This is a genomic window from Nocardia implantans, from assembly GCF_035544775.1.
Lineage (GTDB): Bacteria > Actinomycetota > Actinomycetes > Mycobacteriales > Mycobacteriaceae > Nocardia > Nocardia implantans.
On sequence record NZ_JAYKYQ010000001.1, the window covers coordinates 801,788 to 916,369 of the forward strand.

At 68.4% G+C, this 114,582-nt stretch carries 106 protein-coding genes, 1 tRNA gene and 1 other RNA gene (2 of these 108 only partly in view); 55 read left to right on the forward strand and 53 right to left on the reverse strand.

What is annotated here, in order from left to right; all coding sequences use genetic code 11:
- The 3 genes from U3653_RS03560 to U3653_RS03570 form a co-directional block, all read right to left on the reverse strand.
- Positions 1-42 carry the 5' end (the start) of a helix-turn-helix domain-containing protein gene (locus tag U3653_RS03560; RefSeq protein WP_323124463.1) on the reverse strand. The gene continues 723 nt to the left of window position 1, outside the view, so 42 of the gene's 765 nt are visible here — the first part of the coding sequence; its start codon is at positions 40-42; its stop codon lies off the left edge, out of view.
- Positions 43-86: 44 nt separating this feature from the next.
- Complete coding sequence (locus U3653_RS03565) at positions 87-557, reverse strand: SAM-dependent methyltransferase (protein ID WP_195079754.1); 471 nt, start codon at positions 555-557, stop codon at positions 87-89.
- A gap of 211 nt (positions 558-768) precedes the next feature.
- Positions 769-1,950, reverse strand: a complete 1,182-nt coding sequence (locus tag U3653_RS03570) for a helix-turn-helix domain-containing protein (RefSeq protein WP_195079755.1) — start codon at positions 1,948-1,950, stop codon at positions 769-771.
- A 331-nt stretch (positions 1,951-2,281) separates the two neighbouring features.
- Between U3653_RS03570 and U3653_RS03575 the strand changes: the two genes are divergently transcribed.
- The 6 genes from U3653_RS03575 (at position 2,282) to U3653_RS03600 (ending at position 5,542) form a co-directional block, all read left to right on the forward strand.
- A complete protein-coding gene (locus tag U3653_RS03575; protein ID WP_323124464.1) occupies positions 2,282-2,719 on the forward strand; it encodes a DNA-directed RNA polymerase subunit beta in 438 nt (145 codons plus the stop codon).
- The gene (locus U3653_RS03580; RefSeq protein ID WP_195079757.1) at positions 2,706-2,975 is read left to right on the forward strand and encodes a hypothetical protein; all 270 of its coding nucleotides are present in this window, start codon (positions 2,706-2,708) and stop codon (positions 2,973-2,975) included. The genes U3653_RS03575 and U3653_RS03580 overlap by 14 nt, the downstream gene beginning before the upstream one ends.
- Complete coding sequence (locus U3653_RS03585) at positions 2,975-3,184, forward strand: hypothetical protein (protein ID WP_195079758.1); 210 nt, start codon at positions 2,975-2,977, stop codon at positions 3,182-3,184. The genes U3653_RS03580 and U3653_RS03585 overlap by 1 nt, the downstream gene beginning before the upstream one ends.
- Before the next feature lie 72 nt (positions 3,185-3,256).
- Positions 3,257-3,823, forward strand: a complete 567-nt coding sequence (locus tag U3653_RS03590) for a hypothetical protein (protein ID WP_195079759.1) — start codon at positions 3,257-3,259, stop codon at positions 3,821-3,823.
- Between the two features lie 50 nt (positions 3,824-3,873).
- Entirely contained in the window at positions 3,874-4,683 is an 810-nt protein-coding gene (locus U3653_RS03595; RefSeq protein ID WP_195079760.1) for a hypothetical protein, read from the forward strand.
- 403 nt (positions 4,684-5,086) lie between these two features.
- Complete coding sequence (locus U3653_RS03600) at positions 5,087-5,542, forward strand: deaminase (protein ID WP_323124465.1); 456 nt, start codon at positions 5,087-5,089, stop codon at positions 5,540-5,542.
- Here U3653_RS03600 and U3653_RS03605 read toward each other — a convergent pair whose 3' ends face one another.
- The 5 genes from U3653_RS03605 to U3653_RS03625 all read right to left on the reverse strand — a co-directional run bounded on the left by U3653_RS03605 (position 5,543) and on the right by U3653_RS03625 (position 9,241).
- Complete coding sequence (locus tag U3653_RS03605) at positions 5,543-6,379, reverse strand: antibiotic biosynthesis monooxygenase (RefSeq protein WP_323124466.1); 837 nt, start codon at positions 6,377-6,379, stop codon at positions 5,543-5,545. It lies immediately after the preceding gene.
- Between the two features lie 115 nt (positions 6,380-6,494).
- Positions 6,495-7,898 (reverse strand): amidohydrolase family protein, encoded by a 1,404-nt coding sequence (locus tag U3653_RS03610; protein WP_195079762.1) that lies wholly within the window; start codon positions 7,896-7,898, stop codon positions 6,495-6,497.
- Between the two features lie 55 nt (positions 7,899-7,953).
- Positions 7,954-8,571, reverse strand: coding sequence for a carboxymuconolactone decarboxylase family protein (locus U3653_RS03615; protein ID WP_195079763.1), 618 nt, complete (start codon positions 8,569-8,571; stop codon positions 7,954-7,956).
- A 1-nt stretch (position 8,572) separates the two neighbouring features.
- Entirely contained in the window at positions 8,573-8,884 is a 312-nt protein-coding gene (locus tag U3653_RS03620) for a carboxymuconolactone decarboxylase family protein (protein ID WP_323124467.1), read from the reverse strand.
- A gap of 63 nt (positions 8,885-8,947) precedes the next feature.
- Positions 8,948-9,241 (reverse strand): DUF6191 domain-containing protein, encoded by a 294-nt coding sequence (locus U3653_RS03625; RefSeq protein WP_195079765.1) that lies wholly within the window; start codon positions 9,239-9,241, stop codon positions 8,948-8,950.
- A 169-nt stretch (positions 9,242-9,410) separates the two neighbouring features.
- Between U3653_RS03625 and U3653_RS03630 the strand changes: the two genes are divergently transcribed.
- Together U3653_RS03630 and U3653_RS03635 are read left to right on the forward strand one after the other, a co-directional pair.
- Entirely contained in the window at positions 9,411-9,611 is a 201-nt protein-coding gene (locus U3653_RS03630; RefSeq protein WP_039794406.1) for a hypothetical protein, read from the forward strand.
- Between the two features lie 185 nt (positions 9,612-9,796).
- Positions 9,797-10,072 carry a hypothetical protein gene (locus U3653_RS03635; RefSeq protein ID WP_323124468.1) on the forward strand — a complete coding sequence of 92 codons (276 nt, stop codon included), beginning with the start codon at positions 9,797-9,799 and terminating at the stop codon, positions 10,070-10,072.
- Positions 10,073-10,129: 57 nt separating this feature from the next.
- Here U3653_RS03635 and U3653_RS03640 read toward each other — a convergent pair whose 3' ends face one another.
- The gene (locus U3653_RS03640) at positions 10,130-12,424 is read right to left on the reverse strand and encodes an MMPL family transporter (protein ID WP_195079766.1); all 2,295 of its coding nucleotides are present in this window, start codon (positions 12,422-12,424) and stop codon (positions 10,130-10,132) included.
- A gap of 203 nt (positions 12,425-12,627) precedes the next feature.
- Here U3653_RS03640 and U3653_RS03645 point away from each other — a divergent pair, with 203 nt between their 5' ends.
- The 4 genes from U3653_RS03645 to U3653_RS03660 all read left to right on the forward strand — a co-directional run bounded on the left by U3653_RS03645 (position 12,628) and on the right by U3653_RS03660 (position 17,483).
- Positions 12,628-13,221: a TetR/AcrR family transcriptional regulator gene (locus U3653_RS03645; RefSeq protein WP_195079767.1), complete on the forward strand. Its 594-nt coding sequence runs from the start codon at positions 12,628-12,630 to the stop codon at positions 13,219-13,221.
- 36 nt (positions 13,222-13,257) lie between these two features.
- A complete protein-coding gene (locus U3653_RS03650; protein WP_195079768.1) occupies positions 13,258-13,761 on the forward strand; it encodes an RrF2 family transcriptional regulator in 504 nt (167 codons plus the stop codon).
- Between the two features lie 87 nt (positions 13,762-13,848).
- Positions 13,849-15,582 (forward strand): ABC transporter ATP-binding protein, encoded by a 1,734-nt coding sequence (locus tag U3653_RS03655; protein ID WP_195079769.1) that lies wholly within the window; start codon positions 13,849-13,851, stop codon positions 15,580-15,582.
- Positions 15,579-17,483, forward strand: coding sequence for an ABC transporter ATP-binding protein (locus tag U3653_RS03660; protein WP_195079770.1), 1,905 nt, complete (start codon positions 15,579-15,581; stop codon positions 17,481-17,483). The genes U3653_RS03655 and U3653_RS03660 overlap by 4 nt, the downstream gene beginning before the upstream one ends.
- A gap of 232 nt (positions 17,484-17,715) precedes the next feature.
- Here the strand turns inward: U3653_RS03660 and U3653_RS03665 are convergent, their stop codons facing one another.
- Entirely contained in the window at positions 17,716-18,216 is a 501-nt protein-coding gene (locus U3653_RS03665) for an SgcJ/EcaC family oxidoreductase (protein ID WP_195079771.1), read from the reverse strand.
- A gap of 60 nt (positions 18,217-18,276) precedes the next feature.
- Here U3653_RS03665 and U3653_RS03670 point away from each other — a divergent pair, with 60 nt between their 5' ends.
- Both U3653_RS03670 and tgt read left to right on the forward strand, forming a co-directional pair.
- The gene (locus U3653_RS03670) at positions 18,277-18,744 is read left to right on the forward strand and encodes a MarR family winged helix-turn-helix transcriptional regulator (RefSeq protein ID WP_195079772.1); all 468 of its coding nucleotides are present in this window, start codon (positions 18,277-18,279) and stop codon (positions 18,742-18,744) included.
- Between the two features lie 60 nt (positions 18,745-18,804).
- On the forward strand, positions 18,805-20,064 hold the full coding sequence (gene tgt / locus U3653_RS03675) for a tRNA guanosine(34) transglycosylase Tgt (RefSeq protein ID WP_195079773.1): 1,260 nt from the start codon (positions 18,805-18,807) through the stop codon (positions 20,062-20,064).
- A gap of 54 nt (positions 20,065-20,118) precedes the next feature.
- Here the strand turns inward: tgt and U3653_RS03680 are convergent, their stop codons facing one another.
- Complete coding sequence (locus tag U3653_RS03680) at positions 20,119-20,898, reverse strand: queuosine precursor transporter (RefSeq protein WP_195079774.1); 780 nt, start codon at positions 20,896-20,898, stop codon at positions 20,119-20,121.
- A 29-nt stretch (positions 20,899-20,927) separates the two neighbouring features.
- Here U3653_RS03680 and U3653_RS03685 point away from each other — a divergent pair, with 29 nt between their 5' ends.
- Positions 20,928-21,449, forward strand: coding sequence for a DUF4190 domain-containing protein (locus U3653_RS03685; protein ID WP_195079775.1), 522 nt, complete (start codon positions 20,928-20,930; stop codon positions 21,447-21,449).
- A gap of 78 nt (positions 21,450-21,527) precedes the next feature.
- On the opposite strand, the gene U3653_RS03690 is transcribed toward U3653_RS03685, so the two are convergent.
- From U3653_RS03690 to U3653_RS03700, 3 genes are read right to left on the reverse strand one after another with little or no spacing between them, the layout of a single operon-like run.
- Positions 21,528-22,223: an RDD family protein gene (locus U3653_RS03690; RefSeq protein ID WP_195079776.1), complete on the reverse strand. Its 696-nt coding sequence runs from the start codon at positions 22,221-22,223 to the stop codon at positions 21,528-21,530.
- A 46-nt stretch (positions 22,224-22,269) separates the two neighbouring features.
- On the reverse strand, positions 22,270-23,187 hold the full coding sequence (gluQRS, locus tag U3653_RS03695; protein ID WP_195079777.1) for a tRNA glutamyl-Q(34) synthetase GluQRS: 918 nt from the start codon (positions 23,185-23,187) through the stop codon (positions 22,270-22,272).
- A 57-nt stretch (positions 23,188-23,244) separates the two neighbouring features.
- Positions 23,245-23,727, reverse strand: a complete 483-nt coding sequence (locus tag U3653_RS03700) for a DUF309 domain-containing protein (protein WP_195079778.1) — start codon at positions 23,725-23,727, stop codon at positions 23,245-23,247.
- Between the two features lie 447 nt (positions 23,728-24,174).
- On the opposite strand from U3653_RS03700, the gene U3653_RS03705 reads away from it, so the two are divergent.
- Positions 24,175-24,360 (forward strand): DUF397 domain-containing protein, encoded by a 186-nt coding sequence (locus U3653_RS03705; protein ID WP_435406541.1) that lies wholly within the window; start codon positions 24,175-24,177, stop codon positions 24,358-24,360.
- 108 nt (positions 24,361-24,468) lie between these two features.
- Here the strand turns inward: U3653_RS03705 and qcrB are convergent, their stop codons facing one another.
- On the reverse strand, positions 24,469-26,112 hold the full coding sequence (qcrB, locus tag U3653_RS03710) for a cytochrome bc1 complex cytochrome b subunit (RefSeq protein WP_195079780.1): 1,644 nt from the start codon (positions 26,110-26,112) through the stop codon (positions 24,469-24,471).
- 174 nt (positions 26,113-26,286) lie between these two features.
- On the opposite strand from qcrB, the gene U3653_RS03715 reads away from it, so the two are divergent.
- Positions 26,287-27,762, forward strand: coding sequence for a WS/DGAT domain-containing protein (locus tag U3653_RS03715; protein WP_323124481.1), 1,476 nt, complete (start codon positions 26,287-26,289; stop codon positions 27,760-27,762).
- Positions 27,763-27,774: 12 nt separating this feature from the next.
- On the opposite strand, the gene U3653_RS03720 is transcribed toward U3653_RS03715, so the two are convergent.
- Complete coding sequence (locus tag U3653_RS03720) at positions 27,775-28,413, reverse strand: hypothetical protein (RefSeq protein ID WP_195079782.1); 639 nt, start codon at positions 28,411-28,413, stop codon at positions 27,775-27,777.
- Positions 28,414-28,512: 99 nt separating this feature from the next.
- On the reverse strand, positions 28,513-28,965 hold the full coding sequence (locus U3653_RS03725) for a type 2 periplasmic-binding domain-containing protein (RefSeq protein ID WP_323124469.1): 453 nt from the start codon (positions 28,963-28,965) through the stop codon (positions 28,513-28,515).
- A gap of 190 nt (positions 28,966-29,155) precedes the next feature.
- On the opposite strand from U3653_RS03725, the gene U3653_RS03730 reads away from it, so the two are divergent.
- Positions 29,156-29,362, forward strand: a complete 207-nt coding sequence (locus tag U3653_RS03730) for a hypothetical protein (protein WP_195079783.1) — start codon at positions 29,156-29,158, stop codon at positions 29,360-29,362.
- Positions 29,363-29,666: 304 nt separating this feature from the next.
- Here the strand turns inward: U3653_RS03730 and U3653_RS03735 are convergent.
- A tRNA-Ser gene (locus U3653_RS03735) sits at positions 29,667-29,754 on the reverse strand.
- 128 nt (positions 29,755-29,882) lie between these two features.
- Between U3653_RS03735 and ffs the strand changes: the two genes are divergently transcribed.
- An RNA gene (ffs, locus tag U3653_RS03740) (signal recognition particle sRNA small type) lies at positions 29,883-29,977 on the forward strand.
- A gap of 215 nt (positions 29,978-30,192) precedes the next feature.
- Positions 30,193-31,482 (forward strand): aspartate aminotransferase type Ic, encoded by a 1,290-nt coding sequence (locus tag U3653_RS03745; protein WP_195079784.1) that lies wholly within the window; start codon positions 30,193-30,195, stop codon positions 31,480-31,482.
- A gap of 87 nt (positions 31,483-31,569) precedes the next feature.
- Here U3653_RS03745 and U3653_RS03750 read toward each other — a convergent pair whose 3' ends face one another.
- The gene (locus U3653_RS03750; protein ID WP_195079785.1) at positions 31,570-32,010 is read right to left on the reverse strand and encodes an SRPBCC family protein; all 441 of its coding nucleotides are present in this window, start codon (positions 32,008-32,010) and stop codon (positions 31,570-31,572) included.
- Positions 32,011-32,018: 8 nt separating this feature from the next.
- Entirely contained in the window at positions 32,019-32,825 is an 807-nt protein-coding gene (locus tag U3653_RS03755) for a methyltransferase domain-containing protein (protein ID WP_195079903.1), read from the reverse strand.
- A 217-nt stretch (positions 32,826-33,042) separates the two neighbouring features.
- Between U3653_RS03755 and U3653_RS03760 the strand changes: the two genes are divergently transcribed.
- From U3653_RS03760 to U3653_RS03770, 3 genes are all read left to right on the forward strand, one after another.
- Positions 33,043-33,618 (forward strand): HhH-GPD-type base excision DNA repair protein, encoded by a 576-nt coding sequence (locus U3653_RS03760; protein WP_195079786.1) that lies wholly within the window; start codon positions 33,043-33,045, stop codon positions 33,616-33,618.
- A gap of 125 nt (positions 33,619-33,743) precedes the next feature.
- Complete coding sequence (locus U3653_RS03765) at positions 33,744-34,454, forward strand: DUF8020 domain-containing protein (RefSeq protein WP_195079787.1); 711 nt, start codon at positions 33,744-33,746, stop codon at positions 34,452-34,454.
- Positions 34,455-34,795: 341 nt separating this feature from the next.
- Positions 34,796-36,070: an ROK family transcriptional regulator gene (locus U3653_RS03770; RefSeq protein WP_195079788.1), complete on the forward strand. Its 1,275-nt coding sequence runs from the start codon at positions 34,796-34,798 to the stop codon at positions 36,068-36,070.
- Positions 36,071-36,133: 63 nt separating this feature from the next.
- Here U3653_RS03770 and U3653_RS03775 read toward each other — a convergent pair whose 3' ends face one another.
- Complete coding sequence (locus U3653_RS03775; protein ID WP_195079789.1) at positions 36,134-37,765, reverse strand: DUF2207 family protein; 1,632 nt, start codon at positions 37,763-37,765, stop codon at positions 36,134-36,136.
- A 286-nt stretch (positions 37,766-38,051) separates the two neighbouring features.
- Between U3653_RS03775 and U3653_RS03780 the strand changes: the two genes are divergently transcribed.
- Positions 38,052-38,972, forward strand: a complete 921-nt coding sequence (locus tag U3653_RS03780; protein ID WP_195079790.1) for a neutral zinc metallopeptidase — start codon at positions 38,052-38,054, stop codon at positions 38,970-38,972.
- 345 nt (positions 38,973-39,317) lie between these two features.
- Here U3653_RS03780 and U3653_RS03785 read toward each other — a convergent pair whose 3' ends face one another.
- From U3653_RS03785 to U3653_RS03800, 4 genes are all read right to left on the reverse strand, one after another.
- On the reverse strand, positions 39,318-40,634 hold the full coding sequence (locus tag U3653_RS03785) for an ammonium transporter (RefSeq protein ID WP_195079791.1): 1,317 nt from the start codon (positions 40,632-40,634) through the stop codon (positions 39,318-39,320).
- Positions 40,635-40,705: 71 nt separating this feature from the next.
- Positions 40,706-41,395, reverse strand: a complete 690-nt coding sequence (locus U3653_RS03790; RefSeq protein WP_195079792.1) for a TetR/AcrR family transcriptional regulator — start codon at positions 41,393-41,395, stop codon at positions 40,706-40,708.
- On the reverse strand, positions 41,392-43,638 hold the full coding sequence (locus U3653_RS03795; protein WP_195079793.1) for an MMPL family transporter: 2,247 nt from the start codon (positions 43,636-43,638) through the stop codon (positions 41,392-41,394). Before U3653_RS03795 ends, U3653_RS03790 begins: the two co-directional genes overlap by 4 nt.
- A 79-nt stretch (positions 43,639-43,717) precedes the next feature.
- Positions 43,718-44,581, reverse strand: a complete 864-nt coding sequence (locus tag U3653_RS03800) for a hypothetical protein (RefSeq protein WP_324722332.1) — start codon at positions 44,579-44,581, stop codon at positions 43,718-43,720.
- A 408-nt stretch (positions 44,582-44,989) separates the two neighbouring features.
- Between U3653_RS03800 and U3653_RS03805 the strand changes: the two genes are divergently transcribed.
- From U3653_RS03805 to U3653_RS03820, 4 genes are all read left to right on the forward strand, one after another.
- Positions 44,990-47,908: a DNA polymerase III subunit gamma and tau gene (locus U3653_RS03805; protein ID WP_323124470.1), complete on the forward strand. Its 2,919-nt coding sequence runs from the start codon at positions 44,990-44,992 to the stop codon at positions 47,906-47,908.
- Positions 47,909-48,235: 327 nt separating this feature from the next.
- The gene (locus U3653_RS03810) at positions 48,236-49,450 is read left to right on the forward strand and encodes an acetyl-CoA C-acetyltransferase (protein ID WP_195079794.1); all 1,215 of its coding nucleotides are present in this window, start codon (positions 48,236-48,238) and stop codon (positions 49,448-49,450) included.
- Between the two features lie 114 nt (positions 49,451-49,564).
- Entirely contained in the window at positions 49,565-51,715 is a 2,151-nt protein-coding gene (locus U3653_RS03815) for a 3-hydroxyacyl-CoA dehydrogenase NAD-binding domain-containing protein (protein ID WP_323124471.1), read from the forward strand.
- 114 nt (positions 51,716-51,829) lie between these two features.
- The gene (locus tag U3653_RS03820; RefSeq protein ID WP_195079795.1) at positions 51,830-52,927 is read left to right on the forward strand and encodes an esterase-like activity of phytase family protein; all 1,098 of its coding nucleotides are present in this window, start codon (positions 51,830-51,832) and stop codon (positions 52,925-52,927) included.
- Here the strand turns inward: U3653_RS03820 and U3653_RS03825 are convergent.
- Complete coding sequence (locus tag U3653_RS03825; protein ID WP_323124472.1) at positions 52,924-53,406, reverse strand: MarR family winged helix-turn-helix transcriptional regulator; 483 nt, start codon at positions 53,404-53,406, stop codon at positions 52,924-52,926. The two genes, U3653_RS03820 and U3653_RS03825, sit on opposite strands and share 4 nt — an antisense overlap.
- Positions 53,407-53,805: 399 nt before the next feature.
- On the opposite strand from U3653_RS03825, the gene U3653_RS03830 reads away from it, so the two are divergent.
- Positions 53,806-57,387 (forward strand): protein kinase domain-containing protein, encoded by a 3,582-nt coding sequence (locus U3653_RS03830; protein ID WP_195079796.1) that lies wholly within the window; start codon positions 53,806-53,808, stop codon positions 57,385-57,387.
- A gap of 10 nt (positions 57,388-57,397) precedes the next feature.
- Here the strand turns inward: U3653_RS03830 and U3653_RS03835 are convergent, their stop codons facing one another.
- Entirely contained in the window at positions 57,398-58,714 is a 1,317-nt protein-coding gene (locus U3653_RS03835; RefSeq protein ID WP_195079797.1) for a class I SAM-dependent methyltransferase, read from the reverse strand.
- A complete protein-coding gene (locus U3653_RS03840; RefSeq protein WP_195079906.1) occupies positions 58,711-60,153 on the reverse strand; it encodes an FAD-binding oxidoreductase in 1,443 nt (480 codons plus the stop codon). The genes U3653_RS03835 and U3653_RS03840 overlap by 4 nt, the downstream gene beginning before the upstream one ends.
- 206 nt (positions 60,154-60,359) lie before the next feature.
- Here U3653_RS03840 and U3653_RS03845 point away from each other — a divergent pair, with 206 nt between their 5' ends.
- The gene (locus U3653_RS03845; RefSeq protein WP_195079798.1) at positions 60,360-60,794 is read left to right on the forward strand and encodes an SRPBCC family protein; all 435 of its coding nucleotides are present in this window, start codon (positions 60,360-60,362) and stop codon (positions 60,792-60,794) included.
- A 55-nt stretch (positions 60,795-60,849) separates the two neighbouring features.
- On the opposite strand, the gene U3653_RS03850 is transcribed toward U3653_RS03845, so the two are convergent.
- Genes U3653_RS03850 through U3653_RS03860 form a run of 3 tightly spaced genes read right to left on the reverse strand, consistent with a single transcriptional unit; the run spans position 60,850 to position 62,698 of the window.
- Positions 60,850-61,197 carry a VOC family protein gene (locus U3653_RS03850; protein WP_195079799.1) on the reverse strand — a complete coding sequence of 116 codons (348 nt, stop codon included), beginning with the start codon at positions 61,195-61,197 and terminating at the stop codon, positions 60,850-60,852.
- Between the two features lie 13 nt (positions 61,198-61,210).
- Entirely contained in the window at positions 61,211-62,023 is an 813-nt protein-coding gene (locus U3653_RS03855) for a MerR family transcriptional regulator (RefSeq protein WP_195079800.1), read from the reverse strand.
- Between the two features lie 51 nt (positions 62,024-62,074).
- Positions 62,075-62,698, reverse strand: a complete 624-nt coding sequence (locus U3653_RS03860; RefSeq protein WP_195079801.1) for a hypothetical protein — start codon at positions 62,696-62,698, stop codon at positions 62,075-62,077.
- Positions 62,699-62,890: 192 nt separating this feature from the next.
- Between U3653_RS03860 and U3653_RS03865 the strand changes: the two genes are divergently transcribed.
- The 3 genes from U3653_RS03865 to U3653_RS03875 all read left to right on the forward strand — a co-directional run bounded on the left by U3653_RS03865 (position 62,891) and on the right by U3653_RS03875 (position 64,526).
- Positions 62,891-63,223: a YbaB/EbfC family nucleoid-associated protein gene (locus tag U3653_RS03865; protein ID WP_195079802.1), complete on the forward strand. Its 333-nt coding sequence runs from the start codon at positions 62,891-62,893 to the stop codon at positions 63,221-63,223.
- Positions 63,224-63,236: 13 nt separating this feature from the next.
- Positions 63,237-63,845: a recombination mediator RecR gene (recR, locus tag U3653_RS03870; RefSeq protein WP_195079803.1), complete on the forward strand. Its 609-nt coding sequence runs from the start codon at positions 63,237-63,239 to the stop codon at positions 63,843-63,845.
- 63 nt (positions 63,846-63,908) lie between these two features.
- Positions 63,909-64,526: a LysE family translocator gene (locus U3653_RS03875; RefSeq protein WP_195079804.1), complete on the forward strand. Its 618-nt coding sequence runs from the start codon at positions 63,909-63,911 to the stop codon at positions 64,524-64,526.
- 6 nt (positions 64,527-64,532) lie between these two features.
- Here the strand turns inward: U3653_RS03875 and U3653_RS03880 are convergent, their stop codons facing one another.
- Together U3653_RS03880 and U3653_RS03885 are read right to left on the reverse strand one after the other, a co-directional pair.
- Positions 64,533-65,177 (reverse strand): hypothetical protein, encoded by a 645-nt coding sequence (locus U3653_RS03880; RefSeq protein WP_195079805.1) that lies wholly within the window; start codon positions 65,175-65,177, stop codon positions 64,533-64,535.
- 21 nt (positions 65,178-65,198) lie between these two features.
- The gene (locus tag U3653_RS03885; protein WP_195079806.1) at positions 65,199-65,405 is read right to left on the reverse strand and encodes a hypothetical protein; all 207 of its coding nucleotides are present in this window, start codon (positions 65,403-65,405) and stop codon (positions 65,199-65,201) included.
- A 277-nt stretch (positions 65,406-65,682) separates the two neighbouring features.
- Here U3653_RS03885 and U3653_RS03890 point away from each other — a divergent pair, with 277 nt between their 5' ends.
- On the forward strand, positions 65,683-68,694 hold the full coding sequence (locus U3653_RS03890; protein ID WP_323124473.1) for a circularly permuted type 2 ATP-grasp protein: 3,012 nt from the start codon (positions 65,683-65,685) through the stop codon (positions 68,692-68,694).
- A complete protein-coding gene (locus tag U3653_RS03895) occupies positions 68,691-69,587 on the forward strand; it encodes a transglutaminase family protein (RefSeq protein WP_195079807.1) in 897 nt (298 codons plus the stop codon). The genes U3653_RS03890 and U3653_RS03895 overlap by 4 nt, the downstream gene beginning before the upstream one ends.
- A 313-nt stretch (positions 69,588-69,900) precedes the next feature.
- On the opposite strand, the gene U3653_RS03900 is transcribed toward U3653_RS03895, so the two are convergent.
- From U3653_RS03900 to U3653_RS03920, 5 genes are all read right to left on the reverse strand, one after another.
- Positions 69,901-70,611 (reverse strand): type 1 glutamine amidotransferase, encoded by a 711-nt coding sequence (locus U3653_RS03900; RefSeq protein ID WP_039794476.1) that lies wholly within the window; start codon positions 70,609-70,611, stop codon positions 69,901-69,903.
- On the reverse strand, positions 70,608-71,846 hold the full coding sequence (locus U3653_RS03905) for a MurT ligase domain-containing protein (RefSeq protein ID WP_195079808.1): 1,239 nt from the start codon (positions 71,844-71,846) through the stop codon (positions 70,608-70,610). The genes U3653_RS03900 and U3653_RS03905 overlap by 4 nt, the downstream gene beginning before the upstream one ends.
- 65 nt (positions 71,847-71,911) lie before the next feature.
- A complete protein-coding gene (locus U3653_RS03910; protein ID WP_195079809.1) occupies positions 71,912-72,550 on the reverse strand; it encodes a pyridoxamine 5'-phosphate oxidase family protein in 639 nt (212 codons plus the stop codon).
- Between the two features lie 76 nt (positions 72,551-72,626).
- Positions 72,627-74,402, reverse strand: a complete 1,776-nt coding sequence (locus U3653_RS03915; RefSeq protein ID WP_195079810.1) for a hydroxysqualene dehydroxylase — start codon at positions 74,400-74,402, stop codon at positions 72,627-72,629.
- Between the two features lie 144 nt (positions 74,403-74,546).
- On the reverse strand, positions 74,547-75,488 hold the full coding sequence (locus U3653_RS03920) for an EamA family transporter (RefSeq protein WP_195079811.1): 942 nt from the start codon (positions 75,486-75,488) through the stop codon (positions 74,547-74,549).
- A gap of 110 nt (positions 75,489-75,598) precedes the next feature.
- Between U3653_RS03920 and U3653_RS03925 the strand changes: the two genes are divergently transcribed.
- Entirely contained in the window at positions 75,599-76,528 is a 930-nt protein-coding gene (locus tag U3653_RS03925; protein ID WP_195079908.1) for a LysR family transcriptional regulator, read from the forward strand.
- A gap of 25 nt (positions 76,529-76,553) precedes the next feature.
- On the opposite strand, the gene U3653_RS03930 is transcribed toward U3653_RS03925, so the two are convergent.
- Positions 76,554-78,179 carry a MinD/ParA family ATP-binding protein gene (locus U3653_RS03930; RefSeq protein WP_195079812.1) on the reverse strand — a complete coding sequence of 542 codons (1,626 nt, stop codon included), beginning with the start codon at positions 78,177-78,179 and terminating at the stop codon, positions 76,554-76,556.
- 264 nt (positions 78,180-78,443) lie between these two features.
- The gene (leuA, locus tag U3653_RS03935; RefSeq protein ID WP_195079813.1) at positions 78,444-80,237 is read right to left on the reverse strand and encodes a 2-isopropylmalate synthase; all 1,794 of its coding nucleotides are present in this window, start codon (positions 80,235-80,237) and stop codon (positions 78,444-78,446) included.
- Positions 80,238-80,507: 270 nt separating this feature from the next.
- Here leuA and U3653_RS03940 point away from each other — a divergent pair, with 270 nt between their 5' ends.
- The 4 genes from U3653_RS03940 to U3653_RS03955 all read left to right on the forward strand — a co-directional run bounded on the left by U3653_RS03940 (position 80,508) and on the right by U3653_RS03955 (position 85,677).
- Positions 80,508-81,275 carry a sulfite exporter TauE/SafE family protein gene (locus tag U3653_RS03940; RefSeq protein WP_195079814.1) on the forward strand — a complete coding sequence of 256 codons (768 nt, stop codon included), beginning with the start codon at positions 80,508-80,510 and terminating at the stop codon, positions 81,273-81,275.
- 93 nt (positions 81,276-81,368) lie between these two features.
- The gene (locus tag U3653_RS03945; protein ID WP_357419948.1) at positions 81,369-82,988 is read left to right on the forward strand and encodes an alpha/beta hydrolase; all 1,620 of its coding nucleotides are present in this window, start codon (positions 81,369-81,371) and stop codon (positions 82,986-82,988) included.
- Between the two features lie 76 nt (positions 82,989-83,064).
- A complete protein-coding gene (locus U3653_RS03950) occupies positions 83,065-84,684 on the forward strand; it encodes a GMC oxidoreductase (RefSeq protein WP_195079816.1) in 1,620 nt (539 codons plus the stop codon).
- Between the two features lie 123 nt (positions 84,685-84,807).
- A complete protein-coding gene (locus U3653_RS03955; protein ID WP_323124474.1) occupies positions 84,808-85,677 on the forward strand; it encodes an ion transporter in 870 nt (289 codons plus the stop codon).
- On the opposite strand, the gene U3653_RS03960 is transcribed toward U3653_RS03955, so the two are convergent.
- Together U3653_RS03960 and U3653_RS03965 are read right to left on the reverse strand one after the other, a co-directional pair.
- Positions 85,655-86,866 carry a low temperature requirement protein A gene (locus U3653_RS03960; protein ID WP_195079817.1) on the reverse strand — a complete coding sequence of 404 codons (1,212 nt, stop codon included), beginning with the start codon at positions 86,864-86,866 and terminating at the stop codon, positions 85,655-85,657. The genes U3653_RS03955 and U3653_RS03960 overlap by 23 nt on opposite strands.
- 85 nt (positions 86,867-86,951) lie before the next feature.
- Positions 86,952-87,410, reverse strand: a complete 459-nt coding sequence (locus U3653_RS03965; protein WP_195079818.1) for an SRPBCC family protein — start codon at positions 87,408-87,410, stop codon at positions 86,952-86,954.
- 20 nt (positions 87,411-87,430) lie between these two features.
- On the opposite strand from U3653_RS03965, the gene U3653_RS03970 reads away from it, so the two are divergent.
- Positions 87,431-88,012 (forward strand): hypothetical protein, encoded by a 582-nt coding sequence (locus U3653_RS03970; RefSeq protein WP_324722333.1) that lies wholly within the window; start codon positions 87,431-87,433, stop codon positions 88,010-88,012.
- An 81-nt stretch (positions 88,013-88,093) separates the two neighbouring features.
- On the opposite strand, the gene U3653_RS03975 is transcribed toward U3653_RS03970, so the two are convergent.
- Both U3653_RS03975 and U3653_RS03980 read right to left on the reverse strand, forming a co-directional pair.
- The gene (locus tag U3653_RS03975; RefSeq protein WP_195079819.1) at positions 88,094-88,285 is read right to left on the reverse strand and encodes a DUF1918 domain-containing protein; all 192 of its coding nucleotides are present in this window, start codon (positions 88,283-88,285) and stop codon (positions 88,094-88,096) included.
- 110 nt (positions 88,286-88,395) lie between these two features.
- A complete protein-coding gene (locus U3653_RS03980; RefSeq protein WP_195079820.1) occupies positions 88,396-88,809 on the reverse strand; it encodes a secondary thiamine-phosphate synthase enzyme YjbQ in 414 nt (137 codons plus the stop codon).
- 163 nt (positions 88,810-88,972) lie between these two features.
- Between U3653_RS03980 and U3653_RS03985 the strand changes: the two genes are divergently transcribed.
- Positions 88,973-90,238 (forward strand): aspartate kinase, encoded by a 1,266-nt coding sequence (locus tag U3653_RS03985; RefSeq protein WP_067799711.1) that lies wholly within the window; start codon positions 88,973-88,975, stop codon positions 90,236-90,238.
- A 3-nt stretch (positions 90,239-90,241) separates the two neighbouring features.
- Positions 90,242-91,276 carry an aspartate-semialdehyde dehydrogenase gene (locus U3653_RS03990; protein WP_195079821.1) on the forward strand — a complete coding sequence of 345 codons (1,035 nt, stop codon included), beginning with the start codon at positions 90,242-90,244 and terminating at the stop codon, positions 91,274-91,276.
- Between the two features lie 189 nt (positions 91,277-91,465).
- Here U3653_RS03990 and U3653_RS03995 read toward each other — a convergent pair whose 3' ends face one another.
- Positions 91,466-92,005 carry a TetR/AcrR family transcriptional regulator gene (locus tag U3653_RS03995; protein ID WP_195079911.1) on the reverse strand — a complete coding sequence of 180 codons (540 nt, stop codon included), beginning with the start codon at positions 92,003-92,005 and terminating at the stop codon, positions 91,466-91,468.
- Between the two features lie 108 nt (positions 92,006-92,113).
- Between U3653_RS03995 and U3653_RS04000 the strand changes: the two genes are divergently transcribed.
- From U3653_RS04000 to U3653_RS04015, 4 genes are all read left to right on the forward strand, one after another.
- Entirely contained in the window at positions 92,114-92,536 is a 423-nt protein-coding gene (locus U3653_RS04000; RefSeq protein WP_195079822.1) for a nuclear transport factor 2 family protein, read from the forward strand.
- A gap of 98 nt (positions 92,537-92,634) precedes the next feature.
- Complete coding sequence (locus U3653_RS04005; protein WP_067799699.1) at positions 92,635-92,883, forward strand: type II toxin-antitoxin system Phd/YefM family antitoxin; 249 nt, start codon at positions 92,635-92,637, stop codon at positions 92,881-92,883.
- Positions 92,880-93,137, forward strand: coding sequence for a Txe/YoeB family addiction module toxin (locus U3653_RS04010; RefSeq protein WP_195079823.1), 258 nt, complete (start codon positions 92,880-92,882; stop codon positions 93,135-93,137). Before U3653_RS04005 ends, U3653_RS04010 begins: the two co-directional genes overlap by 4 nt.
- Before the next feature lie 61 nt (positions 93,138-93,198).
- A complete protein-coding gene (locus U3653_RS04015; RefSeq protein ID WP_195079824.1) occupies positions 93,199-94,116 on the forward strand; it encodes an aminotransferase class IV in 918 nt (305 codons plus the stop codon).
- A 7-nt stretch (positions 94,117-94,123) separates the two neighbouring features.
- Here U3653_RS04015 and U3653_RS04020 read toward each other — a convergent pair whose 3' ends face one another.
- Complete coding sequence (locus U3653_RS04020; RefSeq protein WP_195079825.1) at positions 94,124-95,473, reverse strand: serine hydrolase domain-containing protein; 1,350 nt, start codon at positions 95,471-95,473, stop codon at positions 94,124-94,126.
- Between the two features lie 361 nt (positions 95,474-95,834).
- Between U3653_RS04020 and U3653_RS04025 the strand changes: the two genes are divergently transcribed.
- A complete protein-coding gene (locus U3653_RS04025; protein ID WP_195079826.1) occupies positions 95,835-97,301 on the forward strand; it encodes an alpha-L-fucosidase in 1,467 nt (488 codons plus the stop codon).
- Positions 97,302-97,343: 42 nt separating this feature from the next.
- The gene (locus U3653_RS04030) at positions 97,344-97,940 is read left to right on the forward strand and encodes a TetR/AcrR family transcriptional regulator (RefSeq protein WP_195079827.1); all 597 of its coding nucleotides are present in this window, start codon (positions 97,344-97,346) and stop codon (positions 97,938-97,940) included.
- 234 nt (positions 97,941-98,174) lie between these two features.
- Here U3653_RS04030 and U3653_RS04035 read toward each other — a convergent pair whose 3' ends face one another.
- Positions 98,175-99,413, reverse strand: coding sequence for an APC family permease (locus tag U3653_RS04035; RefSeq protein ID WP_195079828.1), 1,239 nt, complete (start codon positions 99,411-99,413; stop codon positions 98,175-98,177).
- Between the two features lie 488 nt (positions 99,414-99,901).
- Between U3653_RS04035 and U3653_RS04040 the strand changes: the two genes are divergently transcribed.
- The 5 genes from U3653_RS04040 (at position 99,902) to U3653_RS04060 (ending at position 105,342) form a co-directional block, all read left to right on the forward strand.
- Positions 99,902-100,327 (forward strand): Fur family transcriptional regulator, encoded by a 426-nt coding sequence (locus U3653_RS04040; RefSeq protein WP_067799685.1) that lies wholly within the window; start codon positions 99,902-99,904, stop codon positions 100,325-100,327.
- Between the two features lie 61 nt (positions 100,328-100,388).
- On the forward strand, positions 100,389-101,858 hold the full coding sequence (locus U3653_RS04045; RefSeq protein WP_195079829.1) for a catalase: 1,470 nt from the start codon (positions 100,389-100,391) through the stop codon (positions 101,856-101,858).
- Positions 101,859-101,959: 101 nt separating this feature from the next.
- On the forward strand, positions 101,960-102,874 hold the full coding sequence (bla, locus tag U3653_RS04050) for a class A beta-lactamase (RefSeq protein ID WP_195079830.1): 915 nt from the start codon (positions 101,960-101,962) through the stop codon (positions 102,872-102,874).
- A gap of 634 nt (positions 102,875-103,508) precedes the next feature.
- Entirely contained in the window at positions 103,509-104,732 is a 1,224-nt protein-coding gene (locus U3653_RS04055) for a cytochrome P450 (RefSeq protein WP_195079831.1), read from the forward strand.
- Between the two features lie 19 nt (positions 104,733-104,751).
- Positions 104,752-105,342, forward strand: a complete 591-nt coding sequence (locus U3653_RS04060; RefSeq protein WP_195079832.1) for a TetR/AcrR family transcriptional regulator — start codon at positions 104,752-104,754, stop codon at positions 105,340-105,342.
- A gap of 52 nt (positions 105,343-105,394) precedes the next feature.
- On the opposite strand, the gene U3653_RS04065 is transcribed toward U3653_RS04060, so the two are convergent.
- The 4 genes from U3653_RS04065 to U3653_RS04080 form a co-directional block, all read right to left on the reverse strand.
- A complete protein-coding gene (locus tag U3653_RS04065; protein WP_195079833.1) occupies positions 105,395-106,624 on the reverse strand; it encodes an FAD-dependent monooxygenase in 1,230 nt (409 codons plus the stop codon).
- Positions 106,625-106,785: 161 nt separating this feature from the next.
- Entirely contained in the window at positions 106,786-108,507 is a 1,722-nt protein-coding gene (atzF, locus tag U3653_RS04070; RefSeq protein ID WP_195079834.1) for an allophanate hydrolase, read from the reverse strand.
- Positions 108,508-112,119, reverse strand: a complete 3,612-nt coding sequence (gene uca / locus U3653_RS04075; RefSeq protein ID WP_195079835.1) for an urea carboxylase — start codon at positions 112,117-112,119, stop codon at positions 108,508-108,510.
- 12 nt (positions 112,120-112,131) lie between these two features.
- Entirely contained in the window at positions 112,132-112,839 is a 708-nt protein-coding gene (locus tag U3653_RS04080; RefSeq protein WP_195079836.1) for a GntR family transcriptional regulator, read from the reverse strand.
- A gap of 178 nt (positions 112,840-113,017) precedes the next feature.
- Here U3653_RS04080 and U3653_RS04085 point away from each other — a divergent pair, with 178 nt between their 5' ends.
- Entirely contained in the window at positions 113,018-113,476 is a 459-nt protein-coding gene (locus U3653_RS04085; protein ID WP_195079837.1) for a hypothetical protein, read from the forward strand.
- A gap of 54 nt (positions 113,477-113,530) precedes the next feature.
- On the opposite strand, the gene U3653_RS04090 is transcribed toward U3653_RS04085, so the two are convergent.
- Together U3653_RS04090 and U3653_RS04095 are read right to left on the reverse strand one after the other, a co-directional pair.
- Positions 113,531-114,253: an SDR family NAD(P)-dependent oxidoreductase gene (locus U3653_RS04090; protein ID WP_195079838.1), complete on the reverse strand. Its 723-nt coding sequence runs from the start codon at positions 114,251-114,253 to the stop codon at positions 113,531-113,533.
- 69 nt (positions 114,254-114,322) lie between these two features.
- A protein-coding gene (locus U3653_RS04095; RefSeq protein ID WP_195079839.1) for a hypothetical protein crosses the window boundary here: on the reverse strand, positions 114,323-114,582 show its 3' portion. It continues 310 nt past the right edge of the window; the window shows 260 of its 570 coding nt (coding positions 311-570); its start codon lies beyond the right edge, outside the window; its stop codon occupies positions 114,323-114,325.

Consider the following 114,582-nt stretch of genomic DNA (forward strand, 5'->3'; position numbering starts at 1 on the left):
GTACTCCAGCCCTGAAATGCCCTCGAGCCGTTCGAGTGCCACGCCCGGCATCGTAGCGCCGTGCCCGGCCAGTCAGCGGCCTGTCACTAGAAATAGTCTTTGAGCATCTCAGTGGACCACGCAGCTTGCCGGACGTCTCCGCGCGGGCCGAACTCCGCGAACCACGGTTTGATGTCCAGCACGGGTGTGCCGTCGACGGCGTCGAGCTCGGCGACGTGCAGGTCGCGGCCGTCTACTCGGAGCAGTCGGCATCGCGAGACGCCGAGCCAGTTGACGCGCCGCATGTTCCTGTGCCCGAAGATGCCGACCTTCGGCCATTCGGGATTGTCGCGGGCGCTACGCGCACCGAAATGCAGATCCGCCGGATCGGTGAGGTGGAACCGGAACACGATCTCCAGGTGGCTGAACTCCTCCAAACCCTGCACCGACTCTTCGGTGAATCGGGGGTCGTCGACGCGGATGATCGCCTCGGTGCCACCCCAGTGATCATCGGTCGGTTCGCGCCGGCCACCTACGACGTGCGCAACCGGCACTACTTCGAACACTTCGTCAGCCATACGACCTTCCCTTGCTGGTGGGAGCCGCTGACAACTACGTCTACCTGCCCCACACTCGCGGCGGGGAGGCCAGTCACCGGCGGGGCAGGGGAGTCGTCCCGCCCGACGCCGCATCGTGCCGACAACACGCAAGCCCGCCATCCTCGCCCCACTGAAGCAGCAAGGGCTTTCCGCCTTTCGTAACGGCGTTTGCGCTCGGCAGCGACGAGGGCTAGTTCGAGTGTACGTAGCTCACCAAGGTTTCCCGCATGTCGCCCGCGACGGAGGAATCCGGGAAGTTCTCCGCCAGTAGCTTTTCCAGCTGGTTGAGACGCTTGCGCACCCATGAGAAATGGGCGCTGATCGGGTTCTCCAGCACCGGCGATACTGCGGCGATACTGCCGTCCAAGTCTCCGAGACGTGCGCTCGCGGACGCCAAGTAGATCTGAGACAACATCTCGTCACCGGGCGATCGCTGCACTTGCCACGCGTCGATCGCTTCCTCGGACGCTTTCACGGACTTGCGGAGCGTCTTCTCATCGTCTGCCCACATGAGCGAGAACCCCCGGTAGTAGATCTGTTTCGCTGGCGTGAAGGTGAACAGACCGGGTATCTCGTCGGGTCCCGCTGCGTCGCGTGCACGTTCGGCTTGGTCGAGCAGTTCGAGCGCACGCGCCGAGTCGCCAAGGTTCGCGACCGATGCGGCCAAACCACACAAGAGTCGGGGTTCGGCGGTCCCGGTCGAGTGCGTGACGTACCTCAGTCCGTCCGTTGCCGCGTCTCGTGCGCGCTCGAAATCCTTCACGAACCGGAACGCCAACGCTTGTGTGCCGCGCGCCCAGGCTCTCAACTGGTCGTGGCCCGCCCGGTCACCCAGTTGAAACGATGCCTGTGCGTGAACGCGTGCCGTGTCCGCCTGTCCGAGGTCGAGCGTCAGGTACGACAACACTCCACACACCCGGCCAAGCGCTACATACAATTCCCTTATCTCGTCCGGCCGGTAGGCACCCAACTTGATACGCCGCATCAACTCCGCGCGGATGTCCATCGCTCGACTCAGGGTGCGGTCGTATGACTCGAACCTGGCGTTGCGCGCCACGTCGATGATGCCGGATTGCATATCGTCCAGCGGCAGCGCGTCCGGTTGGGCTAAAAGCGCTTCGGACTCTCGCCGCGCCTGGTCGAGCATTCGCAACGTGTCATTGCGTCGTGCGTGCTCGGCTTGGTCCGCATCCCACGCCGAGATCAATGCGCCTCCTGCGTTGAGCGCACGGTCTACGCGTTCGGCCCATCCGCGATCCTTCGGCCAGCGGCGGCCCGCTTCGATGTTCGCGAGCTGGGAATAATCGCAAAACGTTGCCCCTGCAAGTTCGCGCAGGGTGAGTCCGCGTGTGGTCCGCAACTGCCTCAGCATGCGGCCGGTCCTGTCCGATTCCATCCCGCACAATTGTTGCTCGGCTGACGGCATCTCACACCCACCCGTGTGTTTTCAAATGTGGACCTGTCGCTTTGAAAACAGCTTAGTCCTGCACAGATGCACTCGCCCGTGCTGATGTTGATGTGCGCCCGGCAGGGAGTGCGGAACCGCAAGCGGCACAAGGCATCCGCTTCCGTCCTCGGGTACCGGTCAGGGGGTTGTCGAGGACCGGGCGCACCTCGATGCCCCTCCGATACGAGTAGAGGTCTGCGTGGGCCACATAGCGTTTGGGGATACGCCGATGTCCCGATGTGCCTATTACCGGAATGTGTGCGACATACCCGCGAGAGTCGATCCTCCGCATGTCGGCCGGATCGTGGCCCGTTGCGGCTCGGTGTGGGCGATCACCATGCCCGCCGTGCTGGGGCACGACGTGAAGGTGTGGATGCAGAACCAGGGTTACAAGCCGGGACCGATCCTGTCGCATCCACGGTCGCAGCGTTGGACGTTCATCATCCGGCCGGATGTGCCGGACGATGTGCGGTTGTTCGCTGAGATGTTCCGGTTCAACGTCTCGATCGTGCGCGACGGCGGAACGATCGGGTTGCCGAGTCCAGCCGATCGCGGAACCGCGTTTCGGGCGTGGATTGTGCGTCCGGACAGCCATGTTCGCCCTTCGGGGTGGCTGATAGTGCGGGCGATACGGGACATCGCGGAAGCGAAGCGGGCGCAGCGTCGACGGGTACTGGCTTATGCCGGACAGTGACGAACCCGAGCGTCCTGCCCTGCGACTGCTCCAAGGCGGCAAGTCGGGCAGGTTCGATGTCGAGGCAGCGTTGGCGCGGTTGCATGCCCGGTTGACTTCACACAGCAACCCGACCTTGCCGTTGATGAGCCGCGACGCCGCGGACAAGGCGCTGGACGCGCACGGGGGTTGCGATCCGTTGGGTTGTTCGACGCGGGTCACGGCGGTGATCGTGACCCGCGACGGCTACCGATGGTTCCGGGAACGGGGCATGTGATGACATCCCCGCTACCGCACGAACCGGATGTGCACTTGTCGGTGTTCCTGCACGGCGCGCGGTTCGACTTCGCCGCCTGCTTCACCGCCGCTGTGCTGTTCGTACGAGAGCACCGGAAACGGCATTACGTCGACGCCGTGCACGTGCTGGCCGATAGTGCTGAAGGGTGGCCCAGATTGCCGTGTGAACGGCTGTATATCGAGCGATGATGGAGTTTCCTTGCCCGGTGCCCCTGCACGCGCGACACTGACCTGTTCGGACATGACGAGAAGGAGCTAGGCGTGGGGAACGACGAGCAGCTGACCATCGATCTCGGCGTACCCGTCGAGCGAACCGAATGGGGGAAATGGGTCGACCCTGACCGGCGGGCGGCGCAGGTACGGAAATTTCTGGAGCGGGCCGGATTCTCCGCTTTGCCGCCAGAACCATGGGACTTCGAATCTCGCGAGGCAATTCAGATCAGTGACATGATCGTGGAGATATTCCCGAATATGGAGAGTGTGACACTTCCCGAAAATGCGGATGTCACCGACCAATTGGTGTGCTTCATCGGAGAGTGTTTTATTCGCTATCTCGATGCACGATGGATCGACCTGACCGATATGCCCCCTGGGTACAACGACTTCGCGGGCATACTCATATACGACGACATCAGGCCCGGTATGGCTTTCCGGTTCCCGGACTGGAAGACCTGCACTGCGGAACTGCTCGTAAAATTCGTTGTCGAGCAGGAATTCATCGCTCTGATGGAGCTGGTTTCCGTGGCCTTCTGGAGGCTGCGCAAAGATGACGGCCCACTGTTTTCCGAGTTGAGCGCGAATCTTTCTGATCATCCTCCTTTCCTGTGACTGAAGAATGATGGCGATTTTGTAGACTTCCGATCCGGGGGGCGGGCATCATGCCTGGTGACGGTTACGACAGTGATCGTAGGGGATTCGACAGCAATGAGCGTGGACGTATATTCGAGAATGGTTGCGATCGATTTTTCCGGGACCGTGCGAACGGATACGCCGTCCACTCGCGGACATATGAAGCGGGGAAAGACAGGATTCAATTCGACAAGATCAAGTTGGATCGGGATCGAACCTTCACCATCGAGGAAAAATCAGGGGTCATCAGGAGTGATAAAGACCTCAAGCAGTTGAGGGCGGTGCGTGAACTTCTCCGGGAGGATGAGAAACATCAGCATATCCTGCGGTCCGTCGCGGGTGAGTCGATATCGAAAGAAGCGCAGGAACTCATTGCCGGACTGATCCAAGACTTCCCGGACCAGTTCACGCACCAAATCATAGCGCGAGCCGATGCCCGCGAGATCTGGGCGCGAGCTCTCGAGGTGGAACGCGGTAAAGGGCAGCAGCTCGAATTGCCGGGTGTTCGTGAAAAGGCTCGGCAGGGAAAGGTTCAGGAGCTACAGAAGTGGAAAGATAGAATCGCCGAGCTCGCGCGGGCGCGTGGGCGAGCCGAAAAGTTCCGGAACATGCTGAGGTTTCGCGACGGAGCGACACGTGGCCGTGCGGAAGCCCCGCAGAAAATCGAACGTGATCGGCAGGCCAGAGAAGAAGCCGAGCGAGCCAGGCGAGCACGGGTAACCGATGAGCGTGCACGGATGGAACGGGCGGCTGCCGAACGGGTGGCGCAGGAATTCCCGGCGCCCAGCCAGTACCAGGAACGCGAAGCCGTTGACACGGCGCAGCAGGCGGCGAGATAAGGGGCTGAGGCTGCCGATGCCGACCGTTCGGCAGCCGAGGCCCGCGCGGCAGCCGAGAAGGAACGAGAGGCTGCTTTCAAGGCGCGTGAGGCGGCGGAGAAGGAACGCGCGGAAGAACGGGCGCGGTTGCGGGCGCGGGGGATTCCGCCGGAGGTGGTGCAGCTTCTTCAGATCGGTCAAGCGGAACCGCCGTCGGCGGCGGTGCGGGAACCTCCGGGCACGGCGCCGCGGGTGCAGCGTGGTTATTGGCACAGTCAGGACCGGAGTCGGGCAATCGAGCGAGGCCGGTGAATCGTCTTGCCGACTTCGACACGGCGGTCTCCGCGCGGCCGGATGGCGTGGCGCTAGTCTCAGGCCCGAGAGGTGAGTGGATCAGCAGGACGAGTCGAAGGAGGTCGATCCGGTGGGTGAGCCCGACCATCACTACTGGATGAACCGCGCTATCGAGCTCGCGCGTCTGTGCCCGGTGGCCGAGGGTGCGTTCTCGGTGGGTGCGGTCATCGTCGCCGACGGGGCGGAGATCGCGACCGGTTATTCACGAGAGTCCGATCCCAAGGAGCACGCCGAGGAGGCCGCGCTTCGCAAGCTCGATCCGGCCGATCCCCGGCTGGCGCGCGCGACGATCTACAGCACGCTGGAACCCTGTTCGGAGCGGGGGACGAAGGACCGGCTGCCGTGCACCGACCGGATACTGCGGTCAGGTATTCCGGTCGTGGTGATCGCGTGGCGCGAGCCGTCGACGTTCGTGGCGAACTGCGTCGGCGTGGAGAAACTTCAGCGGGCGGGTGTCGAGGTGGTCGAACTCGCCGACCTGGCCGAGGCGGCGATGTCGATGAACCGCCACCTCGACCTGTCCTGATCAGTCGTAGTCCCAGTACTGCAGCCAGCGCACGGACGCGAACAGCAGCAGCGTCAGCGCGTAGAGCACGACGATCACCGCCGCCCCGGCGACGCTGATCCGCGGACTCGCGCCGTCGACCGGGTCCAGCCACCTGCGGAACCAGCGAGCGACGGCGGGCGAGAGAAAATAGCTCATCAAACCCACGCTCACGATCTGGCTGAGCCACAGCGCCAGCCACGGCTGCGCGCCGAGCCGGTCGAGCACCGGGCCGAGGAATCGGGACAGCACCATCACCGTCGGATACAGCACCAGCAACACCAGCATGGCGGTCTTCCAGGCGGGGGTCATCCTGGTTTCGCCGTCGACCGTGCGCACGGTGGAGCCGAACGGTGTGGTGTGCGCGTCCACGGTGAAGTCCTCGGTCAGCTTCGCGCGCAATTCCGGTAAGGCGGCGGCGCGTTCGTCCGAGCCCAGCCAGTCGGTCAGCTGCCGTTGGGTGCGGAATCTGAGCACCGAGAACCAGCGCCCGCCGTCCACGGGGAAAAGCGCGGCTCCTTCGAACCCGGGGAATCGCGAACTCGCCGCCACGAGCTGCGCTTCGGTCGCCTGGAATTCGTCCTCCTTGTCGTGCGCGACGCTGTGCCGGAATACGCAGACGCCTGGCGGGGCGGCCTCGCCTGCCACGAAGATCAGATCCGAACTCTTGCAATGGAAGCCGCGAGATTCGCCCTCGGACACGAGGGCCGCCCGTTCGGCCGAGTCCAGGAATTCGTGGAGCGATGACTCGGATCGGAACGTGACGCTGAATCCCGCTTCGAGCATCCGGCTTCCGGTCACCGCGACCGAGGAATGCATGAATCCTTGCATTCGGCAGGCGATTCGGCGCAGTCCATCGAGCCAATCCCGGAATGCCGCTTCGTGTGCCGGTCGATGAAAGACCGTTACGACGGTAGCCGCGGCATTCATCGGGCTATGTGACGTCGAGGCGACGGCCCCGCACATAGACCTCGGTGATCGCGGGTTCGCGAATACCCATCAGCAGCGCGAACAGGGTCTGATCCCGAGCCAGTACCGGGTCGTCGGAACGAATGCCGTATGCCAGCGAGCTTTCCAGCGCCGGGACCCGCGCCGGATCGATCACGATGAAATCGGCTTCCTTACCGACGTCGAAGTTGCCGAAACGATTCTCCATATCCAAGGCGCGCGCACCGGCCAGCGTACCGGTGAACAGCATTTCGGCCGGATGCATCGACACACCTTGCTCGCCCGGTTCGGAGATGTGCACCTTGAACGCGGCCGACAGCACCTGCGGAATCAGCCACTCGTCGCCTCCGCCGTAATCGGTGCCCGCGGCCACCGTGACACCCGAGGCGAGCGTCCGCTTCCACGGCATCGTGCCGGAGCCGAGGAACTGCTGGGAGACCGGACAGTGCGCCACCGACGTGCCGGTTTCGGCCATCCGCCGCAGCTCGACGTCCTGGCAGTGCACGCAGTGCGCGAGGATGCTGCGCCTGCCGAGCAGGCTCTTGCCGCCAACGGCCGATCCCGGCAGGAACTTTCCGTCGTAGGTGTCGAGGTAGGTCGCGACGTCGTACGCCTGCTTGGTGGTGTCGACTTCGCCGGTCCCGGGACGGTTGTTCTCGTTGAGGTGACTGTGGAAATAGACGCCGCGTTCGCGCACCGAATCGTAGAGATCACCCAGGTTCTTCAGCGTCTGGCGAGTGACCGCCAACGAGAATCGCGGCACGATCGCCACGTGCAGTAGCGCCGTGTCCACGTCACCGGTGTCGGCGGCGTGCCACTTGGCGATCTCTTCGCTGGTCAATCGGATGGCATCGGCCTCGGTGGTCATCAGTGCGGCCGCCGCGTCCGCTCCGGTCGTTTGGATGCCACGCCCCGCGACCATGCGTAGACCTCGCCGCCGGGTCTCGCTGAACAATGCGTCCTGCGCGTGCGGGAACGCCGAGCCGAAGACCATCGCCGCCGTGGTGCCCGCGGCGATGCGTCGCGCACAGAATTCGGTGGCCGCCGAGCGCGCGAATTCCGGGTCGCCGTAGCGGGATTCCGCGGGATAGATGCACAATTCGAGCCATTCCAGCAGCTGGCCGCCGCCGTAGGCATCGCCCGCGAAGGTCTGCGGGAAGTGAATATGTGTGTCGACGAACCCGGGAAGCAAGAACCCTGGACGGTGATCGAACACTTTTTCGGAATGGTGTTCGGCCGGGATATCGGAGCGCGGTCCGCAGAATGCGACCCGGCCGCTCTCGTCGATCACCAGAGCCCCGTCCGGCACGTCGGTCAAAGCGTCGGCCGCATCGCCGGAAGCGGGACTTCCGGCGATGTGGAAAATGTGCCCCAAGTGGACTTGGCTCACCGTTCGAGCAAAACACACATCGATCCGGCGCGCGAGCGGATCAGGTGAAATGCGCTCAGACGCCGCGCGAGAACAATGTCACCGGAGGCGGCATACGGTAACCGGCGAGTTTGATGAATCGGGCGCTCACGCCGCGCTGCCGATCCTCCAGTGGACCCGCTCCGACCGTGTTCATCATCCGGTTGATCACGTTGAAGCAGGTGCCCACCCAGACGGCCTCGTCGAACGCCTCCCGGGAGACGCCCGCCAGCCGGACCACCGCGGCGTCCTCTGCGGTCAACCCGTCGGGGTCACGAGCCATCTTGGCCAGGAAATCGAGCATGACCCGCGCTTCCGGGCGCAGCGGGGAGTCCGTGCCGCCGGCCAGTGCCCGGGTCACCACATCGGCATCGATGTAGGCGCCCGCGATCGCCTCGTGGGAGGTGGCGCAGAACGGGCACTCGTTGGCCTGCGAGGTGTGCGTCGCGAAGATCTCCCGCTCGGCGACGGTCCAGTACGACGGTCCGCGCATGATGTCCTGAATCAGCTCCGACAACGGCGAACCGAAGAACCGGTGCCGGTAGAACAGCACTTTGAGCACGGCGGGAACCTCGACGCCGCTGAACCGCCGCATGGTCCACAACACGAGTTTGGTCGGCCGGTCGTGACCGGATCGCACTGCCTCGAGCCACATCTCAGTTCCCCTCCCAAGCCAGGCGCGCGGCGCGCAGGCGCCGGTCGGCGGCGCCGTAGGCGACGACCGCGGTCGCCTCGAAGATCTCGTCGTCACTGTGCCCGGCCGCTTTCAGCGCCGCGATCTGCTGCTCGGTGACCCGGTAGGACCGTTCGGCCACCAGGTCGGCGAAGGCGGCGAGTTCCGCCGGCACGTACTGGCCGGACTCGGTCGTCCCGGCGGCCCCGGCTTTCAGCGCCCGGCGGACCCGGCTCGGCAACCGCCCCGGCGCGGACTCGAGGTGTTCGCCGAACCGCTGCCACTTCTCACTCATCGAGCCACGCATGGGCCTCATTCTGTCCGACGCCGACCGCCCGCGCTGAGAATCGGCGCAGCGCTACGGGTTGTCGTCCTTCGCCCTGCGCAGCACGACCTTCCGGTCGTCCAGATCGACCGCGGCCAGCGGCGGCGCGCCCTGGCCCTGCTCGTCCCGCAACATCGACACCGATTCACGGTGGTCCAGCTCCATGCGCTTGGTCGCGTAGAACAGCGCCGTGAACTCGTCGGTGAACGTGCCGGAGATCGGGGTGCGGCGGCGCCTGCGGCGTTTGTTCACGGTCATCTCGTAGACGGCCACCAGCACGAGCAGGATCACCCAGCCGGGGATCGACCACTGGAACAGCGCTGCCATGCCACGAAGCTACCAGCAGGCGCTTCCGCCGAACCGGGTGAAAATTGCCCGCTTCGCGACGGGTAACCGAGGCGATCGCGGGTATACGCCCGATACGGAAAGTGCGGGAAGGACGCGATGCCACATGCGCCGTCGGACGATCCGCGCGGGAGCGATGCGCGAGAGAAACATGAGAATCGGAAGTGTAATCGTCTTGATCTGGTTGCTGATCGGCGTGGTAGCCGCAGCACAACGCCATTATTTCGACAGTGGGCCGGTCAACTGCGCCGGTTTCGGCACCATCGCCGTCACGGTGATCGCCGGACCGCTCAACTACATGGGCGTCAATCCGAAGGTCGCGGATTGCAATGTCCCGCAACCGAGCCCGTAATTCGATCGAGTGACCGCGGACGGCCGGGTGGGTATGCCACCCGGCCGTCCGCTTTTCGTCCGCGCGAGACTTGAACTAGATATTTGCCAACTCGCGAAGAGTCGCCTGTACCTCGGATTTGTTGGGTAACTGTCGGTGTGTCCGGGTATCCCCGCTCGACGGGGAGCACGGAAGGGACCGATGAGATGCGTGATTACGGACGCCGGGGGCGTGATTACGAACGTCGTGCGCGTGCCGGGCGCGGCTCAGGCACAGGCTCCCGGGTATTCGGGTTCCTGCTGCTGGCTTGGCTGGCGGTCGGTTTGCTCGCGGCCGGTCAACGGCATTATTTCGACAGCGGCCCCCCGATCAACTGCGCCGGTTGGGGCACGATCGGTCTCACCGCCCTCGCGGGTCCGCTGAACTACGCCGGGGTGAATCCCAAGGTCGGTGGCTGCGAGCTGCCCCAACCGAGCGGGTGAAACGCACCGGGCCCCGTATCCGCAGTACGGATACGGGGCCCGGTGATGCTCTCCGGATCAGCTCACGCCGACCGGCACCTTCGCCGTCTCGGCGGTACGTTGCTGCAACTCACGCAGCTTCGTGCCCTCGACGTCGATGTCGGGCAGGATGCGGTCGAGCCACTTCGGCATCCACCACGACCACTTGCCCATCAGCACCAGCAGCGACGGAATCAGCACCATGCGGACGATGAACGCGTCCAGCAGCACGCCCGCCGCCAGGGCGAAGCCGAACGACTTCGCCGTCACGTCGGTCTCCAGCAGGAACGAACCGAACACCGAGATCATGATGATCGCCGCCGAGGTCACCACACGCGCGCCGTGGTGGTAACCGGCGACCACCGCGTCCTTGGCCGACTTGCCGTGCACGAACTCCTCGCGCATCCGGGTCACCAGGAAGACCTGGTAGTCCATCGCGAGGCCGAACACCAGGCCGATCAGCATGATCGGCATGAAGCTGACCAGCGGATGCGGGTCCTCGATCAGGCCGAGCTTGCCCTCCTGGAAGATCAGCACGGTCGCGCCGAAGGTCGCGGCCATCGACAGCAGGAACCCGAGCGCCGCGGTGAGCGGCACCAGGATCGACCGGAACACCAGGATCAGCAGCACGAACGCCGCGCCCGCCACGATCGCCAGGTAGGGCACGATCTTGCTGAGCAGCACGTGGTCCACGTCGGCGTAGATCGCGGTGGTGCCGGTGATGCCGTACTCGATGCCGTACTCGGCCTTCAGCTGGCCTTCGGCCTCCCTGGCGTCACGCACGAGGTCCTTGGTGGCCTGGTTGTTGGGCCCGGACTTCGGCACGCCGTTCAGCATCGCGCCCTGCTGGTCCTGGCTGAACTGCGGCTCGGTCACGTAGTCCATGTCGGGGTAGGACGCGAGCTTGTCGCGCAGCGCCTTCACCGCGGCATCCCGGTTCTCGGCGGGGACGGCGCTCAGGTCGGCGACCACGTTCAGCACGCCGTTGCTGCCTTCGCCGAAGCCTTCGGTCCGCAGCTCGTAGGCCTTCCTGATGGTGGAGGTCTTCGGCATGCTGTCCTCGCCCGGCAGGCCCAGGTTCAGGCCGGCGGCGGGGGCGGCGAGCGCGCCGAGCACCACGACGCTCAGGATCAGCGCGACCCACGGCGCGCGGCCGATCAGGCGGCCGAAACGCATGCCGTTGGTGACCGAGTTCTCGTCCTCGGGATCGTGCTGGGCGACCACCGGCAGCTTCGGCTTGAACAGGAACCGGCCGAAGGCGCCGAGCAGCGCAGGCATCAGCGTGATCGCGGTGAGCACGGCGAAACCGGCGGCGATCGCGCCGCCCAGACCCATGAACGTCATGAACTGGACACCGACGATGCTCAGACCAGCGAGCGCGATGATGACGGTCAGGCCGGCGAACACCACGGCGGAACCGGCCGTGCCGAGCGCGGTGCCCGCGGCCTCCTCCGGCGAATCCTGCACCGCCAGTTCGTGCTTGTACCTGGACACGATGAACAGCGCGTAGTCGATGGACAGCGCGATGCCGATCATCGAGGCGAGGAAGGTGGTGAAGCTGGGGATCTCGATCACCGAGGTGCCGAGCATGATCAAAGAGGTGGCCGCGCCGAGACCGATGATCGCGGTGACGATCGGCACGAACGCCGCGACGATGGCGCCGAACGCCACGACCATCACGACCAGCGCGACCGCCATGCCGATCATCTCGGACTTGCCGCTCGGCGCTTCCTGCTTCTGCGCGATCGAGCCGCTCATCTCCACCGTCAGCCCGGCGTTGCGGGCGTCGGCGGCGATGTCGTAGGCCGCTTCCCGGTTGGCGTCGGTGACGTCGGTGACCTTCGCGATCGTGAACGGGACATTGATCACGGCCACGGTCGCGGGCGCGGTCTTGCTGAGCACGTTCAGCGGGGCGCCACTGCACTGCGCGGGATCGGGGTTGCTCAGGCAGCCCATCTTCTCGGCCGCTTCGACCGGGTTGGCGATGGGCTTGCTGTGGTCGACGATGTCGAGCTGGCCGAGCTTGGCGATGAACGCGTCCAGCGCCGCACGGTTCGCCGGATCGGTCAGCGTCTGTCCCTCCGGCGCGGCCGCGACGTAGGTGCCGGTGACCGCGTCCAGCTCGAACGCGGCGGAGGCGCCGGGGAAGTGCTTGTCGAGGATTTCGTTGGCACGCTCCGAGGGCAGGTTGGGCATGCTGAAGTCGTCGCTCATCGGCTTGCTGAGCTGCGCGCCCAGGCCACCGAGGAGCACGAACAAGACGAGCCAGACGGGAAGCACTATCCATTTCCGGCGGAAGGCGAACTTCCCCCATCTGTACAGAAAAACGGACACGAGTGGTTACTCCTAGCGATGACTGGGATCGTGCTGGTTCTGCGTGTAGACAGCACTCGCGGAGGTGCCCTGCCTGCCTCCGCCTCCACTGACGCTTTCTGCCTACCGTGCGGTAGGTAGACTACCCAGCGGATAAGCGGAGGTACAACCTCTATTCTGCGGGCGAGATTCGCTCGATGCGAAGGTGATGAGAGGATCATCGGATGGCTGTGCGTGACACACCCGGCGCTGTCGCCGCAGGTGGAGGCACCAAAAGCGCGATTCGGGACGCCGCGGTGAAACTTTTCGGAGCCAAAGGATTCGAGCAGACGAGCCTGCGTGAGGTCGCGGATGCGGTAGGAATCACAAAGGCGTCGCTCTACTATCACTATGCGTCGAAACTCGATCTGCTCCTGGCGATCATTGATCCGATCGTCGATCACATGCGCTCGGTGGTGAACGATCTCGACCAGGTCCCGCACGACAGCGAGAGCATCCGCCGGGTGCTGCGAACATATCTGCGCGGTCTGATCGATCACCGTGACGCCGGGGCGCTGGTCGTGCGCGACACCGTCGCGATCGTGAACGCCATGGCCGACCGCTACCCCGATCTGGTGGAGACCACCCGGGAACTGCGCTTGTGGCTGGCCGGGCCGGACGCCACCGAGGAAGCGCATCTGCGCGCCTGCGCCGCGCTGGAGGTGATCGGTGTCGCGCTGGTGTCCAAGGAACTCGTGCCTGGTGCGGACGACTCGCTGGTGGAATCGTCACTGCTGGACGCCGCGACCTGCGTGCTCGCTGGCGGCGGCGCCGCGTAGATTCGAGCCATCCCCTCGACGCCAGGAGTCGCCGCTGTGCACATCACCGCGAAGATCGATTACGCGGTGCGGACGCTGCTCGAAATCGCCAGTGCGCCGCGGCTGAACCGGTCCGTGGTCGGGCTCGGCGCAGCCGCCGTGCAGGCCGCGCCGATGGTCAAGGCCGAAGCGATCGCCACCGCCCAGCGGATCCCGCCCAAGGTGCTCGAGTCGGTGCTCGGCGAACTGCGCCGCGCCGAACTCGTGATCAGCAGGCGCGGGCCGGACGGCGGCTATTGGCTGGCCAGGCCGGCCGCCGAGATCTCCGTCGCCGACGTGATCCGCGCGATCGAGGGCCCGCTGGCGTCGGTGCGCGGCGCGCGCCCGGAGGACGTTCACTACGCCGGTGCGGCCGAGCCGTTGCAGCGGGTGTGGATCGCGCTGCGGGTCAATATTCGCGCGGTGCTGGAGAACGTCACCATCGCCGACATCGCGAGCGACCGGCTGCCCGGATTCGTCGGGGCGCTCACCGAAGATCCGGGCGCCTGGGCGCGCCGCTAGCCCCGCACACCACCACGGGAGAGCATCCATGCAGGTCAGAAAACATCAGGGCGCATCGCGCCGACAGCCGGTAGCCTGCGACTCATCATGCTGATCCAACTGCTCCGCTCGCATCTGCAGCCTTATCGCGCCCAGTTGGCGGGGGTCGTTGCGCTTCAGCTGATTTCCGTGATCGCGATGCTGTATCTGCCGAGCCTGAACGCGGACCTCATCGACAACGGCGTCACCAAAGGCGACCTCGGCTACATCTGGACCACGGGCCTGTGGATGCTCGCGGTCACGGGTGTGCAGATCGTCGCGTCGGCCACTTCGGTCTATCTCGGCGCGCAGGCGGCGATGGGCGCGGGCCGCGACCTGCGCGGCGCGCTGCTGCACCGCGTCGGCACGTTCTCCGCGCGCGAAGTGGGCATGTTCGGCGCGCCCTCGCTCATCACTCGCAATACCAACGACATTCAGCAGGTGCAGCTGCTCATCGTGATGTCGGCGACCATCCTGGTGATGGCGCCCATCATGTGCGTCGGCGGCATCATCATGGCGCTGCGCGAGGATCTCGGCCTGTCCTGGCTGCTGCTGATCGCGGTGCCCGCGCTCGGCCTGTCCATGGCCGTGCTGATCTCCAGAATGGTGCCCGGCTTCCGGGACATGCAGGCCAGGATCGACGAGGTGAATCGCGTTCTGCGCGAACAGATCACCGGTATCCGGGTGGTGCGCGCCTTCGTGCGGGAACGCCAGGAGACCTGGCGGTTCGGCCTGGCCAACACCGAACTCACCGACACCGCGCTGCGAGTCGGCCGGTTGATGGCGCTGATGTTCCCCACGGTCATGCTGATCAGCAATGTCACCGCCGTGGCAGTGATCTGGTTCGGCGGGCACGCGATCGACGCGGGGCACATGCAGATCGGTTCGCTCACCGCGATGCTGTCCTACATCATGCAGATCCTGATGGCCGTGATGATGGCCTCGTTCCTGGCGATGATGGCCCCGCGCGCCGCGGTCTCCGCCGACCGGATCGGCGAGGTGCTCGACACCGAGTCCTCGGTGCACCCGCCGCGCCTGCCGCAGCCGTTCACCGACGACCCGGCCGTCGTCGACTTCCAGTTCGCCGAGTTCGCCTTCCCCGGCGCGGAGAAGCCGGTGCTGAAGGCCATCCGATTCCAGGTACGTCCCGGCGCCACCACCGCGATCGTCGGCTCCACCGGCGCGGGAAAGACCACGCTGATCAACCTCGTACCCCGGCTGATGGACGTCACCGACGGCGCGGTCTATGTCGGCGGCACCGATGTGCGCCATATCGACCTGGAGATATTGCGCTCACAGATCGGCCTCGTCCCGCAGAAGGCGTACCTGTTCTCCGGCACGATCGCGAGCAACCTGCGCTACGGCAACCCGCAGGCCACCGACGAGGAGCTGTGGCGCGCGCTGGAGATCGCGCAGGCCGCCGATTTCGTCCGCGAGATGCCCGAAGGGCTGCAAACCCCGGTGGCCCAGGGCGGCACCACCGTGTCCGGCGGTCAGCGTCAACGGTTGGCCATCGCCCGCGCGCTGGTGAAGAAGCCGAGGGTGTATCTGTTCGACGACTCGTTCTCCGCGCTGGACGTGGCGACCGACGCCAGGCTGCGGGAGGCGCTGAAGCCGGAGACCGCCGACGCCTCGGTCATCATCGTCGCGCAGCGCATCGCCACCATCCGGGACGCGGACCAGATCGTGGTGCTCGAGGACGGCGCGATAGCCGGCATCGGCACCCACGATCAGCTCCTGCGGGATTGTTCGGAGTACCGGGAGATCGTCGAGTCGCAACTTAGTGCCGAGGAGGCGCGATGAGACCCGGAATGCCGACCCCCGGCGCACCCGGCACCAAGGCGAAGTCGTTCGGGCCCTCGCTGAAACGACTGTTGCGCAGGCTCGCGCCGGAGCGGGTGCAGGTCGCGCTGATCGTCGCGCTCGTCATCGTCTCCGTGGTGCTGAACACCATCGGCCCCTACATCCTCGGCAAGGCGACCAACCTGGTCTTCGACGGCGTGGTGGGCAAACAACTGCCGTCCGGCGTGTCCAAGGACCAGGCGATCGAGGCCCTGCGGGCCAACGGCGACGACACCTTCGCCGACATGCTCGGCGCGATGAACGTGGTCCCGGGCGTCGGGGTGGACTTCGGCGCGGTCGGGCGGGTCCTCGCCCTGGTGCTGGCGCTGTACATCGGCGCGGCCGTCTTCGGCTGGTTGCAGGGCTACCTGCTCAACATCGTGATCAACCGCACGGTGAAGCGGCTGCGCAGCGATGTCGAGGACAAGATCCATCGGCTTCCGCTGCGGTACTTCGACTCCGCGCCGCGCGGTGACGTGCTCAGCCGCGTGACCAACGATGTCGACAACGTCTCCCAGAGCCTGCAACAGACCATGAGCCAGCTGCTGGTCTCGGTGTTCTCGGTGCTCGGCATCCTGGTCATGATGTTCTGGATCTCCTGGCAGCTCGCGGTGATCGCCCTGCTCACCGTGCCCGCCGCCATCGTGGTCACCGCGCAGATCGCGAAGCGGTCCAAGCCGCACTTCGTCGACCAGTGGAAGTACACCGGCCTGGTCAACGCCCAGGTCGAGGAGGCATACACCGGGCACGAGGTGGTCACCGCGTTCGGCCGCAACCGCGAGGTCGGCAAGGAGTTCGACCAGCGCAACGAGCAGCTCTACCAGGCCAGCTTCAAAGCGCAGTTCATCTCGGGCCTGATCATGCCCGCCATCATGTTCCTGGGGAACGTCAACTTCGTGCTGGTCGCGCTGGTCGGCGGCCTGAAGGTGGCCACGGGCAGTCTCTCGCTCGGCGAGGTGCAGGCGTTCATCCAGTACTCGCGCCAGTTCAGCCAGCCGCTGACCCAGCTCGGCGCGATGGCGAACCTGCTGCAGTCCGGCGTCGCCTCCGCCGAGCGGATCTTCGAGATCCTGGACGCCGAGGAACAGAGCCCCGACCCGGTGATGGCCGACGCGCGCCCGGTCGACCGCGGCCGCGTGGAGTTCGAGGCAGTCTCGTTCCGCTACGAACCCGACAAGCCGGTGATCGAGCGCCTGTCGCTGGTGGCTGAGCCGGGCCACGTGGTCGCGATCGTCGGCCCCACCGGCGCGGGCAAGACCACGCTGGTGAATCTGCTCATGCGGTTCTACGAACTGGACGCGGGCACCATCACCATCGACGGCGTCGACATCACCGAGATCACCCGCGACCACCTGCGCTCGCGCATCGGCATGGTGCTGCAGGACACCTGGCTGTTCAAGGGCACCATCCGGGAGAACATCGCCTACGGCAACCCGAACGCGAGCGAAGAGGAGATCCTCGCCGCGGCCCGCGCCGCCTACGTCGACCGCTTCGTGCACGCGCTGCCCGACGGCTACGACACGGTCATCGATGAGGAGGGCGCCGGCGTCAGCGCGGGCGAGAAGCAGCTGATCACCATCGCGCGCGCGTTCCTCGCCAAGCCGTCCATCCTCATCCTGGACGAGGCGACCAGCTCGGTGGACACCCGCACCGAACTGCTCGTGCAGCACGCCACCGCCGCCCTGCGCCGCGACCGGACCAGTTTCGTCATCGCCCACCGCCTGTCCACCATCCGCGACGCCGACCTGATCGTCGTCATGGAAGCGGGCCGCATCGTGGAACACGGCTCGCACGAACGCCTGCTCGATGAGCGCGGGGCCTATTACCGGTTGTACAACGCCCAGTTCGCTGGAGCTGTGTGATTTGGCCGCGCCTGCGGCGCGGCGTGGTCGAAGCTCGCGACCAGGTGCGCGGTGTAGTGGCTCGTTGTCGGCTCGGACCGAACGTGAGCCCGGCGGATGCTCGCTCTGGCTGCTCTTCGTTCGCAGGTGTGGGTGGGCCGGCGCTGGGCTCGTCAGGGGAGTCGCGCGCACGGCATCGTTGTCTCGGTGCGCTCGCACGGGCGCCGAAACAGCTCGCTCAGTCGGCCCGCACTCACGACCGTTTCCGGCCGAGGCCGAGGCGGTGGGACAGGCGGCTCATGAGCTGGGACATCTTCGACGGGAACGAGTTCGGTCCGGGGATGCGTACCGGGCGGACGCGGCCGTTGTGTAGTGCGGTGATCTTCCAGCCCTGGTCGGTGCGCACGGTCACCAGCGTTTGGCGGGACAGCCGGCGCTGGGGGAGGCGCGAGCGCCACGGCATCAGAACCGATGCCGTGCCGTGCACGATCGCCACGTCGGGGGTGACGAAGCGGATCGACTCCAGATCGCCGACCAGTGCCGACCCGGCCAGGACTCCACGGAAGAGCTTTTCGTGGTTGGCCTGATGCTCGCCGCGGCCGGTGGCTCGGGTGCCGTCGTAGGAGACGTAGTCGGAGTCCTCGGTGAACAGGGCGGCGTACGCGGCGGCGTCGTTATCGGTCCAGGTGCGCATCAGCTCGTCGAACAGGCTGCGCAGCGCGCGGTCGTCGGTGCGGTCGAGGGTCGCGTCCATGGGGGTGCCTTCCGGTGTTAAGATTCGACTATCGAAATGTAAGATAACAGAAAGATTCGAATGTCGAAAGAAGAGTTGATCGGCGCGATCGCGCAAGAGCTGCGGACGCTGCAGCAGAGTTTCGACGCCTTCGACGAGGCCGCGGCCGTTCGTCTGGGGTTGAACCGCACCGACCTGCGCTGCCTGGACATCGTGCTCGGCCGTGGCCCGTTGACGGCGGGGGAGCTCAGCGCCGCGCTGCGACTGAGTCCCGCCGCCACCACCACCGTCGTCGACCGGTTGACCCGGGCTGGATTCGTCTCGCGCGCACAAGATCCCGGTAATCGGCGGCGGATCCTGATCGAAGCCACCGCGCGGGCCGCCGAGGTGGCGCGAGAGATCTTCGAACCCGTGGGGAAGGCGGGCGCCGAGGCTCTGACACGGTTCGACACCGACGAACTGCGCATCGCACTCGACTTCCTGCGCACCGCGCTGCGGGTGCACCAGGAGCAAACCGAGCGTGTCTCGCGGTCGGGCGAATCATGCTGATGCCTGTGACGAGCAGTGGCCTGGTTCGGGCGGCGACCACCGAACTGCGAGGATAGCGGGGTGTCCGGTCCCGAATCCTTCTCCTTCACCCTCGGTACCCGCTTGGACGGACGGCACGGCCGGTCCGGTGTGATCGCCACGCCGCACGGGCCGATCGCCACGCCCGCCTTCATCCCGGTGGGGACCAAGGCGACGGTCAAAGCGGTGCTGCCGGAAACCATGCGGGAACTCGGCGCCCAAGCGCTGCTCGCGAACGCCTATCACCTGTACTTACAACCGGGCGCCGACATCGTGGACGAGGCGGGCGGGCTCGGCGCGTTCATGAACTGGCCGGGGCCGACCTTCACCGACAGCGGCGGTTTCCAGGTGATGTCGCTGGGCGTCGGTTTCAAGAAGGTGCTCGCGATGGAGGCGGTCGATGTGCGCAGCGACGACGTGATCGCACCGGGCAAAGAGCGGCTGGCCACCGTTGACGACGACGGCGTCACGTTCCGTTCCCACCTCGACGGCTCCGTGCACCGCTTCACGCCCGAGGTGTCGATGACCATCCAGCACCAGCTCGGCGCCGACATCATGTTCGCGTTCGACGAACTCACCACATTGCTCAACACCCGCGCCTACCAGGAACGATCGGTGCAGCGCACGCACGAGTGGGCGCAGCGCTGCATCGACGAGCACGAGCGGCTGACCGCCGCGCGCACGCACCGTCCCTACCAAGCGCTGTTCGCCGTCATCCAGGGCGCGCAGTACGAGGACCTGCGCAGGAAGGCATGCCGCGAACTGGAATCGATTCGCGGAAACGCGGGGACGGGATTCGACGGCTACGGCATCGGCGGCGCGCTGGAGAAGCACAATCTGGGCGCCATCGTCGGGTGGTGCAGTGACGAGCTGCCCGAAGACAAGCCACGCCACATGCTCGGCATCAGCGAGCCGGAGGACATCTTCACCGCCATCGAGAACGGCGCCGACACCTTCGACTGCGTCAACCCGTCGCGGGTCGCCCGCAACGCCGCCATTTACGTCGACACCGGTCGTTTCAACATCAACACCAGCCGCTTTCGCCGCGACTTCACCCCGATCGACGAGAACTGCGACTGCTACACCTGCGCCAACTACACGCGCGCCTACATCCATCACCTGTTCAAGGCCAAGGAGATGCTCGCGGCCACGCTGTGCACGATCCACAACGAGCGGTTCACGGTCCGCCTGGTCGACCGCATCCGCCACAGCATCGAGGGCGGCTACTTCGATGAGCACAAAGCGGAGACCCTGGGCCGTTGGAAAAGCAAGAAGGGCGCGGGGCGTGAGGCGGATCGGTGACTCTCCGATCGGCTCTCGTTGCCCGCGCCCTCCGTGGTGTGGCCGGGAACTTCGTCAGGTGTGCAGCGGATCCGCTTCGGTCGGTGCGTAGCTCGGTTCGCGCTTCTTGAGCAACGCGATCACCCGGTAGGTGATCGGGAGTACGAATACCTCGCAGAGGGTCTTCCAGATGAAGCCGACGATCACATAGTTGACGAACTGCTGCCAGGTATCGATGCCGATGGCGCCCGCGGCGATCGAGCAGAAGATCAGTGTGTCGGCGAACTCGCCGACGATGGTCGATCCGATCAGCCTGGCCCACAGGTATTTTTCCTTCGTCCGCTCCTTGATCAGCACCAACGTCGCGGAGTTCAGCAACTGGCCGACGAAGTACCCGGCCAGGCCCGCGATGACGAGCCGCGGCGTCGTCCCCAGGACGGTGCGGAACGCCTCTTGGTTGTCGTAGAAGCTCGCGGCGGGCAGCCGGATCGCGATGGCGAAACAGGCGACCGTCAGCAGCAGGGCGGCGAAGCCGTAGTAGATGGCCCGCCGGGTGGCGCGGAAGCCGTACACCTCGCTGAGCACATCGCCGAGGATGTAGGCCAACGGGAACAGGAAGAAGGCGCCGTCGGTGGCGATCGGAAGGATTTGCAGCGGCCCCAGCGACACCGACCGGTCGCCGAAGAACTCCACCCCCTTGGTGGCGCAGATGTTGGAAATGATCAGGGTTGCCGTGAACAGGGCCACGATCGGTGCGTAGTACCCCCGCGCTACCTGGGCAAATGCCGCATGGTCCGCGGGGCGTCCAGGCCCGCCGTGCTCTTGCGTGGTTTTCGACTCACTCACCCGCATCATCAAACCAGGTTGTGGAATACGCTGTAGCAATGACGAATCCCGGGGACTCCGACGAATGGTGGAAGCAGTACGGCGGCCAAGGCGTGTCGCCGGAGTCCGGGGCGCAGAGTTCGGTCCCGCAGTATCCGAGCCAGGAGCAGCAGCAGCCGTCGGGCTACCCGTCGGCGCCGCAGTACCCGGTGCAGCCGCCCTCGCAGCCGATGACGCCGCCTCCGCAGCCGCAGTACCCGTCCTACCAGCCGCCCGCGCAGCCCTACGCCCAGCCGCAGTACGGCTACCAGACGCCCTACCAGCCCTACGGAGTCCCGTCGCAAGGCACCAACGGCATGGCGATCGGCGCGCTGATCTCGTCGCTGGTCGGGTTCGTCACCTGCGGACTGGGGTCGATCGTCGGCATCATCCTCGGCGTGATCGCGTTGAACCAGGTCAAGCAGACCGGCCAGGAGGGGCGCGGCATGGCGCTCGCCGGCATCTGGATCGGGGTCGGCGCGATCGTGCTCGGCATCCTGTGGTTCGTCGTGGTGATCATCGCGGGGGCGACCAGCGCGTAGCGCAGCCGGTTACGGAAAAGCAGAAGGGGCGCACTCATTCGGGTGCGCCCCTTCCGCTTTCTTGCCCGCCGCGGCGGATCAGGCCTTCACGACCTGGGTGCCGCCGGCGAACTTGTCGTGCCAGCCCTGCTTGTTCGGGTCCTGCGAGATGGTGACCATGATGTAGATCGCCAAACCGAGCGAGACGAGGCCGCCGACGCACGGGATGATGTTGGCCGCGACGAAGATGTTGCGCTTCAGCGAGGTGGCCGGCTCGATCTTCGCGGCGCCGCCAGGGGCGAGCACCTTCAGACCGAGGATCTTCTTACCGAGCGTGGTGCCCTGCGAGGTCTCCATGCCGACGAAGTAGCCGAGCTGGACCAAGGTCCACACGATGCTGAGGCCGATGGTCAGGCCCAGCGAGTTGTTGAACAGGGTGTACAGGATGAGGTACGGGATGTAGAGGATGAGCGCGTCGATGACACGCGCGCCGATCCGGGTGCCGAGGTCGCCCGGCTGGCCACCGTAGTTGTTGAACCCCGGCTGCTGCGGGTACTGGCCGTACGGTTCCTGCCCATACTGCGGCTGCTGCCCGTATTGCGGCTGCTGCTGGCCGTACTGGGGCTGCTGACCGTATTGCTGCTGCTGGCCGCCGTGCTGAGGCTGCTGCCCGTACTGGGGCTGCTGGCCATACTGCGGCTGCTGCCCGTATTGGTCGCCCCCCTGTGGGTACGGCTGCCCGTACGGCTGCCCGCCCTGCGGATACTGGTTGGGGTCGTACCCACCGCTTGTCATAGTTGTTTGTCCTCGTCGATTGATCAGTAGTTGGACGATGCGTACGTTACGGACATGGGCTGCTTCGCAACAACCCGTCCACGTCGAATATCGACGGTTCGCGGGGTAGCCGCTCGGTGTCGAAACGCTCGAGTAGCTCGGACGACGATGTCGCGGTGAAGCCGAGCGAACCGGCCAGTGCCGACACTACTTCCTCCGGCGTGTTGCCGAGCGCCAATCGTTCGCGGAGTGTCACCGCCCCATCCCGTTTCGCCAGTCGCCGCCCTTCCGCGTTGAGCACCAGCGGCACGTGGGCATAGTGCGGCACCGGCAGATCGAGCAGCGTCGCGAGGTATGCCTGCCGCGGGGTCGACGGCAGCAGGTCGTCGCCGCGCACCACCTGGTCGATGCCCTGTGCCGCGTCGTCCACCACGACGGCGAGGTTGTAGGCGGGGATGCCGTCACCGCGCCGCAGCACCACGTCGTCGACCGGGCCACGGTAGCGACCGTGCAGCTCGTCGCGCACTTCGAACTCGGTGATCGTGGCGCGCAAGCGCAGTGCGGCCGGGCGGCCCTGCGCGCGCAGCCGTTCGCGCTCCACGGGGAGCAAGGTGCGGCAGGTGCCGGGGTAGGCGCCCATCGGTCCGTGCGGGGCCGTCGCGGCTTTCTGGATTTCTCTTCGGGTGCAGAAGCATTCGTAGGTGAGCCCGGCGGCGGTGAGGCGTTCGATAGCCGACTCGTATTGCGGCAGCCGATCGGACTGGCGGACCACGGGCCCATCCCAATCCACGCCGATCGCGGCGAGATCCTCCAGCTGCCGCTGCTCGGCGCCGGGACGCACTCGGTCCAGGTCGTCGATCCGCAGCAGGAAGCGGCGGCCGGTGCAGCGAGCGAACGCCCAAGCCAGCAGTGCGGTGCGGAGATTGCCCAGGTGCAGGTCCCCGGACGGGCTCGGCGCATACCGGCCCGCGCCCGGCTCACTCATGGGCTCGCCTGATTGACGATGAGATGCGCACGTCGGCCATGGTAGAAGTCACGGCGGTCAGCCGCGCAGACGCGGCCGCAGGTCGTCGTCCGCCGGTTCGCCGCCCGCCTCCAGCGTGGCGAGCAAGGCTCGGGCGTGGGCGACCAATCCGGGCAGGTCGATATCGTAGGGCGCGCGCTCGCCTTCGGGCCGGTATGCCGTCAACCGCGACACCGCGCGGGCGAGCAGTGTACGCGCTCCCTTCGGATTACCGCGCTGTATGTGCGTCAGACCGACAGCGAACTGCGCGAGCGCCTGCCACAGCATCCGCTCGGCGAACGGTCCGTTCTTCCACGCGGCCTCTAAAACCTCGTGTGCGTTGAATGCAAGTCCCTCGTCCAGCAGTTGCTGGGCGAAGGTCAAGGTTTGCTGGGGTGGAAGATCGAGATCGTCCGGAATTCGGGCAACTCCGGTGCTGCCGGCAGGCAGTGGACGCCCGAGGCGGTCGCGCGGACGGGCATTACGGGCGCGACCTGCGTCGTCTCGATCGCGTTCGACCATAGGCTCCATCATGCACGGCCGCCGCTCCTTCGTCGACGCGGCCTCCGGAGGGAGGTGAATTGTCGGCCGATAACAGAGCAATCACATCCGTTAAAAACATTGTGGTACGTCAGTGTTTGGAATGAATGCCGGGAGTTGGCAATGTTCCCGCAACTCCGTTGCTTCGCAAACGTGTGTGGTTGCGATGATTGAATAGGCAAGAGCCGGGCAAACTTTCGAAGGACCTGCTAGTGTTACCGCGCGGGGACAGGCCCCGCGCGAGGTTAATTTCCTCTCGAACTCGATGTGCGATATCGACGCACCGGGAAAGTGTGCTCCGGCACGGGGTGCACCACGGGATTCGGCTTTCCAGTCGGGTACCGATGCTAGCTGGAACGATGTCAGGAGAAATCTCGCTCTCGACGCAGCAAAGGAGCTAGTGCCGTGGAGGTTGATTGGACGGGCGCTGTGTGGCGCAAGAGCACATACAGCGGTCCGGATGGGAACTGCGTGGAAGTCGCTTTTCTCGTCGACGGCAATGTCGCGGTTCGTGACACCAAGGACAGTGGACGTGGCCCGGTCTTGGCGTTTGCGCCGGGCGAGTGGGATGCATTCCTAGTGGGGGTCTCGACGGGAGAGTTCCGGCGCGGCTGAGTCACGCCGGAATCGCCTGAACAAGGCAAAGCGGGCCCCGGGTCGCATGGACTCGGGGCCTTCGCGGTTTTCTGTGCGGATTGTGCGCCGGCGCGGGTGGCCGCCGGATCATCGGTGCCCGGAACCGTTCCCGTTTCCGTTCGCCCGTTCCTGCACCTTGCGCAGCACGGCGAGCTGCTTGCGTTCCTCTTCGTGCTCGAGCTCGAAGTGCTTGACGCTCTCGTCGCGCGGATCCGCGCGCAGGAAGCTGCCGGTCCCCGGCTTGCCCGCCGCGCCGAGCCTGCTCATCTTCTTCGGCACGGGGGCGCCCTGGTAGTCCAGCGGAACCGGGTGGCCGTGCTTGTCCACCGGCCCCAGCGGCTGGTGCACCTCGATGTACTCGCCGTGCGGCAGGCGCTTGATCACGCCGGTCTCCACGCCGTGCTCGAGCACCGCGCGGTCGCTGCGTTGCAGGCCGAGGCAGATGCGGTAGGCCAGGAAGTAGGCGATCGGCGGTGCGAGCAGGATGCCGATGCGGCCTGCCCAGGTCGTCGCGTTCAACGAGATCTGGAATTTGTAGGCGATGATGTCGTTGACGCACGAGAGCGTCAGCACCACGTAGAAGGTGATCGCCATCGCGCCGATCGCGGTGCGAACGGGCACGTCACGGGGGCGTTGCAACAGGTTGTGGTGTGCGCCGGTGTCGCCGGTGAGCCGTTTCTCGATCCAGGGGTAGGCGATGAGGACGGCGAACACCAGACCCATGAGCATGGCGACCCAGAAGACGGCGGGCACGGTGTAGCGGCCCAAATACAGCTCCCACGGCGGCATCAAGCGCGCCATGCCGTCGGTCCACATCATGTACATGTCCGGCTGGGAACCCGCGGAGACCTGCGACGGGTTGTATGGCCCCAGGTTCCAGATCGGGTTGATCTGGAAGAGTCCGCCGAGCAGGCCGACGACGCCGAGGGTGAAGGCGAAGAACGCGCCCTGGTCGGCGGCGAACACCGGCACGATCCGGGCGCCGACCACGTTGTTCTCCGTGCGGCCCGGGCCGGGGAACTGCGTGTGCTTCTGATACCACACCAGCGCCACGTGCGCGGCGATCAGCGCCAGGATGATGCCCGGGAACAACAGCACATGCGCGATGTAGAGCCGCGGGATGATGATGTCGCCGGGGAAGTCACCGCCGAACATCAGCCAGTGCAGCCACGTGCCGATGATCGGAATCGAAATCGTGATCCCGGAGAACGCGGCGCGCAGGCCCGTGCCCGACAGCAGGTCGTCGGGCAGCGAGTAACCGAAGAAGCCCTCGAACATCGCCAGGATCAGCAGCAACGAGCCGATCACCCAGTTCGCCTCACGCGGCTTGCGGAACGCGCCGGTGAAGAAGATCCGGAACAGATGCACGATGATCGACACCGCGAACAGCAGCGCCGCCCAGTGATGCACCTGCCGGACGAACAGACCGCCGCGGACCTCGAAGGAGATGTTCAGCGCCGTCTCGTACGCCCGCGACATGGTCACGCCGCGCATCGGCTGGTAGGAGCCGTTGTAGACGACCTCCGTCATGGACGGGTCGAAGAACAAGGTCAGGTAGACGCCCGACAGCAGCAGGATGATGAAGCTGTAGAGCGCTATCTCGCCGAGCAGGAACGACCAATGCGTCGGGAAGACCTTGTTGATCGACCGCTTCACGAACGCGGCGGCCTTGTACCGCTCGTCCGCCTCATCGGCTTGGTTGGCGATTTTGCGAGCTAGATCTATAGCCATGGCCGACACCCCGCCTGGGTGAGTGGTATCCGGGTCCTACTACAGACGGTAGCAGAGCCGCGTGCCGGAATCGATGGGATTTTCCGGACGGAATTGTGGAACAAGATCATTCACATTGCCCGGCCCCGCGGACGTGACCGGATCCGAGTCGATATCGTTTTACTCGTGAGCGCGATGGCACCGCAGGACGCGACGATGTATTGGCTGTCCGAACGCACGCGCAACGACCTCTTTCTGTTGTATTGCTTCGCCGATCGCGGCCTCCCCACGGAGGAACTGCGCGCCGCCGTCGCAGAACGCAGCGCGCGCATCGCCGACCTACGGGTCCGGCTGCGCGAACTGCCCGTCGACCTCGATTACCCGCGCTGGACCCGATGCGAATTCGGCGCCGAGCAATTCATGGAACACGAACTGCCGGACCGCGATTGGTCGTGCTTGCTGGAGGCGCTCGGCGACCTGCTCGGCACCGGCGTCGATGCCGCCGTGCACCCGTGGCGGCTGCATGTGTTCCGTGCGATCCAGGACGCGCCCGGCCTGGAAGGCGAGCCCGCGCTGGTGGCGGTGCTCCAGATGTCCCATGCCCTGGCCGATGGGCGGCGGGCCGCCGCGATCGCGCGGGCGCTGTTCACGGAGGCTCCGCCGGTGTCCGACGGTGGAGTCCAAGCGGCGGACGAGTGCGCGAGCGCGCCGGGATCGTGGCGGCGGGGTTCCGCGTGGTGGCCGTCCACGCGAGATTTCGCGGCACGGGGGCGGGCGATCGGCGAGGCGGTGCCGTCAAGCCTGTCGTCGGCCGGGGTGCTGGTGAACTCGGCGATCGGCGTACTGCGTGCGCCGGTTCGGATAGCCGTCACAGCTATGCGCGGCTACCAGGCGTTTCGCGCGCAGCAGCGGCTGGCGGATCTGACCGCGTCGGGCGAAGTGCCGCCGCCCGCAGATGGTTTCCTCCCAACCGTGCTGAACAGATCTTCCCCGCAGGGCATTTCGCGACACGAAGCGCGGATGCTGGTGTTCCCGTCCGCCGACGTGCGGGTGCCGGGCCGCACCGTCACGGTCGTCGTCCTGACCGCGGTGTCGCTGGCGCTGGCCCGCTACCTGGCCGAGCGTGGCGAGCCGGTGGAGCGGCTGGGTGCGCAGGTGCCGATGGCTCTTCCCGAGGCAGCTCGCCCGCGCAACAACTATCGCAGCCTCGGCGTCGATCTCTTCGTCGACGAACCCGATCCGCGCCTGCGCGCCGACAAGATCGCCGCCGCGCTCGCCGACCGGCGGGTCCGCGCGCTGCACCCGCTGCTGGCCGCGCAGGATCGGGTCACCGCGGCCATGCCGGCCCCGCTGCTGCGGCGGGACGTGGATCGCTACCCCCTCGACACCGTCCCCGACTCGATCGCGGGCCACACGGTGGTCTCCAGCGTCGATCGCGGCCCAGCCGATCTGTCCTTCGGCGGTGGCGCCGTGCGTTTCACGGCCGGGTTCCCGGCCCTCGGCTCCGTCATGCATCTCACCCACGGCGTGCACGGCCTCGGCGACACCGTCACCATCTCGCTGCACGCCGACCCGGCCGTGCTGCCCGACCTGGACGCCTACGCCGCCCACCTCGGTGCCGCGCTGCGCGAAGCCCACCGCACGCGGGTCGAGGCGTCGCCATCGGTGTGACGAGCCCGCCGGTCAGGAACGGGCGAGGGCGGGCTGCGCCGCGGCCTGGTGCACCTCGGCGGAGATCTTGATGTCCAGTTCGAGCCGGGTGGCGTTGATGACCGAGCGTTCTTCCTCGACAGTGTTCTCGATCGCCCGCGACCACAGCGCCTGGATCTCGGTGATCTCTTCGGCGGTGGCCTCGCCGTCGAGTTCGATCCGGCGGCGCTGTGAACTGATGTTCAGCGCCGCGGTGAGCGTGCGCATCAGGTCCTCGCAGCGATTGGGGATCTTGCGATGCGACAGCACGCGCAGGTTGCTGATGTAGCCGCGCGAGCCGGTGATGAGCTGCCGGATCTCCGCGTCGACGTCATCGAGTTCGTCGGCCTCCCAGTGCTCGCAGTGCAGCAACTGCTGGCGGACATCGCTCGAGATGGACAGCACGGACGACACCGCGGTCAGCACCGATTCCCGCCGCCACTTGTCGTGCTCACGCCGCTCGGCCGCCGCGTTGGTCGCCTCCACGGTGCGCTGCGCCGCGTCCAGCGTGACCCGGTTCCGCTCGTCCGCGGCGGTGAGCGCCGCCCGGTTCGTGCGGTTGTTGACCAGCACGCCGACCAATGCCGCAATGGCAACGATGAGAGAACCGAAGAGCGGAAGCCACTGAGTCACGGAGAAGATCATTCCATCGGAATGGGAAGTCGCACAGCCCAGATCGGGCGAATCCGGCTCGTCCGGCAACTCGGGAGGAAATCCGACGGTGGACCGGCGTCAGCCGCGCGCGGCGCCGTCCGGCCACACGACGTCGACCGGCACGCCACGCTGACGCGCGAGTTCCACCACCGTCCCCGTGCCCGCCTTCTGCCCGGCATCGCCATCCCACACGGCGACCAGCCGGTCGACCGACCCGACCACCGCATCGTTGGCTGCTTCGTACGCTTCACGACCCGCGTTGTCGAAATCCATCACCCGCACCTGGGCCGCGCGCCGCACCAGCTCGTCGAACAGCTCGGCGTGAACCGGCTTCACCTTCCGCTCCCGGTAATCGCGGGACGGCAACACGACTTCGAGCCGACCACCCGCATCGAGTACCGCCCGCGCGAACACCGAATCGGCACCGCGCGCAAGGCAACTCACTCCGATCAGCTCGCTCGGATCGTGCTTGTCCAGCAGCGAACGCACCGCGTCGTACACCAACGGTTCAGTAGCCGCGGTGATGTTCATATGCCCGGTGACACCGATCCGCACCATGCGATGTGCTCTCCTATGCTGTCGCGGCAACCAGCGGCCGCATCCGCTCCGCGGTTCGACGACCGCGCCGAACCGCCCGTGTGGTTGTATACCTTCGCTGATCTCCTCGCGACATGGTTGGCGCTGATGCCGAACCGCGTCGAGGCTCGGCACTGTTGCAGCTGTGGCATCGGTCGGGCACCAGCAACCCGCGGCCGAAGGGACAGTCGGCATAGTCACGCAGATCCCCGACCCCAGCGTCCACACGGCCGCGATGGCGCTGGACTGCCTGCCGGGCGTGTGGCAGGCCAAGATCGTCATGCGGGCCACCTGGGACACCGGTACGAGCGAGGGACGCAAAGAAAGCGGGCCCGCCATCCTCCAGTGCTAAGTTCGCTCCGATGAAGCTGCTTGTTGTCAGTAGCGGCCCTGCTACGTGGTCGACTCGCTGGTTTCTGTTGCGCAGGGGGGACGCGGCCCTCGCATGTCGGCCTTCAGCGGCCCACCGATGACAATGCAGCGTGGCGGCCTGCTCGTAGACGTTGCCATTGGGGCGCTGCGCTCACGGATGCTTGCATCGGTGGCCCTGGATGGTGGGGAACGGGCTTCGCCCGGGCATCTTCTCAGTGCGTTCGGCCCCCGATGAGAAAAGGCCTGGTCGGAACGGGGTAAACCGTCCTGACCAGGCCCTTCTCTGGCGGAGGATAGGGGATTTGAACCCCTGAGGGCGTTAACCCAACCCGCGTTCCAGGCGAGCGCCATAGGCCACTAGGCGAATCCTCCGTGGAGCAGCATACCGGTAGCCCCCGGCCGGTCGCCAAATAGGTGGGGTGACGTGGGTGAAGTGCCTGGTCGCGTGGGGGTGGTGGACCCGGAGGATGGGTTTGTGGGCCGGAGGCGCTACACTGGCCGACGGATCCCGCGCGGCGCGCATCCTGTGAACCCCCCCAGGGCCGGAAGGCAGCAAGGGTCAACGGGCTCTGCCGGGTGCGCGGGGTCCCCTTTCGAAGGGCTTGCGGGGCGGCTCGCCTGCGTCGAGCCGGTGGGGCAGCGGTCCCCGCATTCCATCCCCGGATAACGCCTCCAATTCCGGGCGCCGCACGGGTAACGTGAACACCGTCCGCGGATGCACGTGCGTCTGCACGGACAACCTGTTCGGTCGCCGCCGCACATCGGTCCGGCCAACCCATCGTCCCTTCGCTGCTTGAAAGGCTGCCCAGGATGCCCCGGCAAACGCAGATCGGTTTGATGAGCCATGAGGAGCTCGTGCTCGAGCACGACACCCAGACCGCGAACTACGCGACGCTCAAGACCGAGAAGCTCACGCTGGACCTGACCAGGGGGAAACCTTCGCCGGAGCAACTCGACCTGTCCGCCGGACTGCTGAACCTGCCCGGCGACGGCGATTTCCGCGACGGCACCGGCACCGACTGCCGTAACTACGGTGGCCTGCACGGTCTCCCGGAACTGCGCGCCATCTTCGGCGAGCTGCTCAACATCCCGGTGGACAATCTGCTCGCGGGCAACAACGCCAGTCTCGAGCTGATGCACGACGTGATCACTTACGCGATGCTGTACGGCACCAATGATTCCGAGCGTCGCTGGGCCGCCGAGGACACTCTGAAGTTCCTGTGCCCGGCCCCGGGCTACGACCGGCACTTCGCGATCACCGAGGCGCTCGGCTTCGAGATGATCCCGATCCCGATGCGCCACGACGGCCCCGACACCCACGCCATCGCCGAGCTGCTGGCGAGCGACCCGCAGATCAAGGGCCTGTGGGCGGTGCCGAACTACTCCAACCCGACCGGCGTCGTCTTCTCCGAAGACGTTGTCCGCGAACTCGTCTCGATGCCGGCGGCGGCGCCCGACTTCCGGCTGTTCTGGGACAACGCGTACGCGGTGCATCCGCTCACCGACACGGCGGCCCCGGTGATCGACGTGCTCGGCTTGGCCGCCGCCGCCGGAAACCCGAACCGTCCGTTGGTGTTCGCCTCCACCTCGAAGATCACCTTCGCGGGCGCGGGCGTGAGCTTCATCGGTGGTTCCACCGCGAATCTGGACTGGTATCTGAGCCACGCCTCGAAGAAGAGCATCGGCCCGGACAAGATCAACCAGCTGCGCCACCTGCGCTTCTTCGGCGATGCCGACGGCGTGCGCGCGCACATGCAGAAGCACCGCGCCATCCTGGAGCCGAAGTTCGCCTTGGTGCTGAAGATCCTCGAGGACCGCCTCGGCGCGTCCAAGGTGGCCTCCTGGACCGAACCCAAGGGCGGCTATTTCATCAGCCTGGACGTGCTGGAGGGCACCGCGGCGCGGGTGATCGCCCTCGCCAAGGAGGCGGGTATCGCGCTCACCGCGGCCGGTTCGGCCTTCCCGTACCGCAACGATCCGGAGGACAAGAACATCCGCATCGCGCCCAGCTTCCCGAAGCTGCCCGAGCTCGAGAAGGCGATGGACGGCCTGGCCACCTGCGTGCTGCTGGCCGCCACCGAGAAGCTGCTCGGCAAGTAGGACCGCGAACGACTGACCGCCCGGCACGGCTTCCGTGCCGGGCGCTGTCATCTGTGTCGAAAGCCGGTGGCGGCGTCGGCACGCGGCCTATCCGGTTTCCAGCAGTTCCTTCAGCCGCGCCAGATCCGCGCGGTTGGCCCGCCGGATGGCCGCTTCCAGCACAGGCGCGGTCAGCTTCCGGAAACCCTTCGGCTCGCCGCGGTTGCGCAGCGTCATCCTGGTGCCGCCTTCCGGCGTATCGGCCCAGGTGTAGGTCGTCTCCATCGGAAACGGCCCCTGTGCGGTGCGCATCACCAGCAGGACGCAGGGCGTGTAGTCGACCACCTCGTAGGTATAGGTCAGCCTGCCGCCCAGGAAGTGGGCGACGAACGTCATCCGCGAGCCGACGCGCAGCGGAGGTTCCGTTTCCCAGGTGACGCTGTGGATGCGCGAGTACCACGCGGGCGCGTGCGCCGGATCGGCCGAATACGCGGCGACCAGCTCGCGTGATCGGTCGATCACGACGTCGGTCACCACATCGACGGCCATCGGCCGGGTCAGCGCGGTTTGTGCGCGAGGACGGCGAACATGGTCACCGAGAGGTGGATGTCGCCGCTGGCGGCGCCCGCCGCGAGGTCGGCGAGCAGTTGCTCCCGCTCGGCCTCGGTGATCGCGCCGCGCGCGACCGCCATCGCGGAGATCCTGGTGATCAGCGAGCCCGCGCCGACGCGGCGGTCCTGCACCAGAGCCTCCGAGCCGATGTCGTCGACCACCAAGCCCGCTTTGGTGAGCAGACCGGGCAGACGACGGCCCGACAGCGGATTGGTGGTGGCCGACACGAGCGTGTCGATCACCTCGCGGACGACCCGCCGGTCACCGGGGTGCACGATCGCGGTGTCCCAATCGCTGTCCACCACGACCACGCGGCCACCCGGACGCAGCACGCGCGCGATCTCGTTGGCCGCGCGGCCCGGGGCGGTGAGGTGCTGGAAGACGCGCTCGCACAGGACGGCGTCGAAGCTGTCCGCGCCGAACGGCACGCCGTAGGCATCTCCGGAGTGGAATCTGGCCGTGGAGCCGGCCTGGGCGGCGCGGCGCTCGGCGGAGGCCAGCAGCTGCGGGTCAGGTTCGACGCCGACCGCGCTGCCGTCCGGGCCGACCGCCTCGGCGAAGGTGATGACCTCCGATCCGGTACCGGAGCCGATGTCGACGGCGTGTTCGCCGGGCCGCAGCGCGAGCGCTTCGTGCGCCCAGGTGCGCAAGCGGCGGATGCCCGGCAGCGCGGCCTGGAGGTCGCGCACGTCGACGAGTTGGTCCTGACCTGCTCGGTCGAATCGATCGGGGCGCAATGCGTAGGTGTTCATGGGCCCGTGTCCATCCCTGGCCGTTGGCGTCGTCTTGGTGGGGGTCGCCGTCGTCTGAGGCATGGCCTGGAGCCTACGCGGCAGGTCGTCTACCCGCGCGTAGGCATTGTGAGTTGAGTCACTATGCAGGCCCGGCGGCGGCGACCCGGGTGCTGCCGCACCGTCGGCTCCGGTGAGATGATCGACCCGTCCCAGCACACCGAGCAGGAGGTAGGGCATGACGCGCACGCTGTGCTTGGCGCAGGACGCCGAAGCGGACCGGCTACTGACCGAGGACCATTTCGCCACGCTGCTCGGCATGCTGCTGGATCAGCAGTACCCGATGGAGCACGCCTTCCGGGGCCCGAAGAAGATCGCCGACCGGATGGGCGGGTTCGACATCCAGCGCATCGCCGAGGCCGATCCGCAGGAGTTCGAGGAACTCGCCGCGACCCCGCCCGCGATCCACCGCTACGGCCGGTCCATGGCCAGGCGTGCGCAGGAGCTGGCTCGCTACGTCATCGAGCACTACGACGGCAAGACCGAGAACATCTGGACCGCGGGCGACCCCGACGGCAAGGAGGTGCTGCGGCGGCTGCGCGAACTCCCCGGCTACGGCGAGCAGAAGGCGAAGATCTTCCTGGCCCTCCTGGGCAAGCAGCGGGGCGTGCGGCCGGAGGGCTGGCGCGCCGCGGCGGGCGCGTACGGCGACGAGGGCTCGCGCCGTTCGGTTGCCGACGTCACCGACGCCGAATCCCTGGCGCAGGTAAGGGAATTCAAGAAGCAGGCGAAAGCGGCGGCCAAAGCGAAGTAGTTCCGTGCTCGTAACTCCCCGGTTGCCTATTTGAAATCGCCCTGCGTTTTTTCCTCGTTCTCGCAGAGCCGTTGCCCGATGCTTTTGGCTGGTACGGCTCCACCTGAGATGAGGGATTGCAGGACATGAGGATGAGGAAGCTCGCCGTGGTGGCGGCGCTGGTGACCATTGCGACCGGAGTGGCCGCTGGTACATCCGGCGCTGCCCCGGCGGAAGAAAGTACGGAAAGCGCGATCAATTTCACCGCGCACGCGACCGATACCCAGTCGATCATCGAAATCGACGCGGGCTCGCTGGTGGTCGAGAACGAGGTGCTGGAGGTCAAGGCCTCCAACGGTACCGTCCTCGCGGCGCAGCCGCTGAGGTTTCAGCTCGAGGACTTCGAATTCCCCATCGCGGCAGCGGTTTCCGGCCGCACCGCCACGCTGACGCCCGTGTTCGACCGGGAACACGCGGTCTACAAGCCGGTGGCCCTCCCGTACGAGGACAAGGCGCCGTGGAAGACCGAGTACGACCGTGAGGTCGCCGCTTGGACTCGCCTGACCAGCACGATCTCCGCCGGAGCCACCATCGGAACGCTCGTCGGCGGCCTGGCCGGCGGCGCCATCGGCTGCGTGCTCGGCGGCATCGCGGGCGCGACCGTCGCCTCCGCAGCGATCGTCGGACTGTTCGGCGCGTTCATCCCTGCCGCGGCCATCGGCTGCCTCGGCGGCATCATCGCCGTCGGCGCGCTCGGCACGCTGGCGGGCCAGATCCTGGTCACCGCTCCGGTGGCGGTCGCCGCCGCGATCCAGTACTTCGCGACGATCAATCAGCCGTTCGTCGCTCCGAAGTAATCCTTCCGCGTGAAAAGACTCCGCTCCGTCCGGGTTCCGGGGAGCGGGGTCTTTTTGTGTGCTCGCGACCTGGGGAAACAATGTGCGGGTGCACACAACGGCGCGTCGAGGGTTGGTGTGTCATGGATATCGGTGTTAATTTAAATGACATGTCTGCCGGCCGATCGAACCTCCTGCGCGTCACTTACGTGACCGCCGCGCTGGGTCTGCGGCTGCCGTTGACACGCGAACTGTGTCGTCTCTCTTGCTGCAGCTGAGCTGTTTTTCCTGCTCGTTTGCTGCCTCGCCGCCCATGTAGGCACGTCCCGTTCGATTACGGGACTTCAGCAAGGATCTGCACAATGTCCCTTCCCACCCTCGAACGATCCGTCTCCAGGGTTGCGGGCAGCCGTACCCGCGTCCAGCGCCCGGTTGTCGCCCCCGAACTGCGCATCGGCGACAACCCGGCGGCCGCGGTGCTGCGCGCCGCGACCGGTGGCCCCGTCTCCCGCGACAACGCCGCCCGCACAACGGGTTTGAGCATCGCCACGGTCAACCGCCAGGTCTCCGCCCTGCTCGCGGCCGGCCTGCTGCGGGAGCGCCCCGACCTGACGGCCTCGGGTGCGGTAGGACGCCCCCGCGTCCCCTTCGAAATCGATCACGAGGCGTACCTGACCATCGGCATCCACATCGGCGCCGCGGTCACCAAGATCGTCGCCGCCGATCTGCGCGGCCGCATCCTCGGCGGCCTTGCCATCGCCACCCCGCAGACCGGCCAGGAATTCGCCACCGTCACCGTCGCCCGCAGCGCGAAGGCGTTCCTGCAGCGCTGGCACCGGCGCAAGGCGCTGTGGGCCGGCGTGGCGATCGGTGGCCGGGTCGACCCGCTGACCGGCGTCGTCGACCACCCGAAGCTGGAATGGCGTGGCGCGCAGGTCGGTTCGGTGCTCGGCGAGGTGCTGGAGTTGCCCGTCTCGGTGGCGCCGCACGTCGAGGCGATGGCGGGCTCGGAGCTGTTGCTGCCCACAGTCGAGCCGAAGGACCAAGCCCGCGTCGAGCGCGGCAGCAGCCTGTACTTCTACGTGCGTGAGACCGCCGGTATCGCAGTGACTTTGGACGGTCGCGTGCACACGCCGAGCAACGGCCCCGGCTCGATCGCGCACCTGCCGACGGGTTCGGACGTGGAATGCGCCTGCGGGCGGCGTGGCTGCTTGGAGGTGACTGTCGGTGATCGGTCGCTGCACTCCAGGGCCGTCGGCCGCGGCATCATCCCGGCGCACAACGGGACCGCGGGCTCGACCATCGCGGATCTGTACCGCGCCGCGGAGGCCGGTTCGGAATCCGCGCGCGAGCTGCTCGCCGAGCGGGCCACCATCCTCGGCCACACCGTGGCGATGGTGCGCGACATGCTCAACCCCGATCGGGTCATCCTCGGTGGCCAGGCGTTCACCGGCTACCGCCCCGCGGTCGCGCATGTGGCGCGGGCGTTCAACCAGGGTTCGACGCTGCCGCCCACCGATATCCGGATCAGCGGATTCGGCGGCAAGGTCCAGGAATACGCCGCCGTGGTGACCTCGCTCAGCGTCCTCTACGCCGATCCGCTGGCCGCGATCCGGCGCACCGCGGCGATCGACTGAGCAATACGACGAAAGGGCGACCGGACACCCTGTCCGGTCGCCCTTTTCGTGCGTCTACGGCGTCTATCGATGCGGGTCGCCCGCGGTCGCGAACAGGCCCTCCAACGCCGTGATGAAGAACGGGAAGTGGCTTGCGAAGCGTTGCAAGTTGCGGTCGCGTTCGAAGCCGCCGAACCAGTAGAGGCCGGGTTGCGCGTCGGCCGAGGGATCGAGGTCGCGGAAGACACGGATCCAATTGTCGGCACGCGCGCCGAGCACCGTGAACGGCAGGGCGCGGGAGAACACCGTCTCCTGGTCGATCGGCGGGATCTGTTCGCGCCGAATGTTTTCCAAGCCACGCTGCAACGCGCGGATCTGCCGGGCGAGTTCCAGGCCTCTGGCCGTACGCACCGGCAGGTACTTCGGTGCGAGCAGGGTCGCGACACCGCCGAGCGCGATGGCGACACCGACCAAGGCGTGTCCGGAAGTGAGCGCGAGCGCCACGGTCACCGCGACGCCGGCGGCCACCAGCGCCCCACCGAGCCACACCGCGAGCCCGGGACGGCGGCGATCGAGGAAATTGCCGCGGGCGACGGCGTCGGCGATCATGGCGGCGCGGACCGGACCGGAGGCAACGCGCCCCGGCTTGCGCAGCTCGCCCAGTGTCACCGCGTCGGCGCCGGAGGGCAGCAAGGCCTGGTAGACCGCCTTCTCGTAGTCGCGCAGCTGATCGTCGGGCGTATTCACCCGGGTGATCCGCCAGTCGCTGTCGCTGAGCGGCGCGATCCGGATGTACCGGCGCACCGCGAGATCCACCACCGTTGCGGCGATGTCGACCGGATCGACAAATCCGTCCAGCAGCAGACCGGCCTCGCCGGGCAGCGCCCCATCGGGGGAGGTGAACTGCACTCGATCGCCTTCGCGCAGCAGCGGGTCGATCGTCTCCGAACCACCGCCCACGGTCGAGTCGTTGCGGCGGGCGCGCAGCGCGAAGGCGACCAGCCCCGCCAGCGCGAGCAGCAGCACGCCGAACGCGACGAGCACCGGGGCGGTGATCGCGAACGCGCCCGCGTCGTCGCCGCCGCGCACGTCGGCGTTGCTCGGCACGGTGCCGGGCGGCAGCTGCAGCGTCAGGTCGATCGCGTCGCCCTTGTGCAGGTCGGTCTGCTCGAGGAAGAGGACGCCGTCGGACTCGATCTTGACGTCGGCACACGGCCTGGTGTTGCCGGGCGGGCCGAGTTTGCAGTCCACGATGCCCATTTCGAAGCTCGGGCTGATCAGCGAGGCGCTGATGGACGCGATGTCGGCGCCGAGCACGCCGAGCCAATGGAACACCTGAGTGCCCGGCGCGTCGCTGACGGTGTTCCGCACGGAGTACTGGAAGGTGGACTCGCCCGGCCGCGCCTCGATGGTGAACTGGTCGTTCGCGACGGTCGCGGTCCCGGCGCCCTCGGTGTTCACATCGGTGACCCGGAAGACGCGCTCGGCGTCGTCGCTCACCTTCAGCCGCAGTGGAAGCGACATCCGGAACGATCCGTCCGGCGGCACCGAGATCTGTTCGACGACTTCGAGGACACCCTCGCGATTCAGCTTCAGATCGGCGGTGATGGTCACGCCGTCGGGCGCGGGCTCGGCCTCGGCGACCGGGGCCGCCGCGAACATTGCCGCGACGGCGAGAAGCAGCGCGCCTAGGGCGGCCCCCCGAAAAGTCAGCATGGCTGCCTACTCTAGACAGCTTGCTATCCTGCGTCAGCGGCTGTCGGCGATCACTGAGACGAGGGGGTACGGGGGCGTGACACAACCACCGTACGGACACGGACCGGTCCCGCACCAGGGGCGTCCGGTTCCTCCGCCGCCCGGCTACGGTGCGCCCCATGGACCGCGTCCCGGTTACGGTCCGCCACCTGGATACGGCCCGCCTCCCGGTTACCGTCCGCCGCCGGGATATGCCCAGCCCGGTTACGGTCCGCCACCCGGTTACAGCCCTCCGGTCCCGCCGCCGATGCCCTATGGGCCGCCCGGTCGGCCTCCCTACCCGCCGCAGCGCAAACGCGGTGGCGGCGGATGGGTGGCGCTGCTGGTCGTCGTCGTTTTCCTGGTCGCGGCGGGGCTGGTGCGCAACGCGATCTCGGTGGGGCGCGGCGACAGCGACGCGTCCGGCCCGCGTCCGAGCTTCACGTTCGACGCCCAGCCGGACGGCGCGACCGGTCCCTCGGAGACCGGTGCCAACCCGCTGCTCACCGATCCGAGCGCGACACTCGTTCCGGCGCGGTGCGATTACTCGCCGTGGGGCACCCAGGTCGACGCCGCCCGCAAGTTCTTCGAAAGCGCCGCGTCGTGCCTGGAGTCGGCATGGAAACCCGTGCTGCGCAAGGCGAACCTGCCGTTCCAGCCTCCGGCGCTGAACGTCAGCGCGACCACGGCGGGCATCACCACACCGTGCACCGGCTCGACCAGCAATTTCGCCGCGTTCTACTGCCCGGCGAACAAGACCATCTACATGCCGATCAGCCAGTTGCAGACGGAGTACTTCAAGGACAACTGGGTGGTCTACCTCTCGGTGTTCGCGCACGAGTACGGACACCACGTGCAGGCGATGTCCGGCATCTTGCGCAAGGCCAACAGCGAGCGGGCCGACGCCGGGCCGCGCACCGCCAAGGGACTGGAATTGTCCCGTCGAGTCGAATTGCAGGCCAATTGTTTCGACGGCATGTACCTCTCATCGTCGTCGAGAGGCGGCTCGCTGACCGATCCGCAGCTCACCGTGGCCCGCAAGGACGCCTATGGGCGCGGCGACCAGGCCGGGGACATGCGCGACCACGGGACCGCCGAGAACGGCGGTCAGTGGTTCGAGACGGGCTTGGACAAGAACCGTGCGGCGCAGTGCAATACGTTCACCGCGTCGGCGAGTTCGGTGAGCTGACATGGGCCGCGCGGTGTGCGGCCGGGCCATGCCGTGATCCTCGCCAGCCCGTTGCTGCTGCCCCGGCGCGAGGATTCCGCACCCGCACCCGTCCTTCGTTCCGGGAGACGGTCTCCAGCGCGAGCATCGACGCTGGTGATGGCTTGCCGAGGCGGTAGAGCGCCCACGTCGACGCCCCCGCCCATCGCTACGGCTCGCTGAGGGCGGAAGCCCGTGGCGGCCGAACGAACCATCTCGGATCGACGAAACCACAACGGCGAGTGAGGATCGGCAACCGTTTCGGCGAAACCAGGCGGCACACTGCGAACAGGTGATCGCGCCGCCGGTTCGGGTACTGACCGCCAGTCAGGACTTCGGATCGTCCTCCACCGCGCGATCGGTGTGCGGACGCCCGAGGTGACCTTCGCCGAGGCGGCGGGGCGCGTGCCCGTGCACTCCTTCGGCGTACGCCGTCTCGGCGTGCAGGGCGAAGTCGATCCCGGCGGTCTCGTCCTCTTTGCTGACCCGGAAGCCGACGAGCCGGTCGATGCCCTTGCCGAGCGCGAACGAGACGCCGAAGGCGTAGGCCGCGACGACCAGCACCGCCACCAGTTGCTTGCCGAGCTGGGCGAGTCCACCGCCGAAGAACAGGCCGTCGACGCCGCCGGTCATCACCGCGGTGGCGAGCAAGCCGATCAGCACGGTGCCGACCACACCACCGGCGAAGTGCACGCCGACCACGTCGAGCGAATCGTCGTAGCCCGCCCTGAACTTCCAGCCCACCGCGAACGAGCAGACCACGCCCGCGGCCAGCCCGACCAGCACCGCACCGAGGGTGTTGACCGACCCGCAGGAGGGAGTGATGGCGACCAGCCCGGCCACCACGCCGGAGGCGGCGCCGAAGGTCGTGGGCCTGCCGTCGCGGATCTGCTCGACCGCCAGCCAGCCGAGCATGCCGAGGCAGCCCGCCACCAGTGTGTTCAGGAAGACGGCCGCGGCGAGACCGTTGGCCGCCAGCGCCGAACCGGCGTTGAAGCCGAACCAGCCGAACCACAGCAGGCCCGCGCCGAGCAGCACGAAGGGCAGATTGTGCGGACGCATGGCATCGGTGCGGAACCCGATGCGGGGGCCGAGCACCAGCGCCAAGGCCAGGGCCGACGCGCCGGAGGCGATCTCCACCACGAGGCCGCCCGCATAGTCCAGCGCGCCGAAGCGGGCGAGCCAGCCGTCCGGGCCCCACACCCAGTGGGCGATCGGCGCGTACACCGCCAGCGCCCACACCGGTACGAAGATCATCCACGCGGAGAACTTGGCGCGGTCGGCGATGGCGCCGCTGATCAGCGCGGCGGTCAGGACGGCGAAGGCGAGTTGGAAGGTGACGAACAACAGCTCGGGCACCGAGCCGTGCACCGAACCCGGATCGATGCCCGCCATGCCCAGGTGATCGAGGCCGCCGATCAGGCCGCCACCGGCGTCGGCGCCGAACGCCAGGCTGTAGCCGAAAAGTAGCCAGATCACGGTGACCAGCGGAATCGCGATGAAGTTCATCATCAGCATGTTCAGCACGCCGGTCGAACGCACCATCCCGCCGTAGAAGATGGCAAGGCCGGGGGTCATCAGCAGGACGAGCGCCGTGCTGATCAGCAGCCAGGCGGTGGCCGCGGGGTCGATGGTCGATGACACGGGGTTACTCCTTCGGCGCGCGTGCGCTGCGAGGTTACCGAATGGTCGCTCGCGGGCCGACGGCCGATCGGTCAAGGGGAGGGTCGGTCCTCGCGAATACCCCGCAGCCACGCCGCCACGGCGTCCGGTGTGGGCGGATCCGCGCCGACCAGGTCGAGCACGGTGTAGCCGATGCATGCCGCGCCCATCACACGTGACGCGGTCGCTTCCGCGTCACCCCAGGGCAGGAAGGGTTTGGCGAGCAGCAGGGAGGCGATGCCGTGGCCCACCGACCACAGTTCCAGCACGATCGGCAGCGGGTCGCGCGGCGCGATCGTCCCCTCGTCCATGCATTTGCGCACCGTGGCCGCGAAATGCTGGAAAGCCCCGCTGGTGAGGACCTGGTCCACCGCGCCTCCGGTCTCGGTGGGCGCGGTCGCCAGCCGGTACTGCTCGGGATGCTCGAGGGCGAAGCGGATATACGCCATGCCTTGGTCGTGCAGCTGGGTCAGCGGGGAGGTCGAGGTGTCGGTGGCGGCCCGCATCGCGTCGGCGAGGTCTTCGAAGACCTGGGCGACCACCGCCTCGATGAGCTCGTCCTTGTCGGCGAAGTGCCGGTAGATCGACGGCGCGCTCACCCCGACCAGCTTGCTCACCGCCCGGATCGAGACGGCTTCGGCGTGCCCGGTCCTGGTGAGCAACTCGGCGGTGGCCCGCAGGATCTCCTCGCGCAGCTGGGCTCCGGAACCGCGGGGCGAGCGCGGTCGCCTGCCACCGATCATGCGCGGCCCGCGGTTTCCAGCGGGCGTGCGGCGGCGTCCTCCTCGCCTTCGGTCAGCCCGATCTTGGCGTGCAGCCGGGCCAGCGGGGCGGGCGCCCACCAGTTGGCCGGTCCGAGCAGGCGCATGAGCGCGGGCGCGAGCAGGCCGCGGATGAGCGTGGCGTCGGCCAGCACGGTCAGCGTGAGGCCGAGGCCGAGCAGCTGCATGAACGACACCTTCGCCGTCACCAGGGCGCCGAGCACGATGGCCATCAGCACGGCGGCGGCGGTGAAGATGCGGCCGGTGCGGGCAAGGCCGATCGCGACCGCGCGGGTGTTGTCGTGCGTGGCCAGCCACTCCTCGCGCACCCGCGACAGCAGGAACACCTCGTAGTCCATGGACAGGCCGAAGGCCAGGCAGAACATCAGGATCGGCATGGTCGGCACCAAGTAGCCGACCGCGGTGAAGCCCAGCAGGCCGGACAGGTGGCCTTCCTGGAACACCCACACCATCGCGCCGAACGCGGCGGCCAGCGACAGCGTGTTCAGCACGAGCGCTTTGATCGGCAGCACGACGCTGCCGGTGAACAGGAACAACACGACGAACGTCGCCAGCGCGATCAAGGCGGCGGCGAGCGGTAGCCGGGCGGCCAGCGCCTCCAGCGAGTCGGCGTTGGCGGCCGCGGCGCCGCCGTAGAGCGCGTCGCCCGGAGCGGGGATCGCCCGGATCGCTTTCAGCTGCCGGTCACCGGCGGGCGAGAAGGGATCGAGCTTGGTCGCGACGCTCAGGTAGGTGCCGGTGTCGTTGCTCATTCCGGGCGGCGGCGGCGCGACTCGCGCGCCGGTCACGTAGACGCCCGCGGCGGACAGCACCGCAGGCACGCCCTGCACCTTGGACAGTTCCGCGGCGTATCCGCCCAGAGCCGCGCTGTCGCCGCGATAACCGTCCAGCACGATCGTGGTGCTGGCGACCGGATCGGCCTGCGGGAACTCGGTCCGCAGGGCGTCGCCGACCTGGCGGCTCGCGGCGGAGTCCGGCAGCACCCGGTCGTCGGGGTAGCCGAACTTCACCGAAAGGAACGGCGCGCCGAGCGCGAGCAGCAGCGCGATGATCGCGACCGCGACCGGCGCCGCGTGCCGCATCACCCATTCGGCCAGCCGGTACCAGCCGGTGTCCTCCGGCGCCTGCGGGCCGGGCGCGGGCGCGCCGCGACCGAACAGGCGACGCAACGGAGCGCGCAGGTCGAGTGAGTTCACCCGATGGCCGAGCAGCACCAGCGCCGCGGGCAGCACCACGATCGACGCGAGCGCGGCGGCGGCGACCACCGCGACGCCCGCGTAGGCGAAGCTCTTGAGGAAGTACAGGTCGAACACGCTCAGCACGGCCATCGACAGCGCGACGGTGAGCGCGGAGAACAGCACGGTGCGCCCTGCGGTCTGCACGGACCGGACGGTGGCCGCGGCCGGATCCAGGCCGTTGGCGAGTTCCTCCCGGAAGCGGCTGACGATGAACAGGCTGGAGTCGATGGCCAGCGCGAGGCCCATCGCCGTGGTCATGTTCAGCGCGTAGATCGAGACGTCGGTGAACAGTGTGAACATGCGCAGCAGCGCCAGCGTCGCCAGGATGGCGAACACCCCGATGGCCAGTGGGAGGGACGCGGCGACCAGGCTGCCGAACACCAGGACCAGCACGATCATCGACAGCGGCACCGCGACGCCCTCGGCGAGGGCGAGGTCGCGGGTGGTCTGCTCGGTGACGTCGTGATAGATCGCGGCGATGCCGCCCTGCCGCACCGTGATGCCGTTCGCGTCGCCGGCGAATTGCCGTTCCAGTTCGCTCGCGGTCTGTTGCACCTGGGTCTCGTCGCCGTCGATGTAGGCGACCACCAGGGCGCTCTTGCCGTCGGTGCTGCGCAACGCGTTCGCCAGCGGCTGCGGCGTGGTCCAGTACGACTGGACGCCTTGCACATCCGCGCGGGATTTCAGCGCGTCGGCCAGGCCGGCGCCGACCGCCTTCGTGGCCGGATCGTCCGCACCGGCGTCCGAGCTGACCAGCAGGACGAAGTTGGGCGCCGCGCCGGCGAAGTTGTCCGCGATCAGCCGGGCGACACGGGCGGACTCGGCGTCCTCGGAGGTGAACCCGCCGGATTTCAAGTGCGCGGGCGCGGTGGCGCCGAAGACGCCGCACAGCACGGCGACGGCGAGCGCGGCGGCCAGCACGGCGCGCGGAGATCGGGTGATGAATCGGGCTATCCGGGTCAGCATCGCGGCTCCGCTCGCTAGGTTAACGGCGTTAGAGTAACGCCGTTAACCTATGGTGTCGACTGCCACGGTGCGCCCGAGGTCAGCCGCGGGACTTGCGGATCGCCCGCAGACCTCTTCGGCCGGGCACGGGAAGGTCGTCGCGCATCTCCACCCACTCCGCGGTGGTCAGCCACAGTTGCTGCGCACGAGCGTCGGCGGTGTTGTGGAAGATCCGGCGGCCCCGGTCGTCCCGCAATTCTTGGGCGACCACCGACCAGCGCGGCGGACGGCCGTGTTCGGCCTGGTAGTCCGCGAGATAGGTGGCGATCGCCGTGCCGATGGTGTTCACGGGACGCAGCGAGACCCGATTGCCGTACTGGGCGGCGTAGAAGCGCCGCCCGGCGCACAGGGACCGGGGATTGGCGTTGGAGGCGATCCACCCCGCGCGCTGGGCCCGCTCGATGAGCCAGAGGTGTTTGACCGCCGACGGCGCGATATTGCCGACGCGGGTGCGGATCAGCGTCATGATCTGCTCGGTGCACAGCACGTCGCGGCGGGTGGGGCCGTAGCCGTGCGCGGTCCAGTGCGCGTCGGCGAGTTTGGCGAGCACCCGGCCGAAGTCGTCGATGCTGCGCTGGGCGCGGCGGCCGAGACGTTCGATGCGCTCGGCCTCGCGGCGCATCTCGTTCTGCGCGGTCAGCGTGCGGATCGCCGCCATGGTGGGCACTTGGCCGCGTTCGAGGAGTTCGAGGATGGCGGCGGCGGTGGCGGGATCGGCGGCCGCGGTCACCGGCAGCGAGTCGCGCTTGATCGCGAACTCCTGGGGACTGATGGCGCGGCTCAAGAGGGCGACGGCGGAGCGGTCGCCGGCGAAATCGGTGCTGGACAGCCAGGCAGCGGCGATGTCGTCACACGACACGGTGGACAATCCTCCGGTGGAAGTGGGGGAATTGGCGCTGGTCACCCGTGGGCCGAGCTTTGTTGGTTGTGCCCCGGTCGGGATGAGGGACCGGCCGGGGTCACCAACCTGATGAAGGTTTGGCTACCGAAGTTGCCGTCTGCCACGTTAGCCAGACGATTGCGTCTATGTCACCCATGGTGACGGTTTCGTTATTTCCAAAAAGTCGAGGTAAATCGGGGTGTGAGTCCATCTTTTCCGGCCCAGCCGGGATGCCGCGGCGGGTGCGTCCGGTATTCGCCCGTGCAGCATGAGCGATAGCTCTGAGGTTGCTGTTATGCATATCCCGGTCGGCCACTGAAGAAGACAGTGCGTCTGTTGTGACATACATCACATTCCTGGGGTCCGGTGGGCCGCTGCCCGGGGCGGTAGGCGGGAATGTGCATTGTCGGTGGTCGCCGGTAACCTCTGGCCGTGGCTCTGTACCGGAAGTACCGACCGGCAACGTTCGCTGAGGTGGTGGGTCAGGAGCACGTCACCGACCCGCTGAGTACCGCGCTCGACACGGGGCGGATCAGTCATGCCTATCTGTTCTCCGGTCCGCGCGGCTGCGGCAAGACGTCCTCCGCGCGCATTCTCGCCCGCTCGTTGAACTGCGTGGATGGGCCCACTTCGACGCCGTGCGGCACCTGCCCGTCGTGTGTGGCGCTCGGGCCGGGCGGCCCGGGCAACCTGGACGTCATCGAACTCGACGCCGCGAGCCACGGCGGCGTCGACGACACCAGGGAATTGCGCGATCGCGCCTTCTACGCGCCCGCCGAGTCCAGGTACCGCGTGTTCATCGTCGACGAGGCGCACATGGTGACCACGGCGGGATTCAACGCGCTGCTCAAAATCGTCGAGGAGCCGCCGGCCCACCTGATCTTCATCTTCGCGACCACCGAGCCGGACAAGGTGCTGCCGACCATCCGTTCGCGCACGCACCACTATCCGTTCCGGCTGCTGCCGCCCGCCACCATGCGCGGGCTGCTCGGGCGGATCTGCGAGCAGGAGCACGTGCCGGTCGAAGAAGCGGTGTACCCCTTGGTGATTCGCGCGGGCGGCGGTTCGCCGCGCGACAGCCTGAGCGTGCTGGACCAGCTGCTCGCGGGCGCGGGCCCCGAGGGCGTCACGTACGCCCGCGCGGTCTCGCTGCTCGGCGTCACCGACGTGGCGCTGATCGACGACGCGGTCGAGGCGCTGGCCGCCGACGACGGCGCCGCGCTGTTCGGCACCGTCGACCGGGTGATGGAGGCGGGTCACGATCCGCGCCGTTTCGCCGCCGACCTGCTCGACCGCTTCCGCGACCTGATCCTGCTGCGAGCGGTGCCCGACGCCACCGAACGCGGCCTGGTCACCGGCCCCGGCGACGTGCTCGACCGGATGCGCGGCCAGGCCGAGCGATTGGGTTCGGCCACGCTCACCCGTTACGCCCAGTTGCTGCACGAAGGTCTCGGGGAGATGCGCGGCGCCACCGCGCCGCGACTGCTGCTCGAAGTCGTCTGCGCGCGCATGCTGCTGCCCTCGGTGTCGGACGCGGAATCCGCCACCCTGCAACGGCTGGAACGGCTCGAACGCGGTCTGGCCGGTGGTTGCATCGCGCCGGCTTCCGCCGCGTCGTCCGCTCCCGCGCCGTCATCGGCGGCCGGTGCGCCGTCGGAACCGCCGCGTCGCCGGGGCGCTGAGGCGCTGGCCGCGATTCGTCGCGAGAACCGCGGCCAGTCGGGAGGTGCGGCTGGAGCTGGTGGCGGCGCTCCCGCGAGCGGTCCGGCGCAGAGCGGTGGTCCAGAGGGGCCGGTGTCCGCCGCGGGATCGTCCGCTGACGCCGCTGAGCGCTCAGCGCAGGTCGGTGACGGGCCAGTGCGCGGCGCGGCAGGCTCCGGTGTCGCGGCGCCAGGTAGTGGACCCGGTGCCGGTGGCGGGGAACCCGCGAGTCGGCCGACGCCTGCCGGTGGTGCGCCCTCCGCAGCCTCGATCGCGTCGGCCGCGGGGGCGGAAGGCGGCACGGATCCGGTTGTTCCGGTTCTGGAACCGGAGTCCGCTGCGCTCTCCGACAGTGGGTCGGCCGGGAGGATGTCGGCGGGAGGGTCGAGCGCGACCGCTGAGCCGAGTGCCTCGACGGTCGGGACGGCCGACGCGCCGGGCTCCATGCCCGCGCCCTTCGGGCCGGCCGGTGACGCAGCGAGCCGCGCAGACTCTCCCGAATCGGCAGCGGCGCAACGTCCTTCCGACGCCGGGCGGCCGTCGGCGCAAGCAACGGGTTCTCGGGTCGCGGGCGCGCAGGCAGCGTCGCCTACCGCCGATCTGGCCTCCCGGCGTGATCAGGGTGCTGCCGACTCCGGTGCGGGGTCGCCTATCGGGGCCCGGCGTGATCAGGGTGCTGCCGACTCCGGTGCGGGGTCGCCTATCGGGGCCCGGCGTGATCACGGCGACGCCGACTCCGGTGCGGCGCGGGATGCCGCGGCCCGGGGCGATCAGGCCGTCGAGTCTTCTGCCGCCCGGGCTCCTGTCACCGGGCAGGCCGACCGGGATCGATCCGGCGCACCGGCTGCCAACACGTCCGCGCCGGAGCCTGCCGACGGGCCCGCTCCCGTGCCGAGCGGTGATCTGTTGCGCGAGGTGGAATCCGCGTGGGCGGACATTCGCGCCAAGGTGCGTGAGTTCGGCGCGGCCGTGCAGGCGATGCTCGCCGGTGCGTCGGTCGCCCGGGTGGAGGGCGAGGTGATCGTCTTCGCGCACCAGCACGCGCCGTTGGCCCAGCGCCTGTCCGATCCGCGCAATCTCGAGGCGGTCCGGTCGGCGGTGCGTGCCGTGCTCGGCCGCGACCACGAGGTGCGCTGGGAAGCGGGCGGCGCGCCGCAACGGCCGGCCCCGGCTCCCCGATCGGGCGCCGCCGCGAACCGGACCCGCGGGCAGGCGGCCAATCAGCCGGGACGTGAATCCGGCAACGCGGCAGGCCGCGGAACTGCCGCGCCCGCGCCTCGCTTCTCCCGCCCGAGCCAGGCGAAGAACGCCGACAAGGCGGGCGGCGCGGGGCGTTCCCGGCCCGGCGGCGCCGATCAGCGCCCGTATCCGGCGGACGACGACATCCCGCCGCCCGACTACCCCGACCTACCCGACGACCCGGGCCCCGCGGACTATCCGCGCTACGACGCCGCGCCGAGTGCGGACGTCGCGGCCGCCGACCTGGACTGGGACCGGGCCCGGGTCATTCCCGCCTCGACCCCGGAAGAGGAGCAGGAGATGATGGCCGCCGCGGCCGATCCGGTGGCTCCCGGCGACCGGCGCGACCCGGACGAGGTCGCCCTCGAATTGCTGAAGAGTGAGCTTGGTGCCACACGGCTGGATGGTTGACAACCACCGCTCTCACGACGTTAAGTTAACCGGAGTTCGCACTCCACGGTAGTATGGACGGGTAGCCGGGAGCTTCGGTACGCCGACGTTCTATGGTATGCCCAGGCGTACGGGCGACCTGGCCGTGCGTTCGTCCTTGCCTGCCTGGTTTTGTACAGCGTTAGGAACGGTCGGCCGCAAGGCCGGTCGGCGAGGTCAGCCGCAGCCATACCGCACCCGCGGTGTCGCCGCATAGGAGCGCTCGGACGGACAGACGTACCGGCCGACCGCACAGGAGCGCTCGGACGGACGAACGTCCGGCCGCCGCAATTGAGGAAGGAACACTCCATGACCACAGAGGCCTACATTTACGAGGCCATCCGCACTCCGCGCGGCCGTGGCAAGAAGAACGGCTCGCTGCACTCGGTCAAGCCGATCGACCTGACTGTTGGTCTGATCCAGGAACTGCGCGGCCGCTTCCCCAACCTCGACGAGGACCGGATCTCCGACCTGATCCTCGGCGTGGTGGCGCCGGTCGGCGACCAGGGCGCGGACATCGCCCGTACCGCGGTCACCGTGGCCGGCCTGCCCGACACCGTCGGCGGCTTCCAGCTCAACCGCTTCTGCGCCTCCGGCCTCGAGGCGGTCAACCTCGCCGCCCAGAAGGTGCGCTCCGGCTTCGACGACCTGGTCATCGCCGGTGGCGTCGAGTCGATGTCGCGCGTGCCGATGGGCTCCGACGGCGGCGCGTGGGCGCTGGACCCGGCCACCAACTACGACACCTACTTCGTCCCGCAGGGCGTCTCCGCGGACCTGATCGCCACCATCGAGGGCTTCAGCCGCGACGACGTCGACGCCTACGCGGTGCGCTCGCAGGAGCTGGCCGCCAAGGCCACCACCGGCGGCTACTTCGCCAAGTCGATCGTTCCGGTCAAGGACCAGAACGGCATCGTGGTGCTGGACAAGGACGAGCACATGCGCCCCGGCACCACCGCCGAGGATCTGGCCAAGCTGCAGCCCTCCTTCGCCGTGATCGGTGAGATGGGCGGCTTCGACGCGGTGGCGCTGCAGAAGTACCACTTCGTCGAGAAGATCAACCACGTGCACCACGGCGGCAACAGCTCCGGCATCGTCGACGGCGCCGCGCTCGTGCTGATCGGTTCGGAAGAGGCGGGCAAGGCCTCCGGCCTGACCCCGCGTGCGCGCGTCGTCGCGACCGCCACCAGCGGCGCGGACTCCACCATCATGCTGACCGGCCCGACCCCGGCCTCGAAGAAGGTGCTGGCCAAGGCGGGCCTGACCCTCGACGACATCGACCTGGTCGAGATCAACGAGGCGTTCGCCTCCGTGGTGCTGAAGTTCCAGAAGGACCTGAACATCCCGGACGAGAAGCTGAACGTCAACGGCGGCGCCATCGCGATGGGCCACCCGCTCGGCGCGACCGGCGCGATGATCACCGGCACCATGGTCGACGAGCTGGAGCGCCGCAACGGCCGCTACGCGCTGATCACCCTGTGCATCGGTGGCGGCATGGGCGTGGCCACCATCATCGAGCGGGTCTGAGCCCCAACCGACAGCTGAGAATTCACGCGGCGTGAGCGTCAGGCCCGGAGGCGGCAGCCTGCGTAACCACGTAGGGCCGCGAACGCCGCCAATTCACTTAGGAGACACAGAGCTGTGAGCGAAACCAACATGATCGGTTGGGAGCAGGATTCGGACGGCATCGTCGTGCTGACGATGGACGACCCGAACCAGGGCGCCAACACGATGAACGAGCTGTACAAGAAGTCGATGACGGCCACCGTCGACCGGCTGGAGGCGGAGAAGGACAACATCACCGGTGTCGTCCTGACCTCCGCGAAGAAGACCTTCTTCGCCGGCGGCGACCTGAAGAACATGATGAAGGTCGGCCCGGACGACGCCCAGGCGCTGATGGAGGAGCTCACCGAGATCAAGAGCGCCCTGCGTCGCCTGGAGCAGCTGGGCAAGCCGGTCGTCGCCGCGATCAACGGCGCGGCGCTCGGCGGTGGCCTGGAGATCGCGCTGGCCACCCATCACCGCATCGCGGCGGACGTGCCCGGTTCGCAGATCGGTCTGCCCGAGGCCACCCTCGGCCTGCTGCCCGCGGGCGGCGGCATCATCCGCACCGTGCGCATGCTCGGCCTGCAGAACGCCCTGATGCAGGTGCTGCTGCAGGGCCAGCGCAACAAGCCGGCCAAGGCCAAGGAGATCGGCCTGATCGACGAGCTGGTCGGCTCGATCGAGGAGCTGGTTCCCGCCGCCAAGGCGTGGATCAAGGCCAACCCCGAGGCCGGCGTGCAGCCCTGGGACAAGAAGGGCTTCAAGATCCCCGGCGGCACCCCGTCCTCCCCGGCCTTCGCGGCCAACCTGCCCGCGTTCCCCGCGAACCTGCGCAAGCAGATCAAGGGTGCGAACATGCCCGCGCCGCGCGCGATCATGTCCGCCGCGGTCGAGGGCTCGCAGGTCGACATCGACAACGCGTCGCTGATCGAGTCCCGCTACTTCGTGCACCTGCTCACCGGCCCGGTCGCGAAGAACATGATCCAGGCGTTCTTCTTCGACCTGCAGACGATCAACAACGGCGGCTCGCGTCCGAAGGACGTGCCGAAGAAGGAGATCAAGAAGGTCGGCGTGCTCGGCGCGGGCATGATGGGCGCGGGCATCGCGTACGTCTCCGCGAAGGCGGGCTACGAGGTCGTGCTGAAGGACGTCTCGATCGAGGCGGCCGAGCGCGGCAAGAACTACTCCGAGAAGATCGAGGCCAAGGCCCTCTCCCGGGGCAAGACCACCGAGGAGAAGTCCAAGGCGCTGTTGGACCGGATCAAGCCGACCGCGGACGCGGCCGACTTCGCCGGCGTCGACTTCGTCATCGAGGCCGTCTTCGAGAACACCGAACTCAAGCACAAGGTGTTCCAGGAGATCGAGGACATCGTCACCCCCGACGCGCTGCTCGGCTCGAACACCTCCACCCTGCCGATCACCGGTCTCGCGACCGGCGTGAAGCGCCAGGAGGACTTCATCGGCATCCACTTCTTCTCGCCGGTCGACAAGATGCCGCTGGTGGAGATCATCAAGGGTGAGAAGACCTCGGACGAGGCGCTGGCCAGGGTGTTCGACTACACCCTCGCCATCAAGAAGACCCCGATCGTCGTCAACGACAGCCGCGGCTTCTTCACCTCTCGCGTGATCGGCACCTTCGTCAACGAGGCGATCGCCATGCTCAAGGAGGGCATCGAGCCCGCCACCATCGAGCAGGCCGGTCTGCAGGCGGGCTACCCGGCCGCGCCGCTGCAGCTGTCGGACGAGCTGAACATGAAGCTCATGCAGAAGATCGCCAAGGAGACCGAGGAGGCCGCCCAGTCCGGCGACACCACCCTCGGCAGCAAGCGGCACCCGGCGCAGGACGTCATCGACTACATGGTGGCCGAGGGCCGTCCGGGCCGCCTGGAGAAGGCGGGCTTCTACGAGTACGACGAGAACGGCAAGCGCACCGGTCTGTGGCCCGGCCTGCGTGAGCACTTCAAGACCACGGCGGACTTCGGTGTCCCGCTGCAGGATCTGATCGACCGCATGCTGTTCGCGGAGGCGATCGAGACCCAGAAGTGCTTCGACGAGGGCGTGCTCACCTCCACCGCCGACGCCAACATCGGCTCGATCTTCGGCATCGGTTTCCCGGCCTGGACCGGTGGTGTGCACCAGTTCATCGTCGGTTACCCCGGTGGCCAGGAGGCCTTCGTGGAGCGCGCCGACTACCTCGCCAAGACCTACGGCGAGCGCTTCGAGGTTCCGGCCTCGCTGCGCAAGTAGTCGCGCGACGCAAACGCAGCGGCGAAGCCCGCCATCGCTTTTCGCGGTGGCGGGCTTCCGCTGTGTTCCCGCCCGTGAATCTTCGCGTCCGTTCGGCGCGATAAGTTGGCAGACGTGCCGAGACGTAGTCGCCATGCTCTGATCGCCAGTTGCGCCCTCGCGCTCGCCTCGGCCCCGGTGGCGGTTGCCGATCCGGGGGCGGCGCCATCGGTGCGCTTGCTGGGCGAGCAGGTCGTCGCATCGGGCGTGAATTTCGCAGGCACCGCCGTCGGCGGCCTCTCCGGCATCGATTACTCGCCGGGTACCGGCGAATTCGTGCTGATCAGCGACGACCGATCGAACAAGAACCCCGCGCGGTACTACACCGCGCGCTTCGAGGTGGGCGAGGGCGGAGTCGGGCCGGTGACGTTCACCGGCACCCGGCCGCTGCTCACCGCGGCGGGCGTGCCCTACGCGCCGATGTCGGTGGACCCCGAGGAGATCCGGGTGGACCCGTGGACCGGCGATTACTACTGGACGCAAGAGGGTGAGCGGGACGGCGCCGTGCTGCAGGACCCGTCGGTGCGGATCGCGCACCCGGACGGCTCTTACGCCGGTGAGCTCCCTATTCCGGAGAACGAGCGGATGCTCCCCGGCTCAGGGCCGCGCCAGAATCAGGCGCTGGAGGGCGCGACCTTCCTCGCGGGCGGCACACTGTTCGCCACCGCGACGGAAGAGTCGCTGCTGCCGGACGGTCCTGCGGCGACTACGACGAGCGGGTCTCTCACTCGGATCACCGTCCAGGCTCGATCCGGGCCGGTGCTGGCCCAGTACGCGTATCCGCTGGACCCGGTCTTCGCCGAGTCGCGGCCGGAGCCAGGTCGCGGATCGAACGGGATCGCCTCCATCCTCGCCGCCGATCCGCTCGACCCCGCGAAAGTGCTTGTGCTGGAACGATCCTTCTCGCCGGGGACGCCCAACAAGATCCGCCTCTACGAGGCCGACCTGAGCGCCGCGACCAACATCATCGATGCCCCGATCGGCGCGGCTCGCCCGGCGGCCAAGCGGTTGCTGGTGGATCTCGACGACGTCGGACTCCCCGCCGTCGACAATGTCGAGGGCATGACCTGGGGTCCGCGCCTGCCGTCCGGCGAGCGGACGTTGGTGCTGGTCAGCGACGACAATTTCGACAGCCGCCAGATCACCCAGGTCATCGCCCTCGCGGTGGCCTAATCCGTCGGCCGCAGCTGCTCGGCGGCGGCCTGATACGCGGCGGCCGCCCTGGTGAAGTAGTCGAACAGCACCTCGCGCTGTTCGGGTGTGTAGCCGCCGATGATCTCGCCGATGCGCTGCCGCGCGGGGGCGAGCACCTCGTCGAGATCGGCGGGCTTGCCGATCAATTCGACGATCACCTTGCGACGGTCGCCCGGGACGGGTGCGCGGCGGACATAGCCCGCGTCCTCCAAGCGGTCGATCAGCCGCGTGGTCGGGCCGGTGGTCAGTCCGCTGCGCGCACCGAGTTCGCCCGGCGTCATCGGGCCGGCCAGTTCGAGGATGTTGAGCGCGTAGAGATCGGTGGCGCCGAGATCGACCGCCCGCGCCCCCGCTTGTCCGTGCAGCATCACCGCGCTCAGATAGCGCCGGTAGACCTCGCTGGCGTCCGAGCGGACGCCGCGCGCCGCGGACTCCTGGCTGGGTTCAGATGTCGACACGGTTTCCTCCGCACCTAACGTCTTCTTTCGTAAAGAGAGTTCTGTAAAGAAGAAAGCTCTCCTAAGAAGTAACCTATCATGGGCGGCGTGCTTGGCCCCAGCTGCTCCGGATATCCGCACGGGTAGACCCGACGTGGCGATGGTCACACTCGAGACGACACTCGCAAAGGTGCGCCGGAGCGTCCTTTTCGCGCTGGTCAACGAGTTCCGATCGGAACGATCGGCGGCGCGGAACACGCGGACGCGGAACACACCCGACCTGTTCGGAAACGTCACCCGCGTGATACCGGGCCGCGCTACGTTGGAGTATGCGCAGGCATATCGGACCCGGCGTCCGGAAGCCGGCGCGGAATTGGTCGCCGATGTCGCCGATTCGATGTGAGTGTTCGAGGTGATCACATGAATCCACAGACGCGTTCGGGCCGGGTGCGCCCGGAATCTTCTGCGGCCGAGGCGAAGACGCAGCGGCAGACGCCCGTCGACATCGCCGACGAACTCGAGGCGATGGGCCTGTCCGGTGCGGTGGAGATCGGGCGCGGCGGATTCGGGGTGGTCTACCGCTGCGTCCAGACCGCGCTGGACCGTGTGGTCGCGGTGAAGGTACTGCCATCGGAGATCGACCAGGAGAGCCGGGAGCGGTTCCTGCGCGAGGAACAGGCCATGGGCAGGCTGTCGGGCCACCCGAACATCGTGGACATACTCCAGGTGGACGTGACGCCGACCGGCATGCCGCTCATCGTCATGCCGTACTGCACCCATGGGTCGCTGGAGAAGCTGATTCGCGAGCAAGGCCCCTTGACGTGGGCGGATTCGCTACGTGCCGGGGTCAAGCTGGCGGGCGCCATCGAGAGCGCCCACCGCGCCCGGATTCTGCACCGTGACGTGAAACCGGCCAATGTGCTGCTCAGCGGCTACGGCGAACCGCAGCTGACGGATTTCGGCATCGCCCGCATCCCGGGCGGCTTCCGGACGTCGAGCAGCATGATCACCGGTTCGCCCGCGTTCACCGCGCCGGAGGTCCTCAAAGGCGACGAGCCGACCGTCCGCTCCGACGTCTACGGCCTCGGTTCGACGCTGTTCGCCTTGCTCACCGGGCACGCGGCCTTCGAGCGGCAGGCGGGTGAACGGGTGGTCGCGCAGTTCCTGCGGATCACCACCCAGCCGGTGCCCGATCTGCGGGAACAGGACATTCCACCGGATGTCGCCACCGTCATCGAACAGGCCATGGCGCCGAATCCGCGGGATCGTCCGGCCAGCGCCTACGAGTTCGGCGAAATGCTGCGCACCGTGCAGCGCGGACACGATCAGTTGCCGGACGAGATGGCCCTGCTGGAGACCACGCCGGAGCCGGAGCCGGCCACCCCGGCCGCCGTCGGCGATCCGACCATGGCGTGGACGGGCTCGCGTCCAGCGGTCACCGCGCGGCGCAGCTGGCCGCTGACGCTGCGGCCCGCCGTCTCCCAGCATCCGACGGCCGTGCCGACGGCGCCGCCGACGGCCGTGACCAAGTTCCGGCCGCCGACGCCGACGCGCGAGCCGATAGCGCGCCCGCGGCTGCTGGACATCCTGCGGGCGGGCGGGCGGCGCAGGCTGGCGGTGATCCACGCGCCCGCGGGCTTCGGCAAGAGCACGCTGGCCGCACAGTGGCGCGCCGAGCTCACCGAAGGCGATGTCGCGGTCGCGTGGATCGGTATCGACCGCGACGACGACAACGAGATCTGGCTGCTGGCCCATCTGATCCAGGCGATCCGGCGGGTGCATCCCGAGGTCGGCGCCGGTCTGGAACAGGTGCTGGAGGAGCGGCCCGCCGACGCCGCCGCCTTCGTGATCCCCACCCTCATCGACGAGATCCACGCGGCGGGCAAGACGGTGGTGGTGATCGTCGAGGACTGGCAGCGGATCACCGACGCGGGGGCGCATCGCGCGATGGAGGCCCTGCTGGACAACGGCTGCCACCACCTGCGTTTCGTGGTGACCAGCCGCGAGCAGTCCGGCCTGCCGACCAGCCGCATGCGGGTGCACGACGAACTGGTCGAGATCGGCTCGGCCGCGCTGCGCCTCACCGAAGCCGAAACCCGTCAGATTCTCGTGGATCGCAACGGGTTCGACCTGACGCCCGAGCAGGTCACCGAGATCCACACCGCCACCGACGGCTGGCCTGCGGCCATCCAGCTGGTCGGCCTGTCCTTGCGCGGCAACGCCGACCCGGCCCAGTTGATCGCCACCCTCTCCGAGGGCAACCACGGCATCCGCGAATACCTGGCGGAGAACGTTCTGGACACCCTGGAACCGAAAATGCTCGAGTTCCTGATGTCGATCGCGGTGACCGAACGGGTGTGCGGCTCGCTCGCCGCCGCTCTGTCCGGGGAGCCGGACGCCGAACAGCTGCTCGAGCAGGCCGAGCAGCGCGAGCTGTTCCTGCGGCGCATCGAGCACGACCCCGAGTGGTTCCGGATGCAGCCGCTGTTCGCCGAGCATCTGCGGACCCGGCTCGAGCGCGTCCACCCCGGAAAGCTGAAGTCGCTGCACCGCAAGGCCTCGCGCTGGTACGCCGAACACCAGTTGCTGCGCAAGTCGGTCGACCACGCGCTGGCGGCAACCGACCTGAAGATGGCGCTGGACCTGCTCGAGGGCGGCGGGATGGATCTGATCGACGGTTCCCGCCTAGCCACCCTGCTCGGCAGCGTGTCGAAATTGCCGATGCAGCAGGTGGCCTCGCGCTCGAAGTTGCTGATGGCGGTGGCGAGGGCGAACGTCAACCTCCAGCAGTCCGGCGCGGCGCGCAACGCGCTGGGCAGGCTGTCGAACATCCTGGCCCGCGGCGCCACCGGCGATGCCGACGTGCGCGTGCAGCGTTGCCAGGCGGCCGTGCTCGCCGCCGCCGATCAGATCGCGCGCGACCATACCGAGGGCGTGCTGGACCGGGTCGCCGACTGTCTGCGGGAGCCGGACGATCTACCCGCGTGGACGGTCTCGACGGCGGCGAACCTCACCTCCTTCGTTCGCCTGTGCGGATTCGACTTCGAGGGCGCGCGCGAGATCCAGGAATGGGCCGAGGAGTATCACGAACGCTCGAAGGATTCGCTCGGCCTGGTGTTCGGCCGCTGCGGCCAAGGCGCGGCCGCCTACGAACAACTAGACGTCGCCACCGCGACCCGCTGTTTCCAGCAGGCGTGGGATTCCGCGCGAGAGCGCTCTGGCCCGCGCTCGCACGCGATGCGCGTGGCCGCCGCGTTGCTCGGTGAGATGAGCTACCGCGCAGGCGATCTGGACACCGCCGACCGGCGGCTCGACGAGAGCCACCAGCTGGTCACCCGGGTCGGACCGGTGGATTTCCTGATCTCCACCTTCGTCGTCGGCGCCCGGGTCAAGGCGGTTCGCGGGGACCTGTTCACCGCCGCCACCCGGCTGGACGAGGGCGCGCGCATCGCCGCCGACAACCGCCTGCCCCGGCTGTCCGCGCACATCAGGGCCGAACGGCTGCGCCTGGGGCTGCCGCTGGAGGCCGCGGACCGCCGATACACCGATCTCAGCGAGTCGACGCCGTTGCAGGCGGCGCACCGGCTGACCGGCGCCGCCCTGCTCACCGCGGAGGCCGAGGAACTCGCCGTCATCCGCGCGCTGCTCGCCGACCACCGGCTCGGCTCCGACGATCGCGCCGTGCGCCGCGCTCGCGCGCTCTACGACCACACGCGCCAGAAGCAACGCCCCCGAGCGCAATTGGACGCCGCGCTGCTGCTCGCGGAATGCCTGGCCGCCGCGGGCTGGGTGGGCGAGGCCACCAACCTGCTGCTGCCCGCCGTCGCGACCTGCGCCGACCTCGGCTGGACGAGGCCGCTGCTGGACGCGGGCCCCGGCGTGGTCGGCATCCTGCGCGTGCTGCGCACCGACCTGCCCGCCTCGGCGCAGGTCGGTGACATCGAACTGCCCGCCCCGTTCCTGGACGAACTGTTGAACGAGGCGGGCAGCAAGATCTACTGAACGAACCGGGTCACGGCTGCCACCACGGGCGCAGCGGCACGGTCCAGTCGCCGTCGGACGGCACCTTGACGCCGAGCACCTGGTGCAGTTGCACCACGTTGCGCTGGAAGCCGAGCCGGCAGCCGGCCATGTACAGTCCCCACACCTTCGCGGTGCCCTCGCCGACCTCCGCGACGCAGGCGTCCCAGTTGGCGACCAGGTTCTTGCACCATTCGTGCAGGGTCAGGGCGTAGTGCTCGCGCAGGTTCTCCTCGTGCAGCACCTCGAGCCCGATGTTCTGGATCTCGGAGATGATCCGGCCGGAGCCGATCAGCTCGCCGTCGGGGAACACGTAGCGGTCGATGAAATCACCCGCCTTGGTGGTGCGGGTGTTGTCCGGGCGGGTGATGCAGTGGTTCAGGAACAGGCCGCCGTCGCGCAGCTTGTTCTTGATGTACTCGAAGTAGTACGGGTAGTTGTGCACCCCGATGTGCTCGGTGAGCCCGATCGAGGACACCGCGTCGAACTCGCCCTCCGGCACGTCGCGGTAGTCGGAGTGCCGCACCTCGGCCAGATCGGCCAGGCCCTCCTCGGCGATCTTCTTCTGCGCCCAGTCCGCCTGCTCGGCCGAGAGCGTCGCGCCGATCACCTTGACGCCGCGCTTGGCGGCGTAGCGCACCATGCCGCCCCAGCCGCAGCCGATGTCGAGCAGCCGGTCGCCCTCCTTCAACCGCAGCTTCTCGAAGACCAGGCGGTACTTGTTCTCCTGTGCCTGCTCGAGCGTCCAGCTCTCGTCGCCGTAGGCCGCGCAGGTGTAGGTCATCGACGGGCCGAGTACGTACTCGTAGAAGGCGTTCGACACGTCGTAGTGGTGGTGGATGGCTTCGGCGTCGCGCGTCTTGGAGTGGCGCAGCCCCTCGAAAGCGATCCGCCGCCAGCGCGGCAGCGTCTCCTGCGGCGGCGGGGCGACCGGCTTGAGCCGCTCCCAGCCCAGCGAGCGCGCGATGGTCACCAGGGCCAGCGCGGACGGACGGCGGAACTTCAACCCGTCCATCGCCTTCAGGAGCTCGTACGGATCACCCGGGTGCACGCCGCTGGCGGTCATGTCGCCCGAGATGTAGGCGCGGGCCATGCCGAGGTCACCGGGGGCCGTGGCCAGATAGTTGATGCCGCGCGGGGTCCGGATGTCCAGGGCGAACCGCGAGTCCTCGGGGCCGGTCGCGCTGCCGTCGTAGGCCGTCAACCGGATCGGGACTTCGCCCTCGACGAGGGTCTCGAAGATCTCGGCAATGCTGAGTTTGGTCCCGAGATCGGCAAAGACATCGGAACGGTCCTTGAATGTCGTCATTTGCGTTGCACCGCCTTCGAATACAAATCCAGCAGGCGCTGGTCCGGGTCGTAGCGTTTCTTCAGTTCGGTGTAGGTGTTTCCGCCGTAGAGCGCCGCGAACTCATCCTTGTCGTAATAGGAATCCGAGTACAGCGACTTGTGACCGTCGAATTCGGTCACCTTCTGCTCGATGGCGCGATTGGCCGCGCCCTCCTGCTGCCCGGGGACGGTGGGCACGGCCGACCAGAATCCGACGTTGACGTAGGTGCGGCCCGGCTCCAAGGGATACAGCGGCCAAGTGCGTCCGCCGGGGCGTTCGGCGCCGCCGGTCTCGCGCAAACGCAGCGGGCACAGCCAGATCGGCTCGATCGGGATCTCGCGCAGGAACCACTCCATGAAGTCGGCGGTGCGTTCCACCGGCACTTCGATGTCCTGCACGACCCGCTCCCGTGGGGGATTGCCCTTGCGGGCCTCCAGCTTGTCGCCGATGTCGTACTTGTGGTCCAGGGCCACCAGCTTCCAGTAGAAGCTGCTGCGCCGGTAGCGCTTCGGCCAGAACCGGCGGATCTTCGGATTCTGCGTGCCGAAGGCGCGCGAGCACCAGAACCAGTCGGTGTCCCAGCGCCACAGGTAGTCGTGGAGGGTCAGGCGGTCGCGCTTGGGCGTGTCGCCGTCGTGCTGGATGGACCGGTAGTAGATGTCCATTCCGGTGTAGTCGCTGACCGGGCCGGGTTCGTCGGTCCTGCGGCCCAGCGTCAGATAGCTCTCCTCGGCGGAGAACACGACGCCGTCGAGATAGTCGACGGGCTCGCCCGCGTGCACCCGGTCGGTGACGATCGTCGCGAGGGTGGCCTCCAGTTCGCGCAGGTCCCGGAAGCGCAGATGCCGCAGCGCGACGTACGGCTGGACTTCTTCCAGCTCGATCTTGAGCCGGACCGTGTAGCCCAGCGTGCCGTAGGAATTCGGGAAGCCGCGGAACAGATCGGCGTGTTCGTTGTCCGGCGTGGCGGTGAGGATCTCGCCCGCGCCGGTCAGCACGTCCATCTCCAGCACCGACTCGTGCGGCAGGCCGCTGCGGAAGGAGGTGGACTCGATGCCGAGTCCGGTGACCGCGCCGCCCAGCGTGATGGTTTTGAGCTGGGGGACCACCAGCGGCGCGAGCCCGTACGGGAGGGTGGCGGCGACCAGCTCCTCGTAGGTGGTCATGCCGGCCACGTCGGCGGTTCTCGCGGCGGGGTCCACCGCGATCACCCTGGTCAGCCCCGAGACGTCGAGGCCGGGCGCGGTGTTCTTGGCCCTGGCGCGGAATAGGTTCGAGGTCTTCTTGGCCAAACGGACGTTGGCGTGCTCGGGTATGGCGCGGTAACTCGCCAGGAGGCGGTCCACGCCCGCTCGATGCGCGGCAAATCCTGATTCGCGTGCGGCCGGTGGGTGTCCGGCCTTCCCCAACAGACTCACTGCCACCCCTCGACGCTAGTACGGACCATTCGGCGGGGCCACCGCTCGGCCACGGTCGTGGAGAAATGTCACGCATATGTTGCGAAGGGGAATACCGAATTGTCCGGAGAAGTTCGCCACACGCTGCGCCCTCGCCGCTTCGCTCCGGCGCGGGCAGGGCAGGATGGAGATCCGTCGAGACACCGCATCCGGACAAGGAGCTCATTGTGGGACAGGTCAGCGCCAGTAGTTCGATCGACGTGGCGGCGGATCCGCAGCGTGCGCTGGAGGCCATCGCCGACTACGACACGGTGCGTCCGCGCATCCTCTCCTCGCACTACCGCGACTACAAGGTGGTCGAGGGCGGCAAGGGCGCGGGCACCGTCGCGGAGTGGACGTTGCAGGCCACCGAGAAGCGCTCGCGCAACGTGCACGCGGTGGTCACGGTGTCCGATTCCATTGTCACCGAGCGTGACTCGAACTCCACCTTGGTGAACACCTGGACCGTCACCCCGGAGGGCACGGGCGCGCGGGTCACGCTGCGCACCACCTGGAAGGGCGCTGGCGGCATCGCGGGCATCTTCGAGGGCATCTTCGCGCCGCTCGGGCTGAAGAAGATCCAGGCCGAAGTGCTCGCCAACCTGCAGCGCGAACTGGCCTGATCGGACGGACGCGACGACGGTCCGTTCGGGCCGTCGTCGCGGGTCTGCACGCGGTCTACTCGGCCGCGACGTCGAAGAGGTTTCCCTCGGGATCGGCCAGCGTCGTCCACTTCATGCCCCACTCGTCGAAGTCGGCGACGTGCTTCGCGCCCAGATCGATCGCGCGTTCGACCTCGTCCCGGCCGGAAGCGAGCAGGTCGAGGTGGATGACGTTCTTGCCAGGGTTCTTGTCGGGCACCCGGATGAACATCAGCGGGGTCGCGGCGCCCGTGGTACGGCCGACGGTGGCGAACTCCGGGGTGGGGCCGGGATCGACGGGCGTGTCCAGCAATCGTGACCAGAATTCGGCGAGTGCGCCCGCATTCGCGCAATCGATGGTGACGTGGGCGATCGAGATCGTCATGGATATCTCCTTTTCACGGCTGGGCCACGGGCCAGCACACTTCGGTCCGGTAGGCGGCGGGATCGTCGGACACGTCCGGTCCGAGCAGGTACATCTCGCGGATCGGCTCCGGCAGCGCCACATCGTGTTCGGCGACATGACTGCCGAGCGCGCCGTAGGTGCGGTCGAAATCGACGAACGGGCCCTCGTGCACGGCGACGGCGAAACGGCGCGCGGGTAACTCGATCGCCGAAAGCCGCGGGGGCAGGGCCACCTCCGCGTCGGCGACCGGCACGAACGCGACGACCTCGCCCTCGTCCTGTTCGAAGAAATCGGTGCCGTAGGTGGCGCCGCCGACGCCCGCTGGCGCGATGTTCGCGGCGGCCAGCGCCTCGTACAACGCCTGGAACGTCGAAGCGCACCACTCGCCGATGTGCTCGCGCGCCACCGTCGCGCCGATCGCCGCCGCCGGGAACGCCGCGACCGCGCGATACTCCACGGTGATCGGAGCGGACGGCGTCAGCAGCGCGCGCAGCGAGGCCACGACCGCGCGGGTACGGGCCAGCTCGGCCTCCATACGCTCCAGATGCGCGCGCAGCGTGGCGTCACGCGCGTTCTCGTCCGGCGCGGCCAGCACGGCGCGGATCTCCGGAACCGGCATGTCCAGCTCACGCAGCCGCCGGATCAACTGAGCCTGGGTCACCTGCGCCGTCGCGTACCGGCGATAGCCCGAACTCGCGTCGATATCGGCCGGAGCGAGCAGGCCGATCTCGTGGTAGTAGCGCAACGTCTTCACGCTGAGATTGCTCAGCCTGGAGAATTCCCCGATGGGGACGGTCGCCGTCATGGCATCAGCCAACACCCTCCAGTGGCGGGAGGGTCAAACGACACCCGTTGTTCAGGCGAGCGCGAAGGTCAGCAGCAGGGTGGTCTGGAACGCGCCGCGCCACCACGAGTAGCCGAACCACACACCGGGAGTGACCTCCCGGATCTCGTCGTAGACCGGCGGCGTCGGGGACGGTGCGTAGTTCAGTGCCCAAGCGGGCTGCCCGTCGGTCAGGGCGGGCGCGGAGTAGACGTCGGCGCGCCAGCCCTCGATGCCCGCGCCGGTGATCCGGTTCATCAGGTAGCCGCCGTCCGGGCCGGTGTAGAAGGTCTTGCCGATCCACAGCGGTGGCGCGACGGCCTGCATGACCGGCGGACGAGTGACCCAGCCCGATTTCACGCCGACCGGAACGGCGCCGAGAGGCGCGGCGCGGAAGATGGCGTCCTGCTGCTCCGGGGAGCACCGGAAGCGCAGCGAATCGAGCGTCGCCGCCTTGTCGTCGGGGTAGAGGACGCAGCCGCCCCCGTAGTCGGCGACCGCCGGGGCGGTCGCGGGCTCGACGGCCTCTTGCGTGTCGATCACCTCGGTCGCATCGGTGATATCCGGGTCCGCGGACGCCGCGGCGCCGAGAAAGATGCCGGGAACACCGAGCGTGAGCACCAGGGTGCTCAGGAAACGTGCACGAACTGCGATCATCTTTGGCTCCAGGTTTGCCCACCGCGCTCCGACTAGGTGTCGATGGTAGGGCGCGATCGGTCGGTTCCAATCGGAACTACCCAACCTGTTATCCACCATGCGCCGCGCACCCGGGACCGTCGGGCCGCGCCGTTGCCGCGCCGCGGCAGGACTAGGCTGGCCGATGACACCTTCTCCAGAGAGGACTCTCCCGTGCAGCCAGGTGGCCAGTTCGATATGCAACAGTTGCTCGCCCAGGCGCAGCAGATGCAGCAGGCGGTGATGGAGGCGCAGGCCGAGATCGCGGCGACCGAGGTGGACGGCGCGGCAGGCGGCGGCTTGGTGCAGGTCAGGCTCAAGGCGAGCGGTGAGGTGGTGTCGCTGACCATCGACCCGAAGGCCGTGGATCCCGACGACGTCGAGACGTTGCAGGACCTGGTCATCGGCGCGGTCAACGACGCGATGGCCAACGCGCAGCGCATCGCCGCCGAACGGCTCGGACCGCTGTCCGGTGGCTTCGGCGGCGGTTCGCTGCCCGGTTTCTGAGCCGAGGTAGCAGTTGTACGAGGGTCCGGTCCAGGATCTGATCGACGAATTGGGCAAGCTGCCCGGCGTCGGTCCGAAGAGCGCGCAGCGCATCGCCTTTCACCTGCTGCACGTGGAGCCGCCGGAGATCGACCGGCTGCAGGCCGCGCTGCAGAAGGTGCGCGACGGTGTGCAGTTCTGCGTGAGCTGCGGGACGGTCTCCGACGGCGAGCTGTGCCGCATCTGCGCCGACCCGCGCCGGGACCGGACCATGATCTGCGTGGTCGAGGAGCCCAAGGACGTGCAGGCGATCGAGCGCACCAGGGAATTCCGCGGTCGATACCACGTGCTCGGTGGCGCACTCGATCCGCTCAGCGGCATCGGTCCCGACCAACTGCGGATCCGGGAACTGCTGGCGCGCATCGGTAATCAGGAGGACGGCGTCGACGTCAGCGAGGTGATCATCGCGACGGATCCGAACACCGAAGGCGAGGCCACCGCCACCTATCTGGTCCGCATGCTGCGCGACTTCCCCGGTCTGAGCGTGACCAGGCTGGCTTCGGGCCTGCCGATGGGCGGCGACCTCGAGTTCGCCGACGAGCTGACCCTCGGGCGCGCGCTGTCCGGCCGACGCGCGCTGTAGCTCCCGAAAGCGCCTCCCGGCACGGGCATTGCGCCGCGCCGGGCGTGCGTTACCGTGTCGGGGATGAGCATCGAATTCGTGCTGACGACGCTCGTCATCGTCGCCACCCCCGGCACCGGTGTGCTGTTCACGTTGGCGGCGGGGCTGTCTCGCGGTGCGCGGGCCGCGGTGATCGCGGCCTTCGGTTGCACGCTCGGCATCGTCCCGCACCTGATCGCGGCCATCACGGGTCTGGCCGCGCTGCTCGACGCCAGCGCGGTCGCGTTCCAGACGCTGAAGTACCTGGGCGTCGCTTACCTGGTGTACATGGCTTGGACCACGTTCCGGGACAAGGGCGCGCTCGCCGTGCCGGAGCAGACCGGGCACACCGCGCCCACGGTGCGGAAAGTGATCGCCTCGGCGGTGCTGCTGAACCTGCTCAACCCCAAACTGACCATCTTCTTCTTCGCGTTCCTGCCGCAGTTCGTACCCACCGGCACGCCGGACGCGCTGGCCCGCATGCTCGAATTGAGCGGCATCTTCATGCTCGCCACCTTGGTGGTGTTCGCGGTGTACGGCGCGTGTGCCGCCGCCGTCCGCGATCAGGTCGTTTCCCGCCCAGCCGTGGTCACCTGGACGCGCAGGGTCTTCGGCGCCTCGTTCCTCGCGCTCGCGGGCCGGTTGGCCGTTCAGAACCAGTGACCGGGTTCAGAGATCGACGCGCGCCCAGGGCAGGCCGGTGAAGCGGGAGCGGTCGTCGTTGGCCCAGCCCCAGATGAGCGCGGCCACGGTGGCGGGATCGGAGACGGTGGTGCCGAAATGCTTGTCGGGGGAGCCGTCCCGGTATTCCACGGTGTAAGCGCCCGAGTTCTCCCGGTAGGTCTGTATGTAGAACTGCTCGCCGCGTTCGACGACGAGATACGGGTTGGGCGGGCTCAGCTCCGGGATCCACTGCTGGACCAGCGCTTCGGTCAGGTACGGGAACTCGCCCGCGCCGCCGTGGGTGACGATGGCCCTGACATGCCCGGCGGGATCGATCAGCCAGGCCAGCTGCGGGTCGTAGACGGCGTAGTTCAACGGTGTGGCGAGTTCGAACAGCAAGTGGCGGACGAAGCCGATCGCGTCGTAGGGGCAGGCCACGTGCAGTGCCGCGCCGGTGGCCGCGCCGCCGACCGGCGCGGTGCTGAGGAAGTTGTCCTCCTCGGGCAGTTCCGCGTTGCGTCTGTTCAGTTCGGCGGCGATCCGCGCGACCGCCTCCGACTCGGGGACGCCCTGCTGAGTGCTCAGGTAGGCGTCGACCTCCGCGATCGACGACGCGACTCCGGACGGCAGCAACACGTGGTCATAGCTCACCGGGCCAGAGTACGGAACCGTTCAGGCGCGGCGCCGGGCCGTCTCGTCCTCGCCGCACCGGCAGCCGCCGGCGAGGTCGCGGCAATCGAGGACGAAGGCGTGCCTGGCGTGGTCGAGTTCGAGGCAGTGCTCGTCGGTGCATTCGGCGATCCGGCTCACGTGCACGATCAGGGTGCCGTGGCAGTGGTCGAACGCGGATTCGCAAGAAGAGCAGTTGGATTTACGCATATGACCTCCTGACGAGATCGTTGTCGTCGTTCGGTGATACCACCGGCGCGGGCCGCGCGGTGGGACCCGCGCCCGTGTGTCGCACAGTCGGGTATCGGGCAAACATCGTGCAACCGGACGTGGACGCACCGCCGATGTGCCAGGTGCGCTAGCCGTGACATGCGAAAATGGCTGCACAGCCCACACTTGCGGTGCCCCGGGCGCGATCGGTACTGACCGCCTGGACAGCATTCGGCGACCGTTGGGCACGGACGGCGGCGAAAGTGAGGTCGGCGCGGTGACGTTGCGCGATGAGCGGCGGGTGACCGCGACCACCGTGCGCGAACAGGTCGCGCGCTATCGCGGTGAGGCCGCCGCCACCGCCGCCTACGACGAGTGCGGCGCGCCCGTCGCGGGCTATTACGACGAACTGGTCGACGTGGACGGCAAGGTGCGCCGGGTGTGGTCGCAATTGTCCGCGGACTTCGCCGAACTCGGCGAGGACGGTCTCGGCAGGCTGGACAGCCGGGTGCGCAGGCTGATCGATGACGACGGCATCAGCTACCTCGAGGCCGGCGCGTCGGCCGAAGCCGCGACCCCGGCGCCGTGGCGCCTCGATCCGATTCCCTTGCCGGTCGCCGCGGACGACTGGAGCCGGCTGGAAGCCGGGCTGGAACAACGTTCCCGCGTGCTCGACGAGGTGCTCACCGACATCTACGGGCCGCGCAGGACGCTCGCCTCGGGGTTGATCGCGCCGGAGATCGTGTTCGGCCACCGCGGCTACGTGCGGGCCGCGCACGGCATCACCGTGCCGGGGCGCCACCAGTTGTTCCTGCACGCCTGCGATCTCAGCCGCTGGAGCGACGGCCGCTTCCGCGTGCTCGCGGACTGGGCGCAGGCGCCTTCCGGCGTCGGATACGCGCTGGCCGACCGCAGGGTGGTGGCGACGGCGATCCCGGAGGCGTTCGAGCACGCGAATCCCCGTCCGCTGACGCCTTTCGCCAGGGCGATGCGGTTGATGCTGATCGAATCCGCGCAGACCGACGACGACGAGCCGGTGGTCGTCGTGCTCAGCCCCGGCGTGCATTCCGAGACCGCGTTCGATCAGGCCTATCTCGCCTCCACCCTCGGCTTTCCGCTGGTGGAGAGCGCGGACCTGGTGGTGCGCGACGGCGCGCTGTGGATGCGCTCGCTCGGCACGCTGAAGCGGGTGGACGTGGTGCTGCGCCGGATCGAGGCCGAATTGTCCGATCCGCTGGACCTACGGCCGGATTCGCGACTGGGCGTGGTCGGCCTGGTCGAGGTGCTGCGCCGGGGCGCGGTGACCGTAGTGAACACGCTCGGCAGCGGACTGCTGGAGAATCCCGCGCTGACCGGATTCCTGCCCGCCCTGGCGCGCGCGTTGCTCGGTGAGGACCTGCTGCTGGACAGCGCGCCCTCGTACTGGGGCGGGCGGGAGCGGGAGCGGGAGCATCTGATCGCGAATCTGGACAAGCTGGTTCTCCGTTCGGCGGTCCACGGCGCCGCGCTGTTCGGTCCCGAGCTGAGCCGGGAGCAGCGCGACGAGCTGAAGGCGCGCATCGGTGCGCACGGATGGCAGTGGGTGGGCCAGGAACCGGCACAGTTCTCCGTCGCGCCCGCCGTCCGCGAGCAGGCCGGCCTCGCCGCGGCTCCGGTCGGCATGCGCTTGTTCTCGCTCGCCCATCGGCGCGGCTACACCGTGCTGTCCGGCGGTCTCGGCCAGGTGCGGCAGCGCACGACCGACCGTGTCGCGCGCAAAGTCGCCGCCAAGGACATCTGGGTGCGCGCCGCGCCGACGGCCGCCGCCGCGATCAGCACCGAGCCGCCGCGCGAGCCGCGGCGCACCGCTCCGGTCGTCGCGGCGATCAGCTCTCCGCGCGTGCTCAACGACCTGTTCTGGATCGGCCGCTACGGCGAGCGCGCGGAGGACACCGCCCGGCTTCTCATCGCCACCCACGAGCGCTACCAGGAGTTCCGGTACCGGCCGTGGCTGGAAGGCGCGGGCGCGTTGCCGATCCTCCTGACCGCGCTCGGCCGGACCACCGCCACCCCTGCGCCGACCGACGGACTTTTCGGCGCCGAGGTGAGAGCCCCAGCGCCGCAGCAGAGTTCGGCCGATCGCGGCATGCTCGCTCCGTCGGGGGCAGGCCTCGATGGAGGTGTCACGCAGTACGGGGACGAGCGCTCGCCCGCCTGGTCTTCCGATGCCCTACCGGCGCTGCCCGGTACGGGCGAGCGCGCGGAGGGCACCCCGGCGTCGCGGTCTCCCGGTCGCCGGTCGGCCGAGGATGTTCCCGCCACCGAGCCTGCTCGGCGTGCGGTCGATTCCGGTATCGAACGCCGCTCCGCCGTGACCAGGGACGAAGCCGTGGCCGGTGTGGCACAACCCGTTACGGCCGGTATGGAGGCCGTCGCCGAACGACCGGACGACGAGACGACCGGTGCGGCGCAGGACACCGCCCCGCGGGCACACCGAGTGCCGGGCGCGTCCCGCGCGGGCCACGACTACCTCGTCGCGCTGACGATCGACCGGGAGCTGCCAGGATCACTGGCCTTCGCGATCGATCGGTACGGCAGCGCCGCGCGTGCCGTGCGCGACCAGCTCTCGGTGGACACCTGGATGATCCTCGGCGCGGTCGAACGCGCGCTGGCCTGCTACCCGGCCGCGGTGGACGATCAGGAGGCGGAGCTGTCGGACGTGCATGCGCGCACCCTGGCCGGGCTGCTCGCGCTGTCTGGGATCGACGGCGAGTCGCTGATCCGCGACACCGGGTGGCACGTCAGGGACATCGGGAAACGGATCGAGCGCGGCCTCGCCCTGACCGCCTTGCTGTCGGCCGCGCTGACCCAGCGGTACCCGGACGAGATCGAGCGCGAGGTCACCGAATGGGTGTTGCGCGCCACCGAGTCGTCGGTGAGTTACCGTCGGCGCCACCAGGATTCCGTGCGGATCTCGAACGTCGCCGAGCTGCTGCTGTTCGACACCGCCAATCCGCGCTCGCTGGCCTATCAACTGGGTCGCCTGCACGCCGATTTCCAGGCGCTGCCCGGTGCGTCCGGCTCGTCGCGTCCACAGCGGCTGCTGGCGGACGCGCGCCGCATGCTGCGCCGCCTCGACCCCGACGACCTCGAGGTCACCGACGCGGACGACCGGCGCACCGAACTGGCGGAGCTGCTGGAGGGTGTGCACTCGCGCCTGCGCAAGGTATCGGAATCCTTCGAGACCACGACGCTGTCGCTGCCGGTGGACATCCAGCCGCTGTGGGGCAGCGCGCAGGTCGTCGGATGACCGGCCGGCGCTACCGAGTGGAGCATCGCACCAAGTACTCGTACTCCGGCGAGGTCATCAACTCCTACGGGCGCGCGTACTTGACGCCGCGCGATCTGCCCGGCCAGCGCTTGCTCGCCCATGAGATCCGGATCGACCCCGCTCCATCGGACCGGTCGGTCGGGGCGGACGTGTACGGCAACATCACGTCCTATTTCCACGTCACCACGGAGCATCGCGCTTTGACGGTCGTCGGTGAATCACTCGTCGATGTGGACGTTCCCGTCCGCGATGACGCGGGCCCGGCGGCGGAACCGTGGGAACGCGCGCGCCCGACGGGGGCGAACGGGCCGTTCGCCGTGGAGTTCGCCCTCGATCTGCACCCTGAGGAGATCACTTCCGAGCTCGTCGCGTACGCGGCCGAATCCTTGCGGCCGGGCAGGCCGCTGCTGGACGCGGTGACCGAGCTGAACACCCGGATCTACACCGACTTCGCCTACCGTTCCGGCGCCACGACGGTGTCCACCCGGGTGGCCGACGTGTTCGCGGCCCGCGCAGGCGTCTGTCAGGACTTCGCGCGCCTCGCGGTCGCCTGCCTGCGGTCGCACGGCCTCGCCGCCAGGTACGTGTCCGGCTACCTGGCCACCGATCCGCCGCCGGGCAAGGAGCGGATGGTCGGCGCCGACGCCACGCATGCCTGGGCGGCGGTGTGGACGCCCGGCGCGGGACCCGACCGCTCGGGCCGGTGGATCGACCTCGACCCCACCAACGACCAGCTCGGCGACGAGCGGTACATCACCGTGGCTTGGGGCCGCGACTACGCCGACGTCCCTCCTTTGCGCGGCATCATCTACACCGACGCCAAGGACAGCGCGATCACCGTCTCCGTCGACGTCACCGAGGTGGACGCCTGAGCACTACGACCTGCTATCCACCGGTGGCGCGCTTCGCCGGGCTCAGAAGCCACCAGCCCCCCGGCGGATCGGGTTCGAACTCACCGTCGACCAGGGCGATGAAGCCATCGGTGACCTCGAGGTCCGGTTCCTTCCCACCTCTCCTATCGCGTCATCGGCACACGAAGGTAGTCCGGCTCATGGTGCTAGGACGGCCGGAGAATCCACCGTGCACAAGACGCGACCGGCGCTTACCCAGCCTCGTGCCGCCGCCCGCCCTGCGAGGAGCGCCGGTGGCGGCTCAGGTGGCCTGGTCCGACCGTGATGCGCCGGTTCAGGCGCGCAGGCGTTCCCGGCGGAGCTGGTCGACCTCGGGCAAATCGAGGGGGGCCAGTTCGGTGACGCCGAGGGCGCGCATCAGCAGCAAGTCGGCGAGTTCGGGGTTGCGGGCCAGCGCAGGGCCGTGCATGTAGGTGCCGATCACCGAGCCCTGCACGACGCCTTCCAGCCCGTCGCCGACGCCGTTGCCGACGCCGCGGGTGACGCGGGCGAGGCCGTGCGCGTCGCCGCCGAGTTTGGTTCCGCCCCGGTGGTTTTCGAAGCCGGTGAGCGCGGCGGTGAGCCCGTCGAGCAGCGGTGTGGTTGTCACCTCGCCGATGGCGCGTTTGTGCTGCGGCGAGGTGGTGACGTCGAGCAGGCCGACGCCGTCGACCCGCTCGCCCGCTGAGGTCTCGTACCACTGGCCGAGCACCTGGATGGCCGCGCAGATCGCCAGCACCGGAGCGCCTCTCCCGGCGGCGCGCTGCAAACCGGGGTAGCGCTGTAGGTGCCGGGTGGCCAGGCGCTGTGCGGAGTCCTCCGCGCCGCCCAGGGTGTAGACGTCCAGGGAATCCGGCACCGGCTCCGACAGATTGATCTCGACGATCTCGGCGTCGTAGCCGCGCATGCGCAGCCGCTGGCGCAGCACGAGGGCGTTGCCGCCGTCGCCGTAGGTGCCCATCACGTCGGGCAGCACCAAGCCGATGCGGAAGGTCGATTCACTCATGATGCCCGCTCCTCGAGGTCACGGTTGAGATCACGGAACGCGGTGTAGTTGGCCAGCACTTCCACGTGGCCCGCTGGACACGACGCGATGGCGCGCACCGGATCGGGCACCAGGGTGTGCTCGACGCCCGCGTAGGTCAGCCGCACCGCCAGGTCGGTGGCGCGTTCGCCCGCCGCCACCACCTGCACCCCTTCGAAGTGCTCGAAGCGCACGTCCCACAGCCAGGACAGGTCCTCGCCGTCGGGCACCTGGCCGTTCACCGCGATCACCAGGCCCGCCGAGGTCGGCTCGATCATCGACAGCGCCTCCTGCCAGCCGGCCGGGTTCTTGGCCAGCAGCAGCCGCGCGTCGTGCTCGCCGACCTGCACGGTGCGGTAGCGGCCCGCGATCTCGCGCACCGTGCCCGCGGCCGCGACGGCCTGCTCCGGGTCGGCGCCGAGCGCGACAGCGGCGGCCACCGCCTGTGCGGCGTTGCCGCGGTTGGCCCGGCCCGGCAGCGCCAGGCGCAGCGGGAAACGCTTGCCCTCCGGTCCGACCAGATCGTCCCCGTCGAGCCACCAATCGGGCTCGGGACGCTGGAAATCCGCTCCGGTGCTGCGCCAGTGCGCGCCCTCCCAGACGATCGGCTCGCCGCTGCGCGGGCAGCTGGTCGCGTCCATCGCCCAGCCGCTGCCCGCGGCGACCCACACCACGTTGGGATGGTCGTAGGCGATGGAGGTGACCAGCACGTCGTCGCAGTTGGCGATCACCACGGTGGCCGGGTGCTCGGCCAGGCCCGCGCGCAGCTTGCGCTCGATCATGTTGATCTCGCCGACCCGGTCGAGCTGGTCGCGGCTGAGGTTCAGCAGCACCACCGCCGAGGGGTTCAGCGAATCGGTGACGTGCGGCAGATGCAGTTCGTCCACCTCGATCGCGGCCAGCGGCGCGCGCCGGTGCGCGTTCAGCGCGGCGACGATGCCCGCGTCCATGTTCGCGCCGTCGGCCTGGGTCGCGACCGCGCCGAGGGTGCTGAGCGCGGCGGTGGTCATCCGCGTGGTGGTCGACTTGCCGTTCGTGCCGGTCACCAGCACGGTGCGCCGTCGCTGCCCGAGCTGATCCATGACGGTCGGATCGATCTTCAACGCGATCAGGCCGCCGATCATCGAGCCCTTGCCGCGACCCGCCTTCTGCGAGGCCCAGGACGCCGCGGCCGCCGCCGCCAGCGCGAGCCGTCCGCGCACCGATAGTTCTGCCACGCCGCGAGTCTATGTTCGACGCGCGATCCGGGCGCGCCGCGGTCGGGTGGCGTGGGCCACGCGGCTCACGCCTGGTAGAGCTTGGCCGCGTAGTTCTCCGGCGCGTAGTAGCGCTCCAGTTCCTCCACCGTCTCGGTCACGTTCGTCTGCACCTCTTTGACCAGGCGCGCAGCGCTCGGCAAGGTGTCCTGCGGCCACTGATCCGGCTCCCAGAGGTGGCTGCGCATGAACGCCTTGGCGCAGTGGAAGAAGATCTGGTCGATCTTCACCTCGACGGCGAGGATCGGGCGGTGGCCGCGCACCACCATGTCGTCGAAGTACGGCGCGTCGCGCACCAGCCGCGCGCGGCCGTTGATCCGCAGCGTCTCGCGGCGGCCAGGGATCATGAACAGCAGGCCGACGTGCGGGTTGGACAGGATATTCAGGTAGCCGTCGGCGCGCCGGTTACCGGGGCGCTCCGGGATGGCGATGGTGGTGTCGTCGAGCACCCGCACGAAGCCCGCCGGGTCGCCTTTCGGCGAGGCGTCGCAGTTCCCGTTCGCGTCGCAGGTGCTCATCACCAGGAACGGGGACAGCGCGATCCACTCGCGGTCCCTGGCGTGCAGGACGGGACGCTCCTTGGTCGCGACGCGCGGCGCCACCTCGCCGAGCAGTGCCCGCAGATCCGCCGGGTCGGTGATGTCGTTGGCGGTGCTCTCGCGCATAGTTCGATTCAAGCACCACGGCCTGGGGAATGACGATCGAATTGGGTTCGGGCGAGAGGAGATCGATCACATCCGTTCAGACCGGGACGTCGAACATGTTCGGTAGCCCGGCTGCGAAGCGGTCGGCGTCGATCCGGCGCAGGGGTTCCAGTTCGGGGGCGCGGTAGAGGGTGTACATCCGGCAGCGCTCCGCGTTCGAGCCGGCCACGTCCAGCAGTGCGTTCACCGCCGCGCGGGCGGACTCGTTGGCGCCCTCCATGGTCGCCAAGTCGATGTTCGTGCGCACGTAATCGCCTGCCAGGAAGAGGTTTTCCAGCGCGCCGTGCGGTTGCGGACGGTGCTCCCACGACCCGGCGGTGTTGATCAGCAGCGGGTCGGCGTTGGCGTTGCGCCGCTGGCCCTCCTGCCAGGTGATGCCCGGATCGAGGAACCAGGAGTGCAGGTCGGCGTCGCCCAGCACTTCGCCGCGATCGTCCAGGTGGGCTCTGATCTGCGCCCACGCCTCGCGAGCGATCTCCTCGTGGGTGCACTCCTTCGCGGGTTTGCCGAACAGGATGCCGGGGGTGTTCCAGTCGGAGATGTCCACCGAAAGACAGTCCTGCGCACCGCCGTCGCCGAATTCGGTCAGCTTGCGGCGCCACAGCTGGTTCTGGCTGATCGAGGTGAGCGACCACGGCGCGTCGATGTATGCGGTGTGGCCGCGGGAGATGTCGGCCGATCGGCGCAGATAGAACTGGATGCCGTTCATCCAGTCGGTGAACAGGTTGTCCATCCCGGCCAATTCGGGCTGGACGGCGAGCACTTGCGGCGACCACAGCGTGCGTGCCCGTTCGGCGGGCAACGCGACGACGAAGTAGTCGGCCTCGATCGTGCGCTGCGCGCCGGTCTCGTCCACGACGCGGGCCGCGACGATCCTGCGGTCACGCACCTCGAGCTCGCGCGCTTCGGCGCCGAGCACGAACTGCGCTCCCAGTTCCCGGATCCGCTGCGTCCACGGCTCGATCCACACCGCGTTGGTCGGGCCGTTGAGCACCCGGTCCAAGCTGCCGTCGTTGCCGATCCCCATGGGGTTGCCGAGGAACTGCTCGCCCATGGTGCCGATGGTGCGCACGCTGGCGATGTTCTCTTTCGCGGCCACCATGATGCTGGTCAGCGTGCGCGACAGCAGCGCGCGGAACTCGTGCGAGCGCGCGTGGCCGCCGACGAAATCGTGCCAGGAGGTGCGCTCCCACTGGCCGAGGCGGCGGGCATCGCAGCTGGTGTTGAAGACCAGCAGGCGTTCGGCGAAGTAGACGCCCTCGTGCGGCGGCATCTTCAGTGCGGTCGACAGCGCCGCGCCGAGCGTTTCGCGGAAACTGTCGGGAGAGAATTCGGCGCGGGAGCGCGGCCCGAGCGGGACGCGGAAGTCGTCGCCGCCGTGCCGGGCGAATCGTGCTTCCGGCACCGCGACGAGGTTGTCCCATACGCCATTCGCGTTGCCCGGGAAGGGGATTCGGCGCATGGTTTCGGGGATGTGCTGGTAGAAGCCGGGGAAGAAGCGGAAGCCGTGTTCGCCGGGCAGGTCCGGCCGTCCTTCCGTTCCGGTGCCGGGCACGCCGACGCTGCGGGCCTTGCCGCCCCACGCCCGCTTCTCGTAGACGGTGACCTGGAACCCGCGTTCCGCCAGTTCGTGTGCCGCGGTCAGGCCCGCGACACCGCCGCCGAGTACCGCGACTCTTCTGCCACCGGGATTCGCCCTCGCCGGCGTGGGTCTCAGCGCACCCGCCGTCAGCGCCCCCGCCGTAGCCACCCCCGCCGCGACCGTGTTACGAAGCAGTGCTCTTCGCGATACGGTCCACTGATTGTCTGCCATGCGCCGCTCTGCTGCCTAGCCTCGGGACCAACTTCCACGCCGCGCACTACTGTAGAGCGACAATCCGATCAATTCGCACCGACCCCGTGCGGCGACCGGCGCGGAGTGCGATTCTCGTGTCGGAGTGAACACCGCTGCCGTCGCTCAGGCCGGGCGACCGGCGCCCACCATCGCGGCAGTTCCCGATGCCTCGACGTGGGCGTTCGCCCGTGGCCTGCTCGACGTGGCGGCGAACGCGCCGGCCAGCACCACAACCCCGCCGATCAGCGACAACGGGGCCGGAGTCTCGCCCAGGAAAGTCCAAGCCGCCGCGATGCCGACGATGGGGACCAGCAGGGAGAACGGCGCGACCAGCCCGGCCGGATAGCGACCGAGCAGGTAGGTCCACAACCCCGTGCCCACCACGGTGGCGAGGACGGCGATATAGGCGAGCGCCAGGAGCGCGGGCAGACCCGTCGGCGTGAACGCCGCACCCAGAGCGCGCGCTCCCGTGGTCGGCCCCTCGACGACCGCCGACAGCGCGAACAGCGGCACCGGTGGGATGGCCGTGGTCCAGAGCATGAGGTGCAGCGGATTGACGCCGGGGGACTCGGTGCCGGCCAGACGCGCGCCGATGTTGCCGAAGGCCCAGCCCAGCCCGCCGGCGAGGGTCAGCAGCACCGGGAGCAGGGTGGCGTGGGCGAGCCGGTCCCAGCCGATCACCGCCATGCCCGCCACCGCGACGGCGATGCCCGCGACCTGCACCGGGCGCATCCGCTCGCGCAGCAGTAGCGTGCCGAGCAGCACGGTGAACGGCGCCGAGGATTGCAGCACCAGCGAGGCGAGCCCGGTCGGCATCCCCACCCGCATCGCGGTGAACAGGAACGCGAACTGCAGGATGCCGAATCCGATCCCGTACAGCAGGATCCAACGCATCCGCACCGCGGGACGCGGAACGAACAGCAGCGCGGGCACCGCCAGCACCGCGAAGCGCAGCGCAGCGAAGAAGAACGGGGGGAAGTGGTCGAGCCCGACCCGGATGGCGAGGAAGTTCACTCCCCACAGCAGGACGACGGTCAGGCCGAGCAGACGGTCACGGTTGGTCACGCCTTCATCGTGCGGTCCGCTAAAGATCAGGACAATCGAATAATTCTGTATCAATGATGTAGTTTAGCTTAATGGATTTCGGCTCCGAACCTGTCGCGTCCGGCCCGCCCATGGCATTGGAGCGTCTGCGTATCCTGCGCGAACTAGCCGATCGCGGCACTGTGGCCGCCGTGGCGGCCGCCGTGTCCATGACGCCCTCCGCCGTTTCCCAGCAGCTCAAGGTGCTCGCCCGGGAGGCGGGCGTGGCCCTGCTCGAACCGGACGGCAGACGCGTGCGGCTCACCGACGCCGGTCGCGCCCTGGTGGTGCGCGCCGACGAAGTGCTCGCCGCCATGGACCGGGCGGTCGCCGAGATGGCGCACTACCGCGGCTCGCCGCGCGGACGGGTCCGCGTCGCGGTGTTCCCCTCGGGCGGTGCGTTGCTGCTGCCGCATGTGCTGCCCGGCATGGTGGACAGCGGAGTCGAGGTGATCGCGCGGGACGAGGACGTGCCGCCGTCGGAAGTGGCGCGCCTGCTCGCCGACTACGACGTGGTGCTGACCCATCGTGACGAACACGCCGCGCCCATCGCCGACCCGCGGGTCACCACCCGGGCGCTCATGCGCGAGCCGATCGATGTGGTCGCGGCGCCGACGCATCGGCTCGCGGGCCGTTCGGCCGTCGCACCGGAGGAACTGGCCGAGGAGACCTGGCTCAGCGTGCGGGGCGGCTTCCCGGTGGACGACGTGTTGCGCTCGATCGCCACGGTGACCGGCGTGCAGCCGCGCATCGCCCAGCGCCTCAACGATTTTCGCGTCATCGAAACGCTGGTGGCCACCGGATACGGCGTCGCGCTCATGCCCCGCTACGCGGTGGGCCATCCCGACTTGACGGTGCTGCGGCTGTCCGGCGTGCGAGCCGCCCGGATATACGAACTGGCGACCCGGCCCAGGGCCGATGCCCGGCCCGCGATCGCGGCCGTGCTCACGGCGTTCGAATCGGCCGCCGCACTGGCGACCGCCGACTCCGCGCACGGAAACGGCTCCGCCGCGCGGATATGACTCCGCGCGGCGGCGCCGACGACGATCAGTATCCCGGCGGCGGCTGGTGCCGATAGGGGTGCTGGGCCTGCGAACTGACGTAACCGAAGTCGTCGGCGACCATCGCCGCCAGTTCCAGCAGCGCCCGCCGGGTCGGCTTGCTCACCAGTTCCAGATCGATTTCCGCGCCTTCGGCGAGGTGGTCGTCGAACGGCACGACCTGCACCGCGCGGGTGCGATCGAGGAACAGCTTGCGCAGCTGGTCGAGGTCGACGGTGGACGCGCCGCGCCGGGAAGCGTTCACCACCACCACGGTTCGCTCCACCAGCTTGCCGTAGCCGTGGTGGTCGAGCCAGTCCAGCGTGGCCGACGCGCTGCGCGCGCCGTCGATGGCGGGCGAGGTGACCAGCACCAGCGAACTCGCCATATCCAGCACGCCCGCCATCGCGGAGTGCATCAAGCCGGTGCCGCAGTCGGTCAGGATGATGTTGTAGAACGACTGCAGGATGCCGATCGCCTTGCGGTAGTCCGCTTCGCTGAACGCCTCGGAGACCGCCGGATCCTGTTCGCTGGCCAGCACTTCCAAGCGGCTCGGCGCCTGCGAGGTGTGCGCCCGCACGTCGGAGTACCTGGTGATGTGCTGATCTTCGAGCAGGTTGCGCACGGTGGAGCGGGTCTGCCGCGGCACCCGGTGCGCGAGCGTGCCCAGGTCGGGGTTGGCGTCGATCGCGATGACACGGTCGCCGCGCTGCGAGGCGAAGGTGGAGCCGAGACCGACCGTGGTGGTGGTCTTCCCGACGCCGCCCTTGAGCGACAGGATCGCGATTCGGTAATCACCGCGCACGGGCTGGTTCACCCGGTCGACCAAGTCCTGGTAGACGATGTCGGCCGCCGACTCGCCCGGATTGATCATGCCGCCGGACACCTTGTGCACCGCGCGGCGCCAACCGCTGCGCGGCGCCCTGCGGGCACGCCGGAGCAGATTCAGGTCGTTCACGGAATGTCCGGGCTGGCCGGGCTGCGGCACATGCTGCGGTTGGAACGGCAGCGCGGACTGGTGCGGCCCGGGGCCGCCCTGCCAGCTCGGCCCCTGCGGCTGCCCCAGCGGCGGCGGAGGCGGTTGATAGGCGGGCGGCGGAGGTTGATGTGTCACCGGCGGAGGCGGCGGCGCCCAGCTGTAGATCGGGCCGCTGGGCTGATCAAGTTGCGGCGCAGGAGGTTCCGGCTGCGCGGAATCCATGGGCGCGTGCCTGGCCAGGCCGTCGCCGCCGATGTCATGGCGGTAGTCCCCGTAACCCTGGTTGGGCTCCGGCGGGGTGGCTACCGGATGGCTACCGCTGTGGCCCGGCTGCGGCTGAAATGCGCCGGTAGCGAACGCCTCTCCAGGAAAGGGCGACGGAGGGGGATACGCGCCGGGAGGAGGCGGGGCGTACGAACCGTAGGGTTCGGCCGGTCCGTCCTGCGGGGGAGCCCAGGCCTGCACCGGTGCGGCGGCTTGCGGGTAGGCCGTGGTCTGCTCCGTCGAGCCTTGCGGCTCCAGCTGTTCGAGTTGGGCGTCCGGCTGCGGCGCCCCGGCAGGCACGTCGGTTTCCTTCGCTTCCGCGCCGCCGGTCGGCTCGGCCGCCGGGTCGTTGGCCGATGACTCCACGTCGCTGGCTTCGGCCGTATCCACGGAATGGCTCTGCAGCCAGGGTGGAGAGGTCGGATTGTGGTCGTTTGTTGTCACGGTTCCCCCATCTGCTCGGGAGTTCGAGCAGAGAGCTCGGCGCTTGGAGTGCGAATCCAACGCTAGCACGGGGTTCGCTACCCCGTGTCGCGGTAGGCGTGCCGGGCATGGGGAGCGAGACGCCCGTGACAAGCGGTCTGCCCCAGCGAGATCGGGCGCCGCGCGGTGAACCCGCGCGGCGCCCGTCCGGATGCGTGCCGAGACGCGCTGTCAGTGCGCCCGGTTCACCGCCGACACCACCGCGCGCAGCGACGCGGTCGTGATCGAGGTGGCGATGCCGACGCCCCACACCACCTTGTCGCCGATCGCGCACTCCACGTAGGCGGCGGCCTGCGCGTCGTCGCCCGCCGACATGGCGTGCTCGGAGTAGTCCAGGACCTCGACGTCGAAGCCGACTGTGGCGATCGCGTCGACGAACGCGGCGAGCGGCCCGTTGCCCTTGCCGGTGATCTCCTGCTCGACGCCGTCGACCTTCACCACGGCCACGATCGAGTCGACCCCGCCGTCGGTCTCCGACGCGGTGACCTTCTGGCGCATCCGCTCCAACGGCCGGATCGGGCTCAGGTACTCCTCGTGGAAGACGTCCCACATCTCCTTGGGCGTCACCTCGCCGCCCTCGCCGTCGGTGATCTTCTGGATCGCCTGCGAGAACTCGATCTGCAGCCGCCGCGGCAGCGCCAGCCCGTGGTCGGTCTTCATGATGTAGGCGACGCCGCCCTTGCCGGACTGCGAGTTGACCCGGATGACCGCCTCGTAGGTGCGGCCCACGTCCTTCGGGTCGATCGGCAGGTAGGGCACCTCCCAGACGATGTCGTCGACGTCCGCCCCGGCGGCGTCGGCCGCGGTCTTCATCGCGTCCAGGCCCTTGTTGATGGCGTCCTGATGGCTGCCGGAGAACGCGGTGTAGACCAGGTCGCCGCCGTACGGGTGCCGCTCGTGCACCGGCAGCTGGTTGCAGTACTCGACGGTGCGGCGGACCTCATCGATGTCGGAGAAGTTGATCTGCGGATCGACGCCGCGGGAGAACAGGTTCATCCCCAGCGTGACCAGGCACACGTTGCCGGTGCGCTCGCCGTTGCCGAACAGGCAGCCCTCGATCCGGTCGGCGCCGGCCTGGTAGCCGAGCTCGGCGGCGGCCACGGCGGTGCCGCGGTCGTTGTGCGGGTGCAGCGACAACACGATCGCGTCGCGGCGGGCCAGGTTGCGGCTCATCCACTCGATGGAGTCGGCGTAGACGTTCGGCGTCGCCATCTCCACGGTGGCGGGCAGGTTGATGATCAGCGGCTTCTCCGGCGTCGGGGCGATGATCGCCGACACCGCGTCGCACACCTCCTTGGCGTACTCCAGCTCCGTGCCGGTGTAGGACTCCGGGCTGTACTCGTAACGCCAGTTGGTGTCCGGGTAGCGCTTCTCGATCTCCAGGCACAGCGCGGCGGCGTCGGTGGCGATCTTCTTCACCGCTTCGCGGTCGGCACGGAAGACCACCTTGCGCTGCAGGATGGAGGTGGAGTTGTAGAAGTGCACGATGACGTTCTGCGCGCCGGCGCAGGCTTCGAACGTGCGCTCGATCAGCTCGGGACGGCACTGGGTCAGCACCTGGATGGTCACGTCGTCGGGGATCGCGCCGTCCTCGATGATCTCGCGGACGAAATCGAAATCGGTCTGGCTGGCCGACGGGAAGCCGACCTCGATCTCCTTGTAACCCATCCGCACCAGCAGGTCGAACATGCGGCGCTTGCGGGCCGGGCTCATCGGGTCGATCAACGCCTGGTTGCCGTCGCGCAGGTCGACCGCGCACCAGGCGGGCGCCCGGTCGATGACCTTGTCCGGCCAGGTGCGGTCGGGCAGCGAGATCGGCTCGACCTCCTCGGCGAACGGCCGGTAACGGAACGTCGGCATCGAGGAGTTCTTCTGCTTGTTCCAACCGGGCTGGTCGGCGGGGGCGGGTTTGCTCGGCGCGGTGATGGTGCGCGCGCCGGATACGAATGCGTCAGCAGGGGACATGGGCGGTTCTCCCGAGGATGTCGTTTTTCCCAATGGGCTGGTCGACCGGCGCGGCAAAACCCCGCGACGGGAGCCGGTCCGATCAGACCCCGTCGCGGCGGTCGAGAAGAAGTGCCCGCTGCATGATGTCCGCGAGTTTACCGTGCCGGCATACCGCCGGGAAGGGAGGTCCCGTCGTCGGGTGATCCGATGACCCCGCTACCGTTCGTCCGGCAGTGCACGACGCTTGTACGGACCCCGGGGTCCGACGGGACGTAGAAGGATTGACAAATGACCTGGCTGGAGCAACTGGCCGTCTTCGGCGCCGGCATCTGGGCGGGCGGCATCAACACGATCGTCGGCTCCGGCACGCTGATCACCTTCCCGGTTCTGCTCGCTTTCGGCCTTCCGCCGGTGACCGCGAATGTGTCCAACACCATCGGTCTGGTCCCCGGCTCGATCAGCGGTGTGCACGGATACCGGCGCGAACTGGCGGGCCAGCGCCAACGGCTGCTGCGATTGGGCACGGCGTCGCTGCTCGGCGGCATCACCGGCGCGGTGCTGCTGCTGGAGTTACCCGCCGAAGCGTTCAAGGCGATCGTGCCCATCCTGATCATCCTGGCATTGGTGCTGGTCGTCGTGCAGCCACGGCTCGCGAACTGGGTCAAGCGCCGCCGGGAGAACGACGGCGCACCGGTGCCCGAGCACGGGGGACCGATCCTGGTCACCGCGGTCTACGCCGCCGGTGTGTACGGCGGGTACTTCGGCGCGGCGCAAGGCGTGCTGCTGATCGGGTTGCTCGGCGTTTTCGTGCACGACGACATCCAGCGCCTGAACGGGGCGAAGAACGTGCTCGCCCTGATCGTGAACGCGGTCTCCGCGCTGATCTTCATCGTCGTGGCCGATGTGGACTGGCGCGCGGTGGCGCTGATCGCCCTCGGCTCGATCATCGGCGGGCAGCTCGGCGCGCGGCTGGGCAGGCGGATGCCACCGAACCTGTTGCGCGCGGTGATTGTCGTGGTCGGTCTCATCGCGGTGATCCGCTTGGTGACGTCCTAGGTGGCGGACGGACCCGTGCCGCGAGATATCAGGGTCGGATGTCAACCCTCAGGCTGACGACGGCCACCGTGTACGGGGCACAGGATGAGTGCCGTGCCTAGCTGGAAGATCGTCATAGTCGCCGCGCTCGCCGCGTCGCTGCCCGTGGTGAGCGGCTGCGGCGGGCCGCCGAGCCGACACGAGTCGGCGGTCGCGGACCTGGTCGCGCAAGCCGACGCCGCGCCGACGCCCCGGCTGGACTGGGCGCAGTGCGCAGAGCCGGAGCTGCGCGAATTCCACTGCGCGACCGCCCAGGTGCCGGTGGACTACGCGCACCCCGACGGCCCGACCCTGGGTCTGGCGGTGCTGCGTCAGCAGGCCACCGACCCGCAGCGACGGATCGGCACGCTGTTCGCCGCCGCAGGCGGTCCGGGGAATTCGGGACTGCGCTGGGCGGCCGAAGGCGAACTGCTCGGCGGCGAGCTCGCACGCCGCTTCGACGTGATCACCTTCGACCAGCGCGGCGTCGGCCGCAGCGGACAGGTGCGGTGTTTCGCGGACGCCGAGCGGCAGCGGCGGTTCTGGTCCGGCGCGGTGCTTCCGCCCGTCGGCCCGGAGCAGGAGCGTGCGGCCGACGTGGCCGGCCGCGAGCTGGCCGCCGGTTGCGCGGCGCACGGCGGCGCTCTGCTCGGCCACTTGACCACCGTCGACGTGGCGCGCGACCTCGATCTGCTGCGCCGGGCCGTCGGCGACGCCCAGCTGACCTATACGGGCGGTTCCTACGCGAGCTATCTGGGCCAGGTGTACGGCGCGCTGTTCGGCGATCGGGTGCGCGCGCTGTCCCTGGCGTCGATGATCGACCCGCACGCGTACACCAACGACACCCGCAGCGCCGTCGAGGCCACCGCCGCGGGGACCGAAGAAGTGCTCGGTGAATTCCTGCGGCTGTGCGCGGACGCGGGCCTGCAGCGCTGCCCCTTCGCCGCGCCGAGCGGCCATGGTGGGGCCGTCGCGCGCGCGGGGGCGGGCGATCCCGGCACCCCCGTCGATCTGCGCGCGCGCGATGACGCCCTCCTGCGACGTCTGCGCGAGGCGCCGCAGGTCGTGGGGGCCGGGGAACGGGCGCGGACCGTCACCTACGCCGAGGTGCTGTCGTCGCGGGCGCTGTTGCTGTACGACCCGGAGAAGGGCTGGCCGGCCCTGGCCGCATTGCTCGCCGAACTGGAGCGCGGTCCGGCGGGTAATCCCGACGCGGTGAGCGAGATTCTCGCGGCCACCGCGCAAACCGGCGATTTCCTCGACTCGTACACCGCGATCTCGTGCGCGGACAACACCTTTCCGCGCGACCCCGGTCAATGGCCCGCGATGGCAAAGGATCTGGAGCGGGTAAGCCCCACTTACGGCGCGTTCTGGCTGTGGCTGCACCAGGCTTGCGCCTCTTGGCCGTCTCCGCCGGAGGGGTACGCCCAGCGGTACGGCGGGCCGTGGATCCTGCGGTCGGACACCCCTGCTCTGCTGATCAACAACCGCTTCGACCCCGCCACCCCGCTCAGCGCCGCGCGGCGCGCGCAGCGGGAACTGGTCAACGCCCGGTTGGTGGTCGTGGAGGGCGGTTACGGGCACACGCCGCTCGGCGAGTGTGCCCGTAAGTTGCGCGAGCGTTATCTCGTCGACTTGCAGCTACCTGCCCCCGGCGCGACCTGTCGCGCGGACGAGCTGCCGTTCGAGCGATAGCCAAATCGGATATCTGTTCACAAATCGGGAATACCGGTAATCTGCGCACGCTAAGCCTGATGATGGAAGGTGACCGGTGCGTAGACGTGCCTTGTTCAAGGCGGCTGGCACGGCCGCCCTGCTCGGTGCTGTGGGAACGATGGCGGGGACGGCCGCGGCCTCCGCGAATCCGATGTGGGAGGCCCTGTTCCGCGCCTGGGTTCCGGAGATCTTCGCCCCGATCCCCGATCCGCCGGAGCATTCGCCCGCGATCGTCATCGGCTCCGGCTTCGGCGCCGCCGTGTCCGCGTTGCGCCTGGCCGAGGCCGGGATCGCCACCACCGTGCTCGAGCGCGGTTCGCGCTGGCCGAACGACCCGTGGCGGGAGATCTTCACCGGCGACGACCTGCCCGACGGCCGTGGCTTCTGGCACCGCACCAACTTCACCGGCGTCACCAAGGTGCCGATGCATTTCGCCAGCTTCGGCGGCGTGCTGGACTGCACCGAATACCCGGGTATCGACGTCTGGCGCGCGGCCGCCGTCGGCGGCGGCTCGGTGATCTTCAGCGGCGCCATGATCGCCCCGGAGCGCCGCTTCTTCGACCACATCTTCGGTGGCCTCGTCGACTACGGCGAGATGGAGCGCGTCTACTACCCGCGCGTGCGCGAGATGCTGCGGCTGAGCCCGATGCCCGCAGACATCTACAACTCCTCGCCGTTCGCGCATTCCCGCGCCTGGGACGACCAAGTGCGCAAGGCGGGCTACCAGCCGCAGGCCAACGACTCGATCTTCAACTGGGACATCCTGCGCGCCGAATTGGCCGGAGCGTCGAGGCCTTCCGCGACGGCGGCGCGGAGCAATCTGGGCAACTCCAACGGCGCCAAGTTCGACCTGAATCAGAACTACCTGGCGTACGCGCAGAGCACCGGCCGCTGCGGCGTCTTCCCCGGTCACCGGGTCGACGCCATCGCGCAGGAATCCGGCGGCCGCTACGCGGTCACCGTGGCGAAGCTGTCGCCGACCGGTGACGTGCTGTCCACCCGCACCCTCACCTGCGACCGGCTCTTCCTCGGCGCCGGGTCGATCGGCAGCTCCGAATTGCTGGTCCGCGCGCAGGCCACCGGCGCGCTGCCCAACCTGAACGAACACATCGGCGACGGCTGGGGCACCAACGGGGATGTGGTCCTTGCCCGCGGCGCCAGCGCGCTGGCCGGTCAGGGCCAGGGCGTGCCGAGCGCGAGCCGGATCTTCGACGAATCCGCCGTGCCGCTGACCCTGGAGAGCTGGTACATCCCCGGCATTCCGTTCGAGACCGGCGCGCTCGCCTCGCTCGGCATGGTGCTCGACCCGACCCGCACCCGGTTCGGTTACGACGGGGCCACCGGCCGGGTCGGGCTGAGCTGGTCGGTCGAGAACCGGAACGAGACCGTCGCGGCGGCGCGCGCCGTCGATCACCGGATCGCCGAGCGCGCCGACGCCCTCGTCGAGTACAGCGCTCTCGGTTACGACGCGAACGCGCTGTTCACCGCGCATCCGCTCGGCGGGGCGGTGCTCGGTCGCGCCACCGACGGCTACGGCCGGGTGCACGGGCACCCCGGCCTGTACGTGATGGACGGCGCGGCGATCCCCGGCAGCACCGGAACGGTCAACCCCTCGCTGACCATCGCGGCGCTGGCCGAGCGCAATATCGAGGCAATCGTTCGCGCCGGTCGCTGAGATTCGACGGTGCCGGGCGCGACGTTCGCCCGGCGCCTTCTTTCGGTGGTATCGCCATCCGTGCCGAGCGTGCTTTTCGCGTACTAATGTCGGCGGCACCGTTCGGCGTCGAAGGGATCCGCAGTGTCCGCTCCCAGCTCGGGTATCGAGAGCTCATCCGTCGAGCGATACGGCCTGCCGGAAACGCCGGAGCCGCAGGACTATCCGCGCAAGCCGCCGATGCTGTGGACCGATTTCCTGATGCTGGCGCTGGCCGTCGTATCCGTGGCGCTGGTCAGCTGGATCACGTTCTTCCCGGTCTCCGGGCAGACCTACCACGCGATCGTGCTGGTCGACTGGTCGTTGTGCGCGGTCTTCGCGCTCGAGTTCCTGTGGCGCTGGCGTCGCGCGGGCTGGCCATGGACCTTCCCGTTCGTCTATTGGTACGAGATCCTCGGCATGATCCCGGTGACCAGCCCGTTCTTCCGCGCTTTCCGGCTGCTGCGCATCGTGGTGATCCTGGGCAGGCTGGCCCGGGTGGCCGATCGGGTGTTCGGCGACCGGGTGACCGCCGCGGTGGTGAACCGGTTCGTGGCGACCATCGTCGACACCATTCGCCGTCCGATGACCATCGCGGTGATGGACGAGGTGGCCGAGGTGCTGCGCACCGGCCACTACACCCGCAACATCGCGGCCGCGCTGGAGGAGAACCGCGCCGAGCTGGACGAGATGATCCTGGAGTTGATCAAGAAGGACCCGCAGGCGGGCCGGGTGCGCTACATCCCGTTCCACGACGAGATCATCCGGCTGATCGCCGACACCACCTTCCGCATCGTGTTCCAGGTGCTGGAGGATCCGCGCACCGACGAACTCGTCGCGGACGTGCTGCGGGAGAACATCGATCAGATCCGCGACGCCGTCCGCGACGGTGTGCGGGTACCGCCGTCCGCGTACGGGCCGACAGCCGCCGAGCACGGCGTGCGGCATCACGTCACTCGGGTACCGCGTGCCTGATCGCGTCCCGCGGCTGCGCCAAACGCACGGTCTCCCAAGCGATCAGCGCGACCAGGACGCCACACAGGAGGGCCAGCGAAGCCAGCGCGGGCAGGGCGCAGGCCAGCGGGATGAGCGCCAGCAGCACCACGACGGCGAACACGCGCGGCACCGTGACGGTGCGCGTGGCGTAGTGCTTGAACCCCACCAGGGCGATCAGATACAGCACGACGCCGCCGTAGAGGGCGTAGAGCGGGATTCCGTACAGCGCGTCCCGCAAGGTGTGGTGCGAGGAATCCCCGACGTAGTAGAGGACCTTCTTCAGCCCCAGCGACAGCGCGATGATCCCGGCGATCATCGGGAAATGCCAGAAGGTGTAGGAAGCCTGCGCGATCTTGATCTGCCGCCTGCCCTCGGCGTGGACGAATTCGTGCTCCACCGCGAGGGCCGCGACGTCGAAATACGCCCACCACAGCAGGCCGGAAATGGCGAGGCCGAGCAGCGAACCGAGCGCGATCGGCCAGGAGATCGGCAGGCCCGCCACTCCGATGCCGATCGAGACGATCGATTCACCGAGCGCGACGATGATGATCAGCCCGTATCGCTCGACGAAATGGTTGGCCGAATTCAATCGCCAATCGGTGCCCGCGAACAGTGTCCACAGATAGTCGCCCGCGATCGCGGCGATCCACAGCGCGATCTGCACCCGGCCGGTGGTCAGCGCGGCGACCACCAGCAGCGTGGTGCCGAGGGTGATCGACCCGAGCGCCCAGCGCAGCAGCTGTCCGCGCAATTGCGGGTCCTCGGCGCTGGCCAGCCAGAACATCCCGAGATGCACCAACCGCACGATCAGGTAGGCGATGGCGAAGACCAGCGGCCCGAACCATCCGCCGTCCAGGTCCTCGAACGCCTCCGGGATGGTGAGCGCGGCCAGGAAGGCGCCGCCCATGGCGGCGAACATCGCGACCCGCGCGATGCCCTCGTCGGCGCGGACCACGTTGCCGAGCCAGGAGTAGGCGATCCACAGCCACCACATCACCGCGAGCACCAGCAGCCCGCGCAGCATGTTCTTCGCGCTGGTTTCCTCCGCGACCAAGCCGGTGACCATGGTGAACGCGAAGACGAGCACCAGGTCGAAGAACAACTCGAGCTGGGTCACCGACGCGCCTTCCGCCATCGGCTGGAACCGCGCCCGTTTGGAACCGATCATGCGCTCATCGTCGCACCCCGGCCGATTCCGCGCCGGTTCCCCGCGGTAGCCAGGCGGCCGATTTCGCGCAGAGCGCAGCTGCCGGCTATACGGGTTGATAGGTCTCCGTTTCCGGGAACCGCTCGGCGAAATCAATGAAGCACTCCACGACCACCTCGTTGGCCTTGCGGAAAGTGCGTTTGAGCAGAAATCCGGGCACCGGCAGCGGCAGATAGAGCTCGACGTGGTACCAGACGTGCGTGCCGTCGACGCTGTCGGACACCTCGAAAAAACCGCCGCCCCGCACGCCCCTGGTGCTGTCGGCGACGGTCCAGGACGACCGGTCGTCGGTCCAATCGTATTCCAGTACTTGCAGATCCGAACTGCCGAGAAGCTCCGCCTTGAGGAAGACCCGCCGCGGCCTTCGCCGTGCGTCGCGGGTCGCGACCCGGACGTCGCTGTAGGAGGACGACCATTCCGGAAGCGATTCCACGTCCCGCAGGGCGTCCATGACCTGATCGGGATCGGTGTCGACGAAGAATCGGATATCCGTTTTGGTGCGCATGGCATACCTCCGACCCCCGGATGGACAAGTCGGCCCGATTGTCTCCGCGTTTTGTCCGGTTCGTCAACCTGACTGTGCCAGAGGGGATCTCGGTTACCCGGATAACATGCCGTTATCTGCCCGAGATCGGCGATCGGCAAACACGGGAACAACTTCCGTCCGGAAGGATGGGTCCGCGCCGGGGCCTGCGCGCCTACCATCGGATCCGAATGGGCGCCGGTATCAGGCGCCGTCGGGACGCGCGGGAGGACGTCATGAAATACGCCGAACTGCTGGCGCAGGCACGGGACGCGATCACGGTGCGCCGGGTTTACGGCGACCCCTACGAAGCAGGCGGGGCGATCGTCATTCCCGCCGCGTCGGTCGGTGGCGGCGGAGGCGGAGGCGGCGGCACCGGGAACGGCGCGGACGGGGAGGGCTCGGGTGAAGGCGCGGCGTTCGGCGTCGGCGCCAAGCCGGTCGGCGCTTACGTGCTTCGCGACGGCCGGCTGACCTGGCACCCGGCCGTCGACGTCAACGCGATCATCGACACGGCGGGCAAGGTGCTGATCGCGGGCATCTTGGCCTTCGCGCTGACCCGCCGTTTCCGGCGAAGCGACTGATCGGCGCGGGGGTGGTTTCCGGTCGGTGGGCGCCGGGCCGAGCGACGGCGAGGCCGCCCGCCGCTCGACCCGGCGCGACGTTCATTGCGATGCGGCGGGCTCGACGATCGCGTCGGGCCCCGGATACACCAGCGACTCGTGACCGTCGGAGAAGCGCACCAGGTAGGGCGGCGTCCCGTCCGGTCCGCGGACCTCGATGATCTCGGCTAGGTGATCCCCTTCTCCCACCACGTGTCCGTGCACGCAGAGTCGATCTCCTACATGTGCGATCATCGCCCCATTATCGGACGCCAGTGGTGCGCGTCACAACCGCCTGGGCGAACAGGTGGGGCAGCGGCAACCGGTCGAGGCGGGACGGTGGGACCGGCTTCTCGTCGCCCGGCTCAGCTCGCGTCGGCGAGGAACGACAGCCGCACCTGCCGGTCCGGATTGTCGACATTCAGATCGACCAGCGCGATCGACTGCCACGTGCCGAGGGCGAGCTTCCCGCCGAGGACCGGAACGGTCGCGTACGGCGGGATGAGGGCGGGCATCACGTGCGAGCGCCCGTGTCCGCGGGAGCCGTGCGCGTGCCGCCACCGATCATCGGCGGGCAGCAGATCGCGCAGCGCGGCCAGCAGGTCGTCGTCGCTGCGCGCGCCCAGCTCCATGATCGCGATCCCGGCCGTGGCATGCGGCACGAAGACGTGCAGCAACCCGTCCCCGCCCGCTTCGCGCGCGAAGGCCGCGCACTGCGGCGTGATGTCCTGTACCACTTCACTGTGGCCTGTTCGCACCTCCAGCAGTGTGCTCTTCATGCGCCCATCGTCCCCCATCCGCCGCGGCTCGCGCGGCGCGATCGGGATGGGATGCGGCTGTGTGCTTTTCCACAAGCCGGGTAGGTAGCGGCAAAACCGCTGGCCCCGGCCGGTACCCTGAATGACTGTTACCAGTTTGTTGTCGATCTTGGAGGACCCTGTCGTGGCTCTCGTGGTTCAGAAGTACGGAGGATCCTCGGTGGCGACCGCCGAGCGGATCCGGCGCGTCGCTGAACGGATCGTGGAGACCAAGAAGCAGGGCCACGACGTGGTGGTCGTCTGCTCCGCCATGGGCGACACCACCGACGAGCTGCTCGACCTCGCTCAGCAGGTGGCGCCGTCGCCGCCGGCCCGCGAGATGGACATGCTGCTCACCTCGGGCGAGCGCATCTCCAACGCGCTGGTCGCCATGGCCATCCACTCGCTCGGCGCGGAGGCCCGGTCGTTCACCGGCTCGCAGGCGGGCGTGATCACCACGGGCGCGCACGGCAACGCGAAGATCATCGACGTGACCCCCGGTCGCGTCCGCGCCGCTCTGGACGAGGGTCTGGTCGTGCTGGTCGCGGGCTTCCAGGGCGTGAGCCAGGACAGCAGGGACGTCACCACGCTCGGTCGCGGCGGCTCCGACACCACGGCGGTCGCGCTGGCCGCGGCGCTGGACGCGGACGTCTGCGAGATCTACACCGACGTGGACGGCGTCTTCACCGCCGACCCGCGCATCGTGCCCGACGCGCAGCGGCTCGAGCAGGTCTCCTACGAGGAGATGCTGGAGCTGGCGGCCTGCGGGGCCAAGGTCCTGATGCTGCGCTGTGTGGAATACGCCCGCCGCTACAACGTGCCCGTGCACGTGCGCTCGTCCTACACCGACAAGCAGGGCACCTACGTTTACGGATCGATGGAGGACATCCCCTTGGAGCAAGCAATCCTCACTGGCGTCGCGCACGACCGCAGCGAGGCCAAGGTGACCGTGGTCGGGCTGCCGGACGAACCGGGCTACGCCGCCAAAGTGTTCCGCGCCGTGGCCGACGCGGAGATCAACATCGACATGGTCCTGCAGAACATCTCCAAGATCGAGACGGGCAAGACCGACATCACCTTCACGCTGCCGAAGACCGAGGGCGCCCGCGCGGTCGAGATGCTGACCAAGCGCCAGTCCGAGATCGGCTTCTCCCAGGTGCTCTACGACGACCACATCGGCAAGGTGTCGCTGGTCGGCGCCGGCATGAAGAGCCACCCCGGCGTCACCGCCACCTTCTGTGAGGCGCTGGCCAAGGCGGGGGTCAACATCGACCTCATCTCCACCTCCGAGATCCGCATCTCCGTGCTGGTCAAGGACACCGAACTGGACGAGGCGGTCAAGGTGCTGCACAAGGCGTTCGACCTGGGCGGCGACGAGGTCGCGGTGGTCCACGCGGGAACGGGGCGATAGGCCATGGGAGTTCGCGTAGGAGTCGTCGGCGCGACCGGGCAGGTCGGCGCCGTCATGCGGAAGCTGCTGGAGGAGCGCAACTTCCCGGCCGACGAGGTGCGGTTCTTCGCCTCGGCTCGTTCGGCGGGCAAGACGCTGCCCTGGCGCGGCCGCGAGATCGTCGTCGAGGACACCGAGACCGCCGATCCGTCCGGCTTGGACATCGCGTTGTTCTCCGCGGGCGCCACCATGTCCCGGGTGCAGGCGCCGCGCTTCGCCGCCGCAGGCGTCACGGTGATCGACAACTCCTCGGCGTGGCGCAAGGACCCCGAGGTCCCGCTGGTGGTCAGCGAGGTCAACCCGGAGCAGACGCGCAACCTGGTCAAAGGCATCATCGCCAACCCGAACTGCACCACGATGGCGGCCATGCCGGTGCTCAAGCCGCTGCACGACATCGCGGGTCTGCGCCGCCTCATCGTCTCCAGCTACCAGGCGGTCTCCGGCAGCGGCCTGGCCGGTGTCGAAGAGCTGGCAAGCCAGGCCCGCGCGGTGATCGATGACGCCGAGAAGCTGACCCACGACGGCCGCGCCGTCGACTTCCCCGCGCCGAACAAGTACGTCGCGCCCATCGCGTTCAACGTGCTTCCGCTGGCGGGTTCGCTGGTCGACGACGGCTCCGGCGAGACCGACGAGGACCAGAAGCTGCGCAACGAGAGCCGCAAGATCCTCGGCATCCCGGATCTCGCGGTGAGCGGCACCTGCGTGCGCGTGCCGGTCTTCACCGGCCACTCGCTGTCGGTGAACGCCGAGTTCGCCGAGCCGCTCTCGGCCGAGCACGCCAAGGAGATCCTGGCCAAGGCCCCCGGTGTGCGGCTGGTCGATGTGCCGACTCCGCTCGCCGCGGCGGGCATCGATGATTCGCTCGTCGGTCGCATCCGGCAGGACCCTGGTGTGCCGGACGGCCGCGGGCTCGCGCTGTTCATCTCCGGCGACAACTTGCGAAAGGGCGCTGCGCTCAACACTATTCAGATCGCCGAGGTGCTGCTCAGCGAGCGCTGAGAGCTACTCGATCGAACGGGCCGCGGGTTTCGCGGCCCGTTCGTCGTTTCCCTCCTTCGTTACCGTGCGCGGATGACTCCGCCGGTTGAGGCGGTCGGCTTCGTATCGCTGGTATCGGTGCTGCCCGGGTGGGCGACCAGGCGGGGGACCGAGCCGCTGCCGATTCCGGCGAGGCGACTCGGGAACGGCTCAGTGGGTGCGCAGACCGTCGAAGACGACGGCGAAGGCGCGCTCGCGCTGCGCGGCGGTGGCTGCGGTGCCGTGGGTGGCGAGGAACGCGCCCTTGATGACGCGCATCAGGTCCTCGACCTCGATGTCGGTGCGCACGCCGCCCGCCTGCTGCGCGCGGGTGAGCAGCGTGCCGATGGCCGCGTTGAGTTCGTGGACGGGCCGCAGGTATTCGGGGGCGTCCTGGCCGCCGACGGCGTCGGCGAGATCCCGCTTGACGCTGCCCTCGGCCACGAGCCGGGCGAGGAAGTCGAAGAACGCGGGCACCGGATCCGCGGAGTCGGCCAATTGCCGTGCCAGCGCGATGATCCGGTCCACCCGGTCCACGATCGCCGCCTCGAACAGCGCTTCCTTCGTGGGAAAGTGCCGGTAGACGGTGCCCGCGCCGACACCGGCCCGCCGTGCGATCTCGTCCAGCGGCACGGAGAGCCCTTCCGCGGCGAACGCTTCCTGCGCGGCTGCCAAAACGCGCTCGCGATTGCGGCGAGCGTCGGCGCGCATGGGTCGGCGCTCGGGTTCGGTCACGGGTCAGGAGTCTACTGTTGACAACCGGGGCGCGCGTTCCGGATGATAAGCGGGTCTTGCGTTCCGCTTATTTGGAGGTGTCCGATGACCGATGGTTCGTCCGCGCGGAGCCCGCGCGAGCTGGTCGAGCGATTGTTCGGCGACCTGCCTGCGCGCGATGCCGACGCGTTCGTCGCGCTGCTCGCGCCCGACGCGGTCTTCGAAATCCCGTTCACCATCCCTGGGCTTCCGACGCGACTGGAAGGCCGGGAGGCGATCCGCGAGCATTTGGCGCAACGATGGTCGGGCCTGTCCGGGATCGAAGTGCACGCGATCCATCCCCAGGTCTACGAGACCACCGACCCCGAGGTGCTGCTCGTGGAGAACGAGGTGGACATGACCGTCCCCGGCTCCGGTCGCGCCCGGGTGCGCACCTCGGTGAACGTCGTCCGGGTCCGCGACGGCCGAGTGGTGCTCTTCCGCGACTACATGGACACCGCCCGCTTCACCCGCCTGGCCACGAGCTGAGCTGCTACTCGGCGCGCACTGTTCTGCGCAGCCGTGTGCGGTGCGGACGAATGCCAATCGAGTGGTACCGTATGTTGTACGACTTGCTAGGAGGAACCATGGCTTCGGCGATCACGGCGAGCGAGGCGCGAAAGAACCTGTTTCCTCTGGTGCGGAAGGTCAACGAGGATCACGACACGATCGAGATCGTGTCGAAAGGGGGGAACGCGGTGTTGATGTCCAAGGAGGACTACGACTCGCTGATGACAACCGTGGAGCTGTTGAGCGGACGCGACGGGGCGCGCCTACGCCGCTCGATTCAAGAGCTCGAGGGTGGTGGCGGCGTCGAACGCGATCTCATCGAATGAAGGTCGTATTCTCCGAATCCGCATGGGAGGAATACGCGGCCTGGCTTCAGCGTGACCGGCTCGTATTGAAGAAGGTCAATGTGCTGATCAAAGCCATCTTGTGCGATCCGTTCGAAGGCATCGGCAAGCCCGAGCCCTTGAAGCACGACTTGGCAGGGTACTGGTCGCGCCGGATCACGCAGGAGCACCGGCTCGTCTATCGAATCGTCGACGATGCGGTTTGGATCGCCAAGGTCGGAAAGCATTACGACTGACGGCGGGCCGCACGCGGAAAAGGCCTCGCTCGTCGCGCGGCGCGGCTGTTAGCCTGCGTCGATGGCGAACCCTCATCCTCATGTGTATCTCGGCGACCGGATCGTTGCGGCCGAAGCTGCCACGGTGAGCGTCGCATCGTCGGCGGTGTTGTACGGACTGAGTGTCTACACCGTTTTCCCGGTGCATGTGGATGGGGCAGCGCGGACGGCGTTCCGTTTGGACGACCATTTCCGCAGGCTCGAGGAGTCCTGCAAGATCATCGGGATGGATCGGTTCGCGGCGGAGTGGGATTACGCCCGGTTCCGTGCGGCCGTCGTGGAACTGGTCGCGGCGAACGCTCCGCGCGAGGACGTCTTCGTGCGGGCGACGGTGCACGTGGTCGAGTCCATTCCGGGTACCCGGGTGCGGGGCTGTGCCATTCGGGTCAGCATGTTCGTCTACGACGCGGTGCCCATCGTCCCGCAGAACGGCATGCGCCTGAAATCCAGTCCGTGGCGGCGCATTCCGGACAACGCGATCCCGTCTCGGGCGAAAGTCAACGGCGCGTACGTCAACTCGGTGCTGGCCAAGCAGGACGCGATCGACAGCGGTTATGACGACTGCGTCTTCCTCGACGGCAACGGGCACGTCTGCGAACTCAGCGCGGCGAACATCTTCCTCGTCCGCAACGGCACGTTGATCACGCCCGCTGTCTCCTGCGACATTCTCGACGGCATCAACCGCAGGACCGTTCTCACCTTGGCGGCCGAGGACGGCATCCCGGTGGTGGAACGCACCGTCGATCTCACCGAGTTGTACATCGCCGACGAAGTGTTCGTCACCGGCACGTCATCCGGCGCCGCGCCCGTCGTCGAAGTGGACGGCCGCCTGGTCGCCGACGGGGTTCCCGGCCCGATCTCCCAGGCGCTGCGCAAACGTCATCACGCCGCGCTGCGCACCGACGACGTGCACGGCTGGGTCACGGATCTCACCCGGTAGCGGCAGGTCAGCGGATCGCCGGGGTGCGCGGGTCGGGTCCGAGGCAGACCAGGATGGCGCAACCCGGCGGGGTGTCCGCGAACGGCGGATCCAGTGGGTGATTCAGGCAGGCGAAGACATTGCAGCCTGGATAGGCGGCGGGACCGAGGCCGAACACGGCGATCAAGATATCCGTGTCGACGAAACGACGTGGATCGAGCCGCAGCGGCGGCTCGACGTACGGACCGGGGTCGGGTACCGGCCGGTCGTAGAACGCGTCGAACACCTTGCGGAAGAATTCGTAGGGCAATTCCTGGGTGTTCTGCACGACTCCGGACACGCCCTGGCTGCTGACGTTCCCGAAGACGCCGGTCCACACCACCGTGAGGTCGAGGCTGGGTATGACGAAGACGTTCTGCATGCCGAGCCCGGCCATCGCGTACACGTCGTCGGGCAGGAAATCGGCGATCTCCGCGCAACCGCGGCCGAGCCAGAACAGGTACCCGTAGCACGAGTTCGTCGGTGACGGCGTGCGCGCCTTGCGCAGGTAGTCGCGGGACACGATCTGCTGTTCGCCCCAGCGCCCGTCGTTGCTCACCAGAAGTCCGAGCTTCGCGAAATCGTTCGGCGGGATCATCAGGTGCGCGTAGCCGTAGGTGTGCCCGGAGCGATCCTGAGCCCAGTAGTAGTCGCTGCGCGGAATCCCGAGCGGATCGAACAATTCCCGCTGCGCGAAATCTTGCAGAGGTTCGCCGACGGCCAGCTCCAGCACGTAGGACAACAGGTCGACATTGCGCTGGCTGTAGGTGAAGACGGTGCCCGGCGGATTGTCCAGCGGCACGCCCAGCGCCTGCACCGCGCTGTCCGGGTCGACGGGGATCACGCCGGTGACACCCTCGGTCAGCACGCCGACCCGCATGCCCGAGGTCTCGGTGAGCAGGTTCTCGACGGTGATCGACCGGTGCTGGGCATCACCGAGTCCGGCGGGAAGATAGCGATCGATGGGCGCGTGAAGATCGAGTGCGCCACGATCCCAGGCGATTCCCGCGAGCAGCGAGACGACGCTCTTGGTCGCGCTCCAGATGTTCCACGCCACGTTGCCGGTCTGCTCGTTCGTCGGCCCTTCGCCGATGAGGCAGTTGTGCCGGAAAACCTGGACGTTGAAACGGTTCCGGCCGGCCGCGAAGGTCAGCGCGTCCTGGAGTTTCGCGGAATCCAACCCGACTTGCTCCGGCGCCGCCCGCTCCAGATCGCGCCCCGAGGTGACCGCGCACCGCGCCTCGTCACCGGTCGCGGCGCCCGCGCTTCCAGCGAAGAGATTGCCCGCCACCAGCGAAACCGCCGCGATTCCCGCCAGGAATCCACCGAAACGCCCCATGTGCAAAAGGCTAGCGCCCTTCGTCCTGTTCACGCGGTAAACAGGCGGGGAACTGGACGTCTGATATCCGCAACGAGGCGCAGATCGGGCACGGGCATTCGCCGGGTCCGCGCGGCACAGGTGGCACCGATGCCGAGCCGGGCGCGAGGAGCCGTCGCTGATCCGGTGGTCTGTTCCCGTCGGTTCGCCGGTCGGGTTATGGGGCTGTTGGACCAGGCCGGGTTTCCCGATGACTCGAGCCACTCGACGATCACTGTCAGGACGTATCCGGCTCGGTAGGTAGTCGCCTCTCGGCGGCGCGCAGCGGCTGACCGATCGGTCAGCTACCCTTGGCCTGCACGTACACGAGAAGAGGCGCAGGATGAAGCAGGTCGCGGATGGCGGGAACGGGCTTTCGCTGGGATCACGGGCGCGCCGGGAACCGACCTGGTTCGCGGAGGCCAAATTCGGGATCTTCGTCCATTGGGGATTGTTCTCGGTGCCCGGATTCGCGCCGAGAGGACGTTATGCCGATGTGCTGCGCGACGATTACGGGCACGCCATGACCAGGAATCCCTACGCCGAGCAATACGCGAACGCGATGAAGGATCCCGGCTCGCCCACCGCCGCGTTCCACCGGCGGCACTTCGGTGATCTGCCGTACGACGGTTTCAAGGCGATGTTCGAGCAGGGGCTGGAGGATTGGCGCCCGGACGGGTGGGCTGAGACGTTCCAGCAGGCAGGCGCCCGATACGTGGTGATGGTCACCAAGCATCACGACGGATTCGCGTTGTGGCCGACCGGTGTGCGAAACCCGCACAAAGCCGGATGGTTCACCGAACGCGACTTGGTCGGCGAACTCGCGGACGCGGTGCGCGGGCGCGGGATGAGATTCGGTGTCTATTATTCCGGCGGAATCGACTGGACCTTCCAGCCGAAGATGATGAAGACTCTCGGGGACTACATCTATTCACCGCACGGCCGCGACTATCCCGCCTACGCCGACGCCCAGATGCGTGAACTCGTGACCCGTTATCGGCCGGACATCTTGTGGAACGACATCTCGTGGCCGACCGGGCGGAAACAGTTGCTCTCGTTGTTCGCCGACTATTACAGCATGGTGCCGGACGGCGTCGTCAACGATCGCTGGCAGATCGACTCGTGGGTCAGGAAGGTGATGCACTGGAAACCGGCCCGGGCCGGTTTCGACCTGCTGATGAAGCAGTTGCTCGCCGCGCGCCCGGACATCCTCCACACCGCGGCGCCGCAGGCGGTCCCGCACGCGGATTTCACTACTCGCGAGTACGCCCGGTTCGACACGATCCAGTCGGCCAAATGGGAGGCGACCCGGGGTATCGGCAACTCGTTCGGTTTCAACCGCGACGAGGCCGACGCGGACTACGCGTCATTCGAGGACGATCTCTTCCCGGCTTTCGCCGACACGGTCGCCAAGAACGGCAATCTGCTGCTCGATGTCGGCCCGAGCGGTGGCGCGGGCGTCATCCCGGCAGCGCAACTCGATCGGCTGGCGGCTTTCGGCAGCTGGCTGCGGCGCAACGGCCCGGCGATCTACGACACCAGCCCTTGGAACGAAGCGGAGGGCGAGACAGCCGAGGGGCTGCCGGTCCGGCTGACGTGTGACAGCACTGCCGTCCATGTCTTGGTGATCGGCTATCCGAAGGGGCGTGAGATCACCCTGAAGGCACTGTCGATCCCGGGATCCACCGGCACCTTGTCGGCGGATGGCAGCCCGGTGACGGTCCGAAGGCGTGATAGTGACACCATCCTCGGGTTCAGTCGTGATCTGACCGGCGTCTACTCCCCGGCGGTGTCCGTTTCGCGGTCGTGAATCGGTTGCCCGCACTGGTCTCAGGGAGAGAAGGAGAATTTCGTGACCGCCGAGACGGTGGAATCGGCTGACGTACGCCGCGGGCAGATTGTCGACAGTGCGATCGCCCTGATCGCCGAGGTAGGACATGCTCGTGCCTCGCTGTCGCGGATCGCCGAGAAGGCGGGCGTCTCGAAAGCCGCGGTGCTGTATCACTTCCAGAACAAAGAGGACTTGCTCGACCAGGTGCTCGGCCGCGTGCTCGGCGGCCTGGTCGAGCAAGTGGATGCGGCGGTGCGGAGCGCTGGCACGCCCGCCGACGCGGTCGGCGCGTACATCCGGGCGATGCTCGGCCATCTGAGCGCCCATCCGTCCCATATCCGGGCGCTCACCGAGGTCATCGCGATCGCGGAAGCCGCCGGCCGCAGCACGATCCGCGCGGACTCGTCCCGGTGGCGAGTACTGGCGGACCTGTTGGCCGCCGGGCAGGCGGATGGCTGGTTCCGCACGTTCGACGTCGAGACGACCGCGGTGGTCGTCAGCGGCGCGATCGACGGTCTGGTCGGCCGATGGCTGACCGAACCCGGGTTCGATCTGCGGGCTGCGGCCGAGGAACTGGAAGCGTTCGTCTACCGCGCGATTTCTGTTGCCGATCGATAGACGCAGGGGACATGGTGGGCCAGCAGTGTGCGCAGCCAATGCAGCATCCCCTCCATGACCCTGCGATTGCCGGAGAAGTTACGGCCGACGCCCCCTCGGATTTGGCAACAGCAGCTCCCATCGGCCCGCTGCGCGACCGTCTCGGCGGTTGCGCTCGCCCGGTGTCTACACCACTGCGCCGAGTTGGGGTCGGTGCATCGGCTGATGACGGAGTCGGGCGGACAAGGGCGGCCGCTAGCGGTAGCGCTCACCCAACGCATACAGCGCTGCCCCGAGGGCGAGCGCGCCGAGCCCGGCGAGCACGGAGCCGAGCGGCAGGGCGAATGCGACGACGACGCACCCGACCGCGCCGACCACCGGAATCCACCGGGGTGGCCGATTCTCCTCGGCGGTCAGTGTCGCCGCGGAGATGTTCGCGATCAAGTAGTAGAAGAGCACCGTGAACGAAGAGAACCCGATGGCCGCGCGCACATCGAACAGCGCGGCGACCGCGGCGACGATCGCGCCGACCACCAGTTCGGCACGGTGCGGCACCCCGAACCGCGGATGCACCGCGGCGAGCGCTCCGGGCAGATAGCGGTCCCGCGCCATGGCCAGCACCGTGCGGGATACGCCGAGGATCAGCGCGAGCAGCGATCCGGCCGCCGCGAGCACCGCGCCGATCCGCACCACCGGCGCGGCAGCGGGGACGCCCGCCGCGCTGACCATTCGCGCCAGCGGGTCGGTGGCCGCGGCCAGTCCGGCGGAGCCGAGCACGCTCAGCGTCGCGACCGCGACCAGCGTGTAGATCGCGAGTGCGAGCGCGAGCGCGAGCATGATGGCGCGGGGGATGGTGCGCTGTGGTTCGAGTACTTCCTCGCCGAGCGTGGCGATGCGCGCGTACCCCGCGAACGCGAAGAACAGCAGTCCCGCCGCCGTGAGCACGTCGCGCGGACCGATCCGGTCGGGCAGGGCGGATGCCGCCGAATGCGTTCCGAGCAGCCCGATCACGATCACCGCGGCGAGCACCGCGAGGACGACGCCGACGAGCACCCGAGTCGCGAACGCCGATTTCTGCACGCCGGTGTAATTGATCGCGGTGATCGCCACCACGGCGCCCACCGCCACGGCGTGCGCCTGCTCGGGCCAGGCATAGCTACCGACCGTCAGCGCCATCGCCGCGCATGAAGCCGTCTTCCCCGCGACGAACCCCCATCCGGCGAGATACCCCCACAGACGCCCCAGCCGCTCCCGCCCGTACACATACGTGCCCCCGGAAACGGGATATCGCGCCGCCAGCCGCGCCGACGACGTCGCATTGCAATACGCCACCACCGCCGCCACCGCGAGAGCCACCAGCAGCCAACTCCCGGCCGCGGCCGCCGCGGGCGCGAGCGCCGCGAAAATTCCCGCCCCAACCATCGCCCCCAGCCCGATGACCACCGAATCGGCAAGCCCGAGCCGCCGACTCAATTCCCCATCCACCGACGCCATACCCGCATCCTCCCCCACCACCCCCGCCCCCGCAGCGCGACTTCGCTCGCCGGGCCGGCCCGGTGGATGCGACAGCGCCGCCAGGTCGGGATGACCTGGCGGCGCTGTTGGCTGGGACACCGTGGTGGTGTCGTTGCCGTCGACGTCCCACAAGCGCCTCTCGGCGGGTGGTCGCTCGAAGCGACAAAGGGTGCGGCCCGGGGCTGTCCGGACGCCGACGGTGGGTGTCGACGTCCCACAAGCGCCTCTCGGCGGGTGGTCGCTCGAAGCGACAAAGGGTGCGGCCCGGGGCTGTCCGGACGCCGACAGGGGGTTCAACCACGCGCTGCCGGAAGCTATTCCGACGAGAATTTGTGACGCTCGCCACTTCATATCGCACCTGGTCGCCTGCGGGAGCGACTCGTCGAGCAGCTCCGAACCAGAGTGTTTTCTGGAGTGATTCCACTCTCTTTTCTTGACTAGTTCCAGAAAAGGGTCAGAATCGAAGTATGCACACCAACGGCACTGCCTCACGCGAGTGGCTGCGAGCAGCGGGTTTGCGGGTCACCGCGCCACGGCTCGCAGTACTGGACGCGGTCGCGGCACGGCCGCATTCGGACGCGGACACGGTGGCCGCCACCGTCCGCGAAGCGCTGGGCTCGGTGTCCACGCAGGCCGTCTACGACGTCTTGCACGCGTGCGTGCGCGCCGGGATCCTGCGGCGGATCGAGCCCGCGGGTTCGTCCGCGCTGTACGAAACCCGGATCGGTGACAACCACCACCATCTGGTGTGCCGAAGCTGCGGTGCGGTCGTCGACGTCGACTGCGCCGTGGGCCGAGCCCCATGCCTCGACCCGTCGGACGCGCACGGATTCGTGGTCGACGAAGCCGAGGTCGTCTTCTGGGGGCTGTGCCCGACCTGCCGTTCCGAGTAGCGGTCCATACGCCCGGGGCAGCCCTCCCGGGAAACGATGTTCACCAGCCGAGGAGTCTTCCGTGACCAAACCGACAACCACGAACACCGGAATCCCGGTCGAAAGCGACGACGAATCGCTCACCGCGGGCACGCAGGGCCCGATCCTGCTGCACGATCACTACCTCATCGAGAAGCTGGCCCAGTTCAACCGCGAACGGGTGCCGGAACGCATCGTGCACGCGAAGGGTTCGGGCGCCTACGGTGAGCTCGTCGTGACCAACGACGTCAGCAAGTACACCAAGGCGAAGCTGTTCCAGCCCGGTGCGCGCACCGAATCGCTGGCGCGGTTCTCCACCGTGGCCGGCGAGCAGGGCAGCCCGGACACTTGGCGTGACCCGCGCGGATTCGCGGTGAAGTTCTACACCGAGGACGGCAACTACGACCTCGTCGGCAACAACACGCCGATCTTCTTCATCAAGGACCCGATCAAGTTCCCCGACTTCATCCGCTCGCAGAAGCGCCTGCCCGGCAACGGTCTTCGCGATCACAACATGCAGTGGGATTTCTGGACCCTGCGTCCCGAGACCGCCCACCAGGTGACCTGGTTGATGGGCGATCGCGGCATCCCGAAGACCTACCGGCACATGAACGGCTACGGTTCGCACACCTACCAGTGGATCAACGCCACGGGGGAGCGCTTCTGGGTCAAGTACCACTTCAGGACCGACCAGGGCATCGAGTTCCTGACCCAGGCCGAGGCCGACCGGATCGCGGGCGAGGACGCCGATTACCACCGCAAGGACCTGTGGGAGGCGATCGAGCGCGGCGACTTCCCGAGCTGGACGGTGTACGTCCAGGTCATGCCGGTCGCGGAGGCGGAAGGCTACCGGTTCAACCCGTTCGACCTGACCAAGGTGTGGTCGCACAAGGACTACCCGCTGATCGAGGTCGGCAAGTGGACGCTGAACCGCAACCCCCGCAACTACTTCGTCGACATCGAGCAGGCCGCGTTCGAGCCGTCGAACGTCGTTCCCGGCATCGGCTTCTCACCGGACAAGATGCTGCTCGGCCGCGTTTTCGCCTACGCCGACGCGCACCGCTACCGCATCGGCACGAATTACGCGCAGCTGCCGCCGAACCAGGCCAGGGCCGCGGAGGTGAACTCCTACTCCAAGGAGGGCGCCATGCGGTACCACTACAACGATCCGAATGTGCCGGTCTACGCCCCGAATTCGTTCGGCGGCCCGCACGCCGACCCGGAAAAGGCCGCGGACGGCGGTATCTGGGACTTCGATCCGACCATCGTGCGCGCGGGCTACATCCGGCATGCCGAGGACGGCGATTTCACCCAGGCGGGCACCCTCGTACGTGAGGTGCTCGACGACGCGCAGCGAGAACGCTTGGTGGACAACATCGTCGGCCACGTGCTCGTCGGCGTCCGCGAGCCGGTGCTGAGCCGCGTCTTCCAGTACTGGAAGAACGTCGACGCCGATCTGGGCAAGCGGGTCGAGGAGGGCGTGCGCGCCGGACTCGACGGCTCGCAGGGCTGATCACTCACTTCGAAGGCAGGTGTGCGGAATCGCGCACCTGCCTTCGGCGTGTCCGGCCCATCCTGTCCGCCCGGTGAGTGCTCGGGTGCCAGAGTGTGGGCATGCCTCGGCTGACACGTGACTACCGGGTGGCGCTGGCCGCCGCGCTGACGCTGCTGGCCGGTTGCGGTGCGGAAACCGATGCGGCGCGGCCGGACCCGCTCACGTCGAGCGTCCAGGCCGGCCCCGCCGCGGACACGAGCGTGGCGGACCTGGAGGCTCGGTACGGCGCGCAGGTCGGGTTGTTCGCGGTGGACACCGGCACCGGCAGGACGGTGACCCACCGCGCCGACGAGCGTTTCCCGTTCCTGTCCACTTTCAAGACGCTCGCGGCAGCCGCGGCCCTGTATGCGCATCCGCTGGACACGGGATACTTCGATCGGGTGATCCGCTTCCATGAGGGGGATCTGGTCGACAATTCGCCGGTGACCGGCGCCGAGTTGGCCGAGGGGATGACGCTGGCGCGCGTGGCCGAGGCCGCGATCACCCGCAGCGACAACACGGCGGGCAATCTGCTGCTGCGTGAGATCGGCGGCCCGGAAGGGCTCACGGCGTTTCTCCGCACCCTCGGCGATCCGACCAGCAGGCTCGACCGCTGGGAGACCGAACTCAACACCGCGATCCCCGGTGACGAACGGGACACCACCACTCCGGCCGCGCTCGCCGCGAACTACCGCGCCTTGGCGCTCGGCGACGCGCTCGGCGTACGGGAACGCGATCAGCTGGTCGCCTGGCTGAAGGCGAACACGACCGGTGCCGAGCGCATCCGTGCGGCGTTGCCCGCCGAGTGGGTCATCGGCGACAAGACGGGTACCGGCTCCTACGGCTGTGCCAACGACGTCGCGATCGTCTGGCCCGACGGTGGCCGGGCGCCGATCGTGATCGCGATCATGAGCCGCAAGCCAAGTGCCGATGCCGGGGTGAGCAACGATTTGCTGGTGGACGTGACGCGGGTGGTCCTGGACGGTCTTCGCTGACCGGCGCGGCGAGTGAGCGAATAACGACGACCTGTAGTAGACCTGGCCGGATCAGGCGGCCAGGTTCGGACACCTACAGCAGACCCCACCAGTAGAGCAGGGTCGCCAGAATCCAGACCACCACGGTTTCCATCGTCGCTCCCAATCATTTTGGCGCACTCGTGACCATCATCCCGCGTTCCGCCGCCGGGCGGTAGGCGCTTGCCGGGTCACCACCTGGTGAATCCCGCTCACCTGCGATTTCGATCTTGCAAGGTGTTCTTAAGAGCGCGCCAAGCCCGTGCCTGCATTGTTTGTCTCGCGGGAGGGACATACCCAGCACCGCGAGGTGCGAACCGAGAAGCGGCCTGTCTCGAGGGGTGACAGGCCGGGTCTCGGGGGTGGGTGTCCGCCGGGCCGGTCTACGAGGGGTGGCCGGCCCGGCGGACGCGGGACGCGGAGCGGTCGCTCGCGCTGGCTCTTCCTGGAGCTGACCGGCAACGAGACGGCGTTGCCGCTGCCGAAGGTAACCCACGAGTGTGCGGCGCCGGGTTCCACGCGGGGCGGAAGCGGCCGGGCTGGTCGTCATGGTGATCGGCCCACCGAACTGGAACCGGTTCTAGACACTTTTAGTAAATTGTCTTACGGTCGATACATGACGCACGTGTCGTATCGGCCCCCGGTCTTCGAACTTCGCTCCGGCCCCACCTGGGCCTCGCCGTGGGAGATGTACGCGGCCCTGCGGGAGCACGATCCGGTGCAGCACGTCGTCCCGGCCGCGCGGCCCGAACACGACTACTGGGTGCTCACTCGGCACGAGCACGTCTACGCGGCGGCGCGCGACAGCGAGACGTTCTCCTCGCGGGACGGGCTGACGGTGGAATACGGCGAACTCGACGAACTCGGTCTGACCGACAACCCCCCGCTGGTGATGCAGGACCCGCCGCAGCACACCGACTTCCGAAAACTGGTCGCTCGCGGATTCACCCCGCGCCAGGTCGAGGACGTGGAGCCGGTGGTGCGCCGCTTCGTGCGCGACCGGCTCGATGCCATCGCGGCGCAAGGCGGCGGTGACATCGTCAAGCAACTGTTCAAGCCGCTGCCGAGCATGGTGGTGGCGTACTACCTCGGGGTGCCGCAGCAGGATCGGGCGAGATTCGACGGCTGGACCGACGCCGTCGTCGCGGGCAGCATTGACCGGACGAACACAAAGGCGCGAGCGGCGTCGGCGGAGATGATGGGGTACTTCGCCGAACTGATCAAACGCAGGCGCACCGACCCCGGCGACGACACCGTGTCCCTGCTGGTGCAGGCGGGGATGGCGGCCGACGACACGGACGTGCGCGGACTGATCCAGATCCTCGCCTACACCTGGACCATGGTCGCGGGCGGCAACGACACCACCACAGGCCTGCTGGGCGGCGCCGTCCAGCTGCTGCAACAACACCCGGATCAGCGCGCCGCGCTGGCCGCGGAACCGGATCGGATTCGCGTCGCGGTGGAGGAGTTCGCCCGGCTCACCGCACCGGTGCAGGGATTGGCGCGCACCGTGACGCGTGACGTGGAACTCGCCGGGAAGACGGTGCCCGCGGGACGGAAGGCGCTGCTGGTGTTCGGGTCGGCCAATCGCGACGAGCGGGCGTTCGGCCCCGATGCCGCCGAGCTGGACATCGATCGCAATCCGCAGCGCATCCTCACCTTCGGGCACGGGCCGCATCACTGTCTCGGCGCGGCGGCCGCGCGGATGCAAGCCCGGGTCGCGCTCGAAGAGTTGCTCGATCGGTTCCCGGAGTACGTCGTCGACATCGACGCGGTGGAGTACGCGAGCGGGCCGTACGTCCGCAGGCCGACTACTGTGCCGTTCCGGTGCGGGGCGTGAGCACGGGAAGGGACACGGCATGAGTGGCGATTGGCTGGCCGACGGCCGCGCCGAACTGGCCGGTGAGCGCATTCTCGACGCGGTGCGCGCGCTGTTCATCGACAAAGGCGTCAGCGGGGTCGGCATGGCCGAAGTCGCCGACGCCGCAGGATGTTCCAGGGCGACGCTGTATCGCTACTTCGAGAACCGGCAGGCGCTCTACGTGGCGTTCGCGGGCCGGGAGGCGCGGCAGTTGGTGGAGCGCGTCTGGCGAGACCGGGCCACGCCCGCGAACACGGAGCCGGGGGAGCAGTTGCTCGACACGTTGACCGCACTGCTGGCCGAGGTGCGCAAAACGCCGCATCTCGCGGTCTGGTTCGAACCGTCCAACGTGGGAATCGTTGCCCAGCTGGCGAATTCGCCGGGTGTGATCGACGCGCTCGCCACCGACTTCGTCGCCGGATTCCGTCCGGGGCTGTCCTCCGTCGCGGCCGAGCGGGTCGGTCGGTGGGTGGTGCGCGCGATGGTGTCGTTGCTGACGCTGCCCGGCGCGGGCGAAGACGAGGAACGCGGGATGCTGCGCACCTTCGTGCTGCCGTTCCTGCTCGACCACCGGACCGTGATCGACTGACGCCGGTCGACCGGAGCCGCGCGGGACTCCGGTCCACGTGTGCGCCACGGGCTCAGACGGTCGCCGCCGAGTAGTCGGGCAGATCGTAGGTCTCGGTCTTGCTCAGCATCCGCATCATGACCGGTCGCATCGCCTTCGACATCATCAGTTTGCTGACGGCGTGGCCCGCGCGGATGCCGAAGCGGGACTTGGGCGTCATGGCGTTCAGGCCGCCCGGCTGCAACTGCTGGGCCGTCTCGACGAACGGGCGCAGCACCTCTTGGTAGCGGGCCAGGCCCTGTCCGAGGTCGTCGGCGTGCGCGGCGAGCTCACCGGCGAGCACGTACGCGCCCACCAGCGCCATCGCGGTGCCCTGCCCGGTGAGCGGGGAACCGCAGTACCCGGCGTCGCCGAGCAGGACAACCCGGCCCTCGACCCAGCTCGGCATGTCGATGCGGGCCAGCTCGTCGAAGTAGAAGTCCGGCGCGTCGGACATCGCCGCGGCGATGCGAGCGGACTCCCATCCGCCGCCGGCCAGGCGCTCCTGGATGAACCGCTGCTGTGCCGAGACGTCGCGGCGCAGCGCGGGGTCCGCCGCCGCGCGCAGCACGACGAGTGCTTTGCAGGTGGCCGGGTCGGCGTCGGGACGCATGCCCAAGCCGGTGCCCCCGACCAGCGAGTGCATCGTGAACCAGTGGGGCTCGAGGTCTTCCGGTCGAGGCAGCGTGAAGAACGACATGTATCCGCCGAGGTAGGTCGCGAACTGCTCCTCGGGGCCGAACACCATCCTTCGGGTCGCGGAGTGCAACCCGTCGGCGCCGATCACCAGGTCGAATCGCTCGTCGGCGCCGGATGCGAAAGTCACGTCGACGCCCGTGCCGTCCTGCCGGATCTCGGTGATCCATTCGCCGTAGCGGTAGTCGACGCCGCCCTCGGCGTCGAGCAGGTCGAGCAGCACCTGATTGAGATCGCCTCGGGTGATCTCGATTTCGGCGACCGCGCCCTTGCCGTCGAAGAGTTCGGCGGACATGCGGAGGATCTCGCGGCCCGCGTCGTCGACGTACTTCATGCCGCGCTCGTCGAGCTGATATTTCTTGATGCCCGGCATCATGCCCATCCGCTCGGCCACCTCGCGACTGGGTCCGCGCAGGTCGACGGCCTGCCCGCCGGGGCGCGGCGCTGCGGCGCGCTCCACCACGGTGGCTCGGATGCCGGACCGGAGCAGTTGCAGCGCGACGGCGTTGCCGCCGATGCCGCCGCCTGCGACGAGCACGCGGAGCTGGCTTACGGACTTGGCGCTCATGACTTTCCTCGACTCCCACTGGATTGACCAAATGTCTTAGACATATGTCTAACATGCGGTGGTACGAATGTCTAGCACGAATGTCTAAATCGGCTCGCAAGTGAAAGCCCATGGCGGCGACGGGTGCTCGCGGCCATGGGCTCGGGGACGAATCGCAGCAGCTAGGAGCGACGTTGGAGGTATGTGCGCCAGCTCGCGTGGTGGGTGATGTCGGTGGCGGTGCGCGCGGCGTCGTAGGTGCAGGCGAACCCGACGACCTCGCGGCCATCGGCGAGTTCGATGCGGGTCAGGGCCATGGGAGCGGGCAGCTCGGCCAGGAAGCGACCCAGCCCGGCCGTGGCGACGCGGAACAGCTCTCCCTCGATCGGAGCCCCGCGGCCGGGTCCGTGCCGCACCAGTCCCGGCTTGGGCGGGGTGGTGTCCAGCGCGGTCAGGCGGTAGGCGTCGGTCGTCCGGATCTCGCCGAGAAAGCGGGCGCCGAGTTGCTCGAGCTGCCAGTGCAGTGGCTGCCCCCGCAGGTGCGCACCGAAGACGGCCAGGTCGGCGCCCTGGTCGACGAGCAGCGGCGCGCTGTCGAGACCGAGCAGGCGGGCGGCGAGATCGACCGCCACCTGATCGGCGAAGGCGGGGATGACCAGCATGACGCCGAACGGCGCACCGTCGGCGGTGGGCGCTCCGGGCACGGCGACGGCCGCCATGTCCAGCAGGTTGCAGAAGTTGGTGTAGGTGCCCATCCGCCGGTTGATGCCGACCGGATCGGCCCGCACCGCGGCGATGCTCGGATGCTCGGTGGTCGTCGGCAACAGCAGTGCGTCGAAGCCGTGCAGCAGTTCGGCGGCCTTCGCCTTGGCGCGGGCCAGCCGGTCGAGGTCGGCGGCGAACGCCGGACCGGTCTTCTCCCGCGCCGCGCCGATGATGGCGGCGACCGTGGGATCGGCCCCGGCGGGGGCGGTGTCGAGGAACGCGCCCACCGCGGCATGGCGTTCGGCGACGAGTGCGCCGTCGTAGAGCAACAGCGCGGCGTCGAGCAGGGCGGAAATGTCGATTTCCTCGGTCTTCGCGCCCGTCTCCGCGACCAAGGCGACGGTGCGCGCGAACGCGTCCCGGTACGGCTCGCTGAGCGCGGCCAAGTCCTCGGGGCGCGGCACGGCGATGCGCGGTGCGAGCGGTGCGGCCAGCCGGACATCGGCGGGCCACGTGCGGCTGCGCGGGTCACGCGGCTCCGGGCCCGCCATCACCGCCGCCGCGGAGACCGCCGAGTCGAGGTCGGCGGCGAACACGGTCACGGCGTCGTAGTCCGCACAGGCCGGCACGGTCCCGTGCGCCGGGATCACCCCGAGAGTGGCTTTGATGCCGACGATCCCGTGCAGCGCGGCGGGCACCCGTCCGGATCCGGCCGTGTCGGTGCCGATGCCGATATCCGCGATCCCGAGCGCCACCGCCGCCGCCGAACCGGAACTCGACCCGCCCGACACCAGTTCCGGGTACCGGGCGTTGCGCACCGCGCCGTACGGGCTGCGCGTCCCGACCAGTCCCGTGGCGAACTGGTCCAAGTTCGTCTTGCCCAGCACCAGCGCCCCGGCCGCGAGCAACCGCTCGACCGCCGCCGCGGTCACCTCCGGCAGATAGGCGAACTCCGGGCAAGCCGCGGTGGTCGGCAGCCCCGCCACGTCGATGTTGTCCTTCACCGCCACCAGGACTCCGGCCAGCGGCAAGGTCTCTCCGGCGGCGAGCCTGCGCGCGAGCGCGGCCGCTTCGGCGGCGACCTCGGGTTCCGGTCGCAGGGTGATCCACACTTCCGGCCGATCGACCTCGGCGATCCGCCGATAGGCGGCCGCCACGCGTTCGACAGGGTCGGCTGCCGTGTCGCCTAGGAGGGGCATTCAGTCGACTCCGATCACTACGAGGGGCGTGCCCGGCTCCACCTTGGCGCCGGGCGTGGTCAGTACTTTCAAAACGGTGCCCGGGCACGGGCTGTGCACGGGTAATTCGAGTTTCATCGCCTCCAGGACGGCCACCGGCGCATCGGCCTCGACCCGTTGCCCCGGTGCGACCTCTACCCGCCAGACATTGCCGATCATCGGGGCGGTCACCACCGTCGCGTCGGCGGGCAGTCCGGCCAGCGGGTCGTCGACCGGCGCGGTGACGGGCGCGACGGTGTCGCGTGCGAATTCGCCCGCCGCCCGCCACGCCTGCTTCTCCGCTTCGAACGCGACGGCCTGCCTGGTTTCGAACGCGGCGATGGACTCGGCCTCGGTGCGCAGCAGCCGCAGATGGTCGGCGAGCGCGAAACTGCCCTCGCTCACCTCGGCGTCGAATCTGCCCGCCTCGGCCGCGGCGCGGTGTTCGAGCAACTGCTCCGGGCCCACCGGTTCCCACACGATGCGATCGAAGAACCGGAACAGCCACGGCGTGCCCGCTTCGAACGGCGGGGACTGCCGGTAGCTGGACCAGATCGGCACGGTGCGGCCGATCAGTTGGTAGCCGCCGGGCGAGGCCATCCCGTAGACGCACAGGTACTTGCCACCGATGCCGACCGCGTCGGACGGGGTCCAGGTGCGGGCCGGGTTGTATTTGGTGGTGACCAGGCGGTGCCGCGGGTCCAGCGGAACAGCCAGCGGCGCACCGAGATACACGTCTCCGAGGCCGAGCACCAGATACTCCGCGTCGAAAACCGTCGCGCGTACCTCGTCCACGCTGTCGAGCCCGTTGACGCGGCGGATGAACTCGGTGTTCGACGGCAGCCACGGCGCGGTGTCGCGCACGCCGCTGCGATAGCGGTCGATCGCTTCGGCGATCGAGGGATCGTCGAACGACAGCGGCAGCCGGATGGTGCGGCTCGGCACCACCAGGTCGGTCGTGGCGGGCAGGTCGAGTTCGAGTTCGGTCAGCGTGCCCAGCAATTGGTACTGCGGCAGCACCTCGGGGTCGAAGTGGACGTGCAGGGACCGCACGCCGGGGGTCACGTCCACAACGCCGGGCAGCCGGACGGCCGCGAGTGCTTCGGCCAGGGCGTGCACCCGCATACGCAAGCCCAGATCGAGGACCATCTCGCCGTATTCGACCAGCACGTTGTCGTCACCGCCGCGCAGGTAACGCACGCGCGGGCGGTCCGCTGACGCCTCGACGCCGCCGAGCACGCCGCGATCGCGCCGGGCGGCGCGGGAATCGGTCACCAGATCCGGCACGCGGCTGCCGTTGGACGCCCGCAACTCGGCTGCCTTGTCGTCGTCGACCGGCACGAACCGCACCGAGTCGCCGGGACGCAACTGACCCATCCGCCAGCGATGCGCGGACACGACGGTGAGCGGACAGGCGAACCCGCCGAGGCTCGGGCCGTCGGGACCGAGCAGGATGGGGGTGTCGCCGGAGACGTTCAACGCGCCCACGCTGTAGGGGTTGTCGTGCAGGTTGGACGGGTGCAGACCGGCATCCCCGCCGTCGGTGCGCGACCACGCCGGCTTCGGGCCCTCCAGCCGGATGCCGGTGCGGTTGGCGTGGCTGCCGACTCGCCACGGGTGCGTGCAGAACTGGTCCATGTCGGCGTCGGTGAAGTACGCGGGCGAGGTCTGCGGACCGACACCGACCCCGAGCTGCCACTCGTGGGTGAATTGCGGCCGGTCGCCCGGCGCTACGGCGGCCGGCGCGCCGAGTGTGGCTGCCTCGGCGGGGGCGATGCCGAGCACGTCGCCGGTGGCCACCGCCTTGCCGGTCACACCGCCGAATCCACCGAGGGTGAAGGTGGACGCGCTGCCGTGATAGAGCGGCGCGTCGAGGCCGCCGCGCACCGCCAGATAGGTGCGCAGGCCGGTGTCGGTCGGCGCGCCGATGTCCAGCACCGCGCCGGCGGCCACGGTGACGGGCTCCCACATGGCCACCGGACGGCCGTCCACGGTCACCGGAGCCGGGGCGCCGGTCACGCACACCACCGTGGCGTCGGAGAAGCGCAACCGCGGGCCCTGCAAGGTGCACTCGAGCGCGGGGACGCCGACCGGGTTGCCGACCGCGGTGTTGGCGAGGGTGAAGGAGAGGTCGTCCATCGGGCCGGACGGCGGAATGCCCACCTCCCACAGACCTATCCGGCCCGGATGATCCTGCACCGTGGTCATGGTTCCGCCGCGCAGCACGTCGATGCGGCGGCCGACCGGGCGGATGTCGGCCAGCGTGGTGGTGGTGTGCTCGGTACGCAGGACCCGGCCGTCGGCCACGGCCTGACGCAGCTGGGGCAGATTCGTCTGCACCCCGTATATCCGGGTCGCATCGAGTGCGGTGCGCAGGGCGGCGAAAGCGTCGGCTCGATTCTCGCCGCTGCTGATCACCTTCGCCAGCAGCGGGTCGTAATACGAACTGACCTCCGAACCGGTACCGACCCAGGTGTTCACCCGGACGTCACCAGGGAAGTGCGCGGCCGTGACCAGGCCCGCGCTCGGGCGGTACTCGTGGCCGGGATCTTCCGCGTAGACCCGGGCCTCCACCGCGTGGCCGGTGATCACCGGTCCGCTCTCGGGCTGTTGGTCCACCATCGAGGTGTCGCCGCCGGCTAGACGCAGCATCCACTCCACCAGATCGACGCCCGTGACCGCCTCGGTGACCGGATGCTCGACCTGCAGGCGCGTATTCATCTCCAGGAACGACGCGGCGCCGCTGTCGGTGTCGTAGACGAACTCCACCGTCCCCGCCGAGCGGTACCCGACCGAGCGGGCCAGCTCCCGCGACGCCGCCAGCAGGTGCTGCGACTGCTCCGGGGCGAGCCCCGGCGCGGGCGCCTCCTCGATGACCTTCTGGTTGCGGCGTTGCAGCGAGCAGTCCCTGGTGCCGAGGCTGACGACGCGGCCGTTGCCGTCGCCGAACAGCTGCACCTCGACGTGCCTGGCCCGCGCGACGAAACGTTCCAGGAAGACGCCCGCCGAACCGAAGTTCGCCGTGGCGATGCGCTGCACCCGCTCGTAGGCCGCGCGCACCTCGTCCGGGTCGAAGCACGCCTGCATGCCGATGCCGCCACCGCCGCCGACCGCCTTCAGCATCACGGGGAAACCGATCCGCTCGGCCTCCGTCACGGCGTGATCAGCCGATTCGAGCAGGTCGCTGCCGGGGATCAGCGGCACGCCGACCGCGCGGGCGGCCATGCGGGCGGTGTGTTTGTCACCGAAGACGCGGAGTTGCTCGGCGGTCGGTCCGACGAACGCGATGCCCGCTTTCTCGACCGCGGTGGCGAAATCCGCGTTCTCCGAGAGAAACCCGTAGCCGGGATGAATGGCCCCCGCTCCGGTCGCCAGCGCCGCCTCCACCACCGCGTCGGCGCGCAGGTAGGACTGCGCGGCCGGTCCCGGCCCCAGGCGCACGGCGACATCGGCCATCTCGACGTGCGCCGCGCCCACGTCGGCATCGGAGTACACGGCCACCGTCTTCAGCCCCAGCCGCCGGGCGGTATGCATGACGCGGCAAGCTATCTCGCCGCGATTGGCGACGAGCACCGTATCGAATTCCAGACTCACTACCGCTCCCTGCTATTCCGTGGCCAGCGACATCGCCGCGATCGCACGGGTGACCCGTTCGAGCACGACGTCCAGCGATTCGCCGATATGCGTGTGCAGCAGCCGATACGCCAGCGAAAGATCCTCGGCCAGAACGGCTTCGAGGATTCCGAGATGCTCGGCGATGGTGGTCTCGATCCGGTTGTTGACCATGAAGTCGTACATGCGCACGTGGCGGATGCGGGAGTTCACCGCTTTGAGCGCGCGCACCATCTCGGTGTTGCCCGCAGCGGTCAGCAGGGTGACGTGGAATTCCTCGTCGCGCACCACGAAGCCCGGTTCCTGTTCCGGCGGGTCGGCGCGCAGTTCCAGCCAGGCGGCTCGCTCGGCCTCCAGCAGCGCACGATCGTGGGTGACCGCGGGGTTGGTCATCGCGCGCTGAAGACCGCCCAGCTCCAGGGTGATTCGCAACTCGTACAGGTCGCGGATCAGCGGGATGCTCGGCCGGACGGGGCTGAACCCGTATTCTTCGCGTTGCAGCAGTCCGTCCGAGCACAGCACGGTCAGCGCCTCGCGGATCGGCGTGCGCGAGATGCCGAAGCGGGTGGAGAGTTTCGGCTCGGTGAGGCGCTCGCCGAACTTGATGTCCCCGTTCATGAGCTCGCCGCGCAGCTTCTCGTACACCACGTCGCGCAGGGGTTTGCCCGCCGCGTCGGCCAGGGTTGCTATCCGTGTCGACATGGCTGTATACGCTATTGACCTCGCATTTCGGCGGAGTGACCGCAAGTTATCGCCGCGTTAGCGTCTGCTCACCGCGTCGGTCGGCGGCTGTGTGGGTACTCGGGACGAAACGAAATCCCGCGCGGGCTCGACAGAGTCATCGAGTCGGTTGTCCATCAGCGAAGATCGAGGAGAAAAGATGAAGCGCAGCACGAAGTTCGCCGGAGTACTCGCCGCCGCCGCGATGGCGCCGCTCTTGGCGGCCGGTAGCGCCCAGGCCGACACCGGCACGGTCTACTTCTCGGCGGGCAGCACGAACTGCGCGATCTTCGCGAACGGCTCCGTCGGATGCGATTTCGGCTATCCCCAGCACCTGAGCTACTACGTCGGCGGCACCTACATCCCGGTGCCGGTGACGGTGAACGAAATCGTGATCGACCAGGCCTGGCTGCCCGCGCATCCCACCTTCGACCCGGCCACGTCGTACACCCTGCCGGGTGGCAATCCCAGCATCTACGACGTGAAAACCGGCTCCGGCCAGTGGGGCCCCATCATCGAGCATGCCGGAGCGACGTGCCAGGTCGGCTTCCACGGCAGCTTCACCTGCCAGGCGCTCGGCCGCGGATTCAGTTCCTACGGCGGCACGGTCACCGCCTGAGCGTCCGACCGGCGTGCTCGCCGACCGCGGGCGCGCCGGTCGTAGTCGCTCCTGCTACCGGCCGCTCGTGCCGTCGAGCCGGATGACCTGGGCGTTCACCGTGCTCGCCGCGGCACCGGCCAGATAGGCGACCACCGCGCCCGGCTCGGCCGGCCGCAACGAGGCGAGTGCGGTCTCGAGCTCCGCGTTGTCGGTCGTGCCCGCGCCGTAGCTGACCGTGTTGACGGTGATCCGCCGTGACCTGAAATCCGGGGCGACGGCCTGGCCGAGTTGCTCGACCGCGCCGCGCGTCGCGTCGTGCACCGCGCTGCCCGGGTCGGCGGGATCACAGACGTTGACGACCCGGCCTTCGTCGGCCAAGTGCTGCAAAGCCAGTTGCAGGCCGTGGAAGACGCCCTTCACCGTGGCCGCGAAATTGCTGTCGAACGCCTCGGAGCTGAGCTTCGGGAACGGTTCGGATTCCGGCACCGCGGCGGTGTTGACCAGCACGTGCCACCCGCCGCCTTCCTCGAGCAGCGCCTGCACCAGCTCCTCGTATTCGTCGCGATCGGCGATGTCGGCCGCGAGCGCCAGCGCCGCGCCACCCGCCTCGGTGATCTCCTTGACCACCTCCGCGGCGGGCTCGGGGAAGTGCGGATGCTGCACCACGACCTTCGCTCCTTGCGCGGCAAGCGTTTTCGCGATCGACCTGCCTATTCCGGTGTAGGCCGCCGTGACCAGCGCGGTCTTCCCGGACAGTGGTCTGTCCGCGGGCACGCCATCGACGGGCTTGCTCATCTGCCGACCTTTCGTCGATTGCGGGGAATCGGTTCTAGGCATGATATTCCCGCATACGATCGGACCAACCTACGATCGGGCGCCGACCATGGTGTCGGGTTCATCGGCGATGGCGAGCAATGGCCGCGGTCCCGGAAGCGCGGAGTGAATGCCGAGGTCCGGTCGAGCGCACGCGTAGAAGCGGTCCCGCGCGTCCGATGCCCGGGCCAGCGCCTGGCGGATCGTCTCCACGGAGGCGTTCGCATCTCGATGCAGCACACGCAATTCCCAGACCTTCTGCTGCCACTCGCGTGCCGCCTCGACAGTGGGGCCGTCGGCGAGCAAGAGGA

Bases quoted from the DNA above. Each gene is read 5' to 3' on its own strand.
- U3653_RS03565 (WP_195079754.1), bottom strand. From the start codon at position 557: ATGGCTGACGAAGTGTTCGAAGTAGTGCCGGTTGCGCACGTCGTAGGT.
- U3653_RS03570 (WP_195079755.1), bottom strand. From the start codon at position 1,950: ATGCTGAGGCAGTTGCGGACCACACGCGGACTCACCCTGCGCGAACTT.
- U3653_RS03580 (WP_195079757.1), top strand. From the start codon at position 2,706: ATGCCGGACAGTGACGAACCCGAGCGTCCTGCCCTGCGACTGCTCCAA.
- U3653_RS03585 (WP_195079758.1), top strand. From the start codon at position 2,975: ATGACATCCCCGCTACCGCACGAACCGGATGTGCACTTGTCGGTGTTC.
- U3653_RS03595 (WP_195079760.1), top strand. From the start codon at position 3,874: ATGCCTGGTGACGGTTACGACAGTGATCGTAGGGGATTCGACAGCAAT.
- U3653_RS03605 (WP_323124466.1), bottom strand. From the start codon at position 6,379: ATGCATTCCTCGGTCGCGGTGACCGGAAGCCGGATGCTCGAAGCGGGA.
- U3653_RS03615 (WP_195079763.1), bottom strand. From the start codon at position 8,571: ATGTGGCTCGAGGCAGTGCGATCCGGTCACGACCGGCCGACCAAACTC.
- U3653_RS03620 (WP_323124467.1), bottom strand. From the start codon at position 8,884: ATGAGTGAGAAGTGGCAGCGGTTCGGCGAACACCTCGAGTCCGCGCCG.
- U3653_RS03625 (WP_195079765.1), bottom strand. From the start codon at position 9,241: ATGGCAGCGCTGTTCCAGTGGTCGATCCCCGGCTGGGTGATCCTGCTC.
- U3653_RS03630 (WP_039794406.1), top strand. From the start codon at position 9,411: ATGAGAATCGGAAGTGTAATCGTCTTGATCTGGTTGCTGATCGGCGTG.
- U3653_RS03635 (WP_323124468.1), top strand. From the start codon at position 9,797: ATGCGTGATTACGGACGCCGGGGGCGTGATTACGAACGTCGTGCGCGT.
- U3653_RS03645 (WP_195079767.1), top strand. From the start codon at position 12,628: ATGGCTGTGCGTGACACACCCGGCGCTGTCGCCGCAGGTGGAGGCACC.
- U3653_RS03655 (WP_195079769.1), top strand. From the start codon at position 13,849: ATGCTGATCCAACTGCTCCGCTCGCATCTGCAGCCTTATCGCGCCCAG.
- U3653_RS03660 (WP_195079770.1), top strand. From the start codon at position 15,579: ATGAGACCCGGAATGCCGACCCCCGGCGCACCCGGCACCAAGGCGAAG.
- U3653_RS03665 (WP_195079771.1), bottom strand. From the start codon at position 18,216: ATGGACGCGACCCTCGACCGCACCGACGACCGCGCGCTGCGCAGCCTG.
- U3653_RS03670 (WP_195079772.1), top strand. From the start codon at position 18,277: ATGTCGAAAGAAGAGTTGATCGGCGCGATCGCGCAAGAGCTGCGGACG.
- U3653_RS03680 (WP_195079774.1), bottom strand. From the start codon at position 20,898: ATGATGCGGGTGAGTGAGTCGAAAACCACGCAAGAGCACGGCGGGCCT.
- U3653_RS03685 (WP_195079775.1), top strand. From the start codon at position 20,928: ATGACGAATCCCGGGGACTCCGACGAATGGTGGAAGCAGTACGGCGGC.
- U3653_RS03690 (WP_195079776.1), bottom strand. From the start codon at position 22,223: ATGACAAGCGGTGGGTACGACCCCAACCAGTATCCGCAGGGCGGGCAG.
- gluQRS (WP_195079777.1), bottom strand. From the start codon at position 23,187: ATGAGTGAGCCGGGCGCGGGCCGGTATGCGCCGAGCCCGTCCGGGGAC.
- U3653_RS03700 (WP_195079778.1), bottom strand. From the start codon at position 23,727: ATGGTCGAACGCGATCGAGACGACGCAGGTCGCGCCCGTAATGCCCGT.
- qcrB (WP_195079780.1), bottom strand. From the start codon at position 26,112: ATGGCTATAGATCTAGCTCGCAAAATCGCCAACCAAGCCGATGAGGCG.
- U3653_RS03715 (WP_323124481.1), top strand. From the start codon at position 26,287: ATGGCACCGCAGGACGCGACGATGTATTGGCTGTCCGAACGCACGCGC.
- U3653_RS03725 (WP_323124469.1), bottom strand. From the start codon at position 28,965: ATGAACATCACCGCGGCTACTGAACCGTTGGTGTACGACGCGGTGCGT.
- U3653_RS03745 (WP_195079784.1), top strand. From the start codon at position 30,193: ATGCCCCGGCAAACGCAGATCGGTTTGATGAGCCATGAGGAGCTCGTG.
- U3653_RS03750 (WP_195079785.1), bottom strand. From the start codon at position 32,010: ATGGCCGTCGATGTGGTGACCGACGTCGTGATCGACCGATCACGCGAG.
- U3653_RS03755 (WP_195079903.1), bottom strand. From the start codon at position 32,825: ATGAACACCTACGCATTGCGCCCCGATCGATTCGACCGAGCAGGTCAG.
- U3653_RS03760 (WP_195079786.1), top strand. From the start codon at position 33,043: ATGACGCGCACGCTGTGCTTGGCGCAGGACGCCGAAGCGGACCGGCTA.
- U3653_RS03765 (WP_195079787.1), top strand. From the start codon at position 33,744: ATGAGGATGAGGAAGCTCGCCGTGGTGGCGGCGCTGGTGACCATTGCG.
- U3653_RS03770 (WP_195079788.1), top strand. From the start codon at position 34,796: ATGTCCCTTCCCACCCTCGAACGATCCGTCTCCAGGGTTGCGGGCAGC.
- U3653_RS03775 (WP_195079789.1), bottom strand. From the start codon at position 37,765: ATGCTGACTTTTCGGGGGGCCGCCCTAGGCGCGCTGCTTCTCGCCGTC.
- U3653_RS03780 (WP_195079790.1), top strand. From the start codon at position 38,052: ATGCCCTATGGGCCGCCCGGTCGGCCTCCCTACCCGCCGCAGCGCAAA.
- U3653_RS03790 (WP_195079792.1), bottom strand. From the start codon at position 41,395: ATGATCGGTGGCAGGCGACCGCGCTCGCCCCGCGGTTCCGGAGCCCAG.
- U3653_RS03795 (WP_195079793.1), bottom strand. From the start codon at position 43,638: ATGCTGACCCGGATAGCCCGATTCATCACCCGATCTCCGCGCGCCGTG.
- U3653_RS03810 (WP_195079794.1), top strand. From the start codon at position 48,236: ATGACCACAGAGGCCTACATTTACGAGGCCATCCGCACTCCGCGCGGC.
- U3653_RS03830 (WP_195079796.1), top strand. From the start codon at position 53,806: ATGAATCCACAGACGCGTTCGGGCCGGGTGCGCCCGGAATCTTCTGCG.
- U3653_RS03835 (WP_195079797.1), bottom strand. From the start codon at position 58,714: ATGACGACATTCAAGGACCGTTCCGATGTCTTTGCCGATCTCGGGACC.
- U3653_RS03850 (WP_195079799.1), bottom strand. From the start codon at position 61,197: ATGACGATCTCGATCGCCCACGTCACCATCGATTGCGCGAATGCGGGC.
- U3653_RS03855 (WP_195079800.1), bottom strand. From the start codon at position 62,023: ATGACGGCGACCGTCCCCATCGGGGAATTCTCCAGGCTGAGCAATCTC.
- U3653_RS03860 (WP_195079801.1), bottom strand. From the start codon at position 62,698: ATGATCGCAGTTCGTGCACGTTTCCTGAGCACCCTGGTGCTCACGCTC.
- U3653_RS03875 (WP_195079804.1), top strand. From the start codon at position 63,909: ATGAGCATCGAATTCGTGCTGACGACGCTCGTCATCGTCGCCACCCCC.
- U3653_RS03885 (WP_195079806.1), bottom strand. From the start codon at position 65,405: ATGCGTAAATCCAACTGCTCTTCTTGCGAATCCGCGTTCGACCACTGC.
- U3653_RS03895 (WP_195079807.1), top strand. From the start codon at position 68,691: ATGACCGGCCGGCGCTACCGAGTGGAGCATCGCACCAAGTACTCGTAC.
- U3653_RS03900 (WP_039794476.1), bottom strand. From the start codon at position 70,611: ATGAGTGAATCGACCTTCCGCATCGGCTTGGTGCTGCCCGACGTGATG.
- U3653_RS03910 (WP_195079809.1), bottom strand. From the start codon at position 72,550: ATGCGCGAGAGCACCGCCAACGACATCACCGACCCGGCGGATCTGCGG.
- U3653_RS03915 (WP_195079810.1), bottom strand. From the start codon at position 74,402: ATGGCAGACAATCAGTGGACCGTATCGCGAAGAGCACTGCTTCGTAAC.
- U3653_RS03925 (WP_195079908.1), top strand. From the start codon at position 75,599: ATGGCATTGGAGCGTCTGCGTATCCTGCGCGAACTAGCCGATCGCGGC.
- leuA (WP_195079813.1), bottom strand. From the start codon at position 80,237: ATGTCCCCTGCTGACGCATTCGTATCCGGCGCGCGCACCATCACCGCG.
- U3653_RS03940 (WP_195079814.1), top strand. From the start codon at position 80,508: ATGACCTGGCTGGAGCAACTGGCCGTCTTCGGCGCCGGCATCTGGGCG.
- U3653_RS03960 (WP_195079817.1), bottom strand. From the start codon at position 86,866: ATGATCGGTTCCAAACGGGCGCGGTTCCAGCCGATGGCGGAAGGCGCG.
- U3653_RS03965 (WP_195079818.1), bottom strand. From the start codon at position 87,410: ATGCGCACCAAAACGGATATCCGATTCTTCGTCGACACCGATCCCGAT.
- U3653_RS03970 (WP_324722333.1), top strand. From the start codon at position 87,431: ATGGACAAGTCGGCCCGATTGTCTCCGCGTTTTGTCCGGTTCGTCAAC.
- U3653_RS03975 (WP_195079819.1), bottom strand. From the start codon at position 88,285: ATGATCGCACATGTAGGAGATCGACTCTGCGTGCACGGACACGTGGTG.
- U3653_RS03980 (WP_195079820.1), bottom strand. From the start codon at position 88,809: ATGAAGAGCACACTGCTGGAGGTGCGAACAGGCCACAGTGAAGTGGTA.
- U3653_RS03990 (WP_195079821.1), top strand. From the start codon at position 90,242: ATGGGAGTTCGCGTAGGAGTCGTCGGCGCGACCGGGCAGGTCGGCGCC.
- U3653_RS03995 (WP_195079911.1), bottom strand. From the start codon at position 92,005: ATGCGCGCCGACGCTCGCCGCAATCGCGAGCGCGTTTTGGCAGCCGCG.
- U3653_RS04000 (WP_195079822.1), top strand. From the start codon at position 92,114: ATGACCGATGGTTCGTCCGCGCGGAGCCCGCGCGAGCTGGTCGAGCGA.
- U3653_RS04005 (WP_067799699.1), top strand. From the start codon at position 92,635: ATGGCTTCGGCGATCACGGCGAGCGAGGCGCGAAAGAACCTGTTTCCT.
- U3653_RS04010 (WP_195079823.1), top strand. From the start codon at position 92,880: ATGAAGGTCGTATTCTCCGAATCCGCATGGGAGGAATACGCGGCCTGG.
- U3653_RS04015 (WP_195079824.1), top strand. From the start codon at position 93,199: ATGGCGAACCCTCATCCTCATGTGTATCTCGGCGACCGGATCGTTGCG.
- U3653_RS04020 (WP_195079825.1), bottom strand. From the start codon at position 95,473: ATGGGGCGTTTCGGTGGATTCCTGGCGGGAATCGCGGCGGTTTCGCTG.
- U3653_RS04025 (WP_195079826.1), top strand. From the start codon at position 95,835: ATGAAGCAGGTCGCGGATGGCGGGAACGGGCTTTCGCTGGGATCACGG.
- U3653_RS04035 (WP_195079828.1), bottom strand. From the start codon at position 99,413: ATGGCGTCGGTGGATGGGGAATTGAGTCGGCGGCTCGGGCTTGCCGAT.
- U3653_RS04040 (WP_067799685.1), top strand. From the start codon at position 99,902: ATGCACACCAACGGCACTGCCTCACGCGAGTGGCTGCGAGCAGCGGGT.
- bla (WP_195079830.1), top strand. From the start codon at position 101,960: ATGCCTCGGCTGACACGTGACTACCGGGTGGCGCTGGCCGCCGCGCTG.
- U3653_RS04055 (WP_195079831.1), top strand. From the start codon at position 103,509: ATGACGCACGTGTCGTATCGGCCCCCGGTCTTCGAACTTCGCTCCGGC.
- U3653_RS04060 (WP_195079832.1), top strand. From the start codon at position 104,752: ATGAGTGGCGATTGGCTGGCCGACGGCCGCGCCGAACTGGCCGGTGAG.
- U3653_RS04065 (WP_195079833.1), bottom strand. From the start codon at position 106,624: ATGAGCGCCAAGTCCGTAAGCCAGCTCCGCGTGCTCGTCGCAGGCGGC.
- atzF (WP_195079834.1), bottom strand. From the start codon at position 108,507: ATGCCCCTCCTAGGCGACACGGCAGCCGACCCTGTCGAACGCGTGGCG.
- U3653_RS04080 (WP_195079836.1), bottom strand. From the start codon at position 112,839: ATGTCGACACGGATAGCAACCCTGGCCGACGCGGCGGGCAAACCCCTG.
- U3653_RS04085 (WP_195079837.1), top strand. From the start codon at position 113,018: ATGAAGCGCAGCACGAAGTTCGCCGGAGTACTCGCCGCCGCCGCGATG.
- U3653_RS04090 (WP_195079838.1), bottom strand. From the start codon at position 114,253: ATGAGCAAGCCCGTCGATGGCGTGCCCGCGGACAGACCACTGTCCGGG.